Genomic DNA, 110,465 nt, shown 5'->3' on the forward strand with positions numbered 1-110,465 from the left:
TGTTTCGCCACTGCGCGAAGCTTTCGGCGGACGAGGTCGGCAGTTGGCTCGCGCAGCGCGAACAGAGCGAGTCGTCTGCGTCGTGCGAGGGCGGCGAGCCGCAGGCCGCCGGCGCGATGGACCTCGTCTCCAGCATCGACGAGGCCGCCTTCACCGATGCCATCGCGCGCATCCACGCCGCCATCGGCGCGGGCGAGACCTACCAGGTCAACTTCACCTACCGAATGCAGGGCAGAAGCTACGGTTCGCCCGTCAGCCTGTACCGGCGGCTGCGCGCGCGCCAGCCGGTGGCCTACGGCGCGCTGATCGCGTTGCCGCAGAGCGGGCAGGGCGGCGCGGGCGATGCCACGCACGTGCTCTCCTGCTCGCCCGAACTCTTCCTGCGCCATGACGCCGGCGTGCTGACGGCGCGTCCAATGAAAGGCACGGCCGCGCGTGCCGGCGCGCCCGAGGGCGACAGCGAGATGGCACGCCTGCTTGCGGCGGACCCCAAGAACCGCGCCGAGAACGTGATGATCGTCGACCTGCTGCGCAACGACATCGGCCGCGTGGCGCGCATCGGCTCGGTGACGGTGCCGGATCTCTTCGCCGTCGAGCCCTACGCGACGGTGTTCCAGATGACCTCGACCGTTCAGGCGAGGCTGCGTGCCGAGGTCGGCATGCCCGAGCTGCTGCGCGCGGTCTTTCCCTGCGGGTCCATCACCGGCGCGCCCAAGCACCGCACGATGGAATGGATCGCCGCACTGGAGAACACGCCGCGCGGGCTCTACTGCGGCGCCATCGGCTGGATCGATGCGCCGCCGCCAGGCGCACGCGTCGGCGACTTCTGCCTCTCGGTGGCCATCCGCACGCTCACGCTCGGCGCCGAGGCGGGCGGGCTGCGGCCGCTGCGATTGGGCATCGGCGCCGGCATCGTGCAGGACAGCCGCGCCGCCGACGAGTTCGAAGAGTGCCGGTTGAAGGCCCGCTTTCTCACCGGGCTCGACCCCGGCTTCGAGCTGTTCGAGACCATGCATGCCACCCGGGAAAGCATCCGGCACCTGGAGCGGCACCTGGCGCGGCTGGCGCGCAGCGCCCGCGCGTTGGGCTTCGTCTTCGACCGCGACGCAGCGCTCGCGGCCTTGCGCGACGCGCTGCCGGCCCTCGCGCCGGGCCAGCCCTCGCGCCTGCGCCTGGCGCTGGCGCATGACGGGCGGCTTCGTCTCACGCACGCGCCGCTGGCGCCCCTGGCCGGCGGCGCAGTGAAGCTGCTGATCGCCGGCGAGCGCTTGCCCGATGCGAATCCCTTGGCCGCGTACAAGACCACCTTGCGCCAGCATTACGACGCCGGCGTGCGTGCCGCAGAAAGCGCGGGCGCCTTCGACACCCTGTTCTTCACGGCCGACGGCCGGCTGGCCGAAGGCGGACGCAGCACGCTGTTCGCGCGCATCGATGGACGCTGGTGGACGCCGCCGGTCGCCGACGGCGCGCTGCCCGGCGTGATGCGCGAGGTGCTGCTCGAAGATCCCGCGTGGCAGGCCGCCGAACGCACGCTGCGCCGGGAGGACCTGCAGGCGGCGCAGGCGCTCGTGGTGTGCAACGCACTGCGTGGCGCGCTGCCGGCGCAGCTCCAGGCTCAGGTGCACGAGGCTTCGGTGGCGTGATGCGCGTTTCGATCCAGGCCCCGCCATGAAGCTGGCGCTCTTCGATCTCGACCACACCCTGATCCCGTTCGACAGCGGCATGGCCTGGACGCGCTTCCTGGTCGCGCGCGGCGTCCTGCCGGCCGATGCGGAGTCGGTCTACCTGGGCTATTGCCGGCAGTACGTGGCCGGCACGCTGGACATCCGCGAGCTGCACCAGGTCAGCGTCGCGCCGCTGGCGCGCTTCGGTCTCGCCGTGCTGCGGCAATGGGCGGCCGAGTTCGAGGCCGAGATGGCGCCGCAGCTGCCGCAGGCGATGCGCGCGCTGGTGCGCGAGCACCAGGACGAGGGCCACCTCTGCGCCATCGTGACCGCCACCACTTGGCTCATCGCAGATCCCTTCGGCCGGCTGTTCGGCGTTGCCGACGTGCTGGCGACGCAGTCGCTGGTCGTCGACGATGCGCTCGACGGGGCGATCGACGGCGATCCGTGCTTCGGCGCCCACAAGCTGATGCATGTGAAGCGCTTTCTGGCAACGCGAGGCTTGTCGTTCGAGGCGCTCGAGCGATCGTGGTTCTATTCCGACTCCATCAGCGACCTGCCGCTGCTGGGCGCGGTCTCGGACCCGGTGGCGGTGTGTCCGGACGAGCGGCTGCGCGCCCTGGCGCTGCATTCCGGCTGGCCGATTCTCGAACGCGCCTGACGGACGATGTCGAGATGCCTTCGTCAGCGCACGAAGCAGATCGGCGCCACGTCGGCGCTTTTGCAAGTAGTGTTGCTAGCCAGCCTCGCGAAGTCGCACTGTGTTCGTTAGCGTACAGACGGTGCATCCGAAACCTATACTAATTGCGTCGTCGTAGTGGCATCCTCTTCGTGATCCCCGGCGCCCGAATGGTGTGGAGTCCGAGATGGTCGCAGTCCCTGATGCCGGAGCAAATCATCTGCTCGCGGCGCTGCCCGATGCCGAACTGCAGCGGTGGCTCCCTCAGCTTGAACATGTGGACCTGCCGCTCGGCCATGTCCTGTACGAGTCTGGTGCGACGCTCAGTCACGTGTACTTCCCGACCACCGCCATCGTCTCGCTGCTGTACGTCCTGGAGAACGGCGCTTCGGCCGAGATCGCCGTCGTCGGCAAGGAGGGCATCGTCGGCATCTCGCTGTTCATGGGCGGCGAATCCACGCCGAACCGCGCAGTGGTGCAAAGCGCCGGCAAGGGGCTCCGGCTCAGTGCTGATGCGCTGAAAGCGGAGTTCAATCGCGCCGGCGCCGTGCTGCACCTGTTGCTGAGGTACACCCAGGCGTTGATCACCCAGATGTCGCAAACGGCGGTGTGCAATCGCCACCATTCCCTGGATCAGCAACTGTGCCGCTGGCTTCTGCTCAGCCTGGATCGCCTGACCGGCGACGAGCTTGTGATGACCCAGGAACTGATCTCCAACATGCTGGGCGTGCGCCGCGAAGGAGTGACGGAGGCGGCGCAGCAGTTGCAAGCGGCAGGTCTCATTCGCTACGCCCGCGGGCGCATCACGGTGCTCGACCGTGATCGCCTGGAGCAACGCTCGTGCGAGTGCTATGCGGTGGTGAAGAAAGAGTACGACCGCCTGCTTCCCGACGAGCGGGCGAAATAAGCCCCAGAGCGGCGCGCTGGGGCGCATACTCTCTACATCCACTCGAAACGGCAATCGGCCCCAGCGTTCTGCTCCTGTTCGCCCCCGTCATTCGGAGGCGCGAGCAACATGGGAGCCGATATGGCCACTGTCCAGAATCACCTGATCAAGCTGCTGCCGCGCAGCGATCGCCTGAAGTTTCTTTCACGCTGCGAAGAAGTGCAGCTCGTCCTCGCGGACGTGCTATCCGTACCCGGCGAGGCGACACCCTACGTCTACTTCCCCGTCGACGGCTTCATTTCGCTGGTCGCAACGACTGACGGCAGTCCATCCCTGGAAGTCGGAATGGTCGGCAGGGAAGGCATGGTCGGCGTACATGTAGCCCTGGGTGTGCTGACCGCACCGCTGCGCGCCGTGGTGCAAGGGGCGGGCTCGTCATGGCGCATCAGCAGCAAGGCCTTTCAAAAGGAGCTGGCAGCGAGCGAAGCCTTTCAGCGCGTGGTGGACCGCTACGTGTGCGTCCTGATGGCCCAGCTAACCACATCGGCGGCATGCCTCCGCTTTCACGAGATCGGTCCACGGCTCGCCCGCTGGCTGCTCATGAGCCAGGACCGCGCGCATTCCGACAGTTTCCGTATGACGCATGAATTCCTGGCCTACATGCTGGGCGTGCGCCGCGTCGGCATCACCGCGGCAGCGGGTGCGCTCCAGCAAAGCGGCCTGATCGAATACACGCGGGGTGATCTCACGGTGCTCGACCGCGCCGGACTCGAAGCAGCGGCATGCGGCTGCTACACCGCTGACCGCAAGGGCTACGCGGATCTGCTCGAGTAGATAGAGGCCGACGCGTCGGCAATCCAGCTTCTCCCAAGTTCTTTTGACGCTCTGTACGGCGCCGCACAGAGTTCCCAAAGTGTCCGCGATATGGTGGGGGCTCCCGGCTTCGAGCGGGGGAAAGCCTATGACCACTTCCAAAGTTGCAGCCCGGATCCTCGTGCGCGCGTACCTCGACGGGAGGACGATGGACGAGTTCATGTTCAGCGCCGTCGTATGGATGGCCGACAAGCGGCTGACAGGGGGAATCGTGCCCGCGCTGGATCAAACGCTGCGCGATGACATCGACAATCAGGCCGGGCCGGTGGTGGCGTTCAAGCAGATCCGGGGGGCAGCGCCGTACAAGTTTGCGGTCCCGCTGCCGCAGTGGTTGAGGCGGGCTTGAGCATCGCAGCACAGCCTTTTGCGCGCGCGCCACGATGAGCATCTATGTCGTCGATGATCACGCCATGATGCGCGACGCCATCGCCATGGTGATGCGCAGGCTGCACCCCCACCGGAACGTCGTGGAAGTCGGATGCCTGGGCGAACTCATGCCGAGCGTGGATGCGATGGGACCACCCGGCTTGATCCTCCTGGACCTGAACCTGCCCGACGCGACGGGTTGCTCCGGGGTTCACAAGGTCAAGCGGCAGTTTCCGAACGTGCCCCTGGCCGTCTATTCGGCGTCGCCTGCCGTTGACGTGGCGGGCGATTGCATCGAGGCCGGCGCCGACATCTACATCGAGAAGACGGCGGGGGCAAGCGAACTCGTCGCCGCTCTTCGCAACTTGCTCTTCGACCTACCGCTCTCGAACCTGCGAGTGGCCCGCGACCAGGGGCGACACCAGATGGCCTTGATCGCAGAGGCCATGGACCCACATGGCTGCCGTCCAGCCTCCAGCTGAGTCATGGCCGCATTCGGCGAGTCCCGCCGGGCAACTGCTCAAGCGCGAACCACGCGACGTCATCGTGATCGGCGCGGCGCTGGGCGGCTTGACAGCGCTCTGCAAGGTCGCCGGCGGCCTGCCGCGCGAGTTCGATGCCGCGATTCTCATCGCGCTGGACATCGCCTCTCAGCCGGCGTCGTCGGTGCAGCAGATACTCGGCAGCTATTCGCAACTGCCGGTCGGCTTTGCAACGCACGGCGCTTCCGTCCTTCGGGGGCGCATCGTGCTGGCGCCTCTGAACCATCACATGCGGATTGCGCAGCCGGGAATCATTGCGCTCGAGGCCTGCGGGGCGCTCTCCGATGCCGGGCCCTCGGTGGACGGGCTGTTCGAGACGGCCGCTGCCGTGTACGGAAAGCGTGTGATCGGCGTGGTCCTGACCGGCGGCTCCCACGATGGAACGCGCGGATCCACAGCGATCGAGGCAGCGGGCGGTGTCTGCGTGGTCCAGGACCCCGACGAGGCGGTTGACGCTGACATGCCGTTGAGCGTGATCCGCGGAGACCACCCCGACTATTGCATCAGGCTCGAGCAGATGGCGCCCTTGCTGGTGCGGCTGGCAGCCGGCGAGCTGCCGCCCAGAGGGTGACGCAGCGCGGCCGTCCGGTGCACGGCCCTGGCCCGTCCGTTCTGCGCTGCGCGCGACGAGCCCCGGTGCAAGCGGATCACCAAGTGTCGAATCACGCTTACAGACGAGCCGCCCTTTGGCCACAAAGCTATCCGTTCCTGCACACGCGTGAACAGGAGAAGCGCAGATGTACGTCATCATGGGTGGAACGGGTCACGTCGGCTCGGCGACAGCGACGGCGCTGCTTGCCCGCGGCGAACAGGTAGCGATCGTCACGCATGACGCGAACCGCGCTGGCGCGTGGCTGAGGGAGGCGCCGAAATCGTGGAGGCGAACGTCAACGAGGTGGCGTCGCTGCGCGCTGCATTCCGGCGCGGTAGTCGTGCCTTCCTGCTCAACCCGAACGCCGATACGTCTGCGGACACCGATGCAGTCGAGAGGCGAACGGTCGCGAACATACTGTCCGCGCTGGACGGGTCGGGGCTGGAGAAGGTCGTCGCGGCATCGACCGGTGGCGCGCAGCCCGGCGATCGCATCGGCGACCTCAACGTCCTGTGGGAACTCGAAGAAGGGCTGCGCCGGCAACCGATCCCCGCGGCGATCAACCGTGGCGCGTACTACATGAGCAACTGGGACGGCCAGCTCGACGCTGTTCGCAAGACTGGAAAGCTGCAGACGATGTACCCCGCCGACTTGCTCATCCCGATGGTCGCGCCGCTCGACTTGGGCGAGATCGCAGCGCAGAGACTGGTGTCCACGCCGGACGACACCGGCATCCGATATGTGGGGGGCCCGAGACGCTATTCCTCGGCGGGCGTGGCGAAGGCCTTCTCGCAGGCGCTCGGCGTGCCCGTGAGCGTCGATGTCATCCCGCGCGACGAGTGGAAAGAGGTGTTCCAGGGCCTCGGCTTCTCCGAGGCTGCTGCGGACTCCTATGCGCGCATGACAGCGGTCAGCCTTGACGGCGGCTTCGACATGCCCGACGACGCGCTGCGGGGCGCGACGACTCTCGAGGCCCATATCCGCGATCTGCTTGCGAAAGCCTAGAGGCCGAGCGCAAACCGGCGCGAAGGTCTCGTCGGCATTGTCGGCGGTCGACCGCCACCGAACTCTAAGGAGCGTATGCATGGAAACACAGGAGTTGCACCGCGGGCGCTTGATCGATCACATCCAGCTCGTCGTGAGCGATCTCGCCGCGAGTCGAGCCTTCTACGCGGCTGTCTTCGAGACGCTGAAGATTCCGATGGGCGGCACTGGCAAGGACTATTTCTGGGCCGACGAGCTTTTCGTCTCGACCGCCGACAGCGCAGCCGCTCAGGGCCGGCTCACCGGGCGCCTCCACCTGGCTTTCCAGTCCGAGGACAAAGCGATGGTCGATGCGTTCTACAAGGCCGCGCTCGCGCATGGCGGCACGGACAACGGAGCACCCGGCGAGCGGCCGTATCACCCAGGCTACTACGCCTGTTTCGTGCTCGACCCCGACGGCAACAACATCGAGGCCGTGTTCCACGGCGAGGCCCGGCGCAGCGCGCCCTCGGTCAAGGTGACGTTCTGATCCTGCGCATCGCACGCGGGCAGCGGAGCCGGCATCGGCGCGCTCTCTACACCTGAATCAGTCCCCAGCGCAGCGCGACCCAGGTCAGTTCCGCCTGGTTGCTCGCCCCCAGCTTCTGCTTGACGCGGTACAGGTGCGACCCGACCGTGCTGACCGAAAGGTTCAGCGTGGCGGCTATCTGCGCCACGGTCATGCCGCGGGCGAGCTGGATGAAGACCGAGAACTCGCGCTCGCTGAGCAGTTCGGCCGGATTGGCATCGCCCTCGATCTGAGCCGTCGCCAGCGCCTGCGCGGTGTGGGCATCGATGTAGCGTTCTCCGCGCGCCACCGCCTTCACCGCGGCGATCAGCGCCTCGGGGGCGCTGCGCTTGGCCAGGTAGCCCAGCGCGCCAGCGCGCAGCACGCGGCGCGGATGCGCGCTGTCCTCGTGCGCCGACAGCGCGAGCACGCGCGCCTTCGGATCGTGGGCGAGCAGGCGCCGCAGGGCTTCGAGGCCGCCCATGCCGGGCATCGACAGGTCCATCACCACCACGTCGGGGCGTACCTGCGGGTAGTCGTGGCAGGCCTGCTCGCCGGTGTCGGCTTCGGTCACCACCTCGATCTTCGCGTCGGCCAGCAGCATGCGAAAGCCCATGCGCACCAGCGCATGGTCGTCGACCAGCATCACCCGGATGGTTGGCGTCTCTTGGTTCGCTTGGGTCATGGGTTCTCCGCGCCTGCCGCCGGCAAGGGCAGCCGCACCGTCAATTGGGCGCCGCTGGGCAGCGCAGGTTCAAGTCGCAATTCGCCACCCAGATTCTCGATGCGCTCGGCGAGCCAGCGCAGGCCATAGTGGCCGCCACCCGTTTCGCCGGCGGCTTCGGGGCCCGGCAGGCCGCGCCCGTCGTCGGTGAGCGAGAGCGTCACCGTTTCTTCATCGCCCTGCAAGGCAAGCACGATGCGGCGCGCCTGTCCGTGCCGCAGGGCGTTGGTGATGCCCTCCTGCGCGGCGCGGTACAGCACCAGCGCCGCGTCCGTGTCCAGCGGCACGCGGTCGAGTTCGAGCCCGAGCTTCCATTCGACCTGTACGTCGCCGTGGCTCGTTCGCGTGCGTTCGACCAAGTCCTCGAGCGCGGCCACCAGCCCGAACTTGTCGAGCACCAGCGGTGTCAGGCGCGGGATGATGCCGTGCATCGCGGTGTAGAGACGCGCCGATTCGTCGGCGATCACCCGCGCCGCCTGCTCGGCCTGCGGATCGAGCACCTCCATGCGCTGGGCGATCGACAAGGCCATGCTGCGCATCGCAGTGACCGATTGCCCCAACTCGTCGTGCAGTTCGCGCGCGATCAGCCGGCGCTCCTGTTCGATCTTCTGGTCGACCCAGCGGCCCAGTTCGCGGCTTTCGGACAAGCGGCTCTCCGCCCGCACCGCGCGCCGCTCGGTCTCGATGTGTTGCTGCAGCATGCCGACCATGCGGTTGAAGGCGGCGCCGATGGCGGCCGCCTCGCTCCCTGGCAGGGCGCGCAGCGCGACGTCGAAGCGCCCGTTCTCGAGCTGGTTCAGCGCGTGCACGATGTCCGCGAACGGGCGCGTGGCGCGCCCGACCAGCCAGAACACGAGCGCATTGACGATCAGCAGCAGGCCGAGTGCGCTGAGCATCAGCAGCACGGCGCTGTCCCAGGCATCGAGCACCGCGCGCGACGCGTTGGAGCGCACGATCAGCTTGCCGCCTGGGAAGGCGATGGACATCTCGTTGGGCGGAGGCGAGACGAGGCCGGCGAACCAATCCGGCGCGTCGCGGCCGGCCTTGTAGACCGAGGTCGGCGAGCTGTACAGCACTCGCTCCTCGTCATCGAGCAGCGCGATGTCGTTGGAGCGCACGCGGCCCACGCCCTGCAGGAAGGACAGCATCGCCGGCGTGCCCTGGGCGGCGTAGAGCCAGGCCGTGCGGTTCAGCAGCTGCGCAGCCACGCGATTGGCCGCCACCACTTCCTCCTGCACCGATTCGCGCATCGCGCGCAGCTGCAGCGCGAGCATGGCGGCGACGAACAACAGGGTCAGCAGGCTCACGATCAGGTTGATCTTCAGGCGCAGCGTCATTGCGGAGGCCCGTCTCCGAAGTGGCCTTGCAGCGCGTAGCTGTCGAGCGCGGCGACCATCGCAGACGCCATCGCAGGATGCGCCGGATCGTGGCCCGCGCCATCGACCCAGCGAAGCCGGCTGTGCGCGACGCGCTCGTGCACAGCCTGCGCGCCGTCCGGCCGGCAGACGCGGTCGTCGCGGGAATGCAGCAGCAGGGTGGGCACCTGCGGCAGCGTGCCGAGGCGATCCAGCAGCGGGGGCGCATCGAGCCAGCAGCGATGGACCAGGTAGTGGCTCTGCACGCGGTAGCGGTCCGCGAGGGCGTCCAGCATCTCTGGCTTGGCGTCGATTTCGGCAGAGGCCACGGACGTGCCGCCGGCCAGCGTCCGCTCCCAGCGCCACCACGCGAGGGCGAGCTGCCGCTGCAGTTGCGCGCTGCCGGCGCTCGGCGCCTGCTGCAGCGCACGGGCCAGAAAGCCCAGCATGTCGTGGCGCTGATCGGCCGGCGCCACCGCCGCGAACCGTGCCCAGTCGGCGGGCGCGCGGCCCGACGGGTCCTGGAAGAAGTTCTCGATCTCCTCGCTCGTTGGAAGGAACACCGAGCGCAGCAGCAGGCCTGCCACCGCCTGCGGCTCGAAACCCGCATAGGCGAGCGCCAGCGTGGCGCCCCAGGAGCCGCCGGCCACCAGCCAGCGCGGCACCTCGAGCCGCTCGCGCAGCGTGCGCAGGTCTTCCAGCAGCTCGGCCGTGCGGTTGTGCGCCGTCGCGCCGCGCGGACGGCTGCGGCCTGCGCCGCGCTGGTCGATGCTGATCACGCGAAAGCGCGCCGGATCGAAGAAGCGGCGCAGCAGCGGCGAGCAGCCCGAACCGGGTCCGCCGTGCAGCACGAGCGCGCAGATGCCCGCCGGATCGCCGCTTTCCTCCACATGCAGCACATGGCCGTGCGATACCGCCAGTGCATGGGTGCGCAGGGGCGGCGATTCGGGGTACAGGCCGGAAGGAAGCACGTGGCCATGGTAAGCGCCGACCCCTTCGACGCTATTCATGAAAATCATGAAGTGCGAATCATGATTTCATGGCTGGAGCGCGGCGGCCCCGCGGTCCAAGATGCGCAAGGGACACCACGGATCCCCGCGGCGGCCACCCGGCGCCGTGCAACGCTTCCAGGAGACTCACACATGAAATGGGAAACACCGACGGCCACTGATCTTCGCTTCGGCTTCGAGATCACGATGTACGTCAGCGCCCGCTGAGTGCGCGCCTCGTGACGACCCGCCCCGGCACTCCGGGGCGGGTTGTTTCGACCCCCTTCTTTACCCTTTTTATCGATGCGCATCACTGTTCTGGGCTCGGCGGCCGGCGGTGGCTTTCCTCAATGGAATTGCAACTGCCGCAACTGCGCAGGGGTGCGCGCCGGCACCGTGCGCGCCAAGCCGCGCACGCAGTCCTCGATCTTCGTGCGGCCGGACGAGGGCGACGACGGCGTCCTCTTCAATGCCTCGCCCGACATCCTGGAGCAGATCCGCGGCAACCCGGTGCTGCAGCCGGCGCGCAAGCTGCGCGACAGCGCCATCGCCGGCGTGGTGCTGATCGACGGGCAGGTCGACCATGCCACCGGTCTCTTCATGCTGCGCGAGCGCGGCGCGCCGCTGCCGCTGTGGTGCACGGAGCCGGTGGCGGAAGACCTGAGCCAGGGCAATCCTGTGCTGCGCGTGCTGTCGCACTACTGCGGCGTGGCGCGGCATCCGATCGCGATCGACGGCAGCGCCTTCGAGGTGCCCGGCGTGCCCGATTTGGTCTTTCGCGCCCTGGCGCTGAGCGGCAAGGCGGCGCCGTACTCGCCGCACCGCGAGCATCCGGTTGCGGGCGACAATATCGGCATCACCATCCGCGACCGCACAAGCGGCAGGAGCGTGTTCTACGCGCCGGGCCTGGGCGCCATCACGCCGCCCGTGTTCGACGCCATGGCCAATGCCGACGCCGTCATGGTGGATGGCACCTTCTGGACCGACGACGAGATGGTCCGCCTGGGCGTCGGCGCCAAGCGCGCGCGCGAGATCGGCCATCTGCCGCAGTCGGGCGAGGGCGGCATGATCGAATGGCTCGCGCGGCTGCCTGCGAGCACGCGGCGCATGCTGATCCACATCAACAACACCAATCCCATCCTCGACGAGGACTCCGATGAGCACGCAGCGCTGCAGCGCGCGGGCATCGAGGCCTGCGAGGACGGGATGACGATCCATCTCTGAGACCGCGAGCCCACACCCCATGCACGCCGACAGGATCCAGGAGCCGGTTCGCCCGGCCACCGACAGCGGAAAAAGCGCAGCGCCATGGAGCCGCGAGGAATTCGAGCTGCGGCTGCGCGAGCGCGGGCGCAGCTACCACATCCATCACCCGTTCAACGTCATGCTCAACGGCGGCCGGGCCACACCCGAGCAGGTGCGCGGCTGGGTGGCGAACCGCTTCTACTACCAGATCGCGATCCCGATCAAGGACGCGGCGGTGCTCTCGAATTGCCCCGACCAGGAAGTGCGGCGCGGCTGGGTGCAGCGCATCCTGGACCACGACGGCTTCGAGCTCGGCGGCGTGAAGGACGAAGGCGGCATCGAGGCCTGGCTGCGCCTCGCCGAGGCCGTCGGCCTGGCCCGCGAGGAGGTGCGCGACCTGCGCCACGTGGTGCCCGCCGTGCGCTTTGCGGTCGACGCCTACGTCAACTTCGCGCGCCGCGCGCCGTGGCAGGAGGCGGTGTGCTCGTCGCTGACCGAACTGTTCGCGCCCGAGATCCACAAGCAGCGCCTCGCCACCTGGCCGGCGCACTATGCGTGGATCGAGCCGGCGGGCTTGGACTACTTCCGCAATCGCGTGAGCCAGGCTCGGCGCGACGTGGAGCAGGGCCTGGCGATCACGCTCGATCACTTCGACACCCGCGCGCTGCAGGAGCGCGCGCTGGAGGTGCTGCAGTTCAAGCTCGACATCCTGTGGGCCATGAACGACGCGATGGCGACGCGCTACGGGGTGAACAGCGCATGAACGAGATCAAGAAAGTGCTGAGCGCCGAAAGCAGGCCCCGCATCGGGCCGGGCTTCCGCCTGCAATGGGAGCCGGTGCAGGACTGCCATGTGCTGCTCTATCCCGAGGGCATGGTGCGGCTCAACGGCAGCGCGGGCGAGATCATGAAGCGCTGCGACGGTGAAAGCAGCGTCGCAGCGATCGTGGCCGATCTGGAGCAGGCCTTCGGCACCACAGGGCTCGAACCCGAAGTGCGGGGCTTCGTCGAGCTGGCGGCGCAGCAGAACTGGCTGCGCTGGGACGCATGACGCAGGCACCGCGCCCCGGCCCCCCGCTCTGGCTGCTGGCCGAGCTGACCTACCGCTGCCCGCTGCATTGCGTGTTCTGCTTCAACCCGGTCGATTTCGCGCAGCAGGACAGCGAGCTCGGCACCGAAGACTGGCTGCGGGTGCTGCGCGAGGGCCGCGAGCTCGGCGCCGTGCAGTGCGGCCTCTCGGGCGGCGAGCCGCTCCTGCGCGACGACCTGGAGATCATCGTCGCCGAGGCCAAGCGGCTGGGCTACTACACCAACCTGCTGACCTCCGGCGTGGGCCTCCACGCCGACCGCGCCGCCGCCCTGAAGGCTGCCGGACTGGACCACGTGCAGCTGTCGTTCCAGGACTCCACGCGCGAGATGAACGACTTCCTCTCGCACACCAAGACCTTCGAGCTGAAGAACCGGGTGGCGAAGATCATCAAGGACCAGGGCTGGCCGATGGTGATGAACGTGGTCATCCATCGAATGAACATCGATCACATCGACCGCATCATCGAGATGGCGCAGGAGATGGGCGCCGAGTACCTCGAGCTCGCCAACACGCAGTACTACTCGTGGGCCTTCGTGAACCGCGACCAGCTGCTGCCCACGCACGAACAGCTGCGGCACGCCGAGGAAGTGACCGACGCGTGGCGCGCCCGGCTGGGCGAGCGCATGCGCATCTTCTTCGTCGCGCCCGACTACCACGAGGGGCGCGCCAAGAAATGCGTCAACGGCTGGGGCAGCATGTTCCTCACCGTGGCGCCGGACGGCACGGCGCTGCCCTGCCATACCGCGAAGATGCTGCCGGGCCTCGAGTTTCCGAACGTGAAGGCGCGCAGCCTGCGCGAGATCTGGTTCGAATCGGAAGGCTTCAACCGCTACCGCGGCACCGGCTGGATGAAGGAGCCCTGCGCGAGCTGCGACATGCGCGAGCAGGACCTGGGCGGCTGCCGCTGCCAGGCCTACCTGCTGGCCAACGACCCGGCCGCGGCAGATCCGGTGTGTGCGAAGAGCCCCGACCACCACCGGGTGGTGGAAGCGGTGCAGCGCGCAGCGGCGCGCGACCCGGCCGGCCCGGTCGAGCATCCGCTGGTGTTTCGCGATCCCGCCAACTCGCGCCGCCTTGCCGCGCCTGTCACGCCGGGTGCGTGAGGCCTGGCCGCGGCGAGCGCTGTCGCGCAAGACCTGGGCAAAAAGCCCTACACGGCCGCTTGCGGCAAAGATGTCTGCTCTCCAAACTGACTTTCGGTGTCGGCGAAAGGAGCGCAGCGTGCAAGTGCGAACCGACGTGTACCGGGCACAGGGGGACGACGGGCAGATCTACATCGTCTTCCGGCGTACTCAGATCGTCTCCGTGAAGACCCCGTACGGGCTGGTCAAGAAGCAGCGCGAGCCGAAGTTCTACCTTGGCAACGGTGACTTGCTGGAATGTTCCGGCAGCTACGACACCTTCAAGACCGTCGACGGCAAACTGGTGCTTCGACTCATCCCTGCAAAGGCAGGAGCGGTCGGATAGGCTTCGGCGACGATGTCTCATCTGCAGAAGCTGTCTCCCATGCTCCTGGACGAGCGGCTGCTGGACCTCGAGGAGCCGGGATGGATCTACGAGGTCAAGTACGACGGCTGGCGCCTGATGGCGGAGTTCGGGGACGGCAAGTGCCAGCTGCGCACCCGCAGGGGCGCCGATGCGACCGGGTGGTTCCCGGAGATCACCAGCGCGCTGGCGGGCATGAAAGGGGGACCCTACCTCACGGACGGAGAAGGCTGCGTGCTCGACGACCTGGGGCGCAGCGACTTCGACCGATTCCAGGCCCGCGCGCAGCGCAAGGGCTGGTACGAGGGCGGCGACCCTGTCGTCTACTGCGTCTTCGATCTCCTCGTGGACAAGGGCGTCGACATCACCCGGCTGCCGCTCGTCGAACGCAAGAAGCGGCTGGCCGAGCTGTTCGCCGTGCCGCCGCCGAGCGTGCTGCTCGTGCACTACTTCGACAACGCGGAGCACGACATCCACCGAGTCTTCCACGAGGAGGTGGTGCCCTTCGAGCTCGAGGGCCTGGTGGCGAAGAGGCTCGACAGCGTCTACACGCCCGGCACGCGGACCACCGACTGGGTGAAGGTGACGCGGAAGAACGCGATCGCGGCCCAGCGCGTCAGGCATGCACCGAAGAGCAAGGACATCTCGATCGGCCCGTAGGAAGGCGCGACCGGGAGCGGATTGCATGCTGAAGCACGCGCATCTCGACAAGGCAGACATTGCCGCGCAGTTGGTCCGGCGAGCGGATGAGTGGATTCGCCGCGCCGAGCCGAAGGATCTGCTGCGCGTCATGCTGCGTGGCGGCCTGAGCCCGGTGATCGTCGAAGAGGACGGCCGGATACTCACCGGCATCGCTCTGAGCGAGCGCCCGGGCCTGCTTTCCGAGCTTGGAATGATCTGGAAGGACCTATCGGCCGCCGAAACGCTCGCGATCTTCGCGCAGGTGTGGGGCGCTTCCGATCCGCCTGCATCCAACGATTCGCAGGAAGCCTGGATCGCTGCAGACCCTTTGGCCCAAGCCGGAGCACGGCGGTTCCTGCACGACGAAGTCGAAGAGAACATCGCGTTGTTCGGAGCTTGCGTCGATGAATGGCTCGAGCGGCGATGCGATGCGCGCGGCGCGCGTGTTCGACCGTTTCTCTGAATATCGCAGCTGGTCGAAAGCGGTAAGCAGAAAACACAGATGTACGATTTTGTGCAGTGCAGCACAAAACGGAAATCGAAGTCTAAACTTTGACGCAGGCCCACGTCATAGGGCGTCCTCGGTGGTTCTGCACGCGCGTTCGCCGCCCTCTTCACTCTGAACCACCTTTCTGGTCGTATCAACTTCAGAGGTCATCCAATGGGTATTGGTTTGCACGAATTCAATTTTTTGCGCTACTCGAAGCAACAAAGAGACTTTGACCAAACGGTGACGATCGGCAGGCAGGAGCTGCATGTCCCGGATTCGAACGTGCGGGACGCATTTGCACTGAGCGCCGAATACAAGAACGACAAGTATTGCGATCAGCTCTTGAGAGACCAGTTTGGCGCTGGCCAGGTCGACTCGATCGACTATTCCGAGTACGAAGATGCATCCATCGTCCACGACATGAATTTGCCATTGCCCGAGCATGTCGCGCGACGCTATGACACCGTCATAGACGGCGGGTGCCTGGAGCACATCTTCAACGTGCCGCAGGCGCTGCTGAACTGCTCCAGGTTTTGCAAGCCTGGAGCCCAGATCCTGCACATGCTTCCCGCCAGCAACTGCTGCGGCCATGGCTTCTGGCAGTTCTCCCCAGAACTGTTTTTTTCTCTTTATTCCAATAGAAACGGGTATAGAGATACGGAGGTGTTCCTCGCGGATCTGTCAAAAACGTCCAAGTGGTTTCGTGTCAAGCCGCCTGGGCCCGGCGAACGGATCAATGTGCATTCGACTTCCGAAGCCTATGTGCTTGTCAGGACTGTATTGAAGGAAGGCGCCTTCGATCATTCGGGAGTTCAGCAAAGCGACTATGCATTCGAATGGGAAAATGGCGGCCTTGCATCCGAACCTGTCGGCGAGCCGAGCCCAAGGGGCGGGATCGCCCGTTTTCTGAAGCGTTTTCCTCTCTTGCACAAAGTGGCGGCTTCGGCATATCACATGTACCGACCTGCGGATTCGATGTTGCAGCTGAGTTTGCACAATCCCCATCTGGAGGAACTGCCGGTATCGGCCTTGACTGATCGCGCGACGGATTGAGTTCGATCCGGTGCAGATCAAGGAAGCGGGGACATGGGGCTGAATGATCTTTGGCGCACGCGTAGCCGCAGCAGCCGGCGGCCGCGCAGCAGCCCGAGATCCGGCGCGAAGCGCCAGGCCAGCAGCAGTAGGGCGAGCAGGGCCGGGATCCAGCGCAGATCCGTGTCCGCCGCCTGGTGCTGCGCGAAGCGGCGGTCCAGCATGGCCGCCTTCAGCGCATCCGGCGTGTTCAGGCGCAGGTAGTCCACGCCGACGAGCTTGGCCAGCGTTCGCAGATGGTCCTCGCGCAGCTCGGACAGATGCTCGTGGTTCTGCGTGCCGCCGATGGCGGAGCCCTGCACCACGTCCTCGGGCTTCCAGTAGCCCGCGGGTTCGCCGTTGCTGCCGGTCTTCGGTATCGGCACCGGCACGTCGCCGCCGATGCCGACCAGCCAGCCCTTCACCTCGCCGGGCGTGACGTCGACCATCGGCGGCGTGTCATTGGCCCGCAGCGGCGGCGACTCCTGGCCATCGGTGATGAAAACGAATGCGGTGTGCGGACCGATGCTCCGGGCGCCGCGCACGGCCCAGGTCACGCCCTTGCCGATGTTGCTGGCGTTGGCCCAGCGCATGCGGGCATCGATGCGCTCGAGCGAGGCGAGCAGCTCTTCGTAGTGGCTGCAGACCTCGATCGGCGCCAGGATCACCAGCGAGCGGTAGTCGGCGAAGACGCTCCAGCCCACCTTGGAACCGCATGGCAATGCGGCCAGCGTATCGCGCATGGCTGCGCGCGCCAGCGTCAGCCGGCTGACCGCGGCATGGTTCAGCTCGACGTCCTCGACGTTCATGCTCTGCGTGATGTCGAAGCTGACCTGCCATTCGAACACCGGGCGCTGCAGCTGCATGCGCGGCGGCCAGGCCGCCAGTGCGAGCAACAGCAGGGCCGCCATCAGCGGCCAGTTTCCGCTGCTGTGGATGCGGCGCCAGAGAGTGTTCATTGGATCGCCTCAGGTCTTGCTCCCTCCCCCTCCGGGGGAGGGCTGGGGTGGGGGCTCTTGGGCCTTTGAATCGGTTGCATGCTTTGTTGAGGCCCGGAGCCGGGGCGAACTCCCGGCTCCGGCCTCACACCAAGCGCAACGCCGAAGCAAGCGCCCAGTGCCCCCACCCCAACCCTCCCCCGGAGGGGGAGGGAGCAGGACCGAAGCCTCTTCACGCGGCCGTGCCCGGCTCATGGCAAATCCCCCGCGACGAATCCCGGAATCCGGACCCGCCGCTGCTCGACCGACTGCTGCTGCTCCGCGGAAAAGGCTTCCTGCTCTTCCGGCGCCAGGCGCAGCGCGCGCTCCAGGTTGTAGCGCGCATCCCAGTCCTGCGGCGCCACCCGCAGCAGGTCGCGCAATCGCTGCTTGCCCAGTTCGAACAGCGGCACGGCGCCGGTCTCCTGTGCCAGGCCTTGGCGCAGGTACATGTTGGCCAGGTTGAACAGCGCCTGCTGCGCGACGGCATCGCGCTCGCCGTTCTGGATCAGGCCTGCGTAGCCCTTGAGCGCGGCCTCGTGATTGCCGGCTCTCGAGAGGGCCAGCGCCTGCGCCAGCTGCAGCTCTCGCGCGGAGCGCCGGGGCAGGGCCGCGGCTTCCTTGCCAGCCGGTGCGGCGGCGATGCGGGCGATCTCGGCATTGAGGCTCGTCGCCTGGCGCAGGCGCAAGTCCCGCTCCAGCGCTGCGCCGGCGCAGCACAGGCTCAGAACGCCGAAGAGCAGGTGTACGGTGCGTCGCTTCATCGCCAGCTTTGCAACTGCAGCGCGCGGCAGGCCAGCAGGCCGGCGCAGCACAGCATCGCAGCAAGGTAGAAGGCGCCGCCATGGTCGCGCCGCGGCACCCGCTCGTGGATGGTCAGGGGGAAGTTCTGCTGCCGGTCGATCTCGGCCATCGCAGCGGCCATCGCGTTGGAGTCGTCCACCTGGTAGAGCCGGTAGGGCGTCGCCAACGTCTTGAAGAACTCATGCAGCGCCAGTTCCTCGCCGAGGCCATAGGCGCTCGCTGTGCTGGTGTTGAGGTTGGGCGAGTTCGGGCCGCTGCGCACGTAGATCCAGTAGAGGCCGATCTTCTCGCGCGCGAGGCCTGCCTGGATGCGTTGCCGCGTCGCTGCGTCGAGCTGGGCGCCGCCGTCCGAGACGATCAGGATCACGCGGCTTCCCGAGTAGCTGCGGTTCTCGAACTCCTCGATGGCGGCCAGGAGCGCGACACCCATGCGGGTTTCGGGCAGGCCGCGGCCGATGGCGCTGGCGGCGAGCGCGGCCTGTACCGTGTCCGTCTTCTGCGTGAAGGGCACGACGGCGATCGGCACCGTGCTGAAGGTCATGAAGGCGAAGCGGTTGTCGGGCCGCTTGGCGACGAAGTCACTCAACAGGTCGCGCACGACTTTGGCCTTGGGCTCCTGCGACATGCGGCCGGCCGTCTGCAGGCCGTTGGTGTGGACCGTGGCATCCATGCTGCTGCTGCGGTCCATCAGGATCAACACCTCGGCGCCGCGGCCGGTGCGCTGCACCTGGGCGCCCGACTGCCCGGGACCGGCGAGGCCGAGCACCGCAAGCGCCATGGCTGCGACCGCCAAGCCGCGCCAGAGGAAACCGAGAAGGCGGCCGACTCGGTCGGCCGGCAGCCAGGCCAGGTAGGAGAACTCCAGCGTATCGCTGCGCCTGCGCAACAGCGGCAGCAGCGCGAGCGGCAGCAGCAGGAGCATCCAGGGCTGGGCGAAGTCGAAGTGCATGGTTCGCCTCAGGCCCGGTGGCGCTTCTCCGCATCGCGCAGGGCACGGCACAGCGGCTTGAGCGGATAGGGAGGGCCGGTCTCTGCAGCATCGGCGTTGCCCGCGAAGAAACGCCTCGTGGACTCGCGGTAGAAATCCTCGAGCCGCGCCTGCAGCGGGCGCAGATGGGGCGCCTCGGCCAGCAGCCGGGGCAGGCTGGCGCCGTGCACCACGTGCCCGGCGCTCGTGTTCAGCGCGCGATGCACGACGCGCCAGGCCTGCGCGCTGCCCGGGTCGTCGATGCGCTTGAGTTCGCGCCAGGCCTGCGCGAAAGGAAGGCGCCGCGCTTCGAGCGCATTGCGCCAGGCCCACCAGGCGAGCCAGGCCAGCAGCACGGCCAGCAGGGCGGCGAGCGAAAGCCGCAGTTGCCGCTCGATGGCATCGGTCGGAAGCGCAGCGACCGGCCGGTCCGGGCGCAGCGGCTGCAGATCGCCGCGGCCGAAGGCTTCCGGCGGCGTCAGCGGTGCGATGCTGACCGGCCATGCGGGCAGCGCGAGTGTCGGGCCCGAGGCGGTGGCGATGCGCAGGGCCGGCAGCGCGATGGCGCTCAGCGCGCGCGGCGCGTTGATGAGCTGGTAGTCGACGACCAGCCAGCGCCGTCCCCGCGCATCGGTTTCGATCCGCGCCGTCCTGCGCTCCAGCCAGAGGTCGATCCGTCCCGGCGCCGGCAGGGCGCTGGGCTCGAGCGGCCGGTCCGCGAGCTCGAGCAGCACGCGCTGCGTCAATACGTCGCCCAGCACATGGCCGAAGCTGCGCGGTTGCTCGACCGTCGCGGCGACGGTGGGGCCCGCGAACTTGGCCGGATCTGCACTCAGCGCGAGGCCACTGGCGGCGCCGAGCGCCAGCGCCAGCAGCGCCGCCCGGACGGCCTTCATGCCGCCGTCTCCAGGAAGTAGCGGGTGAGGGCTTCGGCGTCGAAGCGGCCGTGCAAATGGAAGGGCGGCATGCCGTGCGCGTCGAACAGCGTCCTGAGCTCGGCGCGCCGTTCTGCAACAGCGTCGCGCCATCGGGCGCGCAGCGATTCGCGCATCCACAGGCTGCGCCGCACGCCGCTTTCCGCATCGCTGAGGGCGACCAGCGCGCGCGCGGGCGGCGGCTCGGTTTCGGCCGGGTCCCAGACCACCACCGGGACGACGCAGGCCGGCGCCAGCTGCCGCAGCAGCTCGCCGAGCGCAGCGATCGGCCAGTGGAAATCGGAGGCGAGGAAAACCAGGCCGCCGCGGCCGACCAGGCGCTCGGTCGTGCGGCGCAGGCCGGCGAGTGCGCTGCTGCTGCCGTGCGGCACCGTGCCCGGCGCCGCGCGGCAGTCGCGCAGCATGCGCGCCATCAGGCTGCCGGTGCCGCGGCTGTGGCGCGCGGGCACGAACAGATCCTCGCGCTCGCGCTGGTCGAAGGCCAGCAGGCCCACCGTGTCGCCGCTGCGGAATGCGCTGTAGCCCAGCGCCTCCGCCAGATCGGCCACGACCTCGAGCTTGCGCCTCGCGGCGCCGAAATGCATCGAGGCCGAGACATCCACCACCAGATGCACCGGGATCGCCACGCGCAGCCGATGGATGCGCACCAGCCAGTCGCCGCGACCTTCGCGCACGCTGGCGCGCAGATCGATGCGCCGCGGATCGGGATGGTCGAAGAGGCGCCGGTGCGCGGCGAACTCCTGTCCGCTGCCCTGGCTCAGGCCGCGCTGCGCGCCCGGGCGCCAGCCGCCGAAGCGGCGCGGCAGCTGGTAGTGGAATTCGTCGACGCGCTCCATCGCTGGCTCGGTGATTCAGGGGGCGGCGATCTTGTCCATGATCTGTGCCACCAGCGCCTCCGACAGCTCGGCCCGGCGCAGCTCGTAGACCGGCGTGAAGAAGATGCGGTGCCCGAGCACCGAGGGCAGCACGGCCGCCAGGTCCGCCGGCTCCAGGTGCGTGCGACCCTCGAGCCAGGCCACGGTGCGCGCCGCCCGCAGCAGCGCGCTCATGCCGCGCGGGCTGGCGCCGGCGAGGATCAGGCGGTCCATGTCCACGCCATCGAGCCGGATGCCGAACTTCTGCGGCGTCTCGCTGGCTTCCCAGAGATCGAGCACATAGCGCTCGATGGTCTGGCTGGCGCGCACCGTGCGCTGCACCTGTGCGCCGATGGCGTTGAGCCGGTCCCACGGCAGGATGGCGGACGCCACCTTGTCGATCAGGCCCTCGGTGTCGTGGAAGGCGGTGTCGAACACCAGCGACTGGCGGATGGCGCGGTCGGCGGGCTTGGGCATGTTCAGCTCGAACATGAAGCGGTCGCGCGCCGCGGATGCCAGCTCGAAGGTCTCCTCCCGCTCGACCTTGTTGCGGTCGGCGAACACCGTCATGTGCGGAAAGCTGTACTCGCGGTCGAAGGCGGAGACGGTGCGCTCGGCCATGGCGCGCAGCAGCAGCGACTGCACCTGCGGCCGGGCCCGGTTGATCTCGTTGAAGAAGAAGGTGACCAGGCGCTCGCCGTGGCGCAGCAGCGGTCCGGGGTCGATGCGCGGCCGGCCTTGGGCATCGACATAGGTGTGATAGACCAGGTCGCCCGGCATCAGGTCGACCGTGCCCTCGACGCGCTCGAAATCGCCGCCGATGGCGCGCGAGAAGGCGCGCAGCACCGTGGTCTTGCCGACGCCGACGTCGCCTTCGAGCAGTACGTGGCCGCGCGCGAACAGCGCGACGTTGATGAGGCGGATCGTCTGCGCCTGCCCGATCACCGCTTTCGCGACCTCGGCTTCGACGCGCAGCGCGAGTTGGCGCCAGTCTTCGAGTTGTTCTTGGGAGCCCATGGTGTCGGTTCCGGCGCCGCTACTTCGACTCGATCAGCTTCTTCAGGTTGTCGAGCCCGCTGCGGTAGACGCCGGTGACGGCCTTCAGCGCGGCCTCGTCGTTCTGCTCCGGCGGCGGGTTGTTGTTCGGAAAGCCGCGATAGAAGGCGCCGCGCCACTCGACCGTCGACTTGCCGCCGTCCGCGACGACCGAGAGCGTGGAGGTGTAGTTCGTCACCGGCAGCGCGCCGCCGTCCTTGGCGCGGTAGCCGTACTTCTTCTGCGCATCGTCGTAGCTTTCGAGTGTCTCGACGAGCGTGCCGCCGTCCTTGAGCTTGAGGCTTCTCACCGAGCCTACGGCGTTGCCCTTGTCGGCGGGGCTTTCGGCCACGGCCGGATGCCAGTCCTTCAGCGCGTTGAAGTTCTTGATCGCAGCCCAGACGGCATCCGCCGGCGCCTCGATGGTGACTTTTTCCGTCACCTTCTGGCGCGTCGGCCCGTGGGCCAGGCTGGAGGCCGATGCGGCGAGAAGCAGGGACGCAACGAGGATCGGGAAGGCCCGTCGGCGGGAAGCGTATGTCGGCATGGGTGTTCCGTGATGGGTAGGTGGTGCGAAAGTCTTCAGGGATCGGCCGGCGCGCCGATGAAGGCGCCGAAGCCGCGGCTGTTCTTGCCCGTGGCGATGGTCTGGAGCTTGCGTCCGCTTTCGGCCTCCAGCACCTGCACGTTGTCGTCCATCCAGTTCACGACATAGACGCGGCCGGCGTGCGCGGCGATGCCCTCCGGGTAGGCGAAGCCGGGGAGGGTGCGCAGCACGCGCAGCGAATCGGCATCGACCACGCTGACGCTGTCGTCGCGCTGGTTGGTCACGTACAGCAGCGCGCCGCCCTGCGCCAGCGCCGCGCCGTAAGGGGCCTTGCCGACCTTCACGGTCGCGACGACGGCCGGCCGCCGCGTGTCGCGCACGTCGATCACCGAGATGTCGTCGCTCTGCACGTTGAGCGCATAGAGCCTTGCGCGCGCCGCGTCGTAGAGCAGCGCGAAGGGATGGCTGCCGACGCGAACGCGCGCCAGCACCCGCCGCGCTGTCGTGTCGATCACCGCCACGCTGTCGTCGTCGCGCTCGGCCACGAACACGGTGGCCTCGTCGGTGTGCGCGGCCACGCCGGCCGGCGCGCGGCCCACCGGAATCGAGGCCAGGGGCGGCGCGGCCCCGCTGGCATGCGCGTCGAACACCAGCAGCCGGCCGGCGTACCAGTCGGCCACGTACAGCTGCCGGCCGTCGCCCGAGATGTCGAGGCCTACCGGCCCGTCTCCCGCTGGAAGCGTGCTCACGACCTTCTGCTGGCGCATGTCGATGACCGAGATGGTCTTGCTGTCGGGGTTGGAGACGAAGGCGCGGCCGGCACGGCCCGACGCCACCACGCCGGCCGGCGACCGGCCGACCGCGACCGTGGCCACCACCTGCTGCGACGCAAGGTCGATCACCGACACGTCGTGGCTTCCCTGGTTGGTGATGTAGGCGAAGGGCGAGGCGCCGGCCGTGGTGCACAGCAGGAGGGCAGCGACCCATCCGCTGCGCACGGGTGTTGCGGCGCCCCTCATGGCTGTGCGCGTCGGCGCCGTTCAGCGCCCGTTGGCCGGGCCGATGAAGCAGCCCTTTTTCACCTTGGCCTGGAGCGCGCGGTAGCGCTTGATATCGGCCTGGAGCTGTTCCGAATCGCGGATGTAGCCGCCGCGCTCGCCGCCGATGGTGGTGGCCTTGCTCGCGGTGCTCAGCTGCACGTAGTTCGCGTACTTCACCTCCTTGGCGAGCGCATCGAGCGCGCACGAGCACTTGTTGATCATCTCGAAGGTGCCGGCGCCTGGATGCGCGGCCATGCATTCCTGCACGTAGAGCACGCGGTCCACGGTGGGGAAGTCGTTCGCGGGCGAGGCGGCGTGCACGGCCATCGGCAGGCCGAGCAAGCACAGGAGGCGGAGCGTGTTCTTCATTGGCATGCGCTGGAGTTCGTTCGAGGCGGCGCGTCAGCGCGCCGGCGCCTGGGCGCCGTCGATGAGAAGTTCCTCGACGAGCAGGGGTTTGGCGATCAGGCCTTCGCCCCGGATCTGGGTCCGGATGCCATAGACACCTCCGGGCACGGCGGTCGAGAGCAGGAAGCGGTAGTTCTTCTTCGCGAACTTTTCGTACCTCGGCCGGTTCGGGTCGTCCAGGAAGGGGCTGAACACGATCTCCTTGCCCTTCACCGCGCGCCCCTGGTAGCGAATCGTCACGTCGCGCACTTCGGCGCCCTGGTAGATCGCCATGCGCAGGCGCTTGCGGAAATGATTCTCGGAGCCGCCCGTGAGGCGCTTCATCTCGCGCACGTCATGCTCGAGGAAGTAAAGGATGACGGGGTTGCCTTCGGCCGCCGCCACCTCTGGCACCTGCAGCTTGCGCGCGCCGCTCAGGAATGCGCCCTTGGCATCGCAGCAGCTGCCGTCGGCCTTGGCGCTCAAAGCCACGGTGACGCTGTCGGCGAAAGCATCTTCCAGGCTGCCTGTCTTGCTGAAGGTGTAGCGCAGCAGGGTGGGCGGCTGCAAGGTCTGCAGCTGCGGCGTCATGAACAGCAGGCGCTCCGCGGGCGAGAAGTCGGGCTTGTCGCCCTCGGCCTGCGAGGCCAGGGGCGAGACGAGCAAGGCGCAGAGCGAGGCGGCGATGGCGAAGCGCATGGAATTCGGCTCAGTTGTTGGGCGCCCCGAACGATGCATCGACCAGCGGGACCCCGTATTCCTTGAGGATCGCCTGGATCTCGGGCGCCTTGGATTCGATCAGCCCCTCGACCTGCTGCTTCCATTCGCGTTCGCCGTAGCGCACGCCCATGGCCATCTGGTAGTCGAGCCGGATTCCTTTTTCGGACTTCAGCGGCACCACGACCAAGGCCGGGTTCTTGACCCGCTGGGCGAAGAATCCGGCGATCGGACCCCAGACGACCACGGCGTCGAGCTTGCCCCCGGCCAGGTCCCGCTCGACGATCTCACCCGGATACTGCGCCGGGTCGGCGCTCATGAGCTTGTAGGGCACGCCTTGTTCGAGCAGGCCGTGCCGGCCGAGCCATTGCGAGGCCGGCGAGCGGTCGTAGATGCCGATGCGCAGCGACTTCAGCTTGGCCGGATCGAGCTTGAGGAAATCCTCTGCCGAGGCGACATGGTCCATTCCCTTGCCCTTCGGGAAGACGAGCGCGTAGGTCGAGCGGTAGTACGGCTTGGTGACCGAGACCTCGTCGAGCCCGACGGGCACGCCCATCACGATGTCGCAGGGATAGTCCTGTCCCGGCAGCTTGAAGCGCAGCGTGTTGCGGAAGAAGGCCAGCCGCTGCGGGAACGAGTAGTAGGTGACCGGAAGTCCGAGCGCCTTGCCGAACAGCTCGGCGATGCGGTTCTCGATGCCCTCGCCCTTGGTGTTGGAGAAGGGCATGTTGTTCGGATCCTGGCACACGCGCAGCGCCTTGCGCGCCGGCGTGTCCTGGGCGATGGCGGGAATCAGCGCGCAGCAGCATGCCGCGCCCACGACGCCCGCGCGCAGACGGGCGCCGAAGGGCCGCGGCCTGCCAGCAGGCTGCCGGTCGGTCATTTGATTTCTTCCACTCTGGCGCGCGTGATCGCGCCGTCGGATCGGCCCTTGAGGTAGGCGTAGAGCTGGTTGATGTTGTCCATCACCGCAGGGTTGTTGCCGAAGCTCTGCATGCCCTTGTCGAGCTTTCCGTCGCGCACGATCTTGATGAACTCTTCCTTCTTCAGCGTCTTCAGGCTGTTGATGAGAGAAGGGCCGACCATGCCTTCCTGGTTGGGGCCGTGGCAGCGATCGCAGGCGGCGGAGCGCCAGGCGCGAAATCCCTTCATGGTTTCCGGGTCCACCTTGTAGCCCTCCGTCACCTTGTAGGGCGCGGGGTCTGTCGCGGCGACAGCCATGGTGCAGGCCACGCCCGCGAGCAGAAGAAGGGAAGGCAGCAACGTTGACGAACGAAATTTCATGGCTCCTGGGTCTCCGATATCTTTGGAAAGGTAAAGGGGGAGAGCCCTCTCATGAGTGCTCTCCCGGTCCGCCCGCCTATCGCGGCTTGCGGCTTGCGGCTCAGTTCGGCAGCGCGAACACAGTCAGCGAGCCGCCGAGCTCGGTGTACTGGCTCAGCTCCTTGTAGCCGCCGACAGCGCCGAGCCCTTCGGTGCTCTTCTCCGGATCGATGCCTGCCGCCATGCCGATGCCGGCCCAGCCGCCGATGCCCGAGAGCACGCCGATGTACTGCTTGCCCTTGTTCTCATAGGTGAACACGTTGCCGATGATGCCGGAAGGGGTCTTGAACTTGAAGAGCTCCTTGGTGATGTCCTTGGCATCGACGCACTTGAGGTAGCCCTCCAGCGTGCCGTAGCAGGAGATGCCGCCCGCGGTGTTCAGCGAGCCGCTCCATACCGAGAACTTCTCCGCCTTGCTCTGCACGATCTTGCCGGTGCCGGCATCCCAGGTGATGTAGTTGCCCATGCCACCGTGGCTGCCCGGCGTGGGATACATGGAGAGCGTGGCACCCACGTAGGGCTGGCCGGCCGTGTATTCGACCTTGAACGGCTCGTAGTCCATGCAGACGTGGTTCGTCGGCACGTAGAAGAGCTTGGTGTTGGGGTCGTAGGAAGCCGGCTGCTGGTCCTTGGTGCCCAGTGCCGCGGGGCAGATGCCCTTGGTATTGACATCGGGGCCGTTCTTTGCGGTCGAGTACTTGGCCACCACCTGCGGCCGGCCGGTCTTCATGTCGACGTGCGTGGCCCAGTTCACCTTGGGGTCGAATTTCTCGGCCACCAGCAGCGCACCGGTCACGCGGTCGAGCGTGTAGGCGAAGCCGTTGCGGTCGAAGTGCACCAGCGCCTTGGTCGGCTTGCCCTTGACGTTGATGTCCGCCAGGATCATTTCGTTGATGCCGTCGAAGTCCCATTCGTCGAACGGCGTCATCTGGTAGACCCAGTTGACCTTGCCGGTGTCCACGTCGCGCGACCAGATGCTCATCGACCACTTGTTGTCGCCGGGGCGCTGCGATGGATTCCAGGTCGACGGATTTCCGGTGCCGTAGTACACCGCGTTGGTCGCCTTGTCGTAGCTGTACCAGCCCCAGGTGGTGCCGCCGCCGATCTTCCACTGGTCGCCCTGCCAGGTCTTCAGCGAGGAGTCCTTGCCGACCGGCGCGAGCTTGCCGTCGGTCCAGGTCATGGTCTTCGCAGGGTCCATCAGCATCTCTTCGTCCGGCCCGGTGCTGTAGCCCTTCCAGGCCAGCTTGCCGTCCGAGATGTTGTAGGCCGCCAGGAAGCCGCGCACGCCGAACTCGCCGCCGCTGATGCCGGTGATGACCTTGTCCTTGAAGACATGGGGCGCATTGGTGTTGGTGGCGCCGACCTTCGGATCGCCGTTCTTCACCGACCACACCACCTTGCCGGTCTTGGCGTCGAGCGCGACCAGGGTGGTGTCGGCCTGCTGCAGGAAGACCTTGCCCTCGGCATAGGCCAGGCCGCGGTTCACCGTGTCGCAGCACATGACCGCAATCACCGACTGGTCCTGCTTCGGCTCGTACTTCCACAGGATCTTCTGTGTATCCACATCGAGCGCGAACACCTTGTTCGGGAAGGGCGAATGCAGGTACATCGCGCCGTCGACCACCAGGGGCGAGCCCTCGTGGCCGCGCAGCACGCCGGTGGAGAAGGTCCACGCGACCTGCATCTTGCCGACGTTGCTCTTGGTGATCTGCTTCAACTTGCTGTAGCGCTGGTTGAACATGTCGCCCGATTGCATCGCCCAGTTCTTCGAGTTGGCGACGTTCTTCTCTACATCGGCATTGGCAAGCGCCAAAGCCGGAAGAGCAAGCATCGCGACGCCGACATGCCGTACGAGACGGCCGACGATCTGCCTGGAAAACTTCATAAATGTCTCCTCACATTTGACAGTGGGTATCGAACACGAATTGGCAGCAGCCTTCGGATCTATTCGATCGGTTTGGCGAAGGCTGCGGACCGCAACATCCATGCCCACCATGCCGCAACGCAATCGCCGGTCTCGTCGATGCGGCTTCGATCGGCAGGGTACGCTGTCTCTTCGGCGGATGCCGGTTTCGGGCGCTGCAAGAGGACGATCGGACCTAGGGAAATCCCCAGCGTTGGATGCCTTCGCCGCGCCGCACGTCACGCATCGCCGCGGCAGTGCGCCGCGTGCGCATCCAAATTTGACGCAAAGTGTCTCGCGCCAAGTGCCGATGTCGAGCGCCGAGGGGCGGCAGAGGCGCTTGCTCAGGCAAATGTGTAGGACGGATTCCAGTAAAACCCTGAGGCGGGCAGAGGCACAGAATTTGCGATTCGATGACAACCGGCACATACATTGAGACAGCTCGACGCATCCCTTCGGCCTCCATGCTGCGAACCATCGACTTAACCAAGCGCTATGGCACGCGCACGGCTCTGCAGTCGCTGTCCTTGCGCGTGCCTGCCGGCCAGTTCGTGGCGCTGCTGGGGCCCAACGGCGCCGGCAAGTCGACCCTGTTCCAAGTCCTGACCGGCATGTTCGCGGCCGATGAAGGCGAGGTCGAAGTGGCCGGCCATTCGCTGCGGCATGCCGCGACCGCGGCGCTGCGGCATATCGGCGTCGTGTTCCAGCAGATGTCCCTAGATCTCGACCTCAGCATCCGGCGCAACCTGCTGTTCCAGGCCGACCTGCATGGCCTGCCGCGGCGGCTGGCGCAGGAGCGCATCGCATCGGCCTGCGAGCGCTTGAACATCGATGCCGATCTGGACCGCAAGGTGCGCGAGCTGTCGGGCGGCAACCGGCGCAAGGTCGAGCTCGCGCGTGCGGGCCTGCATCGCCCGGCCGTTCTGCTGATGGACGAGGCCACCGTCGGGCTCGATCCGAAGTCGCGCCAGGATCTGCTGGCCGCCTTGCGCGCGGACGTGCGCGAACGCGGAGTGTGCGTGCTGTGGGCGACGCACCGGGTGGACGAAGCCGAGCAGGCCGACCGCGTGCTCGTGCTGCACAAGGGGGCCCTGCTGGCGGACGGCACGCCGGCGCAGGTGGGCCGGCTGCTCGGCGGCGACACGCTGGAGGAGGGCTTCATCGCACGCACAACTTGAAACTCGCCGACCCCGAAAACAAAGATGGAGACATGCATGCAAAGACCTTCCCTTCCGATCCTGCGCACGCGGCTTCGCACCGCCGCCGGCGCACTGGCGCTGGCGGCCGCGAGCCAGGCCGTGCTGGCGCAGGGCACCGCCTACGTGTCGAGCGAGAAAGACAACGCGCTGACGGTGATCGACCTGGCAACGCTCGCCGTCAAAGGCACGATCCCCACCTGCAAGCGCGCGCGCCATCTCCAGCTGACGCCCGAGCGCCAGCTCATGGTCGCCTGCACCGACTCCAACGAGGCCGACCTGATCGACCCGGCCAGCGGCAAGTCGGTGCGCCGCATCCCGCTGGGCGACGAGCCCGAGGCCTTCGATCTGTCGCCCGACGGCAAGGTCATCTATGTCTCCAACGAGGACGCGGGCGAGGCCAGCTTCATCGATGCGGCCAGCGGCAAGAAGCTGCGCGCCGTGAAGGTGGGCGCGGAACCGGAAGGCGTCAAGGTGAGCGCCGATGGCAAGACCCTGTACGTCACCTCCGAGGTGGCGAGCCTGGTGCATGTGATCGACACCGCGAGCGGCAAGGTCGTCAAGAACATCCGGGTCGGCAAGCGGCCGCGGCGCATGGCGATCACGCCCGACGGCAAGGAGCTGTGGATCACCAACGAGCTGGGCGCCACCGTCAGCATCGTCTCGACCGCCACCAACGAGGTGATCGACACCGTGAAGTTCGAGCTCAAGGGTGCGCGCGCCGAGGACATCACGCCGGTCGGCATCCAGATGACGAAGGACGGCCGGCGGGCCTTCGTCGGCCTCGGGCGCGCGAACCACGTCGCCTTCGTCGATGTGGCCAGCCGCAAGGTCGGCCCGCTGGTGCTGGTCGGCAAGCGCGCCTGGAACGTCGCGCTCGACAAGGCAGAGGCGCGGCTCTACGTCGTCAACGGGCTCTCCGACGACGTGACGGTGGTCGATGTGGCCGGCGCCAAGGCGATCAAGAGCGTTCCGGTCGGACGCGTGCCCTACGGACTCGTGATCGTGGAATGAGGACGCGCACACCGCTTTCCCGGCTCTCGCTCGCATGGCTGGCGGCGCTTCTCGCCGCGCCTGCGCCGGCGGCCGCGGCGGTGCTCAAGGCCACCCTGATCACGCCGGCGGACGATGCCCGCATGGAGCGTTCGCGCATCGAGCGCGCCTACCTCGGACATCCGGGCGGCGCGCTCGCGGAGGGCCTGGAGCTGGCCGTCGACGAGGCCAGGTTCGAGCTGGAGGCCGCGGGCGCGGAGGTGGCGCTGGCCAGCGCGCCGGCCGCTTCGGTCGATGCGGCGCGCGCCGCGGCCGTGGCGGCCGAGAAGAACGGCGCCGCGGTGCTGCTGACCGACCTGCCCGCCGAATGGACGCTGGCGGTTGCCGATGCGGTGAAGCTGCCGGTGCTGAATCTGAGCGACGCGTCCGACCGCTTGCGCCAGCAGGATTGCCGCGCCCGCCTGTTCCATCTGATTCCGAGCGAGCGCATGCGCAGCGATGCGCTGGCCCAGACGCTGGTGTCCCGCAAATGGAGCAAGCTGCTCCTGCTGGTGGGCAGCAGCGCCCAGGATGCCTCGCGCGCGGCGACGGCGCAGGCGTCGATCAAGCGCTACGGACTGCAACTGGTGGGCAGCAAGCCGTTCAAGCTGTCGGCCGACCCGCGCGAGCGCGACCTGGCCAACCCGCTGCTGCTGACCGCGGGCAGCAGCTACGACGCCGTCTGGGTGGTCGACAGCGACGGTGAATTCGCCCGCACGCTGCCCTATCGCACCGTGCTGCCGCGCCCGGTGGTGGGCGACGGCGGCCTGGTGGCGCTGGCCTGGCACGCGCAGTTCGAGCGCTACGGTGCGCCGCAGGTTGCGCGGCGCTTCGCCAAGGCGGCGAAGCGGCCGATGACCGCGCACGACTGGGCCGCGTGGATGGCCGGCAAGACGCTGACGGCCGTGGCGATCGCCGCGCCCAAGGGTTCGAACGGTGCCTGGGCCCAGGCCTTGGCGAAGAGCGCCCTGGATGGCTCAAAGGGCACCGGCCTGAGCTTCCGCGCCTGGGACGGCCAGCTGCGCCAGCCCATGCTGCTCACCGACGGGCAGGGCGTGATTTCGCAGGCGCCGGCCGAAGGCCTGCTGCACCCCCGCAACGTGCTCGACACGCTGGGCGCGGATGCGCCGGAGAAGCTATGTCCGAACGCGCGCTGAAAACCCCGCAGGACGCGAGCGTCGAGCCGATGGCGCGGCGCGGGCTGGGCCACGCCTTGCAGGCGATGCGCGCCATCGTGCTGCGCGAGCTGTACAAGTTCTCGCAGCAAACGGGACGGCTGGTGTCGGCGCTGGTTCGGCCGCTGCTGTGGCTGGCCGTGTTCGCCGCGGGCTTTCGCAACGTCTTCGGCGTCGCGATCGTCGAGCCCTACGACACCTACATTCCGTACGACGTGTACATCGTGCCGGGGCTGGTCGGCATGGTGCTGCTGTTCAACGGCATGCAGTCCTCGCTCGCGATGGTCTACGACCGCGAGATGGGCCTGATGCGCCTGCTGCTCACCGCGCCGCTGCCGCGGCCCTGGCTGCTGTTCTCCAAGCTGTGCGCCACCGCGCTGCTGTCGGTGCTGCAGGCGATCGCCTTCGTGGCGGTGGCCGCGGCGATCGGCACCGAACTGCCGCTGTTGTCGCTCGCCGGCCTGCATGCGCTCGCGGCGCTGGCGGCCGGCGCGCTCATGCTGGGCGCGCTCGGGCTGCTGCTGTCGGTGCACATCAAGCAGCTGGAGAACTTCGCCGGCACGATGAACTTCGTCATCTTCCCGATGTACTTCCTGTCGACCGCGCTCTATCCGCTGTGGAAGCTGCAGGAGTCGGGCGCCGAATGGGTGTACCAGCTGGCGCGTTTCAATCCCTTCACCTACGCGGTGGAGTGGATCCGCTTCGCTCTCTACGGCAAGGACCCGGGTCTCGCGCCCTATGTCGTGCTCGGCTGCCTGGTCGTCTTCTTCGGCCTCGCCTGCTGGGGCTACGACCCGCAGCGCGGCTTTGGCGGGCTGACCAAGCGGGGAGGCGGCGGATGAGACACCTGATGCCGGTCTTGGACTTGCTCCCTCCCCCTCTGGGAGAGGGTTGGGGTGGGGGCACTGGGCCTTTGGATCGTTGCTGTTCTTTGCTGAGGCCGGAGCCGGGAGTTCGCCCCGGCGGGCGAGTCACTTTCTTTGTCTCGCCAAAGAAAGTAACCAAAGAAAGGCGACCCCACTGTCTGCGACCCCGCAGCAAAGCTCCGGGGCAACCTGCGGTGCTCGCGCAGCCGGCCTGCCGCAGAACTCGCTACGTTCACTTCGTTCACTGCGCTCAAACAGCTGCGGCAAGTCAGATCACGAAGCACGCCTGTCCTTCGGCAGGCGTGCGGCCGGCTGCGCTCCGCTCCTCGGCGCAGCCAGAGGGGCGGGGAACGGGGACAGGCCTTTGCTTCGCTCGGCCGGTTGAATACCAACAGCCAACCCAAACCACAAGGACGCGCCATGGCGCGTTCTTGTTCAATCCCCTCTGGGCGTGCCGAGGAGCGCAGCTTCAGGCGGATAAAGGGCCGCGCGTGTTTGAGCCGAAGGCGAGTTTGCGCGGACCCCGCCTGAAGCGAGCACCGCAGGTTGCCCGGAACGAAGTGGAGGGACACGCACAGTGGGGTCGCCTTCTTTTGCTTACTTTTCTTGGCGAGACAAGAAAAGTGAGTCGCCCGCCGGGGCGAACTCCCGGCTCCGACCTCGGAACAGGCGCAACGCCGAAGCAAGCCAACGGTGCCCCCACCCCAACCCTCCCCCAGAGGGGGAGGGAGCAAGTCAGGGCGCGGCCGCCCGCGGCTCGCACCGCAGCCCGAAGCACGGAGCCTACTCAATGAGCCCGCACGATCGCCTCGATCGGCGCCGCTGGCTGCGCCAGGCAGGCGCGCTGGCGCTGGGCTCTCTGCCGCTGGGCGCCGCGATGGCTTCCACCGAGCCCTTTCCTTCGCGCGCGGTCACGCTGTGGGTACCCTGGCCCGCCGGCGGCGCAACCGACATCTCGCTGCGGCTGCTGGCCGAGCTGGCCTCGGCCTGGCTCGGCCAGCCGGTCCTCACTGAGAACCGCGGCGGCGCGGCCGGCACGCTGGCCATGCCGGTGCTGCAGCAGGCGCGGCCCGACGGCTACACCGTCGCCCAGATGCCGCAGACGGTCTTTCGCGTGCCGCACACGCAGAAGGTGCTGTGGGATCCGATCCGCGACGTGACGCCGATCCTCCAGGTGTCCAGCGTCACCTTCGGCGTGCTGGTAGCGGCCGGCAGTCCCGTGCGTTCGCTCGACGACCTGTTCGCGTTCGCACGCGCGCATCCCGGCGAGCTGACCATCGCCACCAACGGCATCGGCACCACGCCGCACATGGTGCTCCAGGAGCTGTTCACCGCCCGCGGCCTGCGCTACATCCACGTGCCCTACAAGGGCACGGCCGAACAGTTGAACGCGATCGCCGGCGGGCAGGTGATGGCCGGCGTCAACTCCACCGGCTTCGGCCCGGCGGTGGACACGGGCACGCTGCGGCTGCTGGCGACCTTCGGCGCGGAGCGCTCGAAACGCTGGCCCGAGGTGCCGGTGCTGCGCGAGTTCGGCTTCGACATCGTGGCCAAGTCGCCCTTCGGCCTGGCGGGCCCGCGCGGCCTGCCGCCCAGGGCGGTGACGGTGCTGCACGACGCCTTCAAGAAGGCGATGTTCGACCAGCGCTTCAAGGACGAGCTGGCCAAGTACGACCAGGAGGTGGACTACCTCGGCCCCGAGGCCTACGCGCAGTCCTGCCGCGAGATCTTCGCGCAGGAGCGCGCCATGGTGGACAAGCTGGGCCTTGGCCGCACCGGCAGCTGAAAGGAGCCGCATCGGTAGGCCATCGCCATGCTCAGGCGCGCGCCGCGCTGCGTTTGCGCGTCGGCTTGCGCACCACCGGCAAAGGGCCGAGCTGCTGCTGGATCTGCGCCTGGCCGTGCGTACGCAGGTAGTCCTCGAAGGCCAGCGCGACCTGCGGCAGCTGCCGCGACGCAAGGTGCATGACGTACCAGTCCCGCACGATCGGATTGCCCGGCACGGGCAGCAGGCCGAGCAGGCCCGCGTTCATCTCGAGCACGCAGGTGTGCATCGACAAAAAGGCAATGCCGAAGCCCGCGGCGCACATCTGCTTGATGGCCTCGTTGCTCGACAGCTCGGAGCCGATGCGCAGCGGCAGTCCGTTGTCCTTGAAGAAGCGCTCGACGGTGGTGCGCGTGCCCGAGCCGCGTTCGCGCACCAGCATGCGCGTGTCCGACAGCAGCGCGAGGCTGGGCTTGGGCGCCGACATCAGCGGATGGCCGGGCGCTGCGAGAAAGGCCATCGGATGCTTGGCAAAGGCGCTCGAATCGGTCTTCAGCTCGGCGGGCGGGCGGCCCATGATCGCGACGTCGATCTCCTGGCCGGCCAGCATGCGCACTATCTCGTCGCGATTGCCGACCTGGAGCTTGAGCTTGACCTTCGGATGCTCCTTGGCGAAGTTCACAAGGATGGGAGGCAGCAGGTACTCGGCCGTGGTGATGGCGCCGACGCGCAGCGTTCCGGAGAAGACGCCCTGCAGCGTGGCCATTTCTTCGCCGGCCTCGCGCCACAGGTCGAGGATGCGCCCCGCATAGCCGGCCAGCAGCTCGCCGGCCTCGGTCAGCCGGATGCCGCGGCCGGTGCGCTGCAAGAGCGGCGTGCCGGCGGATTCTTCGAGCGTTCCGATCTGGATCGATACCGCGGGCTGCGTGAGATGCATCTCGTCGGCCGCCAGCGACACGCTGCCGAGCCGGGCCACCGCGTGGAAGGTGTTGAGCTGGCGAAAGCTCGCGTGCTTGGAAAGAGGCATCGAACGATATTAGGTTTGCGACATACCAATGTCAAAAGATTTAATTTTTCCTAATCGTTGGAGCGGCCTACATTCTCCTCATCGACAGCACGAATCCATTCATCTCGAGAGGCGAAACCCATGGGCAACATGAACGAAGCGATCCAGATCACCGATGCGAAGAAGCGCTACTCGGCCGGTGTGCTGAAGTACGCGCAGATGGGCTACTGGGACGGCGACTACCAGCCGAAGGACACCGACATCCTGGCGCTGTTCCGCATCACGCCGCAGGAAGGCGTGGACGCCATCGAGGCCGCGGCGGCGGTGGCCGGCGAATCGTCCACCGCGACCTGGACCGTGGTGTGGACCGACCGGCTCACCGCCTGCGACATGTACCGCGCCAAGGCCTACAAGGTCGAGCCGGTGCCCAACAATCCGGGGCAGTACTTCTGCTACGTGGCCTACGACCTGTCGCTGTTCGAGGAGGGCTCGATCACCAACGTGACGGCCTCGATCATCGGCAACGTCTTCAGCTTCAAGCCACTGAAGGCCGCGCGGCTGGAGGACATGAAGTTTCCGGTCGCCTACGTCAAGACCTTCGCCGGTCCGCCGACCGGCATCGTGGTGGAACGCGAGCGGCTCGACAAGTTCGGACGCCCGCTGCTGGGCGCCACCACCAAGCCGAAGCTGGGCCTGTCCGGACGCAACTACGGCCGGGTGGTGTACGAGGGACTGCGCGGCGGCCTGGACTTCATGAAGGACGACGAGAACATCAACTCGCAGCCCTTCATGCACTGGCGCGACCGCTTCCTGTTCGTGATGGATGCGGTGAACAAGGCGAGCGCGGCCACAGGCGAGGTCAAGGGCAGCTACCTGAACGTCACCGCCGGCACGATGGAGGAGATGTACCGCCGCGCGCAGTTCGCCAAGGAGCTCGGCTCGGTGATCGTGATGGTGGACCTGGTGATCGGCTACACGGCCATCCAGTCGATGAGCAACTGGTGCCGGCAGAACGACATGATCCTGCATCTGCACCGCGCCGGCCACGGCACCTACACGCGGCAGAAGAACCACGGCGTGAGCTTCCGCGTGATCGCCAAGTGGATGCGCATGGCGGGGGTGGACCACATCCACGCGGGCACGGCGGTCGGCAAGCTCGAGGGCGACCCGATGACGGTGCAGGGCTACTACAACGTCTGCCGCGATACGCGCACCTTGGTGGACCTTCCGCGCGGCATCTACTTCGACCAGGACTGGGGTGCGCTGCGCAAGGTGATGCCGGTGGCATCGGGCGGCATCCACGCCGGCCAGATGCACCAGCTGCTGGACCTGTTCGGCGACGACGTGGTGCTGCAGTTCGGCGGCGGCACGATCGGGCATCCGCAAGGCATCCAGGCCGGGGCCACGGCCAACCGCGTGGCGCTGGAAGCCATGGTGCTGGCGCGCAACGAAGGCCGCGACATCGCCAACGAAGGGCCGCAGATCCTGCGCGATGCGGCCAAGTGGTGCACGCCGCTGGCGGCGGCGCTCGATACCTGGGGCGAGATCTCTTTCAACTACGCCTCCACCGACACGTCGGACTATGTGCCGACGCCGTCGGTGGCCTGACCCGGTCCACGAGGAGAGACAGACATGCGAATCACGCAAGGCACCTTTTCATTCCTGCCTGACTTGAGCGACGAGCAGATCAAGCGCCAGGTCGAGTATTGCCTCGGAAAGGGCTGGGCGATCGGCATCGAGTACACCGACGACCCGCATCCGCGCAACACCTTCTGGGAGATGTTCGGCAATCCGATGTTCGACATCCAGGATCCGGCCGGCGTCATGCTCGAGCTCGCGGCCTGCCGCAAGACCTTCGGGCAGCAGTACATCCGCGTCACGGCCTTCGACTCGACGCACGGAACCGAGTCGGTCGTGATGTCCTTCATCGTCAACCGGCCGGCCGACGAGCCCGGCTTCCGCCTGATCCGCACCGAGGAGCCGGGCCGCACCATCCGCTACAGCATCGAGAGCTATGCCGTGCAGGCGCGGCCCGAAGGCGCGCGGTATTGAGCCCGGGCCCGACGCGAGACAACCGCATGGATACCGCCCAGTCCGCCGACTCCGCCACCGCGCCGAGGCAGCTCTTCGAGTCCTCGGGCGTGAAGGCCCTGCTCGACCAGCTCGATGCCGAGCTGATCGGCCTGGCGCCGGTCAAGGGCCGCATCCGCGACATCGCCGCGCTGCTCCTGATCGACAGGCTGCGCCAGGCGCAGGGACTGCAATCGCAGCCGCCCTCGCTGCACATGTCCTTCACCGGCAATCCCGGCACCGGCAAGACCACGGTGGCGATGCGCATGGCCGAAGTGCTCAAGCAGCTGGGCTACGTCCGCAAGGGTCACCTGGTGGCGGTGACGCGCGACGACCTGGTGGGCCAGTTCATCGGCCACACGGCGCCCAAGACCCGGGAGGTGATCAAGAAGGCCATGGGCGGCGTGCTGTTCATCGACGAGGCCTACTACCTCTACCGGCCGGAGAACGAACGCGACTATGGACAGGAATCGATCGAGATCCTGCTGCAGGTGATGGAGAACCAGCGCGACGACCTGGTGGTGATTCTTGCGGGCTACAAGGACCGCATGGAGACCTTCTTCGGCAGCAATCCGGGCATGGCCTCGCGCATCGCGCATCACATCGACTTTCCGGACTACAGCGAGGCCGAGCTGATGCAGATTGCGCAGCTGATGCTCGAGCGGCTGAACTACAGCTTCGACGAGGGCGCGGCATCCACTTTCGCGCGCTATGTGAGCCTGCGCCGGCGGCAGCCGCATTTCGCCAACGCGCGATCGGTGCGCAATGCGCTGGACCGCATCCGGCTGCGCCACGCCACGCGGCTGTTCGCGAGCGAAGAAGCTCTCTCGCGCGAACAGCTCTGCACGCTGGAAGCGCAGGACATCCTGGCGAGCCGCGTGTTCGATCCGCGGCCGGACGCCGCGCCTGCCGAAGGAGTGCGTGCATGAGCATCGAAGCCCTCGTGTTCGACGTCGACGGCACCCTGGCCGACACCGAGGAGGTGCATCGCCGCGCCTTCAACCTGGCCTTCGAAGAGCTCGGCCTGGACTGGCGCTGGGAGCGCGCCGAGTACCGGGCCCTGCTCGCGGTGACGGGCGGCAAGGAGCGGCTGCGGGCCTACATCGATGGCCTGGCCTCGAGTGCCCCCGAGAAGAAGCGCCTGCACGAGCGGGTGCCGGAGCTCCACGCCGCGAAGACGCGGCACTACACCGACATCGCCCGGCAGGGCGGCATCGAGCTGCGTCCCGGCGTGGCGCGCCTGCTCGACGAGGCGCTCGGCGCGGGCTTGCGCCTGGCGATCGCCAGCACCACGACGGCCGTCAACATCGACGCCTTGCTGCTGGCGACGCTGGGCCCGGGCGGCTTGTCGATGTTCGACGTGATCGCCTGCGGCGACCAGGTGCGCGCGAAGAAGCCGGCGCCCGACATCTACCGGCTCGCGCTCGACACCATGGGCGTGCCGCCCGAGCGGGCGATCGCGGTCGAGGACTCGGCCAACGGCGTGCGCTCGGCCGTCGCTGCCGGCCTGTGGACGGTGGTCACGCCCACGTTCTGGACCGAAGGCAGCGACTTCAGCGGCGCCGGGCTGGTCCTGCCCAGTCTCGCGGACGCATCGCTCGGCGTCGAGGAACTCACGCGCAGGGCCACCGCGGTGCGGCCGCCGAATGCGGTTCAAGCGCTCTACCGGGGGGCATGAGATGCGGCAGAACGAAATCTCTGCGCGGCCCGGCTCCGCCTCGACCATGCGGATCGCGCCCAGCCTGTTGTCGGCGGACTTCGCGCGCCTGGGCGAGGAGGTGAGGGCGGTCATCGAAGCCGGCGCCGATCTGATCCATTTCGACGTGATGGACAACCACTATGTCCCGAATCTGACAGTCGGCCCACTGGTGTGCCAGGCCATCAAGCCCTACGCCACGGTGCCCATCGATGTGCATCTGATGGTCAAGCCGGTCGATGCGCTGATCCCGATGTTCGCCGAGGCCGGCGCCTCGATCATCTCCTTCCACCCCGAGGCCAGCGAGCATGTGGACCGCACCATTCGCCTGATCAAGGCCAGCGGCTGCAAGGCCGGCCTCGTGCTCAACCCGGCGACGCCGCTGCAGGTGCTCGACCATGTGCTGGACCAGCTCGATCTGGTACTGCTGATGTCGGTCAACCCCGGCTTCGGCGGACAGAGCTTCATCGAGAGCGTGCTGCCGAAGATCGAGGCGGCGCGCCGCCGCATCGACGCGAGCGGCCGCGACATCTGGCTCGAGGTCGATGGCGGCGTGAAGGCCGACAACGCCCGGCGCATCGGCGCCGCGGGCGCCGACACGCTGGTGGCAGGCTCGGCGGTGTTCGCCGGCGGCCGCTATCGCGAGGCGATCGAGGCTATCCGCACGCGGGCGCTGGCGGGGTGCGCCGCATGAAGGATCTGCGCGCCATCGACGCCATCGCCTTCGACCTCGACGGCACGCTGGTCGACAGCGCGCCGGACATCCGGGATGCCTTGAATGCCGCGCTCGGCGAGGCGGGCCTGGAGGGCTTCGAGCTGGACACCGTGCGCGCATGGATCGGCGACGGCCCCGACGCGTTGATCGCGCACGCCTTGTGCTGCCACGGCTTCGACGCCGACGAAGCACCGCACGCGCGGCTGCGCAAGACCTTCGATGCAGCCACGCTGGCCGCGCCATTGCAATCCGGTCGCGTCTTCCACGGCATCGCCGAGCTGGTCGCCGGGCTGGCCCGGCGGCTGCCGATGGTGGTGGTCACCAACAAGCCGACGCCCCTGGCACGCGCTGTGCTGGATGCGGCCGGACTGCTGCCTTTTCTGAGCGGGGTCCATGGCGCCGACGCCGCCGACCAGCGCAAGCCGGCGCCTTTCCTGCTGCTGGCCGCAGCGCATCGGCTCGGCGTGGCGCCTGCGCGCCTGCTGATGGTCGGCGACGCGCCGCCCGACCTGCTCGCCGCGAGGGCTGCCGGATGTCCGGCTGCGCTGGCGGCATGGGGCTACGGCGGGTGCGCGGTCGCGGATGTCTTGCCGGGGGCGTGGCGGCTGGCGACGCCGCAGCAATTGCTGCTGACCGCATGCGAGTCGCGCGCCATGCGCAGCCAAGAGATGACAAGCAACTAGGAGATCGACATGCCAATCGCAGGCAAGGCCACGCTGACCCAGTACATCATCGAGGAACGCCGCCGACATCCGGGCGCCACCGGGGCGCTGAATGCCGTCATCACGGACGTTTCGCTCGCCTGCAAGGCGATATCGCGCAAGGTGGCGCTGGGCGCGCTCGCGGACATGCTCGGCAGCGCCAGCAGCCACAACGTGCAGGGCGAGGAGCAGAAGACGCTCGACGTGCTGAGCAACGACATGTTCCTGCGCACCAACGAGTGGGGCGGCCACGTGGCGGGCATGGTGTCCGAGGAGATGGAGGCGCCCTACGTGCCGCCGCAACAGCAGCCGCGCGGCAAGTACCTGCTGCTGTTCGACCCGCTGGACGGCTCGTCGAACATCGACGTCAACGTGGCGGTAGGCAGCATCTTCTCGATCCTGCGCGCGCCCTCGCCCGAGCGCGACGCCAGGCCGGAGGACTTTCTGCAGCCCGGCGTGCAGCAGGTCGGCGCCGGCTATGCGATCTACGGGCCGTCGACGATGCTGGTGCTGACGCTGGGCAACGGCACGCATGCCTTCACGCTCGATCCGCAGCTGGGCGAATGGGTGCTGAGCCATCCGAACCTGCGCATTCCCGCGCGGACCAGCGAGTTCGCGATCAACGCGTCGAACAGCCGCTTCTGGGAGCCGGCGGTGAAGCGCTATGTCGACGAATGCCTGGCCGGCCGGGAAGGCCCGCGCGGCATCGACTTCAACATGCGCTGGATCGCCTCGCTGGTGGCCGAGACGCACCGCATCCTGATGCGCGGCGGCGTGTTCATGTATCCGCGCGACAGCAAGGAAGCGGGCCGGGCGGGGCGCTTGCGCCTGCTCTACGAGGCGAACCCGATCTCCTTCCTGATCGAGCAGGCCGGCGGCATGGCCAGCACCGGCCGCCGGCGCCTGATGACGGTCGAGCCGGAGGCTATCCACCAGCGCATCGGCCTGGTCTTCGGCTCGTCCGAAGAGGTGGCGCGCGTGGAGGCCTACCACGCCGAAGCGCCGCAGGACACCTACCAGGCGCCGCTGTTCGGCAAGCGCGGCCTGTTCGCGACCGCGGCCTGAACGGCGCCGGGCCGTCCGCACGAATTCTTCATTCCCGAGGCCACCATGTCAGCCAAACATCCCATCGTTGCCATCACCGGCTCCTCCGGCGCCGGCACCACTTCGGTCACCCGAACCTTCGAGAACATCTTCCGCCGCGAGAGCGTCCAGGCAGCGATCGTCGAGGGCGACAGCTTCCACCGCTACGACCGCAACGCCATGAAAGCGGCGATGGCCGAGGAAGAGGCCACCGGCAACCGGAACTTCAGCCATTTCGGCGAGGACGCCAACCTGTTCGCCGAGCTCGAAGCGCTGTTTCGCGACTACGGCGAAGCGGGCGTCGGCCGCAGCCGGAAGTATCTGCATGACGGGCACGAGGCGGCGCCCTACGAGCAGGAGCCCGGCACCTTCACGCCGTGGGAAACGCTGCCGGCGAGCGAACTGCTGTTCTACGAAGGCCTGCATGGCGGCGTCACCACCGACAAGGTCGACATCGCGCGCCATGTCGACCTGCTGATCGGCGTGGTGCCGGTGATCAACCTCGAATGGATCCAGAAGCTGCATCGCGACAAGAGCACGCGCGGCTACTCCACCGAGGCCGTGACCGACGTGATCCTGCGCCGCATGCACGAGTACGTGCACTACATCTGCCCGCAGTTCACGCGCACCCACATCAATTTCCAGCGGGTGCCGGTGGTCGACACCTCCGATCCTTTCATCGCGCGCACCATCCCGAGCCCCGACGAAAGCCTGGTGGTGATCCGCTTCGCCAACCCGACGGGCTTCGACTTTCCCTATCTGCTGAGCATGCTGCACGACTCCTTCATGTCGCGCGCCAACACGCTGGTGGTGCCGGGGGGAAAGATGGAGCTCGCCATGCAGCTGATCTTCACGCCGATGATCCTGCGCCTCATGGAGCGCCGCAAGAAGGCGTATGCCATCTAGGAACTTCGTCATGACCACTGAAAACCTCGTCTTGCGCACGCAGTGCGCCAACGCCATCCGCGCGCTGGCCATGGACGCCGTGCAGGCCGCCAACTCGGGCCATCCGGGCATGCCGATGGGCATGGCCGACATCGCCGAGGCCTTGTGGCGGCATCGCCTGCGGCACGATCCGGCCCACCCGCGGTGGATCGACCGCGACCGCTTCGTCGTCTCCAACGGGCACGGCTCGATGCTGCTGTATGCGCTGCTGCACCTGAGCGGCTACGCGCTGCCGATGGAGGAACTGCGGCGCTTTCGCCAGCTGCATTCGCGCACGCCCGGGCATCCCGAGGTCGGTGTCACGCCCGGGGTCGAGACCACCACCGGACCGCTCGGGCAGGGCATCAGCAATGCTGTCGGCATGGCGCTGGCGGAGAAGCTGCTGGCCGAGGAGTTCAACCGGCCCGGCCATCCGGTGATCGATCACCGCACCTATGTGTTCCTCGGCGACGGCTGCCTGATGGAAGGCATCAGCCACGAGGCCTGTTCGCTCGCGGGCACCTGGCGGCTGAACAAGCTCGTGGCCTTCTACGACGACAACGGAATTTCCATCGACGGCGAGGTCAGCGGCTGGTTCGGCGACGACACGCCGGGCCGCTTCGAAGCCTATGGCTGGACCGTGCTGCGCGATGTCGACGGCCATGACGCGCAGGCCCTGGACGCGGCCATCGCCGAGGCCGCGGCCGCCGACCGGCCGGTGCTGGTGTGCTGCAAGACGCGCATTGGCCACGGCTCGCCGAATCGAGCGGGCACCGCGAAGGCGCACGGCGAGGCGCTGGGCGAAGCCGAGATCGCGCTCACGCGGCAGGCGCTGGGCTGGAGCGCGCCGCCCTTCGAACTGCCGCCCCGGGTCGCGCAGGCCTGGTCGGCGCGCGAGTCGGGCGCCGCGCTGCACGCGGCGTGGCAGGCGCGCTTTGCCGCCTATGCGCAGGAATATCCGGCGCTCGCGCGCGAGCTGCTGCGCCGCCATCGCAGCGACGCACCGCTCCCCGCACAGGTCGAGGCGGCGCTGGCTTCGGCGGCAGCGGCCGCGGAACAAAAGCAGGCGGCCGTCGCCACGCGCAAGGCCTCGCAGCAGGTGCTCGACGAGCTCGGGCCGGCGATGCCGGAACTGATCGGCGGCTCGGCCGACCTCACCGGCTCGAACCTGACCGACTGGAAAGGGCACCGCGCGCTCAAGGGCGCGGGCACCGGCAACCACGTGCATTACGGCGTGCGCGAGTTCGGCATGGCGGCGATCATGAACGGGCTGGCGCTGCACGGCGGCTTCCGCCCCTTCGGCGGCACCTTCCTGACCTTCTCCGACTACGCGCGCAACGGCGTGCGCATGTCGGCGCTGATGAAGCTGCCGGTCATCTACGTCTTCACGCACGACTCGATCGGGCTCGGCGAAGACGGGCCTACGCACCAGCCGGTCGAGCATGCCTCGAGCCTGCGCCTGATTCCGAACGTGGATGTCTGGCGGCCTGCGGACGCCACCGAAACGGCCGTCGCCTGGCGGCAGGCGCTGCGCCGCACGGACGGGCCGAGCTGCCTGCTGCTGACGCGCCAGGCGCTGCCGCACGCAGGCGGCGGCGAGCGCATCGAATCAATCGCGCGCGGTGCGTACGTGCTGCAGCGTCCGGAAGCGGAGCGCATTGCCTTGCTCGCGAGCGGCTCGGAGCTCGCAGTGGCTCGGGGCGCTGCGGCCTTGCTGGCGCGGGAGGGCATCGCGGCCCGCGTGGTTTCGGTGCCCTGCATGGACGTGTTCGAGCGCCAGCCTGCGGACTGGCGCCATGCGGTGATTCCGCGCCATTTGCCGCGCCTCGCGGTGGAGGCCGGCAGCACCGGCCTGTGGTGGAAGTTCGTCGGCGAGCACGGCGACGTGGTCGGGCTCGACCGCTTCGGCGAGTCGGCACCGGCCGGCGAGCTGTTCAAGCTGTTCGGCATCACTGCCGAGGCGGTGGCCGAGCGCGCCCGGCGCCTGCTGGCGCGCGTCTCGCATGCCGGCGTGAGGGAGACCGCATGAGGCGCTATACCCACTTCAACAGGAGCCTGCCATGGCCATGATTTCACTGCGCCGGCTGCTGGACCACGCGGCAGAGCGCCAGTACGGCGTGCCGGCCTTCAACGTCAACAACCTGGAGCAGATCCAGGCCATCATGCAGGCGGCCAGGAAGACCGACAGCCCGGTCATCCTGCAAGCTTCGGCCGGCGCGCGCAAATATGCCGGCGAGCCTTTCCTGCGCAAGATGGTCGAGGCCGCCGTGGAGATGTACCCCGAGATCCCGGTCGTGATGCACCAGGACCACGGCGCCAGTCCGTCTATGTGCATGCAGGCCATCCGCTCGGGCTTCACCAGCGTGATGATGGACGGATCGCTGATGGAGGACGCCAAGACCCCGGCCAGCTACGACTACAACGTCGGCGTGACTCGCCGGGTGGTGGAGATGGCGCATGCGGTCGGCGTCTCGGTCGAGGGCGAACTGGGTTGCCTCGGATCGCTGGAGTCCGGCATGGCCGGCGAGGAAGACGGCAGCGGCGCCGAGGGCGTGCTCTCGCACGACCAGCTGCTGACCGACCCGCAGCAGGCGGCGGACTTCGTCGCCAGCACCGGCGTCGATGCCCTCGCCATCGCCATCGGCACCTCGCACGGCGCCTACAAGTTCAGCCGCAAGCCGACCGGCGACATCCTCGCGATCGACCGCATCAAGGACATCCATGCGCGCATTCCGCAGACGCACCTGGTGATGCACGGCTCCTCGTCGGTGCCGCAGGAATGGCTGGCGGTGATTCGCGAATTCGGCGGCGAGATCAAGGAGACCTACGGCGTGCCGGTCGAGGAGATCCAGGAGGGCATCCGCCACGGCGTGCGCAAGATCAACATCGACACCGACATCCGGCTGGCCATGACGGGCGCCATGCGCCGCGCCATGGGCCGCGATCGCAGCGAGTTCGATCCGCGGAAGTTCCTGAAGGACGCCACCGCCGCCGCGCGTGATCTCTGCATCGATCGCTTCCAGGCTTTCGGGAGCGCCGGGATGGCGGGCAGGGTCAGGCCGGCGGTACTGGGGGAGCGCTGAAGCGCGCCGAGGAACTCAGCGCGCTGCGTCCACCTCGATCTCGACGCGCCGGCTCGGCGCCAGGCAGGCGATGAGCTCCTCGTGTTTCTAAAGGGTCGGGGCAGGGCAGTGCTCGGTGCGCACAGCGGCGTTGGCGCGCGGTGGCATTGGCCAGGGCGGAGAAGGTTGGAGTCATTGGGAAGCTCCGCGCGGGCGCTGTCCTTCAGACGCTGCCTGTGAGCGCCTGCACGTCGACGCTGCGGTAGCTGGGCAGGATGTCGCCCAGTTCTTCAAAGGCGACAGAGATGCCCACAGATCCGAGTACTCCAATTTCAGACGGCCATTCATTTGCCTACCGCGGGTTTCGTTTCGCGCTCGCAGCAGAGCCAATGAACGGCAGCATGTATCGGCCGGTCGCGGTCCTGCTCGATGGCCCCGTGGACCTCACGGAAGCCGAGTTGCCGAACGACACCGACGAAATTGCCTACCGCACGGAGGCAGAGGCGCTGCGTCACGCCGAGCAGCAGGCGATGCGGTGGGTGCACGACCGGACGGGCACCGGGCAGGCGCAGTTTTGAACGAGAGCGCGAACATCACCCTGCTGCGCCGCGATCCGCGGAAGTTCCTGAAGACGCCACCGCCGCCGCGCTGAAGCGCGCCGAGGAGCTCAGCGCTCTGCGTCCACCTCGATCTCGACGCGACGGTTCGGCGCCAGGCAGGCGATGAGCTCCTCGCGCTTCTTCTGCTCGCATTGCACCTTGGGCTCGGTCTCGCCCTTGCCCTGCACCTGCATGCCCCGCGCCGGCACACCGGCTTGCACCAGATGATCGCGCACGGTCGTGGCGCGCGCGAGCGACAGCTGTTCGTTGAAGGAGGTCGATCCCAGACGATCCGTGTGGCCGGTGATGCGAATCCGGCTGGTTTCGCGCGCGCCGCGCAGGCCGGCGGCCAGCGCATCTAGCTCTCGCCGGCCCTGCGGTAGCAGGTCGGCCGGTCCGGAGCGGCCGAAAGCGAAGAGCGCATCGGCCGACAGTTCGACCCGTTGCGGCATTGGTGTCTTCTCGGCAATGCGCTCGACGGAAGGCGAAGCCACCTTCAACAGCTCGGCGCAATCCGCCGGCAGCCAGTGGAAGCTCTGAGCCCGCAGCGCCGTGTCGTAGATCACCTTGAATTGGCACGTCTTCACGCCGCCCGGGACGCGGAAGTTGAAGATGTAGTCCCACTCGCGGACCCCGAACAGGCTTTCGCGGAAGTGGGGCCGGCCCACGAGGTCGTAGAGCTGGTCCTTGGTGACGCCGGGCGCGATGCGGCGCAGGTTGTCGAGGTTCGGAAAGGTGCCTTCCTTCAGCCAGGCGTCTTTCCCGATGTCGGGGAAGACGACTTCGCCTGCGCGGCCGTCGTCCGAGATGTTCTTGCTGACCGTGGACGTGCCGCAGCCTGCCAGCGACAACAGTGCCGCGATCGCCAGCGCTGCGCCGGCCGCTTTGATTTGCTTGTTCATGAATGGTCTTGAAAATGATTGCGATCGGGTGCTTACCAGTGGAAGCCCATGCCGGCGGCGACGCCGACCTTGCCGCGCGAGTTGGCCGTGCCGCTGAACTTGACGATCCACCGGCCGTTGTCTGCCAGCTTCGACACGCCAAGCGCCACTGCGGCCTGGCCATCGAAGCCTGCGACACCCGCGGCCACCATGCTTTTGCCGGGGATGGCAGCCTGCGGCAGGTTGGCCATCGCCATCGCGCCCGCCGCGGCGGCGTTGGCCTCTCGGCTTACCTTGTCGAGGTTGGCCTGGACCTGGCCGAGCTTGGCGTCCGTGTACTGATTGGCGGCCGCCAGGCCGGCGTTCAGCTGATTCACGTTGACCGCATCGTTGCCTGCCACGCCGTCGGCGACGTTGTGGACAGTCACCGGGGCGTTCGTGTTCGTGCCGCCCAGCGTCACGCTGTTGTAGTTGGTGGTGCCGTCCGCGTTGGTCTCGTACTTCACCGCGGACTGGTCGATGTTGGTCACCGTCGTCTGCACCGCCTTCAGTTGCGACACGTTGACCGCGTCGCTGTCCAGCGAACCCGCCGCCACCCCGGTGATCTGGCGGAACTGGCCATTGGAAGCATCGCCCACCGACACCGCCGACAGCGTGCTGGTGGTCGCGTTGATGGCCGCGGTCTGCGAGGTGGAAGCACCCGTGGGCACATAGCCGGCCGCACCGGCCGCAGTGGAAGCGACCGAGCCGGCGCCTAGGGCCACGCCACCGGCCTGGGTCACGCTGGTGCCTGCGCCGATCGCAACGCCCTGAACCGCTGCCGCGGAAGACTGGGTGCCGATCGCGATGGAGTCCGCCCGGTGCGAAGTCGCACCCTGGCCGACGGCCACGCCGCCCGGGGCGGTCTGCTGAACCACGGCGCCGTTGCCGATGCCCACCCCGTTGTCGCCGTTGACCACCGTCTGCGGGCCGACCGCCACCGACTCGGCACCGATGGCCAGCGAATCCATTGCGGTGGAGTTCGCATGGAAGTACTGGAGCGGCGTGACCGCGAAGGATTGCAGCGCGCCGCTGAGCTGGCGCACGGTGACTGCGTCCTGCGCCTGCGTGCCGTCGGCCACGTTGGTGATCTGACGGTACGTGGTGGCGCTGCCGACCGAGAGAGCACCCAGCAGCGTGCGGTCGGTGGTGTTGTATTCGATCAGGCTGCTGCCGGCCGGGATGCTGCCGGTCGAGGGCGCCACGAAGCGGTCGGAGATGGAGCCTGAACCGAGTGCAACTGCCCCGTCGACGGTGGCACTGGCATCCTTGCCCGAAGCGATGGCGTCGGCGCCTGTCGCGCCGAGGTTGTCCTCGTTGCCGCCACCGGTGGAGTTGACGCTGTAGTACTTGGTCTTGCTACCGGCCACCGTGGTGTTCAGCTGGGTCAGGTTGACAGCATCAGTAGCGGCCGTGCCGGCTGCCACGTTCGTGATCTGCGTGCCACCGGCATTGATGCCCGTGGTCGTTACGCTCGGGCCTCCCACGATGGTCAAGCCGTTGTTGTCGATCCTGGTGTTGCCTGTGGTTACGGAGTTGAAGGTCGGATCTGCCACCACATCAACCCTGATCTGGTTGCCCGTGCGCGTGACGGTCGTATTGCTGCCGTTGGCGAAGTCTGCCGTTGCGCCTGGTGCAATGTTTTGCGGCGTCGCCTCGCCATTGGCACTCAGGTTCCATCCCTTGCCCGCTGTTGTTGCCGCCGCCTCGATCGCCTGATTGGTCTGGTACAGCTGGCTGCCGTTGATCGCATCGGTGCTGGTTGCCGACAGCCGGCCCGCCGCCACGTTGGTGATCGTGCGTTCGCCGCCCACCGTGCCGACGCTGACCGTGCCCACGGGCGTGATGCCCTGGAAGTTGTAGGTCGTGCCGTTGATCGTCGTGCTGGGCGTGCCGACGGCTGTTGCCGTGGCCGAGCCCGCACCCAGCGCCACGCTGTTGGCCGTGCTGGCCGTGGCGCCCAAGCCCATGGCCACACTGGAGGCACCTGCGGCCGTTGCGCCCTTGCCCGACGCGATGGCGTCGGCGCCGGTCGCACCGAGGTTGTCCTCGTTGCCGCCACCGGTGGAGTTGACGCTGTAGTACTTGGTCTTGCTACCGGCCACCGTGGTGTTCAGCTGGGTCAGGTTGACAGCATCAGTAGCGGCCGTGCCGGCTGCCACGTTCGTGATCTGCGTGCCACCGGCATTGATGCCCGTGGTCGTTACGCTCGGGCCTCCCACGATGGTCAAGCCGTTGTTGTCGATCCTGGTGTTGCCTGTGGTTACGGAGTTGAAGGTCGGATCTGCCACCACATCAACCCTGATCTGGTTGCCCGTGCGCGTGACGGTCGTATTGCTGCCGTTGGCGAAGTCTGCCGTTGCGCCTGGTGCAATGTTTTGCGGCGTCGCCTCGCCATTGGCACTCAGGTTCCATCCCTTGCCCGCTGTTGTTGCCGCCGCCTCGATCGCCTGATTGGTCTGGTACAGCTGGCTGCCGTTGATCGCATCGGTGCTGGTTGCCGACAGCCGGCCCGCCGCCACGTTGGTGATCGTGCGTTCGCCGCCCACCGTGCCGACGCTGACCGTGCTCGTCGGCGCGATGCCCTGGAAGTTGTAGGTCGTGCCGTTGATCGTCGTGCTGGGCGTGCCGACGGCTGTTGCCGTGACCGAACCGGAGCCCAGCGCCACGTCGCGCGCGTTGTTCGCGACCGCTGTGTCGCCGAAGGCGACCGCGCCCGCTGCCAGCGCCTTGCTGGTGCTGCCTATCGCCACGCTGCCCTGTCCGACCACGGTGTTCTGGTAGCCGATGCCCACCGCGCCCTGCGCTGCCGCGCCGGCCACGCTCACCCCCTGGCCGCCGCCGCCCACCATGTTGGTGTTGCCCATGGCGACCGAGCCGTTGCCGGTGGCGGTGTTGTCCATGCCCTGCGCCACCGCGCCATCGCCGGTGGCGGTGTTCGGGTCGCCGATCGCCACTGCGCCGTTGCCGTTGGCGACGTTGCCCGAACCGATGGAGACCGCCCGCCCGCCGGTGGCGGTGACGTTGGTGCCGATCGCCACCGCTTCGGCCGAATCGGCCCGCGCATTGCTGCCGACCGCGATGGTGTTCAAGGCCGAGGCGCTGGCCAGTCGGCCCATTGCGATCGCCTCGGTTTGGGTCGCGGACGACTCTCCGCCGATGGCGATGGCATTGGTGCCCGCCGCGTTGGCGCCCGCGGTCGCGTTGCCGCCCAGCGCCACAGCACCGGTGCCCGAGGCGCGCACGGCGGTCGCGGCGTCGGTTCCGCCCGAGCCGAGTGCGGTGGCGTTGGCGGCTGTCGCGCCGGCCCGTGTTCCGACTGCCACCGCATCCGCGCCGGTTGCCCGGCTGACGATCCCCAGTGCGACAGCGCGATCCTGCGATGCCGTCACATCCGTGCCAATGGCGATCGCGCCCGCCGCGGTCGCGCCCGCTCCCACAAGCGTGCGCGCACCGAGGTTGATGGAATTTATCTCGGAGGCGATCGACTGGAACCCGATCGCGATGCCGTTCCGGCCGGCTGCGCTGGCGTTGGTGCCTTGCGAGATGGCATCCAGTGCGGAAGCAGTGGCGTTGGTACCGATGGCGATCGCCCTCTCCAGGCTCGCATTCGCGTTCACACCGATCGACGTCGTCGCGCTGGCCGCGACGCCGATGCCTGCATTGGTGCCGATGGCGATATTGTCGTCGCCGCTGACCAAGCTGCCTGCCGCAGCCTTCAAGGTCCCATCGTAGGCGACCGAACCATCGCCTGTGCCGAAGGCCACGTTGCGCGTTCCCGTGACGCCTGAACCCGCGCCACGCATCACGCTCGCAGTGCCGCCGCCGATGGCGGTGTTGAGTGCGCCGGTAACCAGCGCCCCGGATGCGACACCCATTGCGACTGAACCGGTATTGGCAGCCGTCGAGCCCGCACCGGCACCCTGGCCGACCGCAACGGTGCTGGTACCCATCGCGAGCGCTTGCGCCCCGAGCGCAAGCGAACTATTTCCTATCGCGCGAGCGGCGTTGCCGACGGCGGTGGCTGCGTCGTCGGTTGCCTCTGCCTGATTGCCTAGCGCGACGGTGCGAAGCCCAAGCGCTTTGCTACTCCATCCCCCGGCAAATGCAAAGTCGGCGCCGGCCGTGGCGCTGACGCCGACCGCAGTGGAGTTCGCTCCCGAGGCATTGGCGAAGGTGCCCAACGCGCTGGCGCCAGCTGCGGTGGCAGTGGCGGCAGCGCCCAGCGCGACCGCATTGATGTTGCTAGCGACCGTGCTGGTACCTACCGCGACTGCAGATGTCGAGGTCGCATTCGCGTTCAGGCCGATCGACGTCGTCCCGCTGACCGTGACGCCGATGCCGGCGTTGGTGCCGATGGCGATATTGTCGTTGCCGCTGACCAGGCTGCCTGCCGAAGCCTTCAAGGTCCCGGCGTAGGTTATCGAGCCGTCGCCCGTGCCGAAGGCGACGTTGCGCGTACCCGTGACGCCCGAACCCGCGCCCCGGGTCACGCTCTCAACGCCACCGCCAATGGCGGTGTTCTGCGCGCCGGAGACAAATTGTCCCGCGGCAATACCCACGGCGACCGAACCCGTATTGGCGCTCGTCGAGGCCGCACCGGCCGCTTGGCCGACCGCAACTGTGCCATCCCCGATCGCCCGAGCGGTCGCGCCGAGAGCGGTGGCTGAGTAGCCGCTGGCCCCGGCTTGGAGGCCGATTGCAATGGCACGCTCCCCACTAGAGTTCACGTCTGTTCCGATGGCAATTGCCGACTCCGCGGACGCTCCGGTTCCCGTGGTGCGCGAACCCACATAAATGGCGTTAGTGGCTGAGGCAAGGGCGCTGATGCCAAGGCTCGTGGCATTTATCCCCGTACTCCAGGCGTTGAAACCTATTGCCGTGGCTCCGCCGAAAGTCGCCCGGGACTCTTGACCGGCGCACGTCAAGCTGCCGCTGTAGGAGTAGTAGGGCGCTGCAGTGCAGAGCGCCTGCGCCTGCGCCATCGAGGCCCATCCCATCCCGCCCATCGCCAGCAGCGCGCTCATGATCCCGGCGCGCAGGCGGCTCGGCCGGCGCGATGCAGTCACGCCACCTGCAGCGGCAACTGCCACGCGGCTGCTGCCGCGCTTGCCGCGCGCGCGAGTGGTTTCGGGCGCAGCGACCCAGGCGCCGATGGATTCGTTCCAAACAGTGAAATAGCTCTGGTTCATGACACCTCGACAGGTAAAACAATATTATTAAATGTTACAGAAGCAACGATTTACTTCGCTGGAATGTTAAGAGAAATGGAAATGCGACAACAGCGCCGGCTGCGAATTTGTCAATGTTTGACATTCGCTACTCAATTTTGGTAGTTGTTGTAGTGGGAAATGCTTAAGGCCATTTGACTATTTGTAATGGCAACGTTTTATGGATCCCTAAGACTGCTGGCAGGGCTATGTGCTTTATTTCCCACATCCAGCGCAAGGGGTCCGCAATGGGCAACCCAATTCACATGGGAATTAATGGCTACATGGGGCGGGCATTTTTTTGCGCTGCCATGGAACAGGTAGCCCACTGAGTCCCGGACATCGCAACTTCATCACGCAAGGCCCGCTTGCGGCAGCCCACCCGTGCATGTCCGAAGACCTTCACTCGGTATGCTCCGGCACGGCTTGACCCGGTGGCCAAGTACAAAGCGATGCTTCTGGTCTGCGGTTTCGAGCTGCAGCTGTTCCTGCCAAAGCTTCACCGATGCGCCTTCCAGTTCTTCGCCTTCCTCGCCTCGGGCTGCGCGCCCGGCTGTCCGTCGGCATGGTCGCGATCGTTCTGCTGATCGCGCTGGGGGTCACCACTGCCGCGCTCCATTTCGTCAAGCGCAACATGCAGGCGGCCATCGCGAACGAAGAGTTCGAGCGGATCTCCGCCATCGCAGAGGCGGTGGACCAGAAGTTCCTGAGCCGGCGCACCTTGCTCAGGACCTTCGGCGACAGCGTGGAGGCGCATCACCTGTCGGACACAGCGCTGCTGCAGGCCTTCGTCAAGCAGCACAAGTCGCTGAAGGAGGCGTTCGCCAATATCGCCTTCGTGGACCTGAACGGCGACATCGTGGCGGGCATCAACGGCCCGCCGCAGGCGAGCATCAACATCAAGGACCGCGAATACTTCCGGCAGACGGTGGCCACCAAGGCGGGTGTCATCTCCCAGCCCTACCGCAATCGCTTGAACGGCCAGGCGCAGGTCGCCATGACCGAGCCGGTGTTCGACACGCGAGGCGAGGTGGTCTACGTCATCTCCGGAGCCGTCAACCTCGGCGAGCAGAACTTCCTCGGCGAACTGGCCAACGTCAAGTTCGGCCAAACCGGGTACATGTTCATCACGAACACCGACGGCATCGTGGTCGACCACCCCGACAAGTCCCGGATCCTGCAGCGCGCCGACGCCGCGGATGGGCGCAATCCCGCGACGGAGCGCGCCCTGGCCGGATTCGAGGGCACGATGGAGGCGACCGACCGTACCGGCCTGCGCGGGCTCTACGCCTTCAAGCGCCTCGGGCAAACCAACTGGGTGCTCGGATGCATCTACCCGCGGGACGAGGCCTTTGCCCAGGTGGAGGACATCGAGCGCTACACGTGGGCCGGCGCCTTGCTTCTCGCGGTGCTGGTGGGCGGGCTCGCGTTCGCGGTCATGCGCTCGCAGCTCGCGCCCTTATCGCGGCTGCACGAGCACATGAAGGTCTCGCGCACAGCCTCGAACTACGTTCCCATGAAGGAGCTTCCGCCAGGGGACGAGATCGGCGATCTTTCGCGCACCTTCGATGCACTGATGCTTGAGCGCCAGACCTCGCAGGAGCGGCTGCAATCGAGCGAAAGATTCCTGCGCGACGTGACCGACAACCTGCCGGCCGTGGTCGGCTACTTCGATCGCGACCAGCGCTGCCTTTTCGGCAACAAGGCCGGGCTCGCCGTGCGGGGCAGGACGCAGGCCGAACTCGGCACCTTCACGATGAAGGAGTCGCTGCCCGACGCGGTCTACCGGCAACTCGTTCCAGAGGTGGCCAAGGTATTGACGGGCACGGCGACGCGCTACGTGGGCACCTACGAGCGCAACGGGAGAGAGGCCTTCTTCGAGTGCCACCTGGTGCCCGACATCCGCCAAGGCGGCGAGGTGGTCGGCTACTACGTGATGACCTTCGACATCACGCGCCAGAAGGTGGCCGAGCGCGAGCGCGCCGCGGGCGAGGCCCGCATCCGCACCATCACGGACAACCTGCCGGCACTGGTGTCGCACGTCGACGCTTCGCTGCACTACACCTTCGTCAATGCACACGTGCGCGCGCTGCACGACAACGCCGAACTGGTGGGCCGGCTCATGGCCGACGTGCGCGGCATCGAAGACTTCAAGATCGTCGAGCCCTATGTGCGCCGCGTGCTGGCCGGGGAAGCGGTGACCTTCGAGAAGACGGGCTACAGCACGCGCGGGGTCAGCCAGAACTGGTTCCAGTCCCACTACATTCCCGACCGCGATGCGGCAGGCGTGGTGCAGGGCTTCTACGCGATGACTTTCGACGTGACCGAGCGCAAGCGAGCCGAGATCCGCAGCGCCGAGAGCGAGCAGCGCCTGCGCGGCTTGACCGACAACGTGCCGGCGCTTCTGACCGAGCTGGACCTGGACGAACGGGTGGTCTTCTGCAATGGCCGCTACCAGAGCTGGCTCGGCATACCGCCGGCTTCGATCATGAACCGGCCCATCCGCGAGGCCGTCGGCGATGCCCATTACGAGATGCGCAAGCCGCTGCTGGCGCGGGCCTTCGCCGGGGAGGAGGTCTCCTTCGAGCAGACGGCCAAGCTGCTGGTCGGCGAGCGAACCCTGCAGACGACCTACCTGCCGCAGAGGAATGCAGAGGGCGAGGTCGTCGGCCTGTACATCCTGGCGAACGACGTCAGCGACCTGAAGCAGAAGCAGATGCAGCTGGACACCCTCGCGCGCGAAGACGCGCTCACCGGCTTGCCGAACCGCCGCTCGTTCGAAGAGCACGTGCGCGAGGCGATGGCAAGGTCCCGGCGGTCTGGCATTCCGATCTGTCTCATGTTCCTGGACATCGACTACTTCAAGTCGATCAACGATTCGCTGGGCCATGCAGCGGGCGACGGAGTGCTCAAGGAATTCGGCCGCCGGCTCAAGGAGAGCGTGCGCGAGACGGATATGGCGGCGCGCTATGCCGGCGACGAATTCGTGATCCTGCTCGAAGGAATTGCCGGCGCCGACGAGGCGCAGCTGGTTGCCGCCAAGGTGCTGGCCGCCATGCGTCCGGCCTTCGTTCTCTCCAGCCGCACATTGCAGGTCACGACCAGCATCGGCATCGTGCTCTCGGAAGAAGGCGAGGACGATTTCGCTTCCTTGCTGGCATGCGCCGACTCCGCCCTGTACGCGGCAAAGAAAGACGGAAGAAACCGATTCACGATGGCTGCTTCGAGATCCGAAACCCAGCGCGACTCCTCGTGGTCGCGCCAAGAGTCCCTTGCCCGGTGAAATCCGAACACATCAGCGACGCCGTCGCTTCCGTCATCGGCCCGGACTTCACGATCGCGTTCCAGCCGATCGTGGACCTCGAACTGCGGGAAGTATTCGCGCACGAGGCGCTCGTTCGAGGCCTTCACGGTGAAGGGGCGTACGAGGTGCTCGGCAAGGTGCAAGCGCATCATCGCTTTGCCTTCCACGAGGCATGCCGCGTGAAGTCGATCGAGATGGCATCGATGCTCGGCATGCGATCCAGGCTCAGCCTCAACGTGGCCCCCAACGACATTGCGGGACCGGCGGAATGTTTCCATACCGCGATTCGCACCGCCGAGCGAGTCGGCTTTCCCGTCGATCGCCTGATGTTCGAACTCACCGAAGGCGAACCCGTCGCCGACCTCCCGGCGCTGGCCGCGACCTTCCGCAGCTTCCAGCGCTTCGGATTCACCTCCGCCATCGACGACTTCGGCGCTGCCTATGCAGGATTCGAACTGCTGGCTGCTTTTCAGCCGGACGTCGTCAAGCTCGATGTGAGCTTCGTTCGCGACATCCATCTGAGTGCCGTGCGCTTCACGATCGTGAAGGGCTTCGTCGCGATATGCGACGAGCTTCGCATCCAGGTGATTGCAGAAGGCGTGGAAGCTCCGGAAGAGGTGGATGTGCTTCGCCGGCTCGGCGTGCGCCTGTTCCAGGGCTTCTTGTTCGCACGCCCCGGCACCGCCGTGCTGCCGGAGGTTGCCTGGGATGCGGCCTGACATTCACGCGACGGCCATGCGACGCGGCTCCATTACCTCGACTTCGACGCGCGCCTGAGACAGCCGATGAGCTGTTCACAGGCCGGTGTCCGCATCCGGCTTCGCATCGTGATGATGCCCACCGGCGGCAATTCGATCGGCACCTTGACGCGCAGCGTCTTGGCAAGGCCCTCGCGCTCCAGGAATCGCGCGACGGTTCGCGCGACGAAGGCGATCGCCGCGCGTTCGCGCACGAAGGTGAGCGTCACCAGAAAGGACGCGGACTCGATCAGATCCACCGGCGGATTGAGCCCGTGCTTGTAGAACATCTGATTGAGCTTGATGCGCGATGAAGCCCACGGAGGCGGCACCACCCAGGGCAAGGCTGCGAGGTCCTCCCAGGTCGGCCTGGGCTTGTGCGCCAGCGGGTGGTCCGGCCGGCCGATGATGCTCATCGGCTCGTCGTACAGCCGCTCGGTTTCGAGGTCGGGCGCCGCGTAGCCGGGCTCGAGGCGGCCGACGAACAGGTCCAGTTCACCCACCCGCAGGCGCGGCAAAAGCCGGGTGAGATCGCCTTCCTCGATGGCGACCGTGGTCTGCGCGGAACGTGCCTTCAGCAGTTCGACCGCGCGCGACAGCAGCCCCGGCGTGGCCACCACCATCGCACCCACGCTGACGCGACCGGCGGCCCCGCTGGCCACCGCGGCGATCTCGTCGCGCGTGCGGCCGTAGTCGGCCAGCACGGAGCGCGCAAAGCGGACGACCGAGTCGCCGTACGGCGTCGGCTCGGTGCCGCGCGTCGAGCGCACGAACAGATCGAGGCCGAACATGCGCTCGATCTCGGCCAGCGTCTTGGAAACAGCCGGCTGCGTGAGCGAGAGGAACTCCGCGGCCCGGCCGAGGTGGCGGAACTGATCGAGTGCGATCAGCAGCTGAAGGTGCTTCAGCTTGAGGTTGGAGCGCAGCACGCGGTCGATGTCGCTCACGATCGATACATGCCGAATTGGTTAAGAAGACAGTCCATAACTTCATTGGATTGTAATGATCGGTCCCTCAACAATGCAGCGAGTTACCGCCCCTTCGCACGCTTCCCCACGACAAGATCAGGAGACAAGATGGCTTCCACTCGCCGCCAGTTCGTCCTCGGCAGCCTCGGTGCTTCCGCCGCCGCTCTTTCCACGTTCCCGCGCGCCGCCCTTGCGGCCGGCTACCCCGAGCGGCCGATCACCTTCATCTGTCCCTGGCCGCCCGGCGGCACGGCCGACGTGACGATGCGCGCGCTCTGCGTTGCGGCGGCAAGGCAGCTCGGGCAGCCCGTCGTGGTCGACAACCGGGCCGGCGCCTCCGGCATGCTGGGCATGAAGGCCCTGGCCGGCGCCAAGCCCGACGGCTACACGATCGGCCAGGTCCCGATCTCGGTGACGCGCTTCTCCCAACTCGGCACGGTGCAGCTCGATCCGCTGAAGGACCTGAGCTTCATTGCACGCACCTCGGGCCAGACCTTCGGCATCGCGGTGCGCCCCGATGCGCCCTGGAAGACGCTCAAGGAATTCGCCGCCGCGGCCAAGGCCCATCCGGGCAAGCTGACCTACGGCAGCGCCGGCATCGGCGGTGCCACGCATGTCGGCATGGAAGAGTTCGCGCTCGCCGCCGGCGTGCAGTTCAACCACATCCCGTACAAGGGCGGGGCGCCGGCGCTGCAGGACCTGCTCGGCGGCCAGATCGATGCGCTGGCCGACTCCAGCTCCTGGGCGCCGCACGTGAAGGCCGGCAAGCTTCGCCTGCTGGCCACCTGGGGCGAGAAGCGCACGCAGGATTTCCCCGATGTGCCGACGCTCAGGGAGCAGGGCTTCGACGTCGTGGTCGATGCGCCCAACGGCGTCGGCGCGCCCAAGGGCCTGGAGCCTGCCGTCGAGCGGCGCCTGCGCGAAGCGTTCAAGGCCGCCGCCGCCAGTGCCGAGTTCATCGCAGCCTGCGGCAGGATCGATGCGCCGCTGATGTACCTGGACGGGCCCGACTACGAGAAGTACGTCGCCGCCACGTACCGCAAGGAAACCGAGCTGATCGAGCGCTTGAAGCTCAAAGAGTTGATGGCCAAGGGCTGAACGCATGACAAGCATCCCGCCCGCGTCGCCGCTGATCCGGCTGCATGCCAACGACAACGTGCTGATCGCGCGCGCGCCGATCGCGCTGGGGCAGGAGCTGCCCGGGCTGGGCTTGCGCATGCGCGCACAGGTGCCGGCCGGCCACAAGATCGCCGCGCAGCGCATCGCCGCCGGCGAGCGGGTGAAGAAGTACGACACGGTGATCGGCGCTGCCATGCGCGACATCGAGGCCGGCGAGCATGTGCACTCGCACAACCTGGCGTTGATCGACTTCGACCGCGACCCCGGCTTCTGCGAGGACGTGCGCCCGATCGACTACGTGCCCGAGGCGGAGCGCGCCACCTTCATGGGCATCGTGCGGCCCGACGGACGCGTGGCGACGCGCAACTTCATCGGCATCCTGGCGTCGGTCAACTGCTCGGCGACCGTCATCAAGCACATCGCCGCCCACTTCACGCCCGAGCGCCTGGCCGCGTTTCCGAATGTCGACGGCGTCGCTGCGTTCGCGCAGACCAGCGGCTGCGGCATGTCCTCGCCGAGCGAGCACTTCGACGTGCTGCGGCGCACGATCGCCGGCTACGCGCGCCACCCCAACCTGGCAGGCGTGCTGATCGTCGGGCTGGGCTGCGAGCGCAACCAGGTCGCTGATCTGGTCGCATCGCAAGGCCTCGCGCCGGGATCGAACATGCGCACGCTGGTGATGCAGGACACCGGCGGCACGCGCGCCACCATTGCGGCCGGCATCGCGGCGATCGAAGCCATGCTGCCGGCGGCCAACGCGGTGAAGCGCCAGCCGGTGAGCGCGAGCCACCTGAAGATCGGCCTCGAATGCGGCGGCTCCGACGGCTTCTCGGGCATCACCGCCAATCCGGCCCTCGGCGCGGCCATGGACATCCTGGTGCGCCACGGCGGCACCGCGATCCTGTCGGAAACGCCGGAGATCCATGGCGTCGAGTACATGCTCACGCGCCGCGCCGTGAGTCCCGAGGTGGGGCAGAAGCTCCTCGATCGCCTGGCCTGGTGGGAGGCGTACACGCGCGGCCACAACGGCCAGTTCAACGGCGTGGTCGGCCCCGGCAACCAGGCCGGTGGCCTGGCCAACATCTTCGAGAAGTCGCTCGGCTCGGCCATGAAGGGCGGCACCACGCCGCTGCAGGCGGTCTACGAATACGCCGAGCCCATCGACACGGCCGGCTTCGTTTTCATGGATTCGCCGGGCTACGACCCGGTGGCCTCGACGGGACAGATCGCGAGCGGCGCCAACCTCATCTGCTTCACGACAGGGCGCGGCTCGATGTTCGGCTCCAAGCCGGCGCCGACGATCAAGCTCGCCAGCAACACGCCGATGTACACGCGCCTCGAGGAGGACATGGACATCAATTGCGGCCTGGTGCTCGACGGCGAGCTGGACGTCCAGCAGATGGGCCGGCGCATCTTCGAGCACATCTTGCGTTCCGCTTCCGGCGAGCCGACCAAGAGCGAGCTGCTGGGCCTGGGCGACCATGAGTTCGTGCCTTGGCATTTGGGCATCGTGAGCTGACGCGCAGGCGCTGCGCTACACTCCGCGCCGCTTGCAGCACGTATCGATCGCTGCGCCGCCATCGGCAACATGGCGAAATCAACCCAAGGAAAAATTCAAGTGAACCGTATCGAACTGGTCGAAAAGATCGCCACCGCACACAAGGTCAGCAAGGCTGAAGCCGCCCGCATTCTGGAAACGGTCACCGGCTCCATCGTCGCTGCAGTGAAGAAGGGCGACCCGGTCCAGCTCATCGGCTTCGGAACCTTCAAGCAGGTGGCACGCGCCGCACGCACGGGCTTCAATCCTCAAGCCGGCGCCAAGATCAAGATCGCAGCGCAGAAGGTGCCGAAGTTCGTTCCGGGTGCAGCGTTCAAGGCGGCCATCGACCCCAAGGCTGCAAAGCGCAAGGCCGAGAAGGCAGCTGCCAAGCCTGCCGCCAAGAAGGCTGCGCCGGCGAAGAAGGCCAAGAAGTAGGCTGCGCAGCGGCGCCGTCAACGCGAGATCGTGGATGCGTTGACCGAGGCGCTGCGCCGCCCGCGTCGCAAAGCCATAGGCACCTGGTTTCATCCAGGACGGATTGAAGGAGGGTGTGCCTATGATGGGGAATGAACACCGCCCCAGAATCCGACCCGGCCGTCGGCCCCGTGCAATTGCCCCACAGCCCCTTGCCGGCGTATTACCGGGACGAGGTCGAGCATCAGCGCTTCCTGCGCCGCATCTTCGACGAAACGGCGAGCGACTATGACCGCATCGAGCGTGTCCTGGCGATGGGCACCGGACCCGCATACCGGAGGATGGCGCTGCAGCGCGCCGGCCTGGCCCCAGGCGACAAGGTCGTCGACGTCGGCATCGGAACCGGCTTGCTGGCACGCGAGGCGTGTGCCCGGATCGGCGCGGCAGGAAGCCTTGTCGGCATCGATCCGAGTCCCGGCATGCTGAAACAGGTCGCGTTGCGCGGGATCCAGCTCAGGGTCGGGCGAGCGGAGGAGCTGCCGTGCGCCGACGGCGAGGCCGATTTCCTCAGCCTGGGATATGCGTTCAGGCATGTGTCCGATGTCGGCAAGGCCTTTGCAGAGTTCCATCGGGTGCTGCGCCCCGGCGGCAAATTGCTGGTGCTCGAGATCAGCCGGCCCGAAAGCCGAATCGGCAACGCGCTGCTCAAGGCATACATGCGAATCCTCGTTCCCGTCATCGCACGCATCGTTGCGCGCGAACGTTCAACGTCCGAACTGTGGCGCTACTACTGGGACACGATCGAAGCCTGCATCGCACCGGCCCAGATCATCGCGGCACTCGAGGCGGCCGGTTTCGAGGCGGTGCGGCGGCATACGGAGCTCGGCATCTTTTCCGAGTACAGCGCCGTCAAGCCCGAGTCATCCGGGCCGCTCAAGTAGCAGTGCGGGGATGCGGGCGCTCAGTCCGCTTTCAGGATGGTCTCGCCGCGCAGCGGGCCCATGTCGCGAATGTTGAAGCGATGGCGCTTCCAGCCGGCATAGGTGCGGCGCCAGTTGAGCAGGGACACGAAGTAGTAGACCACCTTGAACATCAACAACGAGCGGCGGTAGGCCCGCCCGTGGTGGATGTCGGCAGCCAGCAGGGACATCAGGCCCTGCTTCACCTTGAAGATGTTCTGCGGGTGCATGAACATGTCGCGGATCATCGGGTTCGTGACGCGGTAGATGAACCACGAGTAGTCGCGCGGCCCCACGCGCATGCGCTTCTCCAGTGCCGCCCTGGCCGCCGGCAGTTCGGCCGGCCGGTCGAGCGCCATCCGCACCAGCCGCGCGCCGTCGAAGGCGCTCTGCATCGCGAGGAACACGCCCGACGAGAACATCGGGTCGATGAAGGTGTAGGCATCGCCCACCATCAGGTAGCCATCGCCGGTGGCATGCGTGCTGGAGTACGCGAAGTTGCCCGTGGCATGGACCTTGTCGTCGACGAGCGATGCATCCTTCAGGCGGTCGTGCAGCTCCGGGCACATCGCGATGGTGTCGAAGAAATAGTCCTTCAGCGGCTTGTCGCGCGCCTTCAGGTAGTAGGCCCAGCAGACGGCGCCGACGCTGGTCGTGCCGTCGGCCAGCGGAATGAACCAGAACCAGCCGTGCTCGAACCAGCAGATGCTGATGTTGCCCTCGCGCTTGCCCGTAAGCCGCCGCGCGCCGCGAAAGTGGCCGAAGAGCGCGGTGCTGTTGTGGTCCGGGTTCTTCTTCTTGCACTTGAACTTGTTGGCCAGGACCGTGTCGCGGCCGCTGGCATCGACGACGAAGCGCGCCCGCCATGTGCGCCTGGCGCCGTCGCCGAGCAGCGCCTGCACCGTCGCGCCGGTGTCGTCGAAATCGACTTCGCACACCTTCGCGCCTTCGATGGCCAGCGCGCCCACCTTGGCGGCGTTGCGAAACAGCAGCTCGTCGAGCTCCGAACGGCGAACCTGCCAGGCCGAGTCCTTGGACGGATCCCAGCCTTCGGAAAAGTCGACATAGCTGCAGTAGTCGAGGTCCGGCGACACGAACTCGATGCCGAACTTCGGCATGCCGATTTTCTCGACCTCCTCGCGCACGCCGAGCTTGTCGAACAGTTCCACATTGCCCGGCAGCAGCGATTCGCCGATGTGGAAGCGCGGGTGATGTTCCTTCTCGAGCAGAACCACGCGCCGCCCTTCGCGCGCGAGCAGCGCCGCGATGGTCGAGCCCGCAGGTCCTCCGCCGACGACGAGCACATCGCATTCCTGAACTGTCTGCATGGGGTCGGTTTCTCCTTCGGGATCGCGCATTGTCGAGGCCCCGCATTGTGCCGCCCTCGGCATGCACCGACCTTGATGCGACGAAGCTTCACCGCATTTTCCCTACGCGAGACTTCGCCTCGCGCCCACACCGTCGATTGCGCCCCGAACTGAAATTGGCGCCTCAGCGCGGCGCCGTGCCGCCAGCAACATCAGGAGCATGAAATGGCAACCGACAACGTCAGGACTTCCTCGGGGCTCGCCGATGAGGCCGAGCGAACTGCGCAAGAGGCGCTTGAAGCCGCGCAAGGGTACGCGCGAGAAAGCGGTCGCATTGCCAGGGACGCCATTCCTTCAATTCGTTCGAACGTCGAAGACGCCGAGGAAGACGCCAAGGAGATCGCCAAGGACACGGCCCTCACCGGCCGCGCCTATGCCCGGAACGCCGTGAATTCGACCGGCCGGAAGATCCGGGACTTCAAGGGCCAGGTCACCCACGCCAAGGACAGCTGCCTGCACTACATCGCGGAAGAACCGGTCCGCGCATCGCTTGCCGCGGCGGCAACCGGCGCAGTGCTCATGACGCTGCTTCTTTCGCTCGCGCGAGGCGGCCGCTCGATCAAGTAGGTTACGAGCTGACCCTGTTGTCCAGCAGCACGATCGCCTCGCCGACGAGCTTGCCGTCCGCGGTGATCCGCGGATTCCTCAGCAGCGTGCCATCCGGGCCCAGCTGATAGCCGGTTGCGAACACCGAGTTCTGCACATTCCCACCGATCGCCCACGCGACCTCGGGCCCGACGGCCACGACGATGTCGCAATGGCTCGGCAACTCGGGATTGTTCGAGGCATTGAGGTATTCGTCGTAGCTCGCCGGCTTCTCGCGCCAGCTTCCGATGATGTCGCCCGCCTGGGGCTTGGCCTTGTCGAGCCGAACGCCCCAGAAGGGCGCGGTCAGGTCGCCGCTCGCGTTCTTCTTGATCGCATCCCACATGTACGCAGCATGGCCGATCGACTCGTGGAAGGACTTGTATTCGTCGAACTCGCTGGCCGCGGTCCTCACCATCAGCGAGATCGCCACCGCCGACCAGGGCTGCATGGCGGCCTTGCCGGTGAGCGGCTTGCCGAACGCTTTCCACATCTCGCCGATGAAGCCGCTGAAGGGCGCCTTCGCCTCCTTGCCGCCGCCTCTGTCGAAGCGCAGCCATTGCTCGACGGCGGCGGCAACGAGCGCCTCCCGCGCCGGAGAGCCCGGGTCGCGCAAGGTGGGTTGCTCGGGCGGCTGCCAGTCGAATTTGGTGATCGGCAATGCGGCCTTGATGAAGCCCTCGGTCGACTTCCCATCGACCGCGGTGCGGACGTGATGCCAACCCTCCGGTCCGTCTTCCAGGTCATCGACGGCCTGCCCGAGGAAGACGGGACCGATCAGCGTGTCGGGCTCGGCCCTGGCCTCGGACCGCACGTTGATCGTTTCGACGTTGACGAGTTTCTGCATCTGAAGCTCCTTGTGGCCAGACGAGTTGACCACGAAGCCGCGGGTGTAGCCAGTCGCAAATGGCTGACAAGCAGCTCGAGATCGGCGGGCATCCGAAAAGGCTCGGCGCTGACTGCGCAGGGAACGAGAGGATGGGATTTTCGCGGCATGAGCAGCCACGACGCCTCCGCAGCTCCCGCCCCACGGCCTGGCGTGTTGCTGGTACCCGGCTGGGACGATGGCCGCGGGCAGTACCGAAGGCTGGCGCGCGAGCTTTCGAGCCGGGGCTGGATCTGCCGCACGGTCGATCTGCCGAATCCATCGTGGTCCGCCGCGGAGCGGGAGACGGTGACACGCGCAGACAACCTCGAGGACGTGGTGCGCGCCTACGACGCGCTCGCGCGCGAACCGGCCGTGGTTCAGGATGCGATCATCCTCGTCGGCGTCAGCTATGGCGGCTACCTCGCGGCTTTCGCGAGCGCGATGCGTCCTGTACGCCGGCTGGTGCTGCGCGCGCCGGCGCTCTACCGAGACGAGGACTGGACGCTACCCAAGGAGCAGCTCGACAAGCAGGACCTGTCGGTCTATCGCCTCCTGAGGCTGCGCCCGGTGGACAACCGGGCGCTGGCGGCCTGCGCCGCCTTCCAGGGCGAAGTGCTGGTCATCGAATCCGGGCACGACGACACCGTGCCGCACCCGGTCATCGAGAACTACCTGTCGGCCTTCGAGCAGGCCCGGTCGGTCGATGCCGAAGTGCTCGAAGGCGCCGACCACGCCTTGTCGCATCCCGACTGGGAACGCGACTTCCTTCTGCGTCTGGTCGGATGGCTGGCAGGGCGGGCCTCCGGGGTTCAGAAGCCGTAGTACTTGTTCACGCTGCTGTTGTAGGCCTCGTCGTAGTCGGGTACGTCGTCGGTCGCATAGCGCGGCGCTCCTTCGAGCTTCGCCTTGTCCAACGGGACGACGTAGCCGTCCTGCGACGTGTCGTACTTCAGCATGTCCCAGGGAATCGGGTAGCGGTCGGTGCCGATTCCCAGGAAGCCGCCGAACTCCATCACCGCATAGCGGACCTGGCCGGATATCTTGTCGATCATGAGATCGTCGATCGTGCCGAGCTTGTCGCCGCCCGCGTTATAGACGCTGGTGCCTTCGACGCGTTCCGAAGAGATCACGTCATGGATCGAAGTGGTGGTGGTCATGCAAATGCTCCGGGAAATCGACCGGCACGGCTGGGTATGCCGGTCAACGCTTCCAAAGCCCAGCACAACAGGTATCGCGTGCTCGATGACGCTACTGGATCAGCCCGGTGGCCGTGTTCCTGTAGGTGGATCCTCGCGGAGCGGGCCGGACGCACCCGGGCGCACCGGCGGATTTCAAAGCCTGCCGCCCAGCTCCCCCTGCCTGAAACGCCGCACGTCGCGTGCCGGCGGGGCGCCGAACATCCGGCTGTACTCGCGGCTGAACTGCGAAGGGCTTTCGTAGCCGACCTTGTAGCCGGCCTCCGCCGCGTCCACCACGTCGCTGAAGAGCAGGCGGCGCGCTTCCTGCAGGCGCAGCTGCTTCTGGTATTGCAGCGGACTCATCGCGGTCACGGCCTTGAAGTGGTGGTGCAGGGACGACACGCTCATGTGCGCGGCCCGCGCCATGTCCTCCAGCTTCAGCGGAGCGGTGCTGTGTTCCCGCAGCCAGGCGATGGCGCGGCAGATCCGCTGGCTATGGCTGCCCGCGACCGCCAGCTGGCCGAGCCGCCAGCCGTTCTCGGCCTTCAGCAGGCGGTAGTAGATCTCCCGGATGACCAGCGGCGCGAGGGCAGGGACGTCCTCGCGGGTGTCGAGCAGGCGGATCAGGCGCATCACTGCGTCCAGCAGTTCGATGGAGGTCTCGCCGGTGAAGATGCCTCGCGCCGCTGCCTTCGGCGGCTTGACGTGGTCCGCCTCCAGCATCATCGTCGCGATCGCCGTGGGATCGATGTCGAGGCGCAGGGCCAGGTAGGGCGCTTCGGGGGTCGCATCGATGACCTGGCCGGTCACCGGGAGGTTCTGCGACACCACGAGATGGCTGGACGAGTCGTAGACGAACAGCTCGTCGCCGAGCATGACGCGCTTGCTCCCTTGCGCAATGAGGCAGAAGGCGGGGTCGTAAGCGCCGTGGAGCGGCTCGCCGACGCGCGTGGATCGGAACACCGCCAGGCCGGGAACGGCAGTGGGGTTCGTGCCCTCGGCGACGGCGAAGCGCTCGATCAGCGCGGCGAGTTCGGCGCGCCGCAGGACCAGCTGCAGCTGCTGGTCCGGACGTTCGCGGGCGGTGGCGGCAGTGGAGACGGTGCTCATGTCCATAGCTTAGGCAAGCCCGTTGGATTTGTCTCGCGCGGCCGGCCGCGTCTGGACGATCGGGCAAGAACTTGCGGCGATCCTGCAAGCGGCGAGGCCTGCTTCTGCTCGGCTTCGTCCCGAATCCCGAGCGGACTGCATGAAGATGGTTTCGCTGTTCAAATCCGGCTTCCGCAACCCACAGGAAAAAGTATCGTGAGCTCATTGGACATCGTCGGCCTCTGCGGCAGCCTGCGCGCCGACTCCGTCAACCGGATGGCGCTGAACCTGGCTGCATCGCTGATGCCGGACGGCATGCGAATGGAAGCCGTCGAATGGCGCGAGATCCCGCCTTTCGACGGCGACGTATTGGCCAAGGGCCTGCCGCCGGCCGTGCTGGCGCTGCGCGAGCGCATCCGCCGCGCCGACGGCGTGCTCATCGCCACGCCCGAATACAACTTCTCGATCCCGGGCGTGTTCAAGAACGTGCTCGACTGGGTGAGCCGCGGCGAGGACCAGCCCTTCGCGAACAAGCCGGTGGCCATTCTTTCCGCCTCGCCCGGCCCGGTCGGTGGCGCGCGCGTTCAGTACGACCTGCGCCGCGTGATGCTGTTCATGAATGCCATGGTGCTGGCGAAGCCCGAGGTGTTCATCGGCGGCGCGGGCGCCAAGTTCGACGCCGCCGGCCAGTGCACCGACGAGACCACCCGCAAGTTCGTCGGCGACCAGATGCGCGCCTTCGACAAGTGGGTCAGTGCAGTAAAGCGCATGAGCTAATGTCGGTCGCGTCCAGCACGATGGGTGCGGAGGGCGCGGCCCGGTAGCGCTCAACGGCCTTGGCCTCGATGCAGTCGAAGTAGTTCTCGCAGGTTTCGGTCAGGTCGCCGTCGTGGGTTGGGGACAGGCCGCGCAATGCGGCTTCGGAGATATGGGCAATGATGCGGGGGCCGTCGAGGCCGTCGGGATAGATGGCGAACCGGACGGTTTTCGTCTCGGTGCAATGGATGGCTTCGCAGTACATGAAAGTCTCTGGGCTCTCTTTTTTCGTGTGCATGGATTTCATGTCGTTGCAAACGAAATGCCTCACGGCATACTTCGCGACCGGGAGAAAGAATGCGCCTACAGAGAAGTCCCTCTTGCCGATGAACGACCCCTTCGATCTGCAACGCTTCGTCGACGCCCAGGACGCCGTGATCGACCGCGTCCGCGATGAGCTGCGCAACGGCCGGAAACGCAGCCACTGGATGTGGTTCGTCTTTCCGCAGCTCGCTGGCCTCGGCCGCAGCGAGATGGCTCGGCACTACGCGATCGCATCGCTGGACGAAGCGCGCGCCTACCTCGCGCATCCGCTGCTCGGGCCGCGCCTGCGCGAATGCGGCGCGCTGGTGCTGGCCGTTCAGGGGCGCATGATCGGCGAAATCTTCGGCGCGCCGGACGATCTCAAGTTCTGGTCGTCGATGACGCTGTTTCTCCAGGCCGACCCGTCGCAGGCGGTGTTCCGCGACTGCCTGCACAAGTATTTCGGTGGCCGGTCCGATCAGGGAACCTTGTCCCTGATCGAGAGCGGCCATGGCGGCTGATCCTTCGATGCGGCGGGCGCGGGGCGGCTGGGGCAGGGCGGGTGCGTGGCTGGTTTGGCTCGCGCTCGCGCTTCTCGTCACGGGCTGCGCCGGACTGCCGGCGATCGTCGAGCGTCCGCCGTCCTTCACCCTGGCCGATACGGCGGACACGCCGCTCGCGCGCATGGCCACCAAGGGCGCGCCCGACGTGCAGCTGAGCGGCTTCCGGCTGCTGCCGATGCCTGCGTATTCGATGCACGCGCGCCTCGAGCTCGCGCGCCGGGCGCAGCGCAGCATCGACATCCAATACTACCTGGTGCAGAACGACGAGACCGGCCGCTACCTGCTGCGTACCCTGCGCGATGCGGCCGAGCGCGGCGTGCGTGTGCGCGTTCTCATCGACGACCTCTACACCGCCGGCGCCGACGAGCTGCTGGCCGGCCTAGGCGCCCATGCGAACGTGGAGGTGCGCCTGTTCAACCCCTTCCCGGCGGGCCGCGACCGTCTCGCCACGCGGCTCGCGGCCTCGCTGTTCGACATCGACCGCATTCATCGCCGGATGCACAACAAGCTCTTCGTCGCCGACAACGCGATGGCGGTTGTCGGCGGGCGCAACATCGCCAACGAATACTTCCTGCGCGACGCCGGGTCGAACTTCATCGACATCGACACGCTGGTGACGGGCGCGGTGGTGCCGAGGCTCTCCTCGCTGTTCGACGTCTACTGGAACAGCCCTTACGTGTATCCCGTCCAGTCGCTGGCCGCCGTCGGCGGCTCGCTGCGGCAACTGCGCGAGCGCTTCGAAGAGCTGACCTGGGATGCGGCCATCTGGATGCCCTCGGCGCCGATCGAGCGCGACCTGCTGGGCTACCGCGCGCTGGGGGAAGACCTCGACGAAGGCGAGCTCTCGCTGATCTGGGCGCGGGCCGAAGCCTACGCGGACGCGCCGCACAAGGCGCTGGGCCCGAAAGAGGACCGGCCGCGCGTGACGGCCGATGCGCCCGAGGGCGTGCTCTACAACGTGCGCCGGATGGTCCGTTCGGCCGAGCGCGAAGCGCTGATTACCACGCCCTACCTGATCCCGGGCCGCGGCGGCATGGAGTCGGTGCGCCGGCTGCGCGAGCGCGGCGTGCGCTTCACGCTCGTGACCAACTCGCTCGCGGCCACCGACGAATCGCTGGTGCACCTGGGCTACCGCCGCTACCGGCCCGAACTGGTGAAGCTCGGCGTGGAGCTCTTCGAACTGAGCCCGAAGCGCGTCGAGAAGACCAAGCGCTTCGGCGTCTTCGGCTCGGCCGCCGGGCGCCTGCACGGCAAGTCGGCGGTGGTCGACGGCAAGGCGGTGTTCCTCGGCTCGCTCAATTTCGACCCGCGCTCCGATCTGCACAACACCGAGCTGGGACTTTTCATCTACAGCCCGCAGGTCGCTGCGCAGCTGACCAGCCTGATCGGCTTCATCACCATGGATGCGGCCTACCGCGTTCGCATGGATCCGAAGGGAAACATCGAATGGGTGAGCCCGGCGGAAGACGGCGGCCCCGACCTCGTGCTGCACGAGGAGCCCGAAACCGACTTCGGCTCGCGCCTGAAACTGGAGTTCTTCGCGCCGCTGGTGCCGGAGAGCCTGCTCTAGGGCATCGCGCGGCCGCTGAGGTAGGGCTCGGGATCGACCGCCACGCCCTGCTTGCGGATCTCGAAATGCAGCTTCACGCGGTCGGCGCCGCTCATGCCCATCTCGGCGATCTTCTGGCCCTGGCGCACCACGTCCCTCTCTTTCACCAGGATGTGCTGCGCATGCGCGTAGGCGGTGAGGTAGGTCTCGTTGTGCTTCACGATCACCATGTTGCCGTAGCCGCGCAGTTCGCCGCCGACATAGACGACGCGGCCGTCGGCCGAGGCGAGCACTGCATCGCCCAGGCTGCCCGCGATGTCCAGCCCCTTGTTGCGCTTGCCGTCGAAGCGCGAGAGCGTCGGGCCTGCGGCCGGGCGGATGAAGGCGGCCTGGAGCTGCGGCGTCGGATTGCTGGGAACGACGGTGGCCTGGCCGGGACGCTGCGGGGGCAGCGGCGTGGTCGAACAGGCCGCAAGGCCGGCGGCTGCGAGGGCGGCGAGGCCGGCGCGGAGAGCGAGTGTCTTGGATTGCATTGCGCTTCTTGGAACTGATTCGGCGCCGAGGGTTCCGCCAGAGGCCGGGCCGAGGCGCGTTTTTAGCATGGCGAGCGGGGCGAGGGTGCGGCCGCGGCCTGGAGCGAAGGCTGGCGGGCCAGCACCGCGGCGCGCGCGCCGGCATCGAGGATGCGGCCGGCTTCCATCAGCACGACGGTATCGAAGCGCTCGAGCAGGCTCAGCCGATGGACCGATGCGATCACGCAAGCACCAGGAAAAGCCGCCGCGATGCGCTCCAGCACGCGGCCTTCGGTGGCGGCATCCAGCGCGCTGGTCGGCTCGTCGAGCAGCAGCAGCGAGCTGCCTTTCGCGGCCAGCACGCCGCGCGCAAGGCACAGGCGTTGCCGTTGCCCGCCCGAGAGATTGAAGCCGCGCTCGGACAGCGACGTGTCCAGATCGCCGCGCGTGGCCGCGAGCACTTCGTCGAAGGTGCTGGCGTGCAGCGCGGCGCGGATCGCGTCGTCGTCGAGCGGCTGGCCGAAGCCCAGGTTCTCGCGCACGCTGGCTTCGAACACCTCGGTCTCCTGTGGGATCAGGGTCGCGATGCGGCGCAGCCGCGGCCATGGCGTGGGCTCGCCGTCGATCGCCAGCGTGCCGCCCTGCGGCGCGTACAGCCCGGCCAGCACGCGCAGCAGCGTGCTCTTGCCGCCGCCGCTCGGGCCCACGAGCGCGATGCGCTGGCCGCGCTGCAGCGTGAGCGCGACTTCGTGCAGCCCGCTCGGCACATGCTCCGTGACCGCTTCGTTACCGCGCGGCCGGTAGTTCCAAACCAGGTTCTCGACCTGCAGCGTGCGCCAGGCCGCATCGCGATCGATGCGCTCCTGCGCCAGGTCGTCCGCGCGCGACGGCGCCTGCCAGATCGGCGCCGCGCTGCCGTAGTCGGTGTGCATGCGCGCGAAGAAGCTGAAGTTGGCCGCCATCGAACTCACGACGCCCGCGGCCTGCTGCGCGTACTGGTAGATCATGAACACCGCGCCCAGCATCACGGCCTGGCCCGGCGTGCGCGACTGCCAGACGTAGACCACGACCAGGCCCCAGGTCAGCGCCAGCCCCATCACGTCGACAGAGCACCACTTGCCCTCGTTGAGCACCACCGTGCGCTTGAGCGGGGCCGAGATCGCCGCCATGCGCTGACGCAGCAACAGGCGCGAGGCGGCCGAGAGCCGCAGGCCGATCACGGTCGAGGCATTGGCCAGGAAGTCGAGCAGCGCGGCGACATAGCGGCGGTCGGCGTCGTTCTCGACTCGGGCCAGCCGCATCAGCGCGCGATCGAAGCGCACGATCACGATCGCGATCACCACGTAGCCGGCGATCGCCATCGCGCCGCTGGTGCGCGACAGCAGCGTGAGCGCGATCAAGGGCCCGATGAAGTTGACGATGTTCGTGAGGTAGATGAACTGGTTCTGCGCGAAGTCCGACAAGGCGCGGCTCGCCTGGTGCACGCGATGCTGCAGCTCGCCCGAATGGTGGCCGTCGTGCCAGGCGAGCGGCGCGGCGGCGATGCGCGCGTAGAGCGTATCGGCCAGCGCCTCGCGCACCCGCAGGCCGACGTTGCGCTCGAGGATGCGTCCCGGTCCATGGACCACCCACGACAGCAGGTAGATCGCCGCCAGCGCCGCGATCCAGCGGCCGGAGCGCGCGATGTCGCCGGTCTGCAGCGCATTGATGGCCTGCGCCGCGAGCCACGGCATCGTGAGCCGCAGCAGCTGGGAGCCGGCGAGCAGCGCGGTCGCGCCGAGCAGTTGCCCGCGCTTGCCCTCGGCGTGGCGCCACAGCGCGCCGTAGAGCTCGCCCATGGCGCCCATCGCATGGCCGGGCGCAGCGGCAGCGCTCATTGAGTGAGCTCCGCGCTGCGCGCTGCGGTATTCGCCTTGGGAACGGCCCGGCGGCTCATGCGAGGCGGCGGCTCTTACTTGAGCGGGATCGGCGTGCCCCGGTCGATCGCAACCGCGGTCACGCTGTTCTTCGGCGAACCGTCGATCAGCAGGTCGGAATAGGTGAGATAGACCAGCGTGTTGCGCGCCGGATCGACCATGCGCACCACGCGCAGCCGCTTGAACAGGATCGACAGCCGTTCGCTGTACACCTCTTCGCGCTTGGCCAGCGGCTGCGTCACGCGCACCGGACCGACCTGGCGGCAGGCGATGGAAGCCTCGGCCTTGTCCTCGGCCAGTCCGAAGGCGCCCGAGATCCCGCCGGTCTTGGCGCGCGAGACATAGCAGGTCACGCCGCTGACCTTGGGGTCGTCGTAGGCCTCGACGACGATCTTGTGGTCCGGCCCGATCAGCTTGAAGGCGGTGTCGACTTCGCCGACCGGTTCGGCCTGCGCGCTCGCGGCCAGCGCGGCACAGCACGACAGGGCGAGAGAATATTTCTTCATACGATGTCGAGCGTGTGGACGCGGTCGAAACTGCCGCGCCGGCGGTCTTCGAAGTAGTGTTCCAGCGCCGCGCGAACGGTGCGGAAGGCGATCTCCTCCCAGGGGATTTGTTCCTCGGTGAAGAGCCTGGCCTCGAGAGTTTCGTGGCCCGGATCGAAGCGGTCGCTCAGGAGCCGCGCGCGATAGAAAAGATGCACCTGCCCCACGCGCACCACGCTCATCACCGCGAACAGGCCCTCCATTTCGTACTCGGCGCCGGCTTCCTCGTCGGTCTCGCGCGCCGCGCCCTGCTCGGTGGTTTCTCCGAGTTCCATGAAGCCGGCCGGCAGCGTCCACTTGCCCCAGCGCGGCTCGATGTTGCGCTTGCACAGCAGCACGCGTTCGCCCAGCACGGGGATGGTGCCGACCACGTTCAGCGGGTTCTCGTAGTGGACCGTATGGCAGGCCGGACAGATGGCGCGCTCCTTGGTGTCGCCGTCGTCGGGCAGGCGGTAGACCACCGCGGTCCCGCAGTTCTTGCAGTGCTTGATGGGGACGCGCAGGAGCATGGGCGGATCAGCCTGCGCGCCGGGCCGCCCCAAGGGCGGGCTGCGCCCCCTCGGGGGGCAGCGAATACACGAAGTGATGAGCGTGGGGGCCCATTGAACCCGCGCGCCGGGCCGCCCCAAGGGCGGGCTGCGCCCCCTCGGGGGGCAGCGAGTACACGAAGCGACGAGCGTGGGGGCTCACGATCAGACTACCTTGACGGTCAGGGTCGGCAAGCCCGTGATCTCGCCGACCATCGTGTCGCCGGCCACCACCGCGGCCACGCCTTCGGGCGTGCCGGTGAAGATCAGGTCGCCGGGCGCGAGCTCCCAGGCGGCCGACAGGTGCTCGATGGTCTCGCCGATGCTCCAGATCAGCTTGCTCACGTTGCTGCGCTGGCGGTCCTTGCCTCCGACTTGTACCGAGATCTCGGCCTTCTCGACATCGCCGGCCTGCGCCACCGGGACGATCGGGCCGATGGGTGCGCTCTGCTCGAAGCTCTTGCCGATGTCCCAGGGGCGGCCCTGCTTCTTCATCTCGCCCTGCAGGTCGCGGCGCGTCATGTCCAGGCCGACCGCATAGCCGAAGATGTGCTTGTGGGCATCGGCGGCCAGGATGTTCTTGCCGCCAGTGCCGATGGCCGCCACGAGCTCGATCTCGTGATGCAGGTTCTTGGTGAGGGAGGGGTAGGCCATGGTGCCGGTCTCGCCGGCAGGGACCACCACCACGGCATCGGCCGGCTTCATGAAGAAGAAGGGCGGCTCGCGGCCGGTGAAGCCCATTTCCTTCGCATGCTCTTCGTAGTTGCGGCCCACGCAGTAGATGCGGTGCACGGGGAAGCGGGCGGCCTGGCCGACCACGGGAATCGAGGCCAGCGGCGGCGGCGTGAAAACGTACTCGGAAGCCATCGGAAGATCGTCCTTTTCAGCGAAAACGGCAGTGTGCCAGAGGGCTGGGCGTGCTGTCCGGCCGGGGCTATGCTTCACACCATGATGAAGCTCCACAACTACTTCCGCTCCTCGGCTTCGTTCCGGGTGCGCATCGCGCTCAACCTCAAGGGCCTGGACTACGACTACATCCCGGTGCACATCGCGCGCGGCGAGCACAAGACCGGCTCGTTCTCCGCCATCTCGCCCGACATGCTGGTGCCGCTGCTCGAGGACGACGGCGAGCGCTTCACGCAGTCGATGGCGATCATCGAATACCTGGACGAAGTGCATCCCGAGCCGGCGCTGCTGCCGCACGATCCGGTGGGCCGCGCGCGTGTGCGGGCGCTGGCGCAGTCGATCGCCTGCGAGATCCATCCGCTCAACAACCTGCGCGTGCTCAAGTACCTGGTGCGCGAACTCAAGCTCGACGAGGCGGCCAAGAACGCGTGGTATCGCCACTGGGTGCGCGAAGGCATGCTGGCCTTCGAACGCCAGCTTGCCCAGCATCCCGCCAGCCTCTATTGCTGGGGCGACGCGCCCACCCTGGCCGACTGCTGCCTGGTGCCGCAGGTCTTCAACGGCCAGCGCTTCGACTGCGATTTCAGCGGCCTGCCGCGCACCATGGCGGCCTTCGAGGCCTGCATGCAGCTCGATGCCTTCCAGCGCGCGCAGCCCTCGCGCTGTCCCGACGCCGAAGCGTAGGAATGTCTGCCCCCCGGTTCGCCACTGCGTGTGCTTCGCCATCCCCCGAGGGGGAGGCGCGGCCGCCTTGGAGCGGCCCGGCGGCGGCCGTCATCTCCGACTGGCTGGTCCCCGACTGGCCCGCGCCGGCTGGGGTGCATGCGCTGTGCACCACGCGCCGAGGCGGAGTGTCCGAGGGCAGTTACCAGGGCCTGAACCTCGGCGGCCATGTCGGCGATGCACCAGCCGATGTGGCCGCCAATCGCGCGCTTCTTCGCCAAGCCATCGGCGCACGGCCCGTGTTTCTGCAGCAGGTGCACGGCATCCGGTTGCTGCCGCTCGATGCGTCCACGCCGGACGGCGAGGCCGCCGACGCCTGCACCACCACGGCCAGCGGCGTGGCCTGCACGATCATGGTCGCCGATTGCCTGCCGGTGCTGTTCACCGACGAAGAAGGCCGGCGCGTCGCGGCCGCGCATGCGGGCTGGCGCGGCCTCGCGGCCGGCGTGCTCGAACAGACGGTGCAGGGCTTCGGCGCCGACGGCCGCCTCATGGCCTGGCTCGGACCCTGCATCGGGCCCGATGCCTTCGAGGTCGGCGACGAGGTGAAGGCAGCCTTCGAGGCCGACACCCCCGAGGCCCCCGAGGCTGCTCGATGCTTCAAGCCCGCTGCGCAAGCCGGCAAATGGCTGGCCGACCTGCCTGGCCTGGCTCGCCAGCGCCTGCGTGCGGCCGGCGTGACGCAGCTTCACGGCAACGACGGCAGCGAAGCCTGGTGCACGGTGCACAACCCGTTACTCTTTTTCTCGCACCGGCGGGACCGCGTCAGCGGGCGTTTCGCTGCCTGCATCTGGCGCGACTGAAGCGCTTGCGCCGGCCCGCATCGCGGCTTCGCGTTCGGCCGCTTCGCGTTCGCGCAGCGCGCGCCGCCGTGCCGGCGTGGTCATCAGGTAAACCACCAGTGCCACCGGCGCCAAGCCGTAGAGTAGAAAGGTGAAGACCGCGCCGAGCACCGTGCCGGTGGTGTTGGTGGCCTCTGCGACCGCCATCATCAGGGCGACATACAGCCAGGCGATGACGACGAGGTGCATAGACGATGTTTTCAGGTAGGTATAGCGGGGCTTGCTGGTCGGGCCCCTGCGAATGCAGCATACTCAAAACCCGTTGCCATGAGGCGAGTCAGGCGAGGAACCAGGAGACGTCATGAGACCAGAACAACAGGCCACGGCAGCCGATAGTTTCGCGCCCTTTCAGCAGGCGCTGACCCAAGGGTGGGAGAAGGCGCTCGAATCCTTCCAGTCGCTCGGCACCGGCGCCAAAGCCGGCGCCCCTTGGGAGATGCCGAAGTTCTCGCTGTCCCCCGCGAAACTGCAGCAGCTGCAGCAGCAGTACGTCGAAGAGGCCACCGAGCTGTGGCGCCAGGACCTTGCGGCGCGCGCCGGCGGCGACAGGCGCTTTGCCGGCGAGGCCTGGGGCAGCAATCCGTTCTCGGCTTTTTCGGCGGCGATCTACCTGCTCAATACGCGCACGCTGCTCGGCATGGCCGAGGCCGTCGAGGCCGACGAGAAAACCCGCTCCCGCCTTCGCTTCGCAGTAGAGCAGTGGACGGCCGCGTCGGCGCCCAGCAACTACTTCGCGTTCAATGCCGAGGCGCTGAAGAAGGCCCTCGACACGCAGGGCGAGAGCATCGCCCGCGGCATCAAGAATCTCCTTCACGATGTGCAGCAGGGCCACCTGAGCATGACAGACGAAAGCGCCTTCGAGGTCGGCCGCAACGTCGCGACCACCGAAGGCGCCGTGGTGTTCGAGAACGAGCTGTTCCAGCTGCTCGAATACAAGCCGCTGACGCCTAAGGTCTACGAGCGGCCGCTGCTCCTGGTGCCGCCTTGCATCAACAAGTTCTACATCCTCGACCTGCAGCCCGAGAACTCGCTGATCCGCTATGCGGTGGAGCAGGGCCACCGCGTGTTCGTCGTGAGCTGGCGCAATCCCGATGCCTCGATGGCCCACTACACCTGGGACCAGTACATCGAGGATGCCGCGATCAAGGCGATCCAGGTGACGCGCGAGATCACGGGCCAGAACAAGAAGGGCGGCCAGATCGACACGCTCGGCTTCTGCGTCGGCGGCACCATCCTCTCGACCGCGCTGGCCGTGCTGGCCGCGCGCGGCGAGCAGCCGGCTGCGTCGGTGACGCTCCTGACCACCTTGCTCGACTTCGTCGACACCGGCGTGCTCGACATCTTCATCGACGAGGCCTTCGTCCAGTTCCGCGAGATGCAGATGGGCCAGGGCGGCCTGCTGGCGGGCGGCGAACTCGCATCGACCTTCAGCTTCCTCAGGCCCAACGACCTGGTGTGGAACTACGTGGTCGGCAACTACCTGAAGGGCGAAACACCGCCGCCCTTCGACCTGCTCTACTGGAACAGCGACGCCACCAACCTGCCCGGCCCTATGTACTGCTGGTACCTTCGCAACACCTACCACGAGAACAAGCTGGCCCGGCCCGGCGCGCTCACCGTGGCCGGCGAGAAGATCGACCTCGGCCGCATCGAGGCGCCTGTCTACATCTACGGTTCGCGCGAAGACCACATCGTCCCGATAGTCGGCGCGTACGCCTCGACGCAGGTGCTCGCGGGCAAGAAGCGCTTCGTGATGGGCGCCTCGGGCCACATCGCCGGCGTGATCAACCCGCCGGCCAAGAAGAAGCGCAGCCACTGGATCCGTGCCGACGGCAAGCTGCCGAAGACCCAGCCCGAATGGCTGGCCGGCGCGACCGAGCATCCCGGCAGCTGGTGGACCGACTGGTCCAACTGGCTCAAGACCCATGCGGGCAAGCAGATCCCTGCCCCCAAGACCTATGGTAAGGGCAGCGCCTACAAGGCGATCGAGCCCGCGCCGGGCCGCTACGTCAAGGCGCGAGCCTGACCCTTCATCCCCTTTTTCAATCGAAGCCTCGGAGAGCACACCATGGAAGACATCGTCATCGTTTCAGCCGCACGTACCGCAGTCGGCAAGTTCGGCGGATCGCTCGCCGGGATTCCGGCCACCGAGCTCGGCGCCATCGTCATCAAGGAAGTGCTGGCGCGCGCCAAGGTCGGCAGCGACCAGATCGGCGAAGTCATCATGGGCCAGGTGCTGGCTGCCGGCGCCGGCCAGAACCCGGCGCGCCAGGCGCTCTTGAAAAGCGGCATCACCAAGGAAACGCCGGCGCTCACCATCAACGCCGTGTGCGGCTCGGGCCTCAAGGCCGTGATGCTGGCCGCGCAGGCGGTGGCCACCGGCGACAGCGAGATCGTCGTGGCGGGCGGGCAGGAGAGCATGAGCCTCGCGCCCCACGTGTTGCCCAACTCGCGCAACGGCCAGCGCATGGGCGACTGGAAGCTGGTCGACACGATGATCGTGGACGGCCTGTGGGACGTCTACAACCAGTACCACATGGGCATCACGGCCGAGAACGTGGCCAAGAAGTACGACATCAGCCGCGCCGCGCAGGACGAGCTCGCGCTCGGCAGCCAGACCAAGGCCGCCGCCGCGCAGGACGCCGGCAAGTTCAAGGACGAGATCGTGGCCGTCAACATCCCGCAGAAGAAGGGCGATCCGGTGGTCTTCGAGCAGGACGAGTTCATCAACCGCAAGACCAGCGCCGAAGGCCTGGCCGGCCTGCGCCCCGCCTTCGACAAGGCCGGCGGCGTGACCGCTGGCAATGCCTCGGGCCTGAACGACGGCGCCGCCGCCGTGCTGGTGATGACCGCCAAGAAGGCGGCCGCGCTGGGCCTGAAGCCGCTCGGCCGCATCGCCAGCTACGCGAGCACCGGCCTCGATCCGGCGTTCATGGGCATGGGCCCGGTGCCGGCTTCGCAGAAGGCGCTGCAGCGCGCCGGCTGGAAGCCGCAGGACCTCGACCTGCTCGAGATCAACGAGGCCTTTGCCGCCCAGGCCTGCGCGGTCAATCGCGAGATGGGCTGGGATGTGAACAAGGTCAACGTGAACGGCGGTGCCATCGCCATTGGCCACCCGATCGGCGCCTCCGGCTGCCGCATCCTGGTGACGCTGCTGCACGAGATGGAGCGCCAGAACGCGAAGAAGGGCATTGCGTCGCTGTGCATCGGCGGCGGCATGGGGGTGGCGCTGACCATCGAGCGCTGACGCTTTCGCTAAGGAGCATGCGATGTCCATTCCTTCGCATCTGTCCGACTATCTCGATCAACGCGGCACACGCTACGAGATCTGTACGCATGGGCACAGCCGCAGCAGCGCGGAGACGGCCCGCAGCGCCCATGTTCCAGCGGGCCAACTGGCTAAATCGGTCATCCTCGAGGACGAAGCGGGCTGCGTGATGGCCGTCGTTCCTGCCGACAAGATGGTCATGCTGGGCGAGTTCTCGCGCATGCTCGGCCGCCACAGGCTGAGGCTGGCCGACGAAGCCCGCGTCGCGGCGCTGTTCGGGGACTGCGAACCCGGCGCGATACCTCCGATCGGCATGGCCTGGGGCATCGAAACCGTCGTCGACGACGAACTCGAAAGCAGCGACGTCGTCTACATGGAAGGCGGCGATCACGAGCGGCTGCTGCGGTTGTCGCGCGAGCAGTTCCACGAGCTGATGCGCGCTCAGCCGCACGGGAACTTCTGCAAGTCCCCGACGCAGCATTGAGGGCGACGCCGGAAGCACTGGCAACGCATGCGCGTCACGGTGCATGCGTTGTGCCGACCTTCGGGGCCAGTTCTGCCGTCAGAAAGTCGATGAAGGCCCGCACGCGCAGCGGCGTGTGGCGGCGATCGGGGTAGAGCAGCGAGATGGGGCGGGAGCGGCCGCCGGCTTCGGGCAGCAACTGCTGCAGATGCCCTAGATTCAAGTCGTCCTGCACGATGTAGCGGTAAGTCTGCAAGAGCCCGGCGCCATGGCGCGCCAGCGTCACCATGCCCATGTAGTCGTCGGCGCAGCTGTAGCTGACGGGCGTCTCGAGCTCGATGTTCTGTCCGTCGCGGCTGAAGAGCCAGGGCACCGGTTGCCCGGTGCTGGGCAGCACGAACTGGATGCACTCGTGCGCCGCCAGCGCCTCGAGCGAATCGGGCTTGCCCGCGCGAGCCAGGTAGGACGGCGCGGCCACCAGCACCAGCTCCGCATCTTCGAGCTTGCGCGCAATGAGGCCGGAGTCCGGCGGCGCGCGTCCCCGGATCGCGAGGTCGAAGCCTTCGCCGGTGAAGTCGATATTGCGGTTGCTCAGGTGCAGCTCGATCCGCACCTTCGGAAAGCGCGCCCGAAAGCGCGGCAGCAGCGGCAGCACGCGGTAGTGGCCATAGGGCGAGGCGACGCTGAGACGCAGCACCCCGGCCGGAGCCTGCTGCTCGCCGGTGAGCTGGCTCTCGGCGTCGCGCATCAGGCTCAGTGCCTGGCGGCACTGCTCGTAGTAGGCGCGGCCGCCGTCGGTCAGATGAATCCGGCGGGTGGTGCGAACGAACAGGCGCACCCCCATGCGCGTTTCCAGCCGGGCAACGGAGCGGCTCACCGCAGCCGGGCTCAGGCCGGCCGCTTGCGCCGCGGCGGTGAAGCTTTCCAGCTCGGCGGCCAGGCAGAACAGTTCCAGGCTGCCGAGCATCAGATCGTCGAATCGGCGGCTCATACTTGTTCCATGAGGTAACTTATGAAGTGACAGTCTATGTCTTCAATCGCTCCGGGTGCATCAATACCATCACGACATGCCCTCAAACCCGGCGTCACCTTCAAGCAGTCGACGCCACCACCCGGAGATATGAAATGAACCAACGCTTGCCTCGAACGGTCGTCGTCACAGGTGCCTCCAGCGGCATCGGCCTTGCCATCGCGCAGGGTTTCCTGCGCCGCGGCGACAAGGTGGTCGGAAACGCGCGCACGCTCGAACGCCTGCAGGCCACCGGCCTCGCGCAGGACTTTCCGGACCATTTCCTCGCGGTCGCCGGTGACATCGCCGATCCGGCGACCGCCAAGCGGATCGTTGCCGAGGCGGTCGCGCGTTTCGGCCATGTGGACGTGCTGGTCAACAACGCCGGCATCTTCAACGCGAAGGCTTTCGCCGAGTACACGGCAGCGGAAGTCGATGCGCTGGTCGCGACCAACCTCAAGGGCTTCTTCTACGTCTCGCAGGAAGCGGTCCGCCACATGACGCCGCGCAAGCAGGGCCACCTCGTCAACATCACGGCCAGCATCGCCTTGCAGCCGAATGCCAGCGTGCCCGCGCTGCTGCCGATCCTGGTGAAGGGCGGTCTCAACGACGCGACCCGCGCGCTGGCGCTCGAACTCGCGCCGCACAACATCCAGGTGAATGCCGTGGCGCCCGGGATCATCGACACGCCGCTCTACACGCCGGACATGCACGCCTTCCTGAACACGCTGCAGCCGGCAGGCCGGATCGGCGCGGCGGCAGATATCGTCGATGCGGTGCTGTACCTGAGCGATGCATCCTTCACGACCGGCGTCGTCCTGCCGGTGGATGGCGGCATGAGCACCGGCAAGTGGTGAAGCGAGGCCAGCCATGCCCTACGTCAACATCCAAGTGACTCGCGAAGGCGTGACCGCCGAGCAGAAAGAGCAGCTCATCGCGGGCACAACCGACCTGCTGTGGCAGGTGCTCAAGAAGCCGCCGGAACTGACCTTCGTGGTGATCGACGAGATCGACACCGACAACTGGGGTCATGGAGGGCGATCCGTGACCGCGCGGCGCCGCGAGGCCCAGCGCAAGCCGCCGGCAGCCTGATCGACCTCAGCCGGCGGCGTCCTGCGCCGCATAGTGCGCGCACAGCGTGTCGACCAGGGCCTGCGCATAGGTCGGCAGGGTGGTGCGGTCGCGAACCAGCAGGTAGCGCTCGCGCACGCACCAGGGGTCGCTGAGCTCGATCAGCGCGAGCTGCATGCTCTCGAGGTTGCGGCGCGCCGCCGATTCGGGCACCACGCCGATGCCCACGCCGCTGCCGATCATGCGGCACATGGCATCGAAGCCGCCGAGCTGGATGCGCAGCTTCTGGCTCTTGCCCAGGCTTTCGGTGATCTGCGCCAGGAAGGCATGCAGGGTGCTGCCCTGCTGCATGCCGATCGCGTCCTCGCCCAGCGTCTCGGCAAAGGCGATACGGCGGCGCCGCGCGAGGCGGTGCTTGCGCGAAGTCACGAGCACCAGGCGGTCGGTGCTGAAGTGGATCGCCTCCAGGCCCAGCGTGTCGACGCTGCCGGCGACGATGCCGATGTCGGCGCGGCCGTCGAGCACGCCGTGCGGGATCTGCGTGTTCGGTTTTTCCTGAAGGTCGATGTTGATCCGCGGGTGGCGGGCCAGGAAGCCCGGCAGGATCTCCGGCATGAAATCTGTGACCGCCGTGGTGTTGGCGAACACCCGCAGATGGCCGCGCAGGCCGCCGCCGTATTCGGCCAGTTCGGAGCGCAGCTGACCGGCCTGGTGCAGTACCAGCCGCGCGTGGTGGAGAAAGGCTTCGCCCGGCGGCAGCAGGCGCACGCCGCGCGCCTCGCGCGACAGCAGCGGCAAGCCCGCCTGCGCTTCCAGCGCCTTGATGCGCGCGCTGGCCGCCGCCAGCGACAGGTGCTGCCGCTCGGCCGCGCGCGTGAGGCTTCCGAGTTCCGCTGCCGCGACGAAAAGACGCAGGTCCGTCAGGTCGAAATGCATGGGTGCATCCTAGCCCAGCCTTCGGAAATCCTGAAGGCTCGGTCTCGAAATCGCAGATTGCGTGCCGGCGCGACCATGGCCACCATGCGGGTCAAGGCGCGGCTTGAACGCCGCTCGCGAACGGAGGCAAGGATGAGCTTTCGGCGCCGCAGTGGATCGAACGCATGACCATGACCCCGCACACCTCTTCTTCTGCAGCAATCGACGCCGAGGCGCTCGCCCGCCTGCAGGCCTGGCAAGGCCGCAGCGAGACCCTGGCCGACGAGCTCACGGCCACGCCGGTGCGCGCGCTGGCGGCCACGCTGGACCGCGACGACCCTGCCCCGGGGCAGGGCGCGCGGCTGCCCGAACTCTGGCACTGGCTCTACTTCCTGCCGCACCACCGGCAGTCCGAGATCGGGCCCGACGGCCATGCCAAGCGCGGCGGCTTCCTGCCGCCGGTGCCGCTGCCGCGCCGCATGTGGGCCGGCGGTCGATTGACGTGGGAAGCAGGCAATCCGCTCGTGGTCGGCGATGCGGTCGAGCGCACCTCGACCATCGCTTCGGTCTCGCACAAGGCAGGCCGCAGCGGCGAGCTGGTGTTCGTGCTGGTACGCCACGAGGTGCGCAATGCGCGCGGCCTCGCGCTGACCGAGGAGCACGACATCGTCTACCGCGCCGCGCCAGCGCCCGGTGAAGCCGCACTGGCGCCGACGCCGGCATCGAAGGACGCAGCCTTCAGCCGCGAGATCGTGCCTGATGACGTGCTGCTGTTCCGCTATTCGGCGCTTACCTTCAACGGCCACCGCATCCACTACGACCGGCGCTACGTGACCGAGGTCGAGGGCTACCCGGGCCTGATCGTGCACGGCCCCCTGATCGCGACGCTGCTGGTCGATCTGCTGCGGCGCGAGAAGCCCGAGGCCACGTTGTCGAAGTTCGAGTTCCGCGCGGTGCGACCCACCTTCGACACCGCTTCCTTCCGCGTGCATGGACGGCCCGAAGCCGACGGCAAGAGCTTCCGCCTGTGGGCCGAAGACGCCGACGGCTGGCTCACGATGCAAGCCACTGCCACCCTCGCCTGAGACCCCCGATGAAAACCCAGATCCCCATCCCCGATGCGCATCAAGAGATGCGCGATGCCCTGCGCGCGCTGTGCGGTAGTTTCGATTCCGCCTATTGGCAGAAGGTCGATCACGAGCGCGGCTATCCCGAAGCCTTCGTCAATGCGCTGACCGAGGCCGGCTGGCTCGCCGCGCTGATCCCCGCCGACTACGGCGGCTCCGGCCTGGGCCTGGCCGAGGCCTCGGTGATCATGGAAGAGATCAATTTCGCCGGCGGCAACGCAGGCTCCTGCCACGGCCAGATGTACAACATGGGCACGCTGCTGCGGCACGGCAGCGAGGCGCAGAAGCGCCAGTACTTGCCGAAGATCGCGACCGGCGAACTGCGCCTGCAGACCATGGCCGTGACCGAGCCCACCACCGGCACCGACACCACGCAACTCAAGACCACCGCGGTCAAGAAGGGCGACCGCTACGTGGTCAACGGCCAGAAGGTGTGGATCTCGCGCATCCAGCATTCCGACCTGATGATCCTGCTGGCGCGCACCACGCCGCTGGCCGAGGTGAAGAAGAAGTCGGAAGGCATGTCGATCTTCATCGTCGACCTGAAGCAGGCCATCGGAAATGGCATGACCGTGCGGCCGATCCTCAACATGGTGAACCACGAGACCAACGAAGTCTTCTTCGACAACCTAGAGATCCCGGCGGAGAACCTGATCGGCGAGGAGGGCAGGGGCTTCAAGTACATCCTCGACGGGCTCAATGCCGAGCGCACGCTGATCGCGGCCGAGTGCATCGGCGATGCCTGGTGGTTCATCGACCGCGCGCGCCGCTACGCCAGCGACCGGCAGGTGTTCGGCCGCGCGATCGGCCAGAACCAGGGCATCCAGTTCCCGATCGCCGACAACTACATCGAAGCCGAGGCGGCGAACCTCATGCGCTTCAAGGCTTGCGCGCTGTTCGACACCGGCCAGCCCTGCGGCGCCGAGGCGAACATGGCCAAGTACCTGGCGGCCAAGGCCTCGTGGGAGGCGGCCAACACATGCCTGCAGACCCACGGCGGCTTCGGTTTCGCCTGCGAATACGACGTCGAGCGCAAGTTCCGCGAGACGCGGCTCTACCAGGTGGCGCCGATCTCGACCAACCTCATCTATTCCTACGTGGCCGAGCACCTGCTGGGTTTGCCGCGTTCCTTCTGAACGAGGAAAAAGCCATGACGCGACCTCTCGACGGCATCACCGTCGTCTCCCTCGAACACGCGATCGCGGCGCCTTTCTGCACGCGCCAGCTGGCCGATCTCGGCGCTCGCGTGATCAAGGTGGAGCGGCCGGGCGGCGGCGATTTCGCGCGCGCATACGACCAGCGCGTCGCCGGCGAGGCCTCGCACTTCATCTGGGTCAACCGCTCGAAGGAAAGCCTCACGCTCGACCTCAAGCAGCCGGCGGCGCAGGCCGTGCTGCAGGAACTGGTCGCCAGCGCCGACGTGCTGGTGCAGAACCTCGCGCCCGGCGCCGCCGCGCGCATGGGGCTCGGCGCAGAAGTGCTGCAGGCGAAGCATCCGGCGCTGATCGTCTGCGACATCTCGGGCTACGGCGAGGACGGGCCCTACCGCGACAAGAAGGCCTACGACCTGCTGATCCAGAGCGAGGCGGGCTTCCTTTCGGTCACCGGGACCGCCGACGCGCCCTGCAAGTCGGGCAACTCGATCGCCGACATCGCGGCCGGCATGTATGCCTACACCGGCATCCTCGCGGCGCTGCTGCAGCGGGGCAAGACCGGCCGCGGCTCGCACATCGATGTCTCGATGCTGGAGTCGCTGGCCGAATGGATGGGCTACCCGATGTACTACGCCTACGACGGCGCGCCGCCGCCGCCGCGCAGCGCCGCCTCGCACGCCACGATCTACCCCTACGGCCCCTTCGCCGCGGGCGATGGCGGCACCGTGATGCTCGGCCTGCAGAACGAGCGCGAATGGCGGGCCTTCTGCGAAGGCGTGCTGATGCAGGCCAAGCTCGCGACCGATCCGCGCTTCGACAGCAACGCCAAGCGCAATGCGAACCGCGAAGTCTTGCAAACGCTGATCCTCGAAACCTTCGCCACGCTCAACACGGCACAGGTGCTCGAACGCCTCGACGCTGCGCAGATCGCCAATGCGCGCATGAACGACATGGCGGGCCTCTGGCAACACCCGCAGCTGCGCTCGCGCGAGCGCTGGCGCGAGGTCGCTTCGCCGGCCGGCGCGATTCCCGCGCTGCTGCCGCCGGGGCGTCAGAGCGCCTTCGACTACCGCATGGATGCGATTCCGGCGGTCGGTGAGCACACCGAATCCATCCTGCGCTCGCTGGGGCGCAGCGATGCGGACATTGCGGCGCTCCGTGCCGCGGAGGCGATCTGAAATGAGCACCGAATCCCTCGCACGCTTCGTCGCCGAACTGCGCTTCGGCGACATTCCGGCCCCCGTCGTTCGCCGCACCGAGGACCTGCTGGTCGACTGGTTCGGCTCCGCGATCGCGGGGCATGGCGCGCGCCCGGTCGAAACCATCGCCGCTTTCGCGCGCGAGATGGGCCCCGCGGACGGCCGCAGCGAAGTGCTGGTAGGGCGCACGCGCACGAGCCCTTACTTCGCCGCGCTGGTCAACGCCGCGGCCTCGCACGTCGCCGAGCAGGACGACGTGCACAACGGCTCGGTGTTCCATCCGGCGACGGTGGTCTTTCCGGTCGCGCTGGCCTGGGCGCAGGCGCTGGGTGCCAGCGGCGAGCGGCTGCTGGCGGCCGCGGTCGCGGGCTACGAGGTCGGCATCCGCGTCGGCGAATTCCTCGGGCGCTCGCACTACAAGATCTTTCACACCACCGGCACCGCAGGCACGCTCGCGGCGGCGGCCACGGCCGGCCATTTGCTCGGACTCGACGCCGCGCGCATGCAGCATGCCTTCGGCTCGGCCGGCACGCAGTCGGCCGGGCTCTGGGAGTTTCTGCGCACAGCCGCCGATTCGAAGCAGCTGCACACCGCGCATGCGGCCGCGGCCGGCCTGATGGCGGCGACGCTGGCGCGCGACGGCTTCACCGGCGCGCAGCAGATCCTCGAAGGCCCGCAGGGCATGGCCGCGGGCATGTCGCAGGACGCCGACCCGGCGCGGCTGGTCGACGGGCTGGGCACGCGCTGGGCGCTGGCCGAGACCTCGTTCAAGTACCACGCCTCCTGCCGCCATACGCATCCGGCGGCCGATGCGCTGCTCGAAGTCATGCGTGCGAACGGTCTGCGCGCCGCCGACCTCGCGCGCGTCACGACGCATGTACACCAGGGCGCGATCGACGTGCTGGGGCCGGTGGTCGATCCGGCCACTGTGCACCAGTCGAAGTTCTCGATGGGCACCGTGCTCGCGCTCGTGGCGCGCTTCGGGCAGGCCGGGCTGGCCGAGTTCGATGCGCATTTCCGCGATGCCGAAACAGTGGCGCTGCGCGATCGCGTGCAGATGGTGCTCGACGCCGAGGTGGACGGCGCCTATCCGAAGCGCTGGATCGGCAAGGTCACGGTGCACACGAGCGACGGCCGGGTGCTGCAGGGCCGCGTCGACGAGCCCAAGGGCGATCCCGGCAACACGCTGTCGCGCGAGGAGATCACCGCCAAGGCGCTGCGGCTCGCGGCCCACAGCGGCGGCGCGAGCGAAGCGGAGATGCACGGTGCCATCGAGCGGCTCTGGAACGTGGAGAGCGCGCCATCGGTCGGCATGCTGCTCGTGGAGGCGTCTTCGTGAACGCTGCAACCCCGCTCGGATTGGCACGCACCTTCCTCTTCGTGCCGGCCGACCGGCCCGAGCGCCATGCGCGCGCGCTGGCGTCGGGCGCCGGCGCCGTGATCGTCGATCTCGAAGACGCTGTGGCGCCGGAGCGCAAGGCGGCTGCGCGCGAGCAGCTCGCCGGCAGCCATGCGGCGCTGCCCGCGGCCGAGCGCAGCCGACTGCTGGTGCGCGTCAATCCATGCGGCACGGCGTGGCACGACGAAGACCGCGCGCTCGTGGCGCGGCTCTCCGGCCAGGGGCTCGCCGGCGTGGTGCTGCCGAAGGCCGAGCGTGCCGAAGAACTCGCCGCGCTGGCCGCTGCCGTCGGGCCGCGGGGCGTGCTCGTTCCATTGATCGAATCGGCCGCCGGGCTCGCCGCGCTCGATGCGCTCGCGAACGCAGCGCAGGTGCTTCGGCTCGCCTTCGGCCATCTGGACTTCCAAGCCGATCTGGGCCTGGCCTGCGATGCCGACGAGGCCGAACTGGTGCCGGTGCGCCTTGCGCTGGTGCTGGCCTCACGCCGCGCCGGGCTTGCGGCGCCGATCGATGGCGTGTCGCCCGACTGGCGCGATCGGGAGCGGCTGCAGCTCGATGCGGCGCGCGCGCGGCGCGGCGGCTTCGGCGCCAAGCTCTGCATCCATCCCGAGCAGGTGGGGCCGGTTCATGCGGCCCTCGGCCCGAGCGCCGAGCAGCTGGCCTGGGCGCAGCGCGTGAACGAGGCCATGCACGCCGCCGGCGGCGGCGTGATCAGCCTCGACGGCCGCATGGTCGACGCGCCGGTGCTGCGGCTCGCGCAGCGGCTGCTGGCGCTGGAAGCGCAGGCCGCGGCCTGAATCCGGTTTTGGCATCTACATCAAGGAGACGACGATATGGAATTGAAATCGAGAGTTCTGCTTTGCGCATCGCTGGCCGCGGGCCTGCTCGGAATGCAATCGCCCGCGGCGGCCCAGGCCGCGTGGCCCGACAAGCCCGTCACCATGGTGGTGCCCTATTCGGCCGGCGGCCCGACCGACGTGGTGGCCCGCATGCTCGCGATCCCCATGGGCAAGTCGCTCGGGCAGACGGTGGTGGTCGAGAACACGGTCGGCGCCGGCGGCACCATCGCGCCCGCGCGGGTCGCGAAGGCGAAGCCCGACGGCTACACCATCCTGATCCATCACATGGGCATGGCCACCGCGCCGGCGCTCTACAAGAAGCTGCCCTACGACCCGCTGAAGGACTTCGAGTACATCGGCCAGGTGATGGACGTGCCGATGACGCTGCTGTCGCGCAAGGACTTCCCGGCGAACAACTTCAAGGAATTGCTCGCCTACGTGAAGGCGAACAAGGACAAGGTCTCGCTCGCCAACGCCGGCATCGGCGCGGTCTCGCAGCTGTGCGGCCTCCTGTTCGCGAGCCAGATCGGCGTCGACCTGACGACCGTGCCCTACAAGGGCGCAGGGCCGGCGCTCAACGACCTCATGGGCGGCCAGGTCGACCTGCTGTGCGACCAGACCACGCAGACCGCGCCGGTCATCAAGGACGGCAACCGTGTCAAGGTGTTCGGCGTGACCACGCCCAAGCGCCTGGCCAGCATGCCCGAGATCCCGACGCTCGACGAGCAGGGACTCAAGGGCTTCGACGTGCGCGTGTGGCACGGCATCTACGCGCCCAAGGGCACGCCGGCCGCCGTGACGGCGAAGCTCAACGTCGCCCTGCGCGCGGCCTTGCAGGACGAGGTGGTCAAGCAGCGCCTGGCCGACCTGAGCTCGGAGATCGTGCCCATGGACAAGGTCACGCCCGAGGCGCTGCGCAGCCACCTCGCGGCCGAGACCGCCAAGTGGGGCAAGGTGATCCGCGCCGCCGGCATTCAAGGGGAATGAGAACCTTAGACCTCAATCGCCGAACTCGACGAAGACGGGCTGGTGGTCGGATGCGCGCGTGGCCAGGTCGACCTCGATGCGGCGCACACGCGACGCGAGGCCCTCGCTGACGAACACGAAGTCGTAGGTCACCGGATCGGGGCCGTGCTTGCGGTCGAACAGCCGGAAGGTGGGCGCATGGGGCGCATCGCCGTGCACCAGCGGCCAGGCGTCCTGCAGGCGCTCGCGCAGCGTCGCGTGCGCCGGATCGGATGCAGCCATGTTGAAGTCGCCGCAGAGAATGACTTCCTTCGTATGCAGCTTGGGCTGGAAGGGGCCCTCGTAGTCGGCCTTCGGCGGCGCCGCTGCCTGTTCGCAGGCCTCGGCGTGCAGGGCGACCAGCACCTTGGCCTGCGCCGTGCGCTGCATCGCCGAGTAGTACTCGAGATGCGTGGTCATCACGCGCAGGGGCCCCAGTTCGGGGCTGGTCAGCGTCAGCACCGTGCACATGCGCGGCATGCTGGTCACGTCCGGATCGGCCGGCCAGGGCAGCGGATGGTGCTGGACACGGGACACCGGCAGGCGGGTGGCGATCAGGTTGCCGAAACGCCGGCGCCGTCCTTCGCGGTCGAACTCCTCCACCGCGGCGCCGAAGAAGAGCTGGAAGCCCGGCAGCAGCGCGTGCAATTCCGCCGGCTGGTCGCCCGGGCCGCCGGGCATGGCGTCATAGCCCGAGGCGATCTCCTGCAGGCACAGGATGTCGAAGTCGGCCAGGGCGCGCGCGCCTTCGACGATGCGGCGGGTGCTCACGATGCCGTCGAGGCCGCAGCACCATTGGGTGTTCCAGGTCACGAGTTTCATGGGATGCCTTCCTTCCTTCTGCTCGAACGCGGTATATGGATGGCCTGTGACACCCCGTTGCATTGAGGGGTCAGTGTTTTCCTGACCCGGTGGCCGCGCGAAACTTCGCTACAGTGAACAGCGCCTGATCAGGCTCGTCAACATAAGGATCATCATGAGCAAAAGAGTCGCATACGTCACCGGGGGCATGGGAGGCATCGGAACAGCCATTTGCCAGCGCCTGCACAAGGATGGCTTCACGGTCATCGCCGGCTGCGGTCCCACCCGGGACTACGCCAAGTGGCTGGGCGAGCAGAAGGCCGAGGGCTATGAGTTCCACGCCTCGGTCGGCAATGTCGGCGACTGGCAGTCGACGGTCGAGGCCTTCACCAAGGCCAAGGCCGAACACGGCAGCATCGACGTGCTGGTCAACAACGCCGGCATCACGCGGGACCGCATGTTCCTCAAGATGACGCCCGAGGACTGGAGCGCGGTGATCGAGACCAACCTCAACAGCATGTTCAACGTCACCAAGCAGGTGGTTGCGGACATGGTCGAAAAAGGCTGGGGCCGCATCATCAACATCAGCTCGGTCAACGGCGCCAAGGGCCAGGCCGGCCAGACCAACTACTCGGCCGCTAAGGCCGGCATGCACGGCTTCACGATGGCGCTGGCACAGGAGCTGGCGGCCAAGGGCGTGACGGTGAACACCGTGAGCCCTGGCTACATCGGCACCGACATGGTCAAGGCGATCCGCCAGGAAGTGCTCGACAAGATCGTGGGCACGATTCCCGTCAAGCGGCTCGGCGAGCCCAGCGAGATCGCTTCCATCATCGCGTGGCTCGCGACCGACGAAGGCGGCTACTCGACGGGAGCCGACTTCTCGGTCAACGGCGGCCTTCACATGCATTGAGGCGCCGTATTTCAGCTTGCATCGAAGACCCGCCTCGGCGGGTCTTTTGCTTTCCGGCGATCAAGGCTTGCGTTCGCGTCCTACTCCGCCGATGCTCACGGCACGACAAGGTCAGCCCATGGATGCCAGTCCCACGCCACTGACGCCGGAGCGCACCGCCTGCCAGGTGCACACGGTCCGCTTCCACTTGAACGGCGTCGCGCGCACGGTGCGGCTCGAGGCCTGGACCACCCTGCTGGACCTGCTGCGCGAGCACTGCGGCCTGACCGGCACCAAGAAGGGTTGCGACCACGGCCAGTGCGGCGCCTGCACGGTGCTGGTGGACGGCCGGCGCATCAACGCCTGTCTCACGCTCGCGGTGATGCAGGAGGGCGCGACGATACAGACCATCGAGGGGCTGGCGCACGGTGACCTCCTGCATCCGCTGCAGCAGGCCTTCGTCGACCACGACGCCTTTCAGTGCGGCTACTGCACGCCGGGCCAGATCTGCTCGGCAGTCGGCCTGCTGCGCGAGGGCCATGCGCAGAACGAAGACGACGTGCGCGAACAGATGAGCGGCAACCTTTGCCGTTGCGGCGCCTATCCGAACATCGTCAAGGCGGTGGTCGAAGTGCTGGGGCATCAGCAGACCGGTGCGTGGAAGGCCGTGCGATGAATCCTTTCGAATACCACCGCGCCACCGATGCGGCCGATGCGCTGCACTCCATCGGCGGCGTGGACGGCGCGCGCTTCATCGCCGGCGGCACCAACCTGCTCGACCTCATGAAGGAAGGCGTCGCCCGGCCTGCGCGGCTGGTCGACATCACGCACCTGCCGCTGCGCGAGGTGCGCGTCACCGAAAGCGGCGGCCTCCACGTCGGCGCGCTGGTGCGCAATGCCGACCTGGCCTGGCATCCCGAGGTGCAGCGCCGCTATCCCTTGTTGTCGGAGGCACTGCTGGCCGGGGCTTCGCCGCAGCTGCGCAACATGGCGACCGTCGGCGGCAACCTGCTGCAGCGCACGCGCTGCTACTACTTCTACGACATCGCCACGCCATGCAACAAGCGCGCCCCGGGCAGCGGCTGCCCGGCGATCGAAGGGCTGAATCGCATCCACGCGATCCTCGGCACGAGCGAGCAGTGCGTTGCCGTGCATCCTTCGGACATGTGCGTCGCGCTGGCGGCGCTCGAGGCGGTGGTTCACGTGCAGGGTCCACAGGGCGAACGATCCATTGCCATGGCCGACTTCCATCGGCTGCCGGGCGATGCGCCGGAGCGCGACACCACGCTGGCTGCGGACGAACTGGTCACGGCGATCGAGCTGCCGACCCAGCCCTTCGCTCGCCATTCCTGCTATCTCAAGCTGCGCGACCGGCGTTCCTACGCCTTCGCGCTGGTGTCCGCGGCCTGTGCACTCGACATCGCGCAAGGGCGCATCCGGTCGGCGCGCATCGCGCTCGGCGGCGTGGCCCACAAGCCATGGCGCCGGCCCGGGGCCGAGGCGCTGCTGGCCGGCCAGCTGCCGGCCGTCGCTGCATTCGAGGCGGCAGCCGCCGTTCTGGTGGAGGGTGCGCGAGCGCTGGAGCACAACGGCTTCAAGATCGAACTGGCGCGCCGGACCGTCGTGCGTGCGCTGATGCAGGCGGCCGGAATGGAGGCAGCTGCGTGACGGCGCAACCCGGATTGCCCTTCGGGGCGCCGGCGGCGCGCGTCGACGCGCGGGCCAAGGTGACGGGTGCGGCCCGCTATGCAGCCGAGCATCCTGCCGAGGGCCTGCTCTACGGCGTGGTGGTGCCGAGCCCCATTGCGCGCGGCCGCATCCGCTCCATCGACAGCCGCGCGGCGCGCGCCGTGCCGGGCGTGGTGGAGGTGCTGACCCACGAGAACCGGCCGCCCATGGCCCGCTTCGACCTGCTGCACAAGGACATGGATGCGCCCGGCGGCTCGCCGTTCCGGCCGCTGCACGATGCGCAGATCCATTCCGACGCGCAGCCGGTGGCGCTGGTCGTGGCGGTGAGCTTCGAGGCCGCGCGCCATGCGGCCCGGCTGGTCGAGGTGCACTGCACCGCCGAGCGGCCGCGCAGCGACATGCAGCGGCTGGCGATCGAGGCGCGCAAGCCGAGCCGGCTCAAGTTCGGCTACCAGGTCCCGCCCAAGGTGCGCGGCGAACCGGAGGACGCGTGGGACGAAGCGCCCGTCAAGATCGAGGCGCGCTATCGCTCGCCCGCCGAGTTCCACAACCCGATCGAAATGCATGCCAGCACCGCCATCTGGGAAGGCGAGGGACAGCTCACGATCTACGACAAGACGCAGGGTGCGCAGAACAGCCGCGCCTATCTGGCGCGCGTGCTGAAGCTGCGCAAGCGCGATGTGCGCGTGCTGTGCCCCTTCGTCGGCGGGGCCTTCGGGGCGGGGCTGCGGCCCGGCTACCAGCTGGTGCTGGCCTCGATGGCGGCGTTGAAGCTCCGGCGCGCGGTGCGCGTGGTGCTCACGCGCCAGCAGATGTTCAGCTTCGGCCATCGGCCCGAGACCCTGCAGACGCTGAAGCTGGCCTGCGATACCGAAGGGCGCCTGCGCTCCGTGGTGCACGAGGCGGTGTCGGAGACTTCGCGCAAGGAAGACTATGTCGAGAACATCGTGAGCTGGACGGGCCTGCTCTACAACACGCCGAACCTGCGGCTGGCCCATCGCGTGGTCGAGCTCGACCGCTTCACGCCGACCGACATGCGCGCGCCCGGCGCGGCGCAGGGGGTCTATGCGCTCGAAAGCGCGATGGACGAATTGGCGCAGGCCGTGGGCCTGGACCCGCTGGCCTTGCGCCTGCGCAACTACGCCGAGACCGAGCCCGGAAGCGGCAAGCCCTTCTCGAGCAAGGCCCTGCGCGAATGCTATGCGCGCGGCGCGCAACGCTTCGGCTGGTCGCGGCGAGAGCCCGAGCCGCGCTCGATGCGCGATGGCCGCACGCTGATCGGCTGGGGCATGGCCACCGGCGTGTGGGAGGCGACGCAGATCCACGGCGCCGCACGCGCGGTGCTGCGGGTCGACGGCACGCTGGAAGTCGGCAGCGCCACCACCGACATCGGCACGGGCACCGGCACCGTCATGTCGCAGATCGCCGCGGCGACCTTGGGCCTGCCGCTTGCCAAGGTGGACTTCAGCCTCGGCGATTCGCGCCTGCCGATGGCGCCGGTGCAGGGCGGCTCCTTCACCGTGGCCAGCATCGGCACGGCGGTGCAGGCCGCCTGCCTCAAGATCGCGGCCAAGCTGCTGCTCATGGCGCGTGCCCAAGGCGATACGCCGCTGCGCCAGCCGCGATTGAAGGATGTCGAATTCGTCAACGGCCTGGTGCGGCTGCGTGCGGATCCCTCGCGCTCCATCAGCCTGCGGGAGTTGATGCAGCGGGCCGGCGCGGCCGAGATCGAGGGCAAGAGCCTCGCGCTGCCCAATCTCATGAAGCAGCGCAAGTACGCGCGGGCCACGCATTCGGCGGTGTTCGCCGAGGTGCGCGTGGACGAAGACTTGGGGCTGGTGCACGTCACGCGCGTCGTCAGCACCGTCGCGGCCGGGCGCATCGTCAATCCGAGAACCGCCACCAGCCAGATCGAGGGCGGCGTGGTCTGGGGCATCGGCATGGCGCTGCACGAGGAGGGCCTCGTCGACCACCGCCTGGGCCGCGTGATGAACCACAACCTGGCCGAATACCACCTGGCCGCCAATGCCGACGTCGGGGAGATCGAGGTGATCTTCGTCGACGAGCGCGACGAGGTCGTCAATCCGCTCGGCGTCAAGGGGGTAGGGGAGATCGGCATCGTGGGTGTCGCGGCGGCCGTGGGCAACGCGATCTTCCATGCGACGGGGCGCCGCGTGCACAGCCTGCCGATCACGCTCGACAAGGTGCTGGGCCTGGATTGACGGTGCGGAGGCGCGTCGGCGCCGATCTTGCAGAATGCGGCGATGCCCCACAGCGTCTCCTTGATCAACACCCTTGCGGCCGGCCTCGGCCTGGCGCTCGTACTCGGCTTTCTGGCGGCGCGGCTTCGGCTGCCGGCGCTGGTGGGCTACCTGCTCGCGGGCGTGATCCTCGGCCCCTTCACGCCGGGCTTCGTGGCGGATGCGGAGATCGCCGCGCAGCTGGCCGAGATCGGCGTGATGCTGCTGATGTTCGGCGTCGGCCTGCATTTCTCGCTCGACGATCTGCTTGCGGTGCGCAAGATCGCATTGCCCGGCGCGATCGTGCAGATGGTCGTGGCCACGCTGCTCGGCGGCGCACTGGCCACGTGGTGGGGCTGGAGCATCGGCGGCGCACTGGTGTTCGGGCTCGCCTTGTCGGTGGCGAGCACGGTGGTGCTGCTGCGCGCGCTCGAAAGCCTGGGGCTTCTGGATTCCTTCACCGGCCGCATCGCGGTCGGCTGGCTGGTGGTGGAAGACCTGGCGATGGTGCTGGTGCTCGTGCTGCTGCCGCCGCTGGCGGGCGTAATGGGCGGCACGGCGGCGCACGCCGACGCGGCGCCGGTCTGGCAGACGCTGGGCCTCACGCTGCTGCAAGTGGGCGGCTTCGTGCTCTTGATGCTGGTGGTGGGCCGGCGCGTGTTCCCGTGGATCCTGTGGCAGATCACGCGCACCGGCTCGCGCGAGCTCTTCACGCTGTGCGTGGTGGCGGCTGCGGTCAGCATCGCTTTCGCATCGGCGGCGCTATTCGGCGTGTCCTTCGCGCTCGGCGCCTTCTTTGCCGGCATGGTGATGCGCGAGTCCGAGTTCAGCCATCGGGCCGCCCAGGAATCGCTGCCGCTGCGCGACGCCTTCGCCGTGCTGTTCTTCGTCTCGGTCGGCATGCTGTTCAATCCGGCCGTGCTGATCGAACGCCCGCTGCAGGTGCTCGCCGTGGTGGGGGTGATCGTGGTGGGCAAGTCCGTGGCGGCCTGCGTCCTGGTGCTGCTGTTCCGTTATCCGCTGAGCACGGCGCTCACCGTGAGCGCGAGCCTGGCGCAGATCGGCGAGTTCTCGTTCATCCTGGCCGCGCTGGGCGTCTCGCTCGGACTGCTGTCGGCCGAGGGCCAGAGCCTGCTGCTGGCCGGCGCGCTGATTTCCATCGCCACCAACCCGTTGTGGTTCAGCCTGATCGGGCCGCTGCAGAAATGGCTGTATGCGCGTTCCTCCATTGCGCGCAGCCTGTCGCTGCGCGACGACCCGCTGGCCGAGCTGCCCGTGAGCACCGAGGCGAGGTACCTGTCGCGGCAGGTGGTGCTGGTCGGCTACGGCCGGGTGGGGCGGCGCATCGCCGCTGAGCTGGCGGCCCACGATGTTGCCTTCGTGGTGGCGGAGCAGAACCGCGAGCTGGTGGAGAAGCTGCGCGCCGAGGGGATGGCGGCTGTCTGGGGCGATGCGGCCGACCCTGCGGTGCTGATCCAGGCGCATGTGGCGCGGGCCAGCGTGCTCGTCGTCGCCGTCGCCGATGCGATGAACGTGCGGCAGATGATCGAGACCGCACGCACGCTCAATCCTGCGATCGAGACCGTGATCCGCAGCCATAACGAGGACGAGGCGCGCCTGCTCGCGCAGGAAGTGGAAGCCACCGTGTTTCTGGGCGAGCACGAGCTGGCGCAGTCGATGGCGCGCGCAGTGCTCAGTCGCGCCGCGCCGGCCTGAGGCCCTTCAGAGATCTTCGATCACCAGCCTGCAGTAGCGCTCGGCGATCGAATAGGGCACCGTGCGCACCACTTCCATCAAGCGCTCGGCCGCGGCCCTGTTCTCGGTCTTCACCAGAAGGCCTGTATGGCCGTCGCGCGCGAGCTTGGTGTAGGCACGCACGGTGGCGCCGTCGGTGCCGGCCGAGGGCAGCGGATTGTCCGCATCCCTGACCGTGGGCGAGATTTGGGCCAGCAGGGTCTTGGGAGGGATCAGGTAGACCTCGTCGCCGCTGAAGCCGTTGTCGATCAACTGGTGCCCGACGCGGCTGGCGTCCTCGGCATTCGGAAACATCACCATGGAATGGCCGGTGGGATAGAAGGCGCCCCCGAAGGCGGCGACCATGTGGGGGTCGAGGGTGAAATGCTTCATTTCTCCTCCTTGTCACGGCGGTGTTGTTGAAGGTGCATTCAGCTTAGACATGGCCGCACTCGGGCGCTGTAGGAAAAGCTTGCTAGGTGCAAATTACCCACATTCAGCCTATTGGAGGTATTCGAGACTCGCCATTCCAATTACTGTTCGACACATTTGAGACGAAACGTGATATTTTGGCTAGGAGTTGTAACGCGCGTTGAATAGGATCGACGAGTTCACTCGATGACCGTTGCCTAAGCACATGTCGCAATTGCGAAATATCGCGCTCACCGTACACGAACTCGAAGAGGGCGAGTTCTATTGGGTATTGATGGAGGGCACCGACTACGCCATGGAAGATGCCCTTCCATACCTGCCTCTCGAGGCCGCGAGCGATCCGCAAACGACCTATGCCAATGCATTGGTGGCAGGGATCGCGGCGATAAGGAAATTGTTCGGCAAGGACGGGCCGCTCGCCTGAGGCGACGCAGCCGGACGCGGGGGAAAGCATGCGGAAATTCGGAGCGGCGGTTGCCGCCGTCACTGTCGGTCTGGTGGTCGTCGGCTGGTTCAACCGTCCTGCGACCTCGACCGAATGGGCGGCCTGGATCCAGACCTTGGGCGTGCTGGCAGCGATCCTGTGGGCGCTCCGGCTGCAAGCCCTCGCCTCGACGCAGAGCCTGCGGCAGGCCGGGCAGGTGGCGGCGATCTTCGCGACCAATATGCACTGGGTCTTCCGCGAGCTGAACGACGCTTGCGGCAAGCGCAGCTGGCCCGACTACACGGTGCATCGCCGCATCCTCGATGAAATCCTGGCGCAGGGCCGCGAAGTGACGCTGCAATTGCTCGATGGGCGCTCGCTCGCGATGGTGAGCAGCTTGCGCGCGATCGCGGTGGAGGCGCTCGAGATGACCGCGCCGCACACCGAGGGCGGCAACTGGTCTCACCTGCAGCTCTATTTCGACAAGCGCCTGCCCAGCATCGCGGCGTGGCTGTCGGCAACCGGTCATCCACCCGAGAGCAGTGGGCCGACCGACTATGTGGGGCTTCGCACCTCTTACGGGCAGCTCGGAGGCCGCTGAAGTAGAAAGAAGTGCCGTCCGCTCAGGACGTGACCTGCTCGCTCATCGAAGGCCACCAACGGCGCCACCACGGCCGCTTCGGTTCGGGCGCGGCGGCCGCGCTGGCCATCAGCTCGGCTGCCATCGAAGCGCGCACACGTTCGCGCAAAGCGGTTTCATAGGCGTGCGCGGGCGCTCGAGCGTTGCGATCTCCACGCAATGCCAGGCGCCGCCAGGCATGGGCGTGTTCAGCGAGCTCCGCATCGCTCAGGTCGTCGGGGTGGGGCAATTGCTGCGTCATGCTGACGAGATTGTGCCGCGCTCCCGGACGCCCGGCATTCTTTCAGCGACGTCCAGTGGTCTCCGGCCAACGCTGCATGAAAAAACCGGGCTCATGGCCCGGTCTGTCGTCTCGAGCGCAGCGGATTACAGCGCGAGCTGGTCGATGCCGCGCGCCGCGGCGCGGGCTTCGGCGCGCACCGTGGCGCGGTCGACGGTGCTCGCGAGCACCGGCGCTGCGCCTTGCGCATAACCTTCCGCGTACGGGTTGGCGCTGTGGGCGGCAGCGACGGCTTCGGCACGCACGCCGGCGCGGTCGGTGGAGGCGGTCAAGGCCGGAGCGACGCGCGACGAAACGCCTTCGGCATAGGGGTTGGCACTGTGGGCGGCCGCGACTGCCTGGGCATTCACTTCGGCGCGGCTATTGGCCGACACCCGCGAGTGCACGCCGTCATAGGTTTCGGCTTGGGCGCCGGCAGCGGCGAGAAGCGAAAGAGCGGCTGCGGCAATGATCTTCGAGGTCTTCATTTCAATTTCCTTCAATGGTTTGGATGATGATTTCGAACCGGTCTTGGGTGGGGCGCCGTCCCTTCGGGGGCGGCCACCTCGCTCGGTGCCCTGTTCATCCAGAACAGTGAATGGCTGCTCTGTGGGATGAAGTTTGCGCCCGAAATCTAAGTAGAAACCCTGCAGAATGGAATTGCGGTGTTTTCGTTCCGGCAACAATCCGGGCACGACACCCGGTCCGGATCGGGCAATGGGACCCGGAGAAGGCTGCGCGGAAGGACGAAAGAAGGCCTCAGCGCTTGTCGGGTGACTGGCTCGCGGAGACTTTGCGTCCGAGCAGTCGGGTCAGCGCATCCAGCTCGCGGGCGAGCCGTATCGCTTCTGCGCGCGCGCTTTCGTCACCCTGCTTCATGTGCAGCAGGTGCTGCTCGTAGGCGTCCGAGAGTTGCGTCCATCGCTCGAAGGATATGTCGATGGGCGTCATCGAATCCTGCATGGCTGCCTCCATTTCATAGCGCTCGGGCCATTTCGATGGTTATCTCCTCCTGCTCCCCCGAAAGACTACACAAAGCGCCGCACCCTTTCCACGGCAGGGGCGCGCATTGCCCCTGTGCATTCGGCACTACTTCATGCTTTTGCCGCTTCGCAACTCGTGAAATGGATCACGAAAGAAGTTAACCTGTAAGTACTACATGTAATTACAATTCGCTACATGGACATACGCCCCGAGACAAACCACGGTCGGTCTCTTCGCCGTGCCGGCCTGGCAGCACATGTCCTATAGCGTGCTCCAGCGCGTGGCCAAGGGTCCGCTGCCGATGGTCTTCACCTCGGCAGAGGACATCGAGGCCCTGCGCATCCTGAAGGACGGCGGCTGGGTCAAGGTCTCGTTCTCGGCCCCGCCGGGGCGGCCGGGGACGGCCACCGTGACGGAACTGACCGCTCTGGGCCGTTTTGCGATGCAGTTCGTGCAACCCGACAAGGACAAGCCATGAGAGTCATTGTCTGCATACTGGCCGGCATCTCGGTCTTTGCCGCTTGCGTCGGCGGGTGGTGGTTCTACTGGCCGATCTGGCAGGTCCAGTCACAGGTGAAGACCAAGCTGCCGGAAAGCCGTTTCGCCGTGTTCTCCGGCGTGACCTACAACAAGAATACGGGCACGGGCTGCGGCTACGTGCATGCCGACGATCGCAGCGGCCGCTTGTCCGGGCGGACGCATTTCATCCTGTTGCCGGACGGTGACGTGAAGTTCGACCCCAAGGACCCGATTCGCGGAAACACGCTGGAGCAGCTCGAGAGCCTTCGCAAGCACGCGGACTATCTGGCGCTGGTCTACGACCGTTGCGCGCCGCCGGCCTGAGATTTCGCGCAGTCGCCTCAGGCGCCGCTTGCCGCGACCCTCGGCGCAGGCTCGGCCTGGTTGTCGACGCACTTCGGCTCGACGAACTGGGACGCCTGGCGCAGCGCTTCGCGCAGCTGCTCGAGGCTGAAGGGCTTGCACAGCCAGACGGCGCCGTGCAGAGGGCGATCCGGCGCCTTGCTGCCCGTGGCAAAAATGATCGGCAGCTTGCAGCGGGCCTGCAGCTTGCCGGCTAATTCCAAGCCCGACAAGGCCGGCAGGCCGACGTCGACCATCAGCACGTCGAAAGCGCCTTCGAAGAAGCGGACGAGGGCGCCTTCGGCGCTTCGGACACCGGTCGCCCAGTGGCCCAGAAGCTCCAGTGCTTCGAGCGCGGCTTCCAGCACATCCGGATCGTCTTCGACCACCAGCACCCGCAAGCTGCAAGCGTTCGACGGGCATGCTGTTGAGGAGGCCATCTGCGATCTCTCCGGACGTTGGGATCGGGAGCATCGGCTTGCGCCAACCGGTCGGGTGTAGGAACGAGCCGCATTCAGTTGCCCGCTTCATCTAGCTGCGGATACAGGGCGAAACACGTGCGCGAGTTCGTAGGGCGGCGTGGACTCCAGCTGGTCGTAGCGGCACGCGCGCGGCGGCTTGTCGAAGCGCCAGCGCAGGAACATGGTGGCGTGTCGGAAGCGGTCGCGTTGCAGATGGTCGTACTTGATTTCGCACACGCGCTCGATGCGCAGCGGCTCCCATGAGAGATTCTTGCCCGCGCTCCAGCGGCTTCGCGCGCCGGGCATGCGCTGCGCATCGTTCTGCCCCTCGGCGTGCTCCCATCCGGCCCAGGGATGACCGTCGAGCGCGTGCTCGCGCAGCGGCTCGAGTTCGCGCGCGAGCGTTTTCCGCGTTGCCATGTCGAAGGACGAAGTCATGCCCACGTGGTGCAGAACGTCGCGTTCGTCGTAGAGGCCCAGCAGCAGCGAACCCACGGCGTCACGCCCGCTCTTGTGCCATCGAAAGCCTGCCACCACGCAGTCGGCGGTGCGTACATGCTTCACTTTCAGCATCGCGCGCTTGCCTGGAAGGTAGGGCTGGTCGATCGGCTTGGCGATCACGCCGTCGAGCCCGGCACCTTCGAAATCCTGCAGCCATCGCAGCGCGAGGCTTCGGTCGATGGTCATGGGCGTCAGATGCAGCGGCGGCTCGGCCGTCGCCAGCAGAGCCTCGAGCAGCAGGCGGCGCTCGCCCTGCGGATGCGACATGAGCTCGCGCCCCTCTAGCGCCAGCAGATCGAAGGCGACGAAGGAGGCCGGCGTTTCATTTGCCAAGCGCGCGATCCTCGATGCGGCCGGGTGCACGCGCTGTTGAAGCGCATCGAAGTCCAGCCCGCCCGGCGTGGCGATGACGATCTCGCCGTCGAGCATGCAGCCCGTGGGCAAGTGCTCGAGGAACACCTCGTGCAGATCGGGAAAGTAGCGATCGAGGGACTTGCCGTCGCGGCTCTGGATCAGGACCTCGCGCGCATTTCGGAAGATGAGCGCGCGGAACCCGTCCCACTTGGGTTCGAACAGGAAGTCGCCGCCGGCTGGCAGCTCTTGCGCCACCTTGGCGAGCATGGGCTCGATCGGGCACGGCAGCAGGTCGGTGGAAGCCATGATCGCAGCACAGCATGTTCTCCGACGCCGCCGGTGACGGCTTGCACGTCATGATGCTGACGTCATTTTTCCCGTAATGCATGCGCCATGAAGATCGCGACCTTCAACGTCAACGGTGTCAACAGCCGGCTCCCGCGCCTGCTCGAATGGCTGGCCGAGTCGAAGCCGGACGTGGCCTGCCTGCAGGAACTCAAGTCGCCCGACCGAACTTTTCCGGCGGCTGCGATTCGCGAAGCCGGCTACGGCGTGGTGTTCCATGGCCAGAGCTCGTGGAACGGCGTGGCGATCCTTGCACGCGGCAGGGAACCGATCGAAACGGGCCGCGGCCTGGACGGCAACTCCGAAGACAGCCAGAGCCGCTATCTCGAAGCCGTGGTCGGCGGGATCGTCGTCGGCTGTCTCTACCTGCCCAACGGCAATCCGCAGCCGGGCCCCAAGTTCGACTACAAGCTCGAATGGTTCGCGCGCCTCGAGGCCCATGCGCGCAAGCTCTACGACTGCGGGCTCCCGGTGGTGCTGGCGGGCGACTTCAACGTGGTGCCGACGGACGCCGACATCTACAACCCAGCGTCGTGGCGCGACGATGCGCTGCTGCAGCCGGAGGCCCGCGCCGCCTTCGCGCGCGTCTTGGAGCAGGGCTGGGCCGACGCCATCCGCGCGCGACATCCGAACGAGGCGATCTACACCTACTGGGACTACTGGCGCAACCGCTGGCCGCGCAACGCGGGCCTGCGCATCGACCACCTGCTGCTGAACGCCGAGCTTGCGCCACTGCTGATCGATGCGAACGTGGACCGCGAGGTGCGCGGCCGGCCGGGCGCAAGCGACCATGCGCCGGTCTGGATCACGCTCGACCTGCCCCAAGTTCTGAACTGATCCGCTGGAACCCCTCATGAAACTGCTCTCGCGCCTCTATGCCACGGTCCATGCCTTCATGGCCTTGCTGTTCGCCTGCGCAGCGCTGGCGCTCATCGCCATCTCCGGTCGTGCCGGCTGGCTTGCGATCCGCGGCGGCTTCGACCGGGCCGCGGCGGAGGCGATCATCGAAGCCGTCGGGCTGCTGGCGGCCGGGGTGGTTGCGCTGCAGATCTCGCAGACCATTGCCGAGGAAGAGGTCATCCGCGATGCGCAGATCGGCGCGCCGACCCGCGTGCGCCGCTTCCTCTCGCGCTTCATGGTGGTCATCGTGGTGGCGGTCGCCGTCGAAGGACTGGTCGCCACCTTCAGGGCGCACGACGATCCGGCGCAACTGCTCTATGCCGCGGGCATCCTGAGCGCCATTGCGCTCCTGCGCGTCGGCTGGGGCACGTTCGTCCGCCTCAACCGCTATGCCGAAGAGCTGGAACCCGAGGCAATGGCCGAGGCCAAGCGCGAAGACAAGAAGCTGAAGTGAGGCGCCTTCAGGTCGAGCTTTCCGCCGCCCGATGCGTGGAGCGCAGCGCCGGCGACAACGAAAGCTCACGCCGCGCCGCGTTCTCTTCCGCCGCGCTCATGGGCACCAGGATCTCGATCTGGTCCGCGACGCTGGTCGCGATCGGAACGCCATCGCGGTACAGCACGCGTGAGCCGGCGACCCGCGGAATCCTGGTGCCCGGGACGACCGTGCCGAGCAGGTTGGCGGGATCCGAGGCCGACAAGCAGACCAGGCTCTCGTCGGGCGGGCGGCGCCGCATCTGGCGCATGAGTCCGATGGCCTCGGGCAGTGCGAACTGCTCGCCGGACAGGCCTGCGATGAAGCGGCCGCCGCGGATCTCGCCGCGGGCTTCGAGCCGGCGGTAGGTGCGCACCAGGTCGCGCCACGGCGGCAGCCAGGCGGCCTCGCGTTCGAGCACGCTCCAGCACACCACGCCATAGCGGCGCAGCAGCACGCGCGCAACCTGTTCGATCGATTCGGGCGCGTGACTGCGTGGCGTCTCTTCGGCCCTTGCAGAGCCCGGTTGCCGCGTCAACAGCCAGCGGCCCGCGTCCTCGATGCCGAACAGCGCGGCGCGGCGCCGGCGCTGCTGCTGCGCGTGCGTCGACGAACGCTTCGAGGCCGGCACCAGCAGGGCACGCAGGCCGGCATAGCTGTCGCAGCGCACGCGGCCGCGCGCGACAAGTTCGCTCAACGCATCTTCCAGCTCGGTGCCGAGCATGCGCGCGCCCTCGGCGATCTCGTCGAAGAAAGACGCGCCGTTGGCCCCCAGCCAGGCGGCCACGCGTTGCGCGCGCGAACCCAGTCCCGGGTCGTCGACCGGCGCCGGCGCGAGCCCGTTCCAGAGCGCTGCGCTGCGCCGCGGCAGCAGGAGGATCGGCGTGGCGCGCAGCGACTGGCCGGCACCGCCCGCCCCGCGGCCCTCGTTGGCGGACGGCCGCAGCCGCGTCCACAGCACACGCCCTGCCGTGCACAGGTCGTCGAGCCAGGCGCTGGCGTAGTCGTTGACGCGCGCCGGCAGCAGCTCGGCCTCCCACAGCGCGGCCGGCGCTTCGTAGCCTTCCAGCTGGGCCAGCACACCGGCCAGGGCTTCCGGGCCGCTGACACGGGCGGCCGCACCGACGTGCTGCCATTCGAAAAGGAAGCGCGCGAAGTCGCGCGGCTCGACCGGTTCGATCTCGCGCCGCAGTCGCTTGAGCGTGTAGCGGTGGATGCGTGCCAGCAGATGCCGCTCGCACCACTCGGGGCTGTCGGCCTGGGGCGTGAAGCGCCCTTGCAATACCTGGCCTTCGCTCTGCAAGTCTAGCAGCGCGGCTTCGACATCGGAGAGCGGCAGCCGCAGCTGCTGCGCCAGTTCGTTCGCCGAGACCGGGCCCAGGCCGGCCAGGCGCGATTGCAGCAGCTCGCGCAGCAGCTCGTCGCGGCTCCCGGAGGCCTGCGCATATTCGGCCGGTGCCTCGATGAGCGGCTGCATCGCGGCGCCGGGATAGAGCGCCCGGGCCAGCGCCAAGCGTTCTGCCGCGACCCACAGGCCCGGCGACAGGCGCGTCGCGCGGCCTGTTGCGGCGAGCGCCTCCAGCCATGTCTTCCAGTTGGCATCGCGGGCCACGTCTTCGTCGTTGACCACGCCGAGCCCGCTCAGCGCTTCGTGCATCTCGTCGGGACTGCGAGGGCCGGGCCAGGCTTCCTCGCGCACGCTGTCGATGGCCTCCGGGTCGAGCCGGCCCATGTCGTCGGCGCTCTCCGGATCGGTGTAGCGCCGGCTTTGCACGGCCTGTGTGCGGCGCTCTTCCAGCGGCGCATCGTCGAGGTAGGCGTAGGGCCGCGCGTTCAGCACTTCCGCGGCGAGCGGCGAGGGCGCGGGAAGATCGCGCGCGTCGACCGTCACTTCGCCCGCCTCGATGCGACGCAGCAAGCGCAGCCAGCCGTCGGCATCCATGGCCTCGTGCAGGCAGTCGTCCAAGGTCTGCGCGACCAGCGGGTGGTCGGGAATCTCGCGTTCGCCCGCGAGGTTCTCGGCACAGGCGACCTGGTCCGGGAACACGGACGCCAGCAGGTCTTCGGACTTCATGCGCTGCAGCTGCGGCGCCACCTTGCGCCCGCCGATGAAGCGCGGCAGCGCGAGCGCGGTGGTCGCGTTCCAGCGCCAGCGCACGCCGAAGAGCGGCGCGTCCAGCAGCGCCTGCACCAGCACGTCCAGCGCCGTGGCCGAATGCAGGTAGCGGGCCACCTCCGGCAGCGGGAAGCTGTGGCTGGTGGACAGCGAGAGCACGATCGCATCCTCGGTGGCCGCGGCCTGCAGCTCGAAGTTGAACTTGCGGCAGAAGCGCTTGCGCAGGGCCAGGCCCCACGCGCGGTTGAGACGGCTTCCATACGGCGAATGGATGACCAGCTGCATGCCGCCCGATTCGTCGAAGAAGCGCTCGATCACGATTCGGTCCTGCGTCGGCACCGCGCCCAGCGCGGCCACGGTGCGCGCGAGGTGATCGACGATCTGGCGTGCGGCTTCCTCGTGCAGTCCCATGTCGCGCGCCAGCCGGCGCACCGCGGCCTCGGTGCCCTTCGCGGCGATGTGCTGACCGACTTCCTCGCGCAGCCGTGAGACGCCGAAGGAGAGCTCATCGCTGCGCCCCGGCGCCTCGCCGAGCCAGAATGGGATATTGGGCGCCGCGCCATGCGCATCTTCCACGCGCACGCGGCCCGGCTCGATGCGCAGGATGCGGTAGCTGGTGTTGCCGAGCTGGAACACGTCGCCGGCCAGGCTCTCGACTGCGAAATCCTCGTTCACCGTGCCGATCTTGTGGGCTTGCGGTTCGAGCACCACGCTGTAGTCGCCCGTCTCGGGAATGGTGCCGCCCGAGGTGAGGGCGGTCAGGCGCGCACCCTTGCGTTCGCGCAGGCGGTGATGGACCGCGTCGCGATGCACATAGCCGGCGCGCGGTCCGTTGCGGGTGGCGAAGCCTTCGGACAGCATGCGCACCACGGCGGCGTAGTCTTCGCGCTTCAGCTGCGCATAGGGCCAGGCGCGGCGCAGCAGCGCAAACAATTCATCCTCGTCCCATTCGCGGCTCGCGGTCTCGGCCACGATCTGCTGCGCCAGCACATCGAGCGGCGCATGCAGCACGTGCAAGGCATCGAGCTCGCCGCGGCGGATGCAGTCGAGCAGGGCCGCGCACTCGACCAGCTCGTCGCGCGACTGCGGAAACAGTCGCGCCTTCGGCGTGCCGCCTACCGCGTGGCCCGAGCGCCCTGCGCGCTGCAGAAAGGTGGCGATCGACCGGGGCGAACCCAGCTGGCACACCAGGTCGACATCGCCGATGTCCAGGCCCAGCTCCAGCGAGGCGGTCGCCACCAGCACCTTGAGCTCGCCGCGCTTGAGGCGCTGCTCCGCGTCGAGGCGCGCCTCCTTCGCGAGGCTGCCGTGATGGGCCGCCACCGCTTCCTTGCCGAGGCGCTCGCCCAGATGCCGCGCCGCACGCTCGGCCATGCGCCGGGTGTTGACGAAGACCAGCGTCGTCCTGTGCAGGTGCACCAGCTCGGCGACGCGCGAATAGACCTGTTCCCACTGCTCGTTCGACATCACCGCGCCGAGCGGAACCGGCGGCAGTTCGAGCGCGAGATCGCGCTCCTTGGCGTAGCCGATATCGACGATCTCGCAATGCGCGACGCCATCGGTCACCGCACCGGCACCCACCAGGAAACGCGCGACCTCGTCGATCGGCTTCTGCGTGGCGGACAGGCCGATGCGCGTCAGCGGCTTTTCGCAGAGCGATTGCAGCCTTTCGAGCGACAACGACAGATGGCTGCCGCGCTTGCTGGCCGCGATCGCATGGATCTCGTCCACGATCACGGTGCGCACGGTCGACAGCATCTTGCGGCCCGATGCCGAGCCCAGCAGCACGTACAGCGACTCCGGCGTGGTGACGAGGATGTGCGGCGGCTTGCGCAGGTTCTGCTGGCGATCTCTAGGCGCCGTATCGCCGGTGCGCACGGCGCTGCGGATGTCGACGTCCGGCAGGCCCAGCGCGGCCAGCTCGGCGCGGATGCCCGCCAGCGGCGTCTCCAGGTTCAGGTGAATGTCGTTGGACAGCGCCTTCAACGGCGAGACGTAGACCACCGTGGTTTCGTCGGCAAGCCCCTCGGGCTTCAGGCCCTGGCGAACCAGCCCATCCAGCGCGGCAAGGAAGGCCGTCAGGGTCTTGCCCGACCCGGTCGGCGCGGCGACCAGGGTGTGGCGGCCCGCGCGGATCGCAGGCCACGCCGCCGCCTGCGCCTCGGTGGGCGCAGCGAAGCTGCGGCTGAACCAGCCGCCGACGGCGGGGTGGAAGGGGTTGAGGGACACGGGCAGACCGAACATCGTAGCGGCCGACGGGGCCGCCTGCCAGTCCTGAGAAATGCGGGCCTTTGTCGCGAATGTCAAGTCAAGAAAAAGGCTCCGCGGCGAAGCCATGCCGCTGACGCGCGGCAAGACTACTATTTGTTCTTGCGCACCATGAACGACGACATGAAACGCGACCCCGAGCCGGTTTCGGCAACGAGCTACCGGCTCGCCGACAACCGCAGCGCGCTGCACGGACGGGTGTTCCTGACCGGCACGCAGGCGCTGGTGCGGCTCCTGCTCCTGCAGCGCAAATGGGACGAAGCGCATGGCCTCGAAACGGCAGGCTTCGTGAGCGGCTACCGCGGCTCGCCGCTCGCCGGCCTGGACGTCGAGCTCTGGCGCGCCAAGGCCGATCTCGAGGCGCACGACGTCCGCTTCCTGCCCGCAGTCAATGAAGACCTGGCCGCCACGGCGCTGATGGGCACCCAGCAGGTGGGTGCCGATGCAGAGCGCAGCTTCGACGGCGTCTTCGGCATGTGGTACGGCAAGGGCCCCGGACTCGACCGGGCCGGCGATGCGCTGCGCCATGGCAATGCCGCGGGCACGACGCGCCAGGGCGGCGTGCTGGTGGTGGTCGGCGACGACCATGCGGCCGTCTCGTCCTCGATTCCGAATGCGAGCGAGCTGTCGCTGATGGGCTGGGGCATGCCGATCGTCCACCCTGCCTCGGTCGACGAATACGACGCCTTCGGGCTCTGGGGCTGGGCCGCATCGCGGCACGCCGGCCTCTGGGTCGCGTTCAAGGCGATCTCGGAAACGGTGGAGAGCGGGCGTTCGATCGAGTTGGCGCCGCTGCCCGAGTTCAGCGCGCCCGACGAGCCGCCCGGCGCCGCCGAGGCGCGGGCCTACCGCAGCGACGACTTCCTGACGCCGGCCATCGAAGTACGCCTGGCCGCGAGGCTGGAGGCGCTGAAGGCCTTCGCGCGGCTGAACCCGATCGATCGGCTGGTGGCGCCGGCGCCCGATGCGACGGCGGGCATCGTGGTGGTCGGCAAGTCCTTCCATGACCTGATGGAAGTGCTGCAGCGCTCGGGCATCGACGAAGCCGTAATGCAGCGCATCGGCCTGCGCATCTACAAGCCTGGCCTGTGCTTCCCCCTCGAATCGCAGCGGGCGCAGGATTTCTGCGCCGGCCTGCGCCACGTGCTGGTCATCGAGGAAAAGGCTTCGGTGGTCGAGCAGCAGCTGAAGGAGCTGGTGTTCAACCAGGCGCTGCGGCCGACCGTGTGCGGCAAGCACGATCTGGCCGGCCGGCCGCTGCTGACGTGGGTAGGGCAGCTGGGGCCGGCATCGATCGCCTCGGCCCTGCGCGCCTGGCTCGCATCGATCGAAGACCCTCTCGCCGAGCGCATCGACGCCGGCCTGTTCGCGAAGCCCGCCCTGCTGTCGAACGAGTCGGACGGCATGCGCCGGCTGCCTTACTTCTGCTCGGGCTGCCCGCACAGCTCGTCGACCAAGGTGCCGGAAGGAAGCAAGGCCCTTGCCGGCGTCGGCTGCCACTACATGGCGAGCTGGATGGACCGCAGCACCGGCGGCCTCACGCAGATGGGCGGCGAGGGCGCCGACTGGCTGGGCCATGCGCCCTTCACCGCGATGCCACACATTTTCCAGAACATGGGCGAGGGCACGTATTTCCATTCGGGCTACCTGGCGCTGCGTCAGGCGATCGCGAGCGGCGCAAATATCACCTACAAGATCCTGTTCAACGACGCCGTCGCGATGACCGGCGGCCAGCCGGTCGACGGCAGCATCTCCGTGCCGCAGATCTGCACCCAGGTCGCGAGCGAAGGCGCGAAGCGCGTGGTCGTGGTCACCGACAACCCGGAGGCCTACCGCGGCGTGCGGCTCCCGGACGGCGTGAAGGTGCACCACCGCCGCGACCTGGACGCGGTCCAGCGCGAGCTGCGCGAGATCGCCGGCGTCACGGTGCTGGTCTACGACCAGACCTGCGCGGCGGAAAAGCGGCGCCGGCGCAAGAAGAAGACCTATCCCGATCCGGCCAAGCGCATGTTCATCAACGCCGCGGTGTGCGAAGGCTGCGGCGATTGCGGCGTGCAGTCCAACTGCTTCTCGGTCGCGCCGCTCGAAACCGAGTTCGGGCGCAAGCGGCAGATCGAGCAATCGAGTTGCAACAAGGACTATTCCTGCGCCGAAGGCTTCTGCCCGAGCTTCGTAACCGTGCTCGGCGGCGAGGTACGCAAGAGCAGCACCGCCCTGTCGCCCGCGCCGGACCTGCATGCGCTCGCCGGGGCGCTGCCGCTGCCCGTGCTGCCGGAGGCCGACAGGCCTTTCGACATGCTGGTCGCCGGCGTCGGCGGTACGGGCGTGATCACCGTCGGCGCGCTGGTCACGATGGCGGCGCACCTGGAGGGCAAGGGCGCCTCCGTGCTGGACTTCACCGCGCTGGCGCAGAAGGGCGGCTCGGTGGTGAGCCATATCCGGATCGCGGGCCGGCCGGAGCTCCTGCATGCGGTGCGAGTTCAGCCGCAGCGCGCGCGCACGCTGATCGTGGCCGACATGGTGGTGGGGGCGCAGCCGGACGTCCTGGGCACGGTGAAGGAGGGCGGCACCCAGGTCATCGTCAACTCCCACCTGCAGACGCTGGCAGAGTTCACGCGTTCGCCGGATCTCCCTTTCCGCCACGAAGCCCTGCTGCAGAAGTTCCGGGCCGCTGCCGGCGAAGCCCAGGTCCAGGCCCTGGATGCGCACGACGCTGCCAAGGCCCTGCTCGGCGATGCGATCGGCGCCAACATGCTGCTGCTCGGCTTTGCCTGGCAGCGCGGCGGCGTGCCGATCGGGCTCGATGCGCTGACGCGGGCCGTCGAACTCAACGGGGTCGCCGTCGAGGCCAACAAGAAGGCCTTTGCTGCCGGGCGCCTGGCGGCACACGATCCGGCCTGGAAGGCGAAGCTGTCGGGCCGCGAAGGGACCGTGGTGCAGCTGATGCGGCCGCAAGGCCTGGAGAAGCTCATCGAGACCCGCGTGCGCTTTCTCGAGGACTACCAGAGCGCGTCGTACGCGAAGCGCTACCTGGATTTCGTGCGGCGGGTCGAGGCCGCCGAGCGCGCGGCCGCGCCCGAGGCCCGGAAGCTGCGCCTGACGGACGCCGTGGCCTGCAACCTCTTCAAGCTCATGGCCTACAAGGACGAGTACGAAGTGGCCCGCCTGTACGCGCGACCGGAGTTCCTGGCCGATCTGCGCGCGCAATTCGAAGGCGATTTCCGGCTTCAGTTCAATCTCGCGCCGACCTGGTTCGCGAAGCGGAATGCGCAGGGCGTGCCGACGAAGCGCGCCTACGGCCAATGGATGCTGGCGATGTTCAAGGCGCTCGGCGCGCTGCGCCGGCTGCGCGGCACGCCTTTCGATCCCTTCGGCTACACGGCAGAACGCAGGCAGGAGCGGCAGCTGATCGCCGAGTACCGCCAACTCGTGGAGCGACTGCTCGAGGGCTTGAGCGCGGATCGGCTGGCGGACGCGACGCGCATCGCCGGCCTAGCGGAGAAGATCCGCGGCTACGGCCACATCAAGGACGAGAGCATCCGCAGCTACCGGAAGGACCTGGCTGCGGCGCTGGATGGCGCGCCGCACGGCCGCGCTGC

At 67.7% G+C, this 110,465-nt stretch carries 111 protein-coding genes and 1 pseudogene (2 of these 112 cut by a window edge); 70 read left to right on the forward strand and 42 right to left on the reverse strand.

Annotated elements, in window-relative coordinates:
* The 9 genes from EJI01_RS13905 to EJI01_RS13945 form a co-directional block, all read left to right on the forward strand.
* On the forward strand, positions 1-1,643 hold the 3' portion of the coding sequence (locus EJI01_RS13905) for a chorismate-binding protein (protein WP_126837744.1). Its footprint begins 256 nt before the window's first position; the window shows 1,643 of its 1,899 coding nt (coding positions 257-1,899); its start codon lies beyond the left edge, outside the window; the stop codon is at positions 1,641-1,643.
* Between the two features lie 25 nt (positions 1,644-1,668).
* The gene (locus EJI01_RS13910; RefSeq protein ID WP_126837745.1) at positions 1,669-2,325 is read left to right on the forward strand and encodes an HAD family hydrolase; all 657 of its coding nucleotides are present in this window, start codon (positions 1,669-1,671) and stop codon (positions 2,323-2,325) included.
* Between the two features lie 205 nt (positions 2,326-2,530).
* The gene (locus tag EJI01_RS13915; RefSeq protein ID WP_126837746.1) at positions 2,531-3,250 is read left to right on the forward strand and encodes a Crp/Fnr family transcriptional regulator; all 720 of its coding nucleotides are present in this window, start codon (positions 2,531-2,533) and stop codon (positions 3,248-3,250) included.
* 120 nt (positions 3,251-3,370) lie between these two features.
* Entirely contained in the window at positions 3,371-4,063 is a 693-nt protein-coding gene (locus tag EJI01_RS13920) for a Crp/Fnr family transcriptional regulator (RefSeq protein WP_126837747.1), read from the forward strand.
* A gap of 127 nt (positions 4,064-4,190) precedes the next feature.
* Positions 4,191-4,448, forward strand: coding sequence for a hypothetical protein (locus tag EJI01_RS13925; RefSeq protein ID WP_126837748.1), 258 nt, complete (start codon positions 4,191-4,193; stop codon positions 4,446-4,448).
* A gap of 34 nt (positions 4,449-4,482) precedes the next feature.
* Positions 4,483-4,950, forward strand: a complete 468-nt coding sequence (locus EJI01_RS13930; RefSeq protein ID WP_126837749.1) for a response regulator transcription factor — start codon at positions 4,483-4,485, stop codon at positions 4,948-4,950.
* Positions 4,925-5,581, forward strand: a complete 657-nt coding sequence (locus tag EJI01_RS13935) for a chemotaxis protein CheB (protein ID WP_126837750.1) — start codon at positions 4,925-4,927, stop codon at positions 5,579-5,581. Before EJI01_RS13930 ends, EJI01_RS13935 begins: the two co-directional genes overlap by 26 nt.
* A 303-nt stretch (positions 5,582-5,884) precedes the next feature.
* Positions 5,885-6,607 (forward strand): NmrA family transcriptional regulator, encoded by a 723-nt coding sequence (locus EJI01_RS13940; protein WP_260602453.1) that lies wholly within the window; start codon positions 5,885-5,887, stop codon positions 6,605-6,607.
* A 79-nt stretch (positions 6,608-6,686) separates the two neighbouring features.
* Positions 6,687-7,115: a VOC family protein gene (locus tag EJI01_RS13945; protein WP_126837751.1), complete on the forward strand. Its 429-nt coding sequence runs from the start codon at positions 6,687-6,689 to the stop codon at positions 7,113-7,115.
* Between the two features lie 46 nt (positions 7,116-7,161).
* Here the strand turns inward: EJI01_RS13945 and EJI01_RS13950 are convergent, their stop codons facing one another.
* From EJI01_RS13950 to EJI01_RS13960, 3 genes are read right to left on the reverse strand one after another with little or no spacing between them, the layout of a single operon-like run.
* Positions 7,162-7,818, reverse strand: a complete 657-nt coding sequence (locus tag EJI01_RS13950; protein ID WP_126837752.1) for a response regulator transcription factor — start codon at positions 7,816-7,818, stop codon at positions 7,162-7,164.
* Entirely contained in the window at positions 7,815-9,194 is a 1,380-nt protein-coding gene (locus tag EJI01_RS13955; RefSeq protein WP_126837753.1) for an ATP-binding protein, read from the reverse strand. The genes EJI01_RS13950 and EJI01_RS13955 overlap by 4 nt, the downstream gene beginning before the upstream one ends.
* Positions 9,191-10,231, reverse strand: coding sequence for an alpha/beta fold hydrolase (locus tag EJI01_RS13960; protein WP_126837754.1), 1,041 nt, complete (start codon positions 10,229-10,231; stop codon positions 9,191-9,193). The genes EJI01_RS13955 and EJI01_RS13960 overlap by 4 nt, the downstream gene beginning before the upstream one ends.
* Positions 10,232-10,354: 123 nt before the next feature.
* Between EJI01_RS13960 and pqqA the strand changes: the two genes are divergently transcribed.
* The 9 genes from pqqA (at position 10,355) to EJI01_RS14005 (ending at position 16,244) form a co-directional block, all read left to right on the forward strand.
* Positions 10,355-10,429: a pyrroloquinoline quinone precursor peptide PqqA gene (gene pqqA / locus EJI01_RS13965; RefSeq protein WP_010100094.1), complete on the forward strand. Its 75-nt coding sequence runs from the start codon at positions 10,355-10,357 to the stop codon at positions 10,427-10,429.
* Between the two features lie 75 nt (positions 10,430-10,504).
* Entirely contained in the window at positions 10,505-11,425 is a 921-nt protein-coding gene (pqqB, locus tag EJI01_RS13970; protein WP_126837755.1) for a pyrroloquinoline quinone biosynthesis protein PqqB, read from the forward strand.
* Between the two features lie 19 nt (positions 11,426-11,444).
* Positions 11,445-12,209: a pyrroloquinoline-quinone synthase PqqC gene (pqqC, locus tag EJI01_RS13975; RefSeq protein WP_126837756.1), complete on the forward strand. Its 765-nt coding sequence runs from the start codon at positions 11,445-11,447 to the stop codon at positions 12,207-12,209.
* The gene (gene pqqD, locus EJI01_RS13980) at positions 12,206-12,496 is read left to right on the forward strand and encodes a pyrroloquinoline quinone biosynthesis peptide chaperone PqqD (protein WP_126837757.1); all 291 of its coding nucleotides are present in this window, start codon (positions 12,206-12,208) and stop codon (positions 12,494-12,496) included. The genes pqqC and pqqD overlap by 4 nt, the downstream gene beginning before the upstream one ends.
* The gene (gene pqqE / locus EJI01_RS13985) at positions 12,493-13,638 is read left to right on the forward strand and encodes a pyrroloquinoline quinone biosynthesis protein PqqE (protein ID WP_126837758.1); all 1,146 of its coding nucleotides are present in this window, start codon (positions 12,493-12,495) and stop codon (positions 13,636-13,638) included. The genes pqqD and pqqE overlap by 4 nt, the downstream gene beginning before the upstream one ends.
* A 118-nt stretch (positions 13,639-13,756) precedes the next feature.
* A complete protein-coding gene (locus EJI01_RS13990; RefSeq protein ID WP_126837759.1) occupies positions 13,757-14,002 on the forward strand; it encodes a hypothetical protein in 246 nt (81 codons plus the stop codon).
* Positions 14,003-14,014: 12 nt separating this feature from the next.
* Positions 14,015-14,680: a hypothetical protein gene (locus tag EJI01_RS13995; RefSeq protein WP_126837760.1), complete on the forward strand. Its 666-nt coding sequence runs from the start codon at positions 14,015-14,017 to the stop codon at positions 14,678-14,680.
* Positions 14,681-14,705: 25 nt separating this feature from the next.
* Complete coding sequence (locus EJI01_RS14000) at positions 14,706-15,164, forward strand: hypothetical protein (RefSeq protein WP_126837761.1); 459 nt, start codon at positions 14,706-14,708, stop codon at positions 15,162-15,164.
* 198 nt (positions 15,165-15,362) lie between these two features.
* Entirely contained in the window at positions 15,363-16,244 is an 882-nt protein-coding gene (locus tag EJI01_RS14005; protein WP_185878919.1) for a class I SAM-dependent methyltransferase, read from the forward strand.
* 17 nt (positions 16,245-16,261) lie between these two features.
* Here the strand turns inward: EJI01_RS14005 and EJI01_RS14010 are convergent, their stop codons facing one another.
* The 13 genes from EJI01_RS14010 to EJI01_RS14075 all read right to left on the reverse strand — a co-directional run bounded on the left by EJI01_RS14010 (position 16,262) and on the right by EJI01_RS14075 (position 27,682).
* Positions 16,262-17,221, reverse strand: coding sequence for an MxaL protein (locus EJI01_RS14010; RefSeq protein ID WP_126837763.1), 960 nt, complete (start codon positions 17,219-17,221; stop codon positions 16,262-16,264).
* A 230-nt stretch (positions 17,222-17,451) separates the two neighbouring features.
* A complete protein-coding gene (locus EJI01_RS14020) occupies positions 17,452-18,003 on the reverse strand; it encodes an MxaK protein (RefSeq protein WP_126837764.1) in 552 nt (183 codons plus the stop codon).
* Entirely contained in the window at positions 18,000-18,992 is a 993-nt protein-coding gene (locus EJI01_RS14025) for a vWA domain-containing protein (protein WP_126837765.1), read from the reverse strand. Before EJI01_RS14025 ends, EJI01_RS14020 begins: the two co-directional genes overlap by 4 nt.
* An 8-nt stretch (positions 18,993-19,000) precedes the next feature.
* Positions 19,001-19,906, reverse strand: coding sequence for a calcium incorporation protein MxaA (locus EJI01_RS14030; protein WP_126837766.1), 906 nt, complete (start codon positions 19,904-19,906; stop codon positions 19,001-19,003).
* A complete protein-coding gene (locus EJI01_RS14035) occupies positions 19,903-20,781 on the reverse strand; it encodes a DUF58 domain-containing protein (RefSeq protein WP_126837767.1) in 879 nt (292 codons plus the stop codon). The genes EJI01_RS14030 and EJI01_RS14035 overlap by 4 nt, the downstream gene beginning before the upstream one ends.
* A gap of 15 nt (positions 20,782-20,796) precedes the next feature.
* A complete protein-coding gene (locus tag EJI01_RS14040; protein WP_126837768.1) occupies positions 20,797-21,816 on the reverse strand; it encodes an AAA family ATPase in 1,020 nt (339 codons plus the stop codon).
* A gap of 19 nt (positions 21,817-21,835) precedes the next feature.
* Positions 21,836-22,381, reverse strand: a complete 546-nt coding sequence (locus EJI01_RS14045) for an SRPBCC family protein (RefSeq protein ID WP_126837769.1) — start codon at positions 22,379-22,381, stop codon at positions 21,836-21,838.
* A 35-nt stretch (positions 22,382-22,416) separates the two neighbouring features.
* Positions 22,417-23,400: a cytochrome D1 domain-containing protein gene (locus tag EJI01_RS14050; protein WP_126837770.1), complete on the reverse strand. Its 984-nt coding sequence runs from the start codon at positions 23,398-23,400 to the stop codon at positions 22,417-22,419.
* 21 nt (positions 23,401-23,421) lie between these two features.
* The gene (locus EJI01_RS14055; protein ID WP_260602454.1) at positions 23,422-23,790 is read right to left on the reverse strand and encodes a hypothetical protein; all 369 of its coding nucleotides are present in this window, start codon (positions 23,788-23,790) and stop codon (positions 23,422-23,424) included.
* Between the two features lie 33 nt (positions 23,791-23,823).
* Positions 23,824-24,507, reverse strand: a complete 684-nt coding sequence (locus EJI01_RS14060) for a hypothetical protein (protein ID WP_126837771.1) — start codon at positions 24,505-24,507, stop codon at positions 23,824-23,826.
* Between the two features lie 10 nt (positions 24,508-24,517).
* The gene (locus tag EJI01_RS14065; protein WP_126837772.1) at positions 24,518-25,408 is read right to left on the reverse strand and encodes a substrate-binding domain-containing protein; all 891 of its coding nucleotides are present in this window, start codon (positions 25,406-25,408) and stop codon (positions 24,518-24,520) included.
* The gene (locus EJI01_RS14070) at positions 25,405-25,809 is read right to left on the reverse strand and encodes a c-type cytochrome (protein ID WP_126837773.1); all 405 of its coding nucleotides are present in this window, start codon (positions 25,807-25,809) and stop codon (positions 25,405-25,407) included. Before EJI01_RS14070 ends, EJI01_RS14065 begins: the two co-directional genes overlap by 4 nt.
* Positions 25,810-25,909: 100 nt before the next feature.
* A complete protein-coding gene (locus EJI01_RS14075; protein WP_409513951.1) occupies positions 25,910-27,682 on the reverse strand; it encodes a methanol/ethanol family PQQ-dependent dehydrogenase in 1,773 nt (590 codons plus the stop codon).
* Positions 27,683-28,218: 536 nt separating this feature from the next.
* Here EJI01_RS14075 and EJI01_RS14080 point away from each other — a divergent pair.
* The 5 genes from EJI01_RS14080 (at position 28,219) to EJI01_RS14100 (ending at position 33,809) form a co-directional block, all read left to right on the forward strand.
* Complete coding sequence (locus EJI01_RS14080; RefSeq protein WP_126837775.1) at positions 28,219-28,932, forward strand: ABC transporter ATP-binding protein; 714 nt, start codon at positions 28,219-28,221, stop codon at positions 28,930-28,932.
* A 36-nt stretch (positions 28,933-28,968) separates the two neighbouring features.
* Positions 28,969-29,964, forward strand: a complete 996-nt coding sequence (locus tag EJI01_RS14085) for a PQQ-dependent catabolism-associated beta-propeller protein (RefSeq protein ID WP_126837776.1) — start codon at positions 28,969-28,971, stop codon at positions 29,962-29,964.
* Positions 29,961-31,139 (forward strand): branched-chain amino acid ABC transporter substrate-binding protein, encoded by a 1,179-nt coding sequence (locus EJI01_RS14090; RefSeq protein WP_126837777.1) that lies wholly within the window; start codon positions 29,961-29,963, stop codon positions 31,137-31,139. The genes EJI01_RS14085 and EJI01_RS14090 overlap by 4 nt, the downstream gene beginning before the upstream one ends.
* The gene (locus EJI01_RS14095) at positions 31,121-31,999 is read left to right on the forward strand and encodes an ABC transporter permease (protein WP_126837778.1); all 879 of its coding nucleotides are present in this window, start codon (positions 31,121-31,123) and stop codon (positions 31,997-31,999) included. The genes EJI01_RS14090 and EJI01_RS14095 overlap by 19 nt, the downstream gene beginning before the upstream one ends.
* 814 nt (positions 32,000-32,813) lie before the next feature.
* A complete protein-coding gene (locus tag EJI01_RS14100) occupies positions 32,814-33,809 on the forward strand; it encodes a tripartite tricarboxylate transporter substrate binding protein (protein ID WP_126837779.1) in 996 nt (331 codons plus the stop codon).
* A gap of 31 nt (positions 33,810-33,840) precedes the next feature.
* Here the strand turns inward: EJI01_RS14100 and EJI01_RS14105 are convergent, their stop codons facing one another.
* On the reverse strand, positions 33,841-34,815 hold the full coding sequence (locus tag EJI01_RS14105) for a LysR family transcriptional regulator (RefSeq protein WP_126837780.1): 975 nt from the start codon (positions 34,813-34,815) through the stop codon (positions 33,841-33,843).
* Between the two features lie 120 nt (positions 34,816-34,935).
* Between EJI01_RS14105 and EJI01_RS14110 the strand changes: the two genes are divergently transcribed.
* The 11 genes from EJI01_RS14110 (at position 34,936) to EJI01_RS14160 (ending at position 45,623) form a co-directional block, all read left to right on the forward strand.
* On the forward strand, positions 34,936-36,402 hold the full coding sequence (locus tag EJI01_RS14110; protein WP_126837781.1) for a form I ribulose bisphosphate carboxylase large subunit: 1,467 nt from the start codon (positions 34,936-34,938) through the stop codon (positions 36,400-36,402).
* Positions 36,403-36,426: 24 nt separating this feature from the next.
* A complete protein-coding gene (locus tag EJI01_RS14115) occupies positions 36,427-36,846 on the forward strand; it encodes a ribulose bisphosphate carboxylase small subunit (RefSeq protein WP_126837782.1) in 420 nt (139 codons plus the stop codon).
* A 26-nt stretch (positions 36,847-36,872) separates the two neighbouring features.
* Positions 36,873-37,793, forward strand: coding sequence for a CbbX protein (cbbX, locus tag EJI01_RS14120; protein ID WP_126837783.1), 921 nt, complete (start codon positions 36,873-36,875; stop codon positions 37,791-37,793).
* A complete protein-coding gene (locus EJI01_RS14125) occupies positions 37,790-38,542 on the forward strand; it encodes an HAD-IA family hydrolase (RefSeq protein ID WP_126837784.1) in 753 nt (250 codons plus the stop codon). The genes cbbX and EJI01_RS14125 overlap by 4 nt, the downstream gene beginning before the upstream one ends.
* Before the next feature lies 1 nt (position 38,543).
* Positions 38,544-39,254, forward strand: a complete 711-nt coding sequence (gene rpe / locus EJI01_RS14130) for a ribulose-phosphate 3-epimerase (protein WP_260602455.1) — start codon at positions 38,544-38,546, stop codon at positions 39,252-39,254.
* Positions 39,251-39,958 (forward strand): HAD-IA family hydrolase, encoded by a 708-nt coding sequence (locus EJI01_RS14135; protein ID WP_126837785.1) that lies wholly within the window; start codon positions 39,251-39,253, stop codon positions 39,956-39,958. Before rpe ends, EJI01_RS14135 begins: the two co-directional genes overlap by 4 nt.
* Positions 39,959-39,967: 9 nt before the next feature.
* The gene (locus EJI01_RS14140) at positions 39,968-41,041 is read left to right on the forward strand and encodes a class 1 fructose-bisphosphatase (RefSeq protein ID WP_126837786.1); all 1,074 of its coding nucleotides are present in this window, start codon (positions 39,968-39,970) and stop codon (positions 41,039-41,041) included.
* A gap of 45 nt (positions 41,042-41,086) precedes the next feature.
* Entirely contained in the window at positions 41,087-41,965 is an 879-nt protein-coding gene (locus tag EJI01_RS14145; RefSeq protein WP_126837787.1) for a phosphoribulokinase, read from the forward strand.
* A gap of 10 nt (positions 41,966-41,975) precedes the next feature.
* Positions 41,976-44,012 (forward strand): transketolase, encoded by a 2,037-nt coding sequence (gene tkt, locus EJI01_RS14150; RefSeq protein ID WP_126837788.1) that lies wholly within the window; start codon positions 41,976-41,978, stop codon positions 44,010-44,012.
* A 31-nt stretch (positions 44,013-44,043) separates the two neighbouring features.
* Positions 44,044-45,066, forward strand: coding sequence for a class II fructose-bisphosphate aldolase (gene fba / locus EJI01_RS14155; protein WP_126837789.1), 1,023 nt, complete (start codon positions 44,044-44,046; stop codon positions 45,064-45,066).
* 368 nt (positions 45,067-45,434) lie between these two features.
* On the forward strand, positions 45,435-45,623 hold the full coding sequence (locus EJI01_RS14160; RefSeq protein WP_260602456.1) for a hypothetical protein: 189 nt from the start codon (positions 45,435-45,437) through the stop codon (positions 45,621-45,623).
* A gap of 89 nt (positions 45,624-45,712) precedes the next feature.
* On the opposite strand, the gene EJI01_RS14165 is transcribed toward EJI01_RS14160, so the two are convergent.
* The 3 genes and pseudogenes from EJI01_RS14165 to EJI01_RS29670 form a co-directional block, all read right to left on the reverse strand.
* The gene (locus EJI01_RS14165; protein ID WP_126837791.1) at positions 45,713-46,546 is read right to left on the reverse strand and encodes an OmpA family protein; all 834 of its coding nucleotides are present in this window, start codon (positions 46,544-46,546) and stop codon (positions 45,713-45,715) included.
* Between the two features lie 32 nt (positions 46,547-46,578).
* Complete coding sequence (locus EJI01_RS14170; protein WP_409513952.1) at positions 46,579-51,549, reverse strand: YadA-like family protein; 4,971 nt, start codon at positions 51,547-51,549, stop codon at positions 46,579-46,581.
* Positions 51,550-51,648: 99 nt separating this feature from the next.
* Positions 51,649-51,756, reverse strand: a pseudogene (locus EJI01_RS29670) (ESPR domain-containing protein); the annotation flags it as partial.
* 523 nt (positions 51,757-52,279) lie between these two features.
* Here EJI01_RS29670 and EJI01_RS14175 point away from each other — a divergent pair.
* A complete protein-coding gene (locus tag EJI01_RS14175; RefSeq protein WP_126837793.1) occupies positions 52,280-55,057 on the forward strand; it encodes a diguanylate cyclase domain-containing protein in 2,778 nt (925 codons plus the stop codon).
* Positions 55,054-55,797 (forward strand): EAL domain-containing protein, encoded by a 744-nt coding sequence (locus tag EJI01_RS29295; RefSeq protein ID WP_260602463.1) that lies wholly within the window; start codon positions 55,054-55,056, stop codon positions 55,795-55,797. Before EJI01_RS14175 ends, EJI01_RS29295 begins: the two co-directional genes overlap by 4 nt.
* Before the next feature lie 32 nt (positions 55,798-55,829).
* On the opposite strand, the gene EJI01_RS14185 is transcribed toward EJI01_RS29295, so the two are convergent.
* Positions 55,830-56,762 carry a LysR substrate-binding domain-containing protein gene (locus EJI01_RS14185; RefSeq protein ID WP_126837795.1) on the reverse strand — a complete coding sequence of 311 codons (933 nt, stop codon included), beginning with the start codon at positions 56,760-56,762 and terminating at the stop codon, positions 55,830-55,832.
* A gap of 129 nt (positions 56,763-56,891) precedes the next feature.
* On the opposite strand from EJI01_RS14185, the gene EJI01_RS14190 reads away from it, so the two are divergent.
* The 4 genes from EJI01_RS14190 to EJI01_RS14205 all read left to right on the forward strand — a co-directional run bounded on the left by EJI01_RS14190 (position 56,892) and on the right by EJI01_RS14205 (position 60,797).
* Positions 56,892-57,881: a Bug family tripartite tricarboxylate transporter substrate binding protein gene (locus tag EJI01_RS14190; protein WP_126837796.1), complete on the forward strand. Its 990-nt coding sequence runs from the start codon at positions 56,892-56,894 to the stop codon at positions 57,879-57,881.
* A gap of 4 nt (positions 57,882-57,885) precedes the next feature.
* Positions 57,886-59,421 (forward strand): UxaA family hydrolase, encoded by a 1,536-nt coding sequence (locus tag EJI01_RS14195; RefSeq protein ID WP_126837797.1) that lies wholly within the window; start codon positions 57,886-57,888, stop codon positions 59,419-59,421.
* 99 nt (positions 59,422-59,520) lie between these two features.
* Positions 59,521-59,877, forward strand: coding sequence for an HU family DNA-binding protein (locus tag EJI01_RS14200; RefSeq protein ID WP_126837798.1), 357 nt, complete (start codon positions 59,521-59,523; stop codon positions 59,875-59,877).
* 131 nt (positions 59,878-60,008) lie between these two features.
* Complete coding sequence (locus tag EJI01_RS14205; RefSeq protein WP_126837799.1) at positions 60,009-60,797, forward strand: class I SAM-dependent methyltransferase; 789 nt, start codon at positions 60,009-60,011, stop codon at positions 60,795-60,797.
* Between the two features lie 20 nt (positions 60,798-60,817).
* On the opposite strand, the gene EJI01_RS14210 is transcribed toward EJI01_RS14205, so the two are convergent.
* Complete coding sequence (locus tag EJI01_RS14210; protein WP_126837800.1) at positions 60,818-62,143, reverse strand: NAD(P)/FAD-dependent oxidoreductase; 1,326 nt, start codon at positions 62,141-62,143, stop codon at positions 60,818-60,820.
* 204 nt (positions 62,144-62,347) lie between these two features.
* On the opposite strand from EJI01_RS14210, the gene EJI01_RS14215 reads away from it, so the two are divergent.
* Positions 62,348-62,749, forward strand: a complete 402-nt coding sequence (locus EJI01_RS14215; RefSeq protein WP_126837801.1) for a hypothetical protein — start codon at positions 62,348-62,350, stop codon at positions 62,747-62,749.
* A gap of 1 nt (position 62,750) precedes the next feature.
* On the opposite strand, the gene EJI01_RS14220 is transcribed toward EJI01_RS14215, so the two are convergent.
* The gene (locus EJI01_RS14220) at positions 62,751-63,614 is read right to left on the reverse strand and encodes a DUF2272 domain-containing protein (protein ID WP_126837802.1); all 864 of its coding nucleotides are present in this window, start codon (positions 63,612-63,614) and stop codon (positions 62,751-62,753) included.
* 147 nt (positions 63,615-63,761) lie between these two features.
* On the opposite strand from EJI01_RS14220, the gene EJI01_RS28770 reads away from it, so the two are divergent.
* The gene (locus EJI01_RS28770) at positions 63,762-64,457 is read left to right on the forward strand and encodes an alpha/beta hydrolase (protein WP_185878920.1); all 696 of its coding nucleotides are present in this window, start codon (positions 63,762-63,764) and stop codon (positions 64,455-64,457) included.
* Here the strand turns inward: EJI01_RS28770 and EJI01_RS14230 are convergent.
* Positions 64,445-64,792: a PRC-barrel domain-containing protein gene (locus tag EJI01_RS14230; RefSeq protein ID WP_126837803.1), complete on the reverse strand. Its 348-nt coding sequence runs from the start codon at positions 64,790-64,792 to the stop codon at positions 64,445-64,447. The genes EJI01_RS28770 and EJI01_RS14230 overlap by 13 nt on opposite strands.
* A gap of 174 nt (positions 64,793-64,966) precedes the next feature.
* Positions 64,967-65,929 (reverse strand): AraC family transcriptional regulator, encoded by a 963-nt coding sequence (locus EJI01_RS14235; protein WP_221885672.1) that lies wholly within the window; start codon positions 65,927-65,929, stop codon positions 64,967-64,969.
* Between the two features lie 189 nt (positions 65,930-66,118).
* On the opposite strand from EJI01_RS14235, the gene EJI01_RS14240 reads away from it, so the two are divergent.
* Positions 66,119-66,679, forward strand: coding sequence for an NADPH-dependent FMN reductase (locus tag EJI01_RS14240; protein ID WP_260602458.1), 561 nt, complete (start codon positions 66,119-66,121; stop codon positions 66,677-66,679).
* Here EJI01_RS14240 and EJI01_RS14245 read toward each other — a convergent pair.
* Positions 66,654-66,965, reverse strand: a complete 312-nt coding sequence (locus tag EJI01_RS14245; RefSeq protein WP_185878921.1) for a hypothetical protein — start codon at positions 66,963-66,965, stop codon at positions 66,654-66,656. The genes EJI01_RS14240 and EJI01_RS14245 overlap by 26 nt on opposite strands.
* Before the next feature lie 79 nt (positions 66,966-67,044).
* Between EJI01_RS14245 and EJI01_RS14250 the strand changes: the two genes are divergently transcribed.
* Both EJI01_RS14250 and EJI01_RS14255 read left to right on the forward strand, forming a co-directional pair.
* On the forward strand, positions 67,045-67,482 hold the full coding sequence (locus EJI01_RS14250; RefSeq protein WP_126837805.1) for a DUF1810 domain-containing protein: 438 nt from the start codon (positions 67,045-67,047) through the stop codon (positions 67,480-67,482).
* Positions 67,472-69,094: a phospholipase D family protein gene (locus EJI01_RS14255; protein WP_126837806.1), complete on the forward strand. Its 1,623-nt coding sequence runs from the start codon at positions 67,472-67,474 to the stop codon at positions 69,092-69,094. Before EJI01_RS14250 ends, EJI01_RS14255 begins: the two co-directional genes overlap by 11 nt.
* On the opposite strand, the gene EJI01_RS14260 is transcribed toward EJI01_RS14255, so the two are convergent.
* From EJI01_RS14260 to EJI01_RS14280, 5 genes are all read right to left on the reverse strand, one after another.
* Positions 69,091-69,606 carry a murein hydrolase activator EnvC family protein gene (locus EJI01_RS14260; RefSeq protein WP_126837807.1) on the reverse strand — a complete coding sequence of 172 codons (516 nt, stop codon included), beginning with the start codon at positions 69,604-69,606 and terminating at the stop codon, positions 69,091-69,093. The genes EJI01_RS14255 and EJI01_RS14260 overlap by 4 nt on opposite strands.
* A 62-nt stretch (positions 69,607-69,668) precedes the next feature.
* Positions 69,669-71,462 (reverse strand): ABC transporter ATP-binding protein, encoded by a 1,794-nt coding sequence (locus EJI01_RS14265; protein WP_126837808.1) that lies wholly within the window; start codon positions 71,460-71,462, stop codon positions 69,669-69,671.
* 74 nt (positions 71,463-71,536) lie between these two features.
* Positions 71,537-72,007: a CreA family protein gene (locus EJI01_RS14270; RefSeq protein ID WP_126837809.1), complete on the reverse strand. Its 471-nt coding sequence runs from the start codon at positions 72,005-72,007 to the stop codon at positions 71,537-71,539.
* Positions 72,004-72,555: an NUDIX hydrolase gene (locus EJI01_RS14275; RefSeq protein ID WP_126837810.1), complete on the reverse strand. Its 552-nt coding sequence runs from the start codon at positions 72,553-72,555 to the stop codon at positions 72,004-72,006. The genes EJI01_RS14270 and EJI01_RS14275 overlap by 4 nt, the downstream gene beginning before the upstream one ends.
* Positions 72,556-72,738: 183 nt before the next feature.
* Positions 72,739-73,440 (reverse strand): fumarylacetoacetate hydrolase family protein, encoded by a 702-nt coding sequence (locus EJI01_RS14280; protein WP_126837811.1) that lies wholly within the window; start codon positions 73,438-73,440, stop codon positions 72,739-72,741.
* Between the two features lie 84 nt (positions 73,441-73,524).
* On the opposite strand from EJI01_RS14280, the gene maiA reads away from it, so the two are divergent.
* Together maiA and pgeF are read left to right on the forward strand one after the other, a co-directional pair.
* On the forward strand, positions 73,525-74,163 hold the full coding sequence (gene maiA / locus EJI01_RS14285) for a maleylacetoacetate isomerase (RefSeq protein WP_126837970.1): 639 nt from the start codon (positions 73,525-73,527) through the stop codon (positions 74,161-74,163).
* A 2-nt stretch (positions 74,164-74,165) separates the two neighbouring features.
* Complete coding sequence (pgeF, locus tag EJI01_RS14290) at positions 74,166-75,005, forward strand: peptidoglycan editing factor PgeF (protein WP_126837812.1); 840 nt, start codon at positions 74,166-74,168, stop codon at positions 75,003-75,005.
* Here pgeF and EJI01_RS14295 read toward each other — a convergent pair.
* Entirely contained in the window at positions 74,937-75,233 is a 297-nt protein-coding gene (locus EJI01_RS14295; protein WP_126837813.1) for a hypothetical protein, read from the reverse strand. The genes pgeF and EJI01_RS14295 overlap by 69 nt on opposite strands.
* Before the next feature lie 112 nt (positions 75,234-75,345).
* On the opposite strand from EJI01_RS14295, the gene phaC reads away from it, so the two are divergent.
* From phaC to EJI01_RS14310, 3 genes are read left to right on the forward strand one after another with little or no spacing between them, the layout of a single operon-like run.
* The gene (gene phaC, locus EJI01_RS14300) at positions 75,346-77,070 is read left to right on the forward strand and encodes a class I poly(R)-hydroxyalkanoic acid synthase (RefSeq protein WP_126837814.1); all 1,725 of its coding nucleotides are present in this window, start codon (positions 75,346-75,348) and stop codon (positions 77,068-77,070) included.
* Positions 77,071-77,112: 42 nt separating this feature from the next.
* Positions 77,113-78,291: an acetyl-CoA C-acetyltransferase gene (locus tag EJI01_RS14305; RefSeq protein WP_126837815.1), complete on the forward strand. Its 1,179-nt coding sequence runs from the start codon at positions 77,113-77,115 to the stop codon at positions 78,289-78,291.
* Positions 78,292-78,313: 22 nt separating this feature from the next.
* Positions 78,314-78,796 carry an aminoacyl-tRNA deacylase gene (locus tag EJI01_RS14310; RefSeq protein WP_126837816.1) on the forward strand — a complete coding sequence of 161 codons (483 nt, stop codon included), beginning with the start codon at positions 78,314-78,316 and terminating at the stop codon, positions 78,794-78,796.
* A gap of 34 nt (positions 78,797-78,830) precedes the next feature.
* On the opposite strand, the gene EJI01_RS14315 is transcribed toward EJI01_RS14310, so the two are convergent.
* Positions 78,831-79,766: a LysR family transcriptional regulator gene (locus tag EJI01_RS14315; protein WP_126837817.1), complete on the reverse strand. Its 936-nt coding sequence runs from the start codon at positions 79,764-79,766 to the stop codon at positions 78,831-78,833.
* Between the two features lie 134 nt (positions 79,767-79,900).
* On the opposite strand from EJI01_RS14315, the gene EJI01_RS14320 reads away from it, so the two are divergent.
* Together EJI01_RS14320 and EJI01_RS14325 are read left to right on the forward strand one after the other, a co-directional pair.
* A complete protein-coding gene (locus EJI01_RS14320) occupies positions 79,901-80,641 on the forward strand; it encodes an SDR family NAD(P)-dependent oxidoreductase (RefSeq protein WP_126837818.1) in 741 nt (246 codons plus the stop codon).
* A 13-nt stretch (positions 80,642-80,654) separates the two neighbouring features.
* Positions 80,655-80,876, forward strand: coding sequence for a tautomerase family protein (locus EJI01_RS14325; protein WP_126837819.1), 222 nt, complete (start codon positions 80,655-80,657; stop codon positions 80,874-80,876).
* Positions 80,877-80,882: 6 nt separating this feature from the next.
* Here EJI01_RS14325 and EJI01_RS14330 read toward each other — a convergent pair whose 3' ends face one another.
* Positions 80,883-81,791 (reverse strand): LysR substrate-binding domain-containing protein, encoded by a 909-nt coding sequence (locus tag EJI01_RS14330; protein WP_126837820.1) that lies wholly within the window; start codon positions 81,789-81,791, stop codon positions 80,883-80,885.
* 164 nt (positions 81,792-81,955) lie between these two features.
* Between EJI01_RS14330 and EJI01_RS14335 the strand changes: the two genes are divergently transcribed.
* The 6 genes from EJI01_RS14335 (at position 81,956) to EJI01_RS14360 (ending at position 88,475) form a co-directional block, all read left to right on the forward strand.
* Entirely contained in the window at positions 81,956-82,855 is a 900-nt protein-coding gene (locus EJI01_RS14335) for a MaoC family dehydratase N-terminal domain-containing protein (protein ID WP_126837821.1), read from the forward strand.
* Positions 82,856-82,863: 8 nt separating this feature from the next.
* A complete protein-coding gene (locus EJI01_RS14340; protein WP_126837822.1) occupies positions 82,864-84,033 on the forward strand; it encodes an acyl-CoA dehydrogenase family protein in 1,170 nt (389 codons plus the stop codon).
* Positions 84,034-84,047: 14 nt separating this feature from the next.
* A complete protein-coding gene (locus EJI01_RS14345; RefSeq protein ID WP_126837823.1) occupies positions 84,048-85,229 on the forward strand; it encodes a CaiB/BaiF CoA transferase family protein in 1,182 nt (393 codons plus the stop codon).
* A 1-nt stretch (position 85,230) separates the two neighbouring features.
* Positions 85,231-86,589 (forward strand): MmgE/PrpD family protein, encoded by a 1,359-nt coding sequence (locus EJI01_RS14350; RefSeq protein WP_185878922.1) that lies wholly within the window; start codon positions 85,231-85,233, stop codon positions 86,587-86,589.
* Positions 86,586-87,446 (forward strand): HpcH/HpaI aldolase/citrate lyase family protein, encoded by an 861-nt coding sequence (locus EJI01_RS14355; protein ID WP_126837825.1) that lies wholly within the window; start codon positions 86,586-86,588, stop codon positions 87,444-87,446. The genes EJI01_RS14350 and EJI01_RS14355 overlap by 4 nt, the downstream gene beginning before the upstream one ends.
* A 93-nt stretch (positions 87,447-87,539) precedes the next feature.
* Positions 87,540-88,475, forward strand: a complete 936-nt coding sequence (locus EJI01_RS14360; RefSeq protein WP_260602465.1) for a tripartite tricarboxylate transporter substrate-binding protein — start codon at positions 87,540-87,542, stop codon at positions 88,473-88,475.
* A 12-nt stretch (positions 88,476-88,487) separates the two neighbouring features.
* Here EJI01_RS14360 and EJI01_RS14365 read toward each other — a convergent pair whose 3' ends face one another.
* On the reverse strand, positions 88,488-89,315 hold the full coding sequence (locus tag EJI01_RS14365) for an endonuclease/exonuclease/phosphatase family protein (RefSeq protein ID WP_126837827.1): 828 nt from the start codon (positions 89,313-89,315) through the stop codon (positions 88,488-88,490).
* Positions 89,316-89,469: 154 nt separating this feature from the next.
* On the opposite strand from EJI01_RS14365, the gene phbB reads away from it, so the two are divergent.
* The 5 genes from phbB (at position 89,470) to ybaL (ending at position 95,831) form a co-directional block, all read left to right on the forward strand.
* Complete coding sequence (phbB, locus tag EJI01_RS14370) at positions 89,470-90,207, forward strand: acetoacetyl-CoA reductase (RefSeq protein ID WP_126837828.1); 738 nt, start codon at positions 89,470-89,472, stop codon at positions 90,205-90,207.
* A 118-nt stretch (positions 90,208-90,325) separates the two neighbouring features.
* Positions 90,326-90,862, forward strand: a complete 537-nt coding sequence (locus tag EJI01_RS14375; RefSeq protein WP_126837829.1) for a (2Fe-2S)-binding protein — start codon at positions 90,326-90,328, stop codon at positions 90,860-90,862.
* Positions 90,859-91,854, forward strand: coding sequence for an FAD binding domain-containing protein (locus EJI01_RS14380; RefSeq protein WP_126837830.1), 996 nt, complete (start codon positions 90,859-90,861; stop codon positions 91,852-91,854). Before EJI01_RS14375 ends, EJI01_RS14380 begins: the two co-directional genes overlap by 4 nt.
* Positions 91,851-94,097, forward strand: a complete 2,247-nt coding sequence (locus tag EJI01_RS14385; RefSeq protein ID WP_126837831.1) for a xanthine dehydrogenase family protein molybdopterin-binding subunit — start codon at positions 91,851-91,853, stop codon at positions 94,095-94,097. The genes EJI01_RS14380 and EJI01_RS14385 overlap by 4 nt, the downstream gene beginning before the upstream one ends.
* Before the next feature lie 42 nt (positions 94,098-94,139).
* The gene (gene ybaL, locus EJI01_RS14390) at positions 94,140-95,831 is read left to right on the forward strand and encodes a YbaL family putative K(+) efflux transporter (protein WP_126837832.1); all 1,692 of its coding nucleotides are present in this window, start codon (positions 94,140-94,142) and stop codon (positions 95,829-95,831) included.
* A gap of 6 nt (positions 95,832-95,837) precedes the next feature.
* On the opposite strand, the gene EJI01_RS14395 is transcribed toward ybaL, so the two are convergent.
* The gene (locus EJI01_RS14395; protein WP_126837833.1) at positions 95,838-96,242 is read right to left on the reverse strand and encodes a hypothetical protein; all 405 of its coding nucleotides are present in this window, start codon (positions 96,240-96,242) and stop codon (positions 95,838-95,840) included.
* 244 nt (positions 96,243-96,486) lie between these two features.
* Between EJI01_RS14395 and EJI01_RS14400 the strand changes: the two genes are divergently transcribed.
* Both EJI01_RS14400 and EJI01_RS14405 read left to right on the forward strand, forming a co-directional pair.
* Entirely contained in the window at positions 96,487-96,705 is a 219-nt protein-coding gene (locus EJI01_RS14400) for a hypothetical protein (protein ID WP_126837834.1), read from the forward strand.
* Between the two features lie 28 nt (positions 96,706-96,733).
* Entirely contained in the window at positions 96,734-97,306 is a 573-nt protein-coding gene (locus EJI01_RS14405; RefSeq protein ID WP_126837835.1) for a hypothetical protein, read from the forward strand.
* 22 nt (positions 97,307-97,328) lie between these two features.
* Here EJI01_RS14405 and EJI01_RS14410 read toward each other — a convergent pair whose 3' ends face one another.
* The 3 genes from EJI01_RS14410 to EJI01_RS14420 form a co-directional block, all read right to left on the reverse strand.
* On the reverse strand, positions 97,329-97,586 hold the full coding sequence (locus EJI01_RS14410; RefSeq protein ID WP_126837836.1) for a hypothetical protein: 258 nt from the start codon (positions 97,584-97,586) through the stop codon (positions 97,329-97,331).
* Between the two features lie 125 nt (positions 97,587-97,711).
* On the reverse strand, positions 97,712-98,092 hold the full coding sequence (locus tag EJI01_RS14415; RefSeq protein WP_126837837.1) for a helicase SNF2: 381 nt from the start codon (positions 98,090-98,092) through the stop codon (positions 97,712-97,714).
* A 271-nt stretch (positions 98,093-98,363) separates the two neighbouring features.
* On the reverse strand, positions 98,364-98,555 hold the full coding sequence (locus EJI01_RS14420; RefSeq protein ID WP_148112365.1) for a hypothetical protein: 192 nt from the start codon (positions 98,553-98,555) through the stop codon (positions 98,364-98,366).
* Positions 98,556-98,844: 289 nt separating this feature from the next.
* Between EJI01_RS14420 and EJI01_RS14425 the strand changes: the two genes are divergently transcribed.
* Both EJI01_RS14425 and EJI01_RS14430 read left to right on the forward strand, forming a co-directional pair.
* Positions 98,845-99,066: a hypothetical protein gene (locus EJI01_RS14425; protein WP_126837839.1), complete on the forward strand. Its 222-nt coding sequence runs from the start codon at positions 98,845-98,847 to the stop codon at positions 99,064-99,066.
* Positions 99,063-99,431, forward strand: a complete 369-nt coding sequence (locus tag EJI01_RS14430) for a hypothetical protein (protein WP_126837840.1) — start codon at positions 99,063-99,065, stop codon at positions 99,429-99,431. Before EJI01_RS14425 ends, EJI01_RS14430 begins: the two co-directional genes overlap by 4 nt.
* Before the next feature lie 17 nt (positions 99,432-99,448).
* On the opposite strand, the gene EJI01_RS14435 is transcribed toward EJI01_RS14430, so the two are convergent.
* Together EJI01_RS14435 and EJI01_RS14440 are read right to left on the reverse strand one after the other, a co-directional pair.
* Positions 99,449-99,889 carry a response regulator transcription factor gene (locus tag EJI01_RS14435; protein WP_126837841.1) on the reverse strand — a complete coding sequence of 147 codons (441 nt, stop codon included), beginning with the start codon at positions 99,887-99,889 and terminating at the stop codon, positions 99,449-99,451.
* 87 nt (positions 99,890-99,976) lie between these two features.
* Entirely contained in the window at positions 99,977-101,071 is a 1,095-nt protein-coding gene (locus EJI01_RS14440; RefSeq protein WP_126837842.1) for an ATP-dependent DNA ligase, read from the reverse strand.
* Positions 101,072-101,158: 87 nt separating this feature from the next.
* Between EJI01_RS14440 and EJI01_RS14445 the strand changes: the two genes are divergently transcribed.
* Together EJI01_RS14445 and EJI01_RS14450 are read left to right on the forward strand one after the other, a co-directional pair.
* Positions 101,159-101,947 (forward strand): exodeoxyribonuclease III, encoded by a 789-nt coding sequence (locus EJI01_RS14445; RefSeq protein WP_126837843.1) that lies wholly within the window; start codon positions 101,159-101,161, stop codon positions 101,945-101,947.
* Positions 101,948-101,963: 16 nt separating this feature from the next.
* Positions 101,964-102,464, forward strand: a complete 501-nt coding sequence (locus tag EJI01_RS14450) for a hypothetical protein (protein ID WP_126837844.1) — start codon at positions 101,964-101,966, stop codon at positions 102,462-102,464.
* A gap of 7 nt (positions 102,465-102,471) precedes the next feature.
* Here EJI01_RS14450 and EJI01_RS14455 read toward each other — a convergent pair whose 3' ends face one another.
* Positions 102,472-106,842, reverse strand: coding sequence for a DEAD/DEAH box helicase (locus EJI01_RS14455; RefSeq protein WP_126837845.1), 4,371 nt, complete (start codon positions 106,840-106,842; stop codon positions 102,472-102,474).
* Positions 106,843-106,989: 147 nt separating this feature from the next.
* On the opposite strand from EJI01_RS14455, the gene EJI01_RS14460 reads away from it, so the two are divergent.
* A protein-coding gene (locus tag EJI01_RS14460; protein ID WP_126837846.1) for an indolepyruvate ferredoxin oxidoreductase family protein crosses the window boundary here: on the forward strand, positions 106,990-110,465 show its 5' portion. It continues 22 nt past the right edge of the window; the window shows 3,476 of its 3,498 coding nt (coding positions 1-3,476); it begins with the start codon at positions 106,990-106,992; its stop codon lies off the right edge, out of view.

This window comes from Variovorax sp. MHTC-1 (assembly GCF_003984645.1).
Taxonomy (GTDB): Bacteria; Pseudomonadota; Gammaproteobacteria; order Burkholderiales; family Burkholderiaceae_C; genus Variovorax.

Bases quoted from the DNA above. Each gene is read 5' to 3' on its own strand.
- EJI01_RS13910 (WP_126837745.1), top strand. From the start codon at position 1,669: ATGAAGCTGGCGCTCTTCGATCTCGACCACACCCTGATCCCGTTCGAC.
- EJI01_RS13915 (WP_126837746.1), top strand. From the start codon at position 2,531: ATGGTCGCAGTCCCTGATGCCGGAGCAAATCATCTGCTCGCGGCGCTG.
- EJI01_RS13920 (WP_126837747.1), top strand. From the start codon at position 3,371: ATGGCCACTGTCCAGAATCACCTGATCAAGCTGCTGCCGCGCAGCGAT.
- EJI01_RS13925 (WP_126837748.1), top strand. From the start codon at position 4,191: ATGACCACTTCCAAAGTTGCAGCCCGGATCCTCGTGCGCGCGTACCTC.
- EJI01_RS13930 (WP_126837749.1), top strand. From the start codon at position 4,483: ATGAGCATCTATGTCGTCGATGATCACGCCATGATGCGCGACGCCATC.
- EJI01_RS13935 (WP_126837750.1), top strand. From the start codon at position 4,925: ATGGCTGCCGTCCAGCCTCCAGCTGAGTCATGGCCGCATTCGGCGAGT.
- EJI01_RS13945 (WP_126837751.1), top strand. From the start codon at position 6,687: ATGGAAACACAGGAGTTGCACCGCGGGCGCTTGATCGATCACATCCAG.
- EJI01_RS13950 (WP_126837752.1), bottom strand. From the start codon at position 7,818: ATGACCCAAGCGAACCAAGAGACGCCAACCATCCGGGTGATGCTGGTC.
- EJI01_RS13955 (WP_126837753.1), bottom strand. From the start codon at position 9,194: ATGACGCTGCGCCTGAAGATCAACCTGATCGTGAGCCTGCTGACCCTG.
- EJI01_RS13960 (WP_126837754.1), bottom strand. From the start codon at position 10,231: ATGATTTTCATGAATAGCGTCGAAGGGGTCGGCGCTTACCATGGCCAC.
- pqqB (WP_126837755.1), top strand. From the start codon at position 10,505: ATGCGCATCACTGTTCTGGGCTCGGCGGCCGGCGGTGGCTTTCCTCAA.
- pqqC (WP_126837756.1), top strand. From the start codon at position 11,445: ATGCACGCCGACAGGATCCAGGAGCCGGTTCGCCCGGCCACCGACAGC.
- pqqD (WP_126837757.1), top strand. From the start codon at position 12,206: ATGAACGAGATCAAGAAAGTGCTGAGCGCCGAAAGCAGGCCCCGCATC.
- pqqE (WP_126837758.1), top strand. From the start codon at position 12,493: ATGACGCAGGCACCGCGCCCCGGCCCCCCGCTCTGGCTGCTGGCCGAG.
- EJI01_RS13995 (WP_126837760.1), top strand. From the start codon at position 14,015: ATGTCTCATCTGCAGAAGCTGTCTCCCATGCTCCTGGACGAGCGGCTG.
- EJI01_RS14000 (WP_126837761.1), top strand. From the start codon at position 14,706: ATGCTGAAGCACGCGCATCTCGACAAGGCAGACATTGCCGCGCAGTTG.
- EJI01_RS14005 (WP_185878919.1), top strand. From the start codon at position 15,363: ATGGGTATTGGTTTGCACGAATTCAATTTTTTGCGCTACTCGAAGCAA.
- EJI01_RS14010 (WP_126837763.1), bottom strand. From the start codon at position 17,221: ATGAACACTCTCTGGCGCCGCATCCACAGCAGCGGAAACTGGCCGCTG.
- EJI01_RS14020 (WP_126837764.1), bottom strand. From the start codon at position 18,003: ATGAAGCGACGCACCGTACACCTGCTCTTCGGCGTTCTGAGCCTGTGC.
- EJI01_RS14025 (WP_126837765.1), bottom strand. From the start codon at position 18,992: ATGCACTTCGACTTCGCCCAGCCCTGGATGCTCCTGCTGCTGCCGCTC.
- EJI01_RS14030 (WP_126837766.1), bottom strand. From the start codon at position 19,906: ATGAAGGCCGTCCGGGCGGCGCTGCTGGCGCTGGCGCTCGGCGCCGCC.
- EJI01_RS14035 (WP_126837767.1), bottom strand. From the start codon at position 20,781: ATGGAGCGCGTCGACGAATTCCACTACCAGCTGCCGCGCCGCTTCGGC.
- EJI01_RS14040 (WP_126837768.1), bottom strand. From the start codon at position 21,816: ATGGGCTCCCAAGAACAACTCGAAGACTGGCGCCAACTCGCGCTGCGC.
- EJI01_RS14045 (WP_126837769.1), bottom strand. From the start codon at position 22,381: ATGCCGACATACGCTTCCCGCCGACGGGCCTTCCCGATCCTCGTTGCG.
- EJI01_RS14050 (WP_126837770.1), bottom strand. From the start codon at position 23,400: ATGAGGGGCGCCGCAACACCCGTGCGCAGCGGATGGGTCGCTGCCCTC.
- EJI01_RS14055 (WP_260602454.1), bottom strand. From the start codon at position 23,790: ATGAAGAACACGCTCCGCCTCCTGTGCTTGCTCGGCCTGCCGATGGCC.
- EJI01_RS14060 (WP_126837771.1), bottom strand. From the start codon at position 24,507: ATGCGCTTCGCCATCGCCGCCTCGCTCTGCGCCTTGCTCGTCTCGCCC.
- EJI01_RS14065 (WP_126837772.1), bottom strand. From the start codon at position 25,408: ATGACCGACCGGCAGCCTGCTGGCAGGCCGCGGCCCTTCGGCGCCCGT.
- EJI01_RS14070 (WP_126837773.1), bottom strand. From the start codon at position 25,809: ATGAAATTTCGTTCGTCAACGTTGCTGCCTTCCCTTCTTCTGCTCGCG.
- EJI01_RS14075 (WP_409513951.1), bottom strand. From the start codon at position 27,682: ATGCTTGCTCTTCCGGCTTTGGCGCTTGCCAATGCCGATGTAGAGAAG.
- EJI01_RS14080 (WP_126837775.1), top strand. From the start codon at position 28,219: ATGCTGCGAACCATCGACTTAACCAAGCGCTATGGCACGCGCACGGCT.
- EJI01_RS14085 (WP_126837776.1), top strand. From the start codon at position 28,969: ATGCAAAGACCTTCCCTTCCGATCCTGCGCACGCGGCTTCGCACCGCC.
- EJI01_RS14090 (WP_126837777.1), top strand. From the start codon at position 29,961: ATGAGGACGCGCACACCGCTTTCCCGGCTCTCGCTCGCATGGCTGGCG.
- EJI01_RS14095 (WP_126837778.1), top strand. From the start codon at position 31,121: ATGTCCGAACGCGCGCTGAAAACCCCGCAGGACGCGAGCGTCGAGCCG.
- EJI01_RS14100 (WP_126837779.1), top strand. From the start codon at position 32,814: ATGAGCCCGCACGATCGCCTCGATCGGCGCCGCTGGCTGCGCCAGGCA.
- EJI01_RS14105 (WP_126837780.1), bottom strand. From the start codon at position 34,815: ATGCCTCTTTCCAAGCACGCGAGCTTTCGCCAGCTCAACACCTTCCAC.
- EJI01_RS14110 (WP_126837781.1), top strand. From the start codon at position 34,936: ATGGGCAACATGAACGAAGCGATCCAGATCACCGATGCGAAGAAGCGC.
- EJI01_RS14115 (WP_126837782.1), top strand. From the start codon at position 36,427: ATGCGAATCACGCAAGGCACCTTTTCATTCCTGCCTGACTTGAGCGAC.
- cbbX (WP_126837783.1), top strand. From the start codon at position 36,873: ATGGATACCGCCCAGTCCGCCGACTCCGCCACCGCGCCGAGGCAGCTC.
- EJI01_RS14125 (WP_126837784.1), top strand. From the start codon at position 37,790: ATGAGCATCGAAGCCCTCGTGTTCGACGTCGACGGCACCCTGGCCGAC.
- rpe (WP_260602455.1), top strand. From the start codon at position 38,544: ATGCGGCAGAACGAAATCTCTGCGCGGCCCGGCTCCGCCTCGACCATG.
- EJI01_RS14135 (WP_126837785.1), top strand. From the start codon at position 39,251: ATGAAGGATCTGCGCGCCATCGACGCCATCGCCTTCGACCTCGACGGC.
- EJI01_RS14140 (WP_126837786.1), top strand. From the start codon at position 39,968: ATGCCAATCGCAGGCAAGGCCACGCTGACCCAGTACATCATCGAGGAA.
- EJI01_RS14145 (WP_126837787.1), top strand. From the start codon at position 41,087: ATGTCAGCCAAACATCCCATCGTTGCCATCACCGGCTCCTCCGGCGCC.
- tkt (WP_126837788.1), top strand. From the start codon at position 41,976: ATGACCACTGAAAACCTCGTCTTGCGCACGCAGTGCGCCAACGCCATC.
- fba (WP_126837789.1), top strand. From the start codon at position 44,044: ATGGCCATGATTTCACTGCGCCGGCTGCTGGACCACGCGGCAGAGCGC.
- EJI01_RS14160 (WP_260602456.1), top strand. From the start codon at position 45,435: ATGAACGGCAGCATGTATCGGCCGGTCGCGGTCCTGCTCGATGGCCCC.
- EJI01_RS14165 (WP_126837791.1), bottom strand. From the start codon at position 46,546: ATGAACAAGCAAATCAAAGCGGCCGGCGCAGCGCTGGCGATCGCGGCA.
- EJI01_RS14170 (WP_409513952.1), bottom strand. From the start codon at position 51,549: ATGGCGCAGGCGCAGGCGCTCTGCACTGCAGCGCCCTACTACTCCTAC.
- EJI01_RS14175 (WP_126837793.1), top strand. From the start codon at position 52,280: ATGCGCCTTCCAGTTCTTCGCCTTCCTCGCCTCGGGCTGCGCGCCCGG.
- EJI01_RS14190 (WP_126837796.1), top strand. From the start codon at position 56,892: ATGGCTTCCACTCGCCGCCAGTTCGTCCTCGGCAGCCTCGGTGCTTCC.
- EJI01_RS14195 (WP_126837797.1), top strand. From the start codon at position 57,886: ATGACAAGCATCCCGCCCGCGTCGCCGCTGATCCGGCTGCATGCCAAC.
- EJI01_RS14205 (WP_126837799.1), top strand. From the start codon at position 60,009: ATGAACACCGCCCCAGAATCCGACCCGGCCGTCGGCCCCGTGCAATTG.
- EJI01_RS14210 (WP_126837800.1), bottom strand. From the start codon at position 62,143: ATGCAGACAGTTCAGGAATGCGATGTGCTCGTCGTCGGCGGAGGACCT.
- EJI01_RS14215 (WP_126837801.1), top strand. From the start codon at position 62,348: ATGGCAACCGACAACGTCAGGACTTCCTCGGGGCTCGCCGATGAGGCC.
- EJI01_RS14220 (WP_126837802.1), bottom strand. From the start codon at position 63,614: ATGCAGAAACTCGTCAACGTCGAAACGATCAACGTGCGGTCCGAGGCC.
- EJI01_RS28770 (WP_185878920.1), top strand. From the start codon at position 63,762: ATGAGCAGCCACGACGCCTCCGCAGCTCCCGCCCCACGGCCTGGCGTG.
- EJI01_RS14230 (WP_126837803.1), bottom strand. From the start codon at position 64,792: ATGACCACCACCACTTCGATCCATGACGTGATCTCTTCGGAACGCGTC.
- EJI01_RS14235 (WP_221885672.1), bottom strand. From the start codon at position 65,929: ATGGACATGAGCACCGTCTCCACTGCCGCCACCGCCCGCGAACGTCCG.
- EJI01_RS14245 (WP_185878921.1), bottom strand. From the start codon at position 66,965: ATGAAATCCATGCACACGAAAAAAGAGAGCCCAGAGACTTTCATGTAC.
- EJI01_RS14250 (WP_126837805.1), top strand. From the start codon at position 67,045: ATGAACGACCCCTTCGATCTGCAACGCTTCGTCGACGCCCAGGACGCC.
- EJI01_RS14255 (WP_126837806.1), top strand. From the start codon at position 67,472: ATGGCGGCTGATCCTTCGATGCGGCGGGCGCGGGGCGGCTGGGGCAGG.
- EJI01_RS14260 (WP_126837807.1), bottom strand. From the start codon at position 69,606: ATGCAATCCAAGACACTCGCTCTCCGCGCCGGCCTCGCCGCCCTCGCA.
- EJI01_RS14265 (WP_126837808.1), bottom strand. From the start codon at position 71,462: ATGAGCGCTGCCGCTGCGCCCGGCCATGCGATGGGCGCCATGGGCGAG.
- EJI01_RS14270 (WP_126837809.1), bottom strand. From the start codon at position 72,007: ATGAAGAAATATTCTCTCGCCCTGTCGTGCTGTGCCGCGCTGGCCGCG.
- EJI01_RS14275 (WP_126837810.1), bottom strand. From the start codon at position 72,555: ATGCTCCTGCGCGTCCCCATCAAGCACTGCAAGAACTGCGGGACCGCG.
- EJI01_RS14280 (WP_126837811.1), bottom strand. From the start codon at position 73,440: ATGGCTTCCGAGTACGTTTTCACGCCGCCGCCGCTGGCCTCGATTCCC.
- maiA (WP_126837970.1), top strand. From the start codon at position 73,525: ATGAAGCTCCACAACTACTTCCGCTCCTCGGCTTCGTTCCGGGTGCGC.
- pgeF (WP_126837812.1), top strand. From the start codon at position 74,166: ATGTCTGCCCCCCGGTTCGCCACTGCGTGTGCTTCGCCATCCCCCGAG.
- EJI01_RS14295 (WP_126837813.1), bottom strand. From the start codon at position 75,233: ATGCACCTCGTCGTCATCGCCTGGCTGTATGTCGCCCTGATGATGGCG.
- phaC (WP_126837814.1), top strand. From the start codon at position 75,346: ATGAGACCAGAACAACAGGCCACGGCAGCCGATAGTTTCGCGCCCTTT.
- EJI01_RS14305 (WP_126837815.1), top strand. From the start codon at position 77,113: ATGGAAGACATCGTCATCGTTTCAGCCGCACGTACCGCAGTCGGCAAG.
- EJI01_RS14310 (WP_126837816.1), top strand. From the start codon at position 78,314: ATGTCCATTCCTTCGCATCTGTCCGACTATCTCGATCAACGCGGCACA.
- EJI01_RS14315 (WP_126837817.1), bottom strand. From the start codon at position 79,766: ATGAGCCGCCGATTCGACGATCTGATGCTCGGCAGCCTGGAACTGTTC.
- EJI01_RS14320 (WP_126837818.1), top strand. From the start codon at position 79,901: ATGAACCAACGCTTGCCTCGAACGGTCGTCGTCACAGGTGCCTCCAGC.
- EJI01_RS14325 (WP_126837819.1), top strand. From the start codon at position 80,655: ATGCCCTACGTCAACATCCAAGTGACTCGCGAAGGCGTGACCGCCGAG.
- EJI01_RS14330 (WP_126837820.1), bottom strand. From the start codon at position 81,791: ATGCATTTCGACCTGACGGACCTGCGTCTTTTCGTCGCGGCAGCGGAA.
- EJI01_RS14335 (WP_126837821.1), top strand. From the start codon at position 81,956: ATGACCATGACCCCGCACACCTCTTCTTCTGCAGCAATCGACGCCGAG.
- EJI01_RS14340 (WP_126837822.1), top strand. From the start codon at position 82,864: ATGAAAACCCAGATCCCCATCCCCGATGCGCATCAAGAGATGCGCGAT.
- EJI01_RS14345 (WP_126837823.1), top strand. From the start codon at position 84,048: ATGACGCGACCTCTCGACGGCATCACCGTCGTCTCCCTCGAACACGCG.
- EJI01_RS14350 (WP_185878922.1), top strand. From the start codon at position 85,231: ATGAGCACCGAATCCCTCGCACGCTTCGTCGCCGAACTGCGCTTCGGC.
- EJI01_RS14360 (WP_260602465.1), top strand. From the start codon at position 87,540: ATGCAATCGCCCGCGGCGGCCCAGGCCGCGTGGCCCGACAAGCCCGTC.
- EJI01_RS14365 (WP_126837827.1), bottom strand. From the start codon at position 89,315: ATGAAACTCGTGACCTGGAACACCCAATGGTGCTGCGGCCTCGACGGC.
- phbB (WP_126837828.1), top strand. From the start codon at position 89,470: ATGAGCAAAAGAGTCGCATACGTCACCGGGGGCATGGGAGGCATCGGA.
- EJI01_RS14375 (WP_126837829.1), top strand. From the start codon at position 90,326: ATGGATGCCAGTCCCACGCCACTGACGCCGGAGCGCACCGCCTGCCAG.
- EJI01_RS14380 (WP_126837830.1), top strand. From the start codon at position 90,859: ATGAATCCTTTCGAATACCACCGCGCCACCGATGCGGCCGATGCGCTG.
- ybaL (WP_126837832.1), top strand. From the start codon at position 94,140: ATGCCCCACAGCGTCTCCTTGATCAACACCCTTGCGGCCGGCCTCGGC.
- EJI01_RS14395 (WP_126837833.1), bottom strand. From the start codon at position 96,242: ATGAAGCATTTCACCCTCGACCCCCACATGGTCGCCGCCTTCGGGGGC.
- EJI01_RS14400 (WP_126837834.1), top strand. From the start codon at position 96,487: ATGTCGCAATTGCGAAATATCGCGCTCACCGTACACGAACTCGAAGAG.
- EJI01_RS14405 (WP_126837835.1), top strand. From the start codon at position 96,734: ATGCGGAAATTCGGAGCGGCGGTTGCCGCCGTCACTGTCGGTCTGGTG.
- EJI01_RS14410 (WP_126837836.1), bottom strand. From the start codon at position 97,586: ATGACGCAGCAATTGCCCCACCCCGACGACCTGAGCGATGCGGAGCTC.
- EJI01_RS14415 (WP_126837837.1), bottom strand. From the start codon at position 98,092: ATGAAGACCTCGAAGATCATTGCCGCAGCCGCTCTTTCGCTTCTCGCC.
- EJI01_RS14420 (WP_148112365.1), bottom strand. From the start codon at position 98,555: ATGACGCCCATCGACATATCCTTCGAGCGATGGACGCAACTCTCGGAC.
- EJI01_RS14425 (WP_126837839.1), top strand. From the start codon at position 98,845: ATGTCCTATAGCGTGCTCCAGCGCGTGGCCAAGGGTCCGCTGCCGATG.
- EJI01_RS14430 (WP_126837840.1), top strand. From the start codon at position 99,063: ATGAGAGTCATTGTCTGCATACTGGCCGGCATCTCGGTCTTTGCCGCT.
- EJI01_RS14435 (WP_126837841.1), bottom strand. From the start codon at position 99,889: ATGGCCTCCTCAACAGCATGCCCGTCGAACGCTTGCAGCTTGCGGGTG.
- EJI01_RS14440 (WP_126837842.1), bottom strand. From the start codon at position 101,071: ATGGCTTCCACCGACCTGCTGCCGTGCCCGATCGAGCCCATGCTCGCC.
- EJI01_RS14445 (WP_126837843.1), top strand. From the start codon at position 101,159: ATGAAGATCGCGACCTTCAACGTCAACGGTGTCAACAGCCGGCTCCCG.
- EJI01_RS14450 (WP_126837844.1), top strand. From the start codon at position 101,964: ATGAAACTGCTCTCGCGCCTCTATGCCACGGTCCATGCCTTCATGGCC.
- EJI01_RS14455 (WP_126837845.1), bottom strand. From the start codon at position 106,842: ATGTTCGGTCTGCCCGTGTCCCTCAACCCCTTCCACCCCGCCGTCGGC.